This is a genomic window from Variovorax sp. 01T432, from assembly GCF_056398605.1.
In genome coordinates this window covers 1-111,748 of the sequence record NZ_JBFTPS010000014.1, presented here as the reverse complement: position 1 = coordinate 111,748, position 111,748 = coordinate 1, and the positions used below count along the sequence as shown (strand labels likewise).

Sequence of the window (111,748 nt, the reverse complement as noted above, 5' to 3'; positions counted from 1 at the left end):
AATGCCATGGGAATGCCGAAGCTGAATGCGATGCCGAGCACCGCCTGGGGAATCGAGACAAAGCGCTTGGCGAACGGATAGGCCAGCGTGATCGCAAGGGCCGCGAAAGACCACTGCACCGTGATGCGATTGGTCGTCAGCACCAGTCCGAAGGCAGCCAGCGCCAGGACGGCCCCCACCGAAAGCGCCTCCGGGACCGAAAGGGCGCCGCTGGTGACGGGCCGCTGGGCGGTCCGCTTGACGTGACGGTCGAACTCTCGATCGGCCACGTCGTTGACACAGCAGCCGGCGCTGCGCATGAGAAAGGTGCCGAGCACGAACACGACGAGCAGGCGCCACCCCGGCCACCCCCCGGCGGCGAACCACAAGGCGCCCAGCGTCGGCCAAAGCAGCAGCAGCCAACCCGCCGGCCGGTTCCAGCGAATCAGGTCGAGGTACAACGCCAGACGCCCGCGGCGCGGCGCGGGAGCGGGAGCGGGCGGAGCGGGCGCGCCGAGTGGCCCGGTGAGGGGATCAGTCTTCAAGGAGGGAACGCAGCATCCAGGCCGTCTGGTCATGCACCGCGCAGCGCGCGGTCAGCATGTCGGCGGTCGGGTCGTCGCCGGCCTCTTCTGCAACGGGAATGAATTCGCGCGCGATGCGCGAGACGGTCTCATGGCCCTTGACGAGGATGCGGACCATCTCCATCGCCTTGGGCGGGCTCTGAGGCACATCGGGCACGGTCGCGATCTTGCTGAACTCGGCATACGAGCCCGGCGCATAGTGGCCCAGGGCTCGAATGCGCTCGGCAAGGACATCCGTCGAACCCCACAGTTCGGTGTACTGGGTCATGAACATCGCATGCAGGGAATTGAAGTGCGGCCCCGTCACGTTCCAATGGAAATTGTGCGTGGTGAGGTAGAGCGTGTAGGTGTCGGCCAGCACGCGGCTCAGGCCTTCGGCGATCGCGGCGCGATCCTGGCGGTCGATGCCGATGTTGATGATCGGCGCGTTGCGGCTGCCGGACTCCTGCGCGACCAGGGCCGCGCCCTTCTTCGGCACCTTCCCAACGGGGCCGGACGGCGCGGGATTGAGAGACGATTTCGGCTTCTTCACTGCTTTGGCCATGGCGTGTGGATCTTTCTCGAGGTTGGTGGGCCTGCACTCTAGGAGTCAGCAGCAGGCGTCGCAACAGCCGGACTCTATCGCAGCCATTGCCCTTGACGCGCGATCGATTCACCGATCGATGTCGAAGATGGCTATGAAAGGCGCTTCACGCCCGGCAACTCGCAGGCATAGATGGCGTTGCGCAGCGCGGCGATCGCCTCGTAGCGGGTGAAGCTGCGGCGCCAGGCCAGCACGACCCGGCGCATGGGCGGCTCCCCGCCGTGCGGGTCGCGCACGGGCAGGTAGCGCACGATCTGCTCGGGCTCCTTGCGGCCCTTGCCGCGCGGCTTGAGCGCGTCGGCGGGCACCGAAAGGCGCGGCACCAGCGTCACCCCCATGCCCGACGCCACCATGTGCTTGATGGTCTCGAGCGAGGAGCCTTCGAAGGTCTTGCGGATGCCCTCGGCGTTGCTGGAAAAACGCGCGAACTCCGGACATACCTCGAGCACGTGGTCGCGAAAGCAGTGCCCGGTGCCGAGCAGCAGCATGGTTTCCTTCTTGAGTTCCTCGGAGGTCACGGATTCGCGCTCCGCCAGCGGATGGTGCACCGGCAGGGCCGCCATGAAGGGTTCGTCGTAGAGAGCGGCCACCGCCAGACCGGTGTCGGGGAAGGGCTCCGCCATGATTGCGCAGTCGATCTCGCCGGCACGCAGCATCTCGAGGAGCTTGACGGTGAAGTTCTCCTGCAGCATCAGCGGCATCTGCGGCGTGCGCGTGATGTTCTGGCGCACCAGATCAGGCAGCAGATAGGGGCCGATCGTGTAGATCACACCCAGGTTGAGTGGGCCCGAAAGCGGGTCCTTCCCGCGCTTGGCGATTTCCTTGATGCTGGCGGCCTGGTCGAGCACGCTTTGCGCCTGCTGCACGATCTGCTCGCCCAGCGGCGTGACCGTGACTTCGCCCGCGCTGCGCTCGAAGAGCTTGACCTCGAGTTCGTCCTCCAGCTTCTTGATCGCAACCGACAGCGTGGGCTGCGACACGTAGCAGGCCTCGGCGGCCTTGCCGAAATGCCGCTCACGCGCGACCGCGACGATGTACTTGAGTTCGGTGAGAGTCATAGCTTTCGTCAATTATGCGCAGGCCGCCATGACCCGTGCCCGGGCTCGGTTAGCTCGCCATCGCAAGCACCCGAACAACGCGACAGCGAAAGCAAACGCTCGACGGGCCGAACTCGCACCGCTTCGGCCTTGCGCAGACCTCATCCGCCGGGAGGCTTCCCCTCCTTGTCCGCTTACAGGTCGAGCACCAGAACCGGTGACCTGGCGCGCGACACGCAGACCATCATCGACTTGCCTGCAGCTCGCTGCTCCTGCGACAGCACATAGTCGCAGTGTTCGACCTCGCCCTCGCAAACAACCGTCTCGCAAGTGCCGCACAGACCTTCGCGACAGGAGAATGGCACTTTCACCCCGTTCGCTTCCAGCGCCTCCAGGACACTTCGATCCGGCGGCACCAACAACGAAAGACCGCGTCGCCGCAGTTCGACGCGGAATGCGGATCCCGCCGGAGCGGCCGCATCCGCCACGCCGGGAGCGGCGAAATACTCGAAGTGCACGTTCCGCGCTGGAATGTGCGCTGCATGAGACCGCACCGCCTGCATCAGAGCCTGGGGCCCACAGCAGTAGACGTGCTGCCCGCCGGACAGTCCCGCCAGCCACTCGCGCACGTCCAGGACGGCGCCGGCCTGATCGTCGAAGTGAAAGTGCACGCGCGAGCCATATTCGCGCAGGGCCTCGTAGAAGGCGGTGCGCTGGCAGTTGCGCGTCGCATAGACCAGGCGCCAGGGACGGGACCGCGCTTCGCACCAGCGGATCATCGACATGACGGGTGTGACGCCGATTCCGCCGGCAAGAAAAAGATAGCTTTCCGCCGTGGCGTCGAGCGCGAAGTTGTTGCGCGGCTGGCTTGTGGTGAGCCTCAGGCCGCACCGCACAGATTGATGGACGAATGCCGATCCGCCACGACCATTGGCTGCGCGCCCCACGCCGACCACGTAGCGATCTCGCTCGCGCGAATCGTTGGTCAGCGAATAGTGTCGAATCATTCCGTTCGGGAGCTCTACTTCGAGGTGCGCGCCCGGTTCGAACGATGGGAGCATCGCGCCGTCTGGGGCCCTGAGTTCGACCAGGACGACGTCACGCGCCTCGGCTTGAACGTCGGTGACCTGCAGGACCTGGCGGCCGTCTGGGAGGGAAGGCATCTGGTTGACTTGGTTTGGACAGGGGTTCGCACCGTCAGCGCGGCGGCACGGAAGGGATCAGGCCGCCACCGGCAGTCTGCGCTTGCGTTCCTCCAGCAATCTCTGGCTGAGCGCCCAGCGGAAGTGAGAGAGCGGCGCATCCGCTGCTATCGCCAGCAACTTGAACTCGGGATCCCTGTCGAACAACTTCTGCTGCGCCTCGATGATGGCCTTGTCTTCCATGAAGCCCTCTCGCAGGCTGTTGCACAGCGAGAGCGCGATGTTGGGATCCTCCAGCTCGAAGTTGTGAAGATAGTTCCAGAAGAAGTGCGTGGTGCGGCGCGTCTCGGGCGTCATGAATTGGCAGTTGCGGTACTGGCGCGCTCCTTCGATGTTGCCCTTCTCCGCGCCCGTACCTGCCGGCGCGAACATCGATTCCAGGAAAAAGATGCCCGGCACGTGCATGTGGCCGATGTTGCGGCGGTCGACCTTGGCCTTCTTGTCGGGGATCACTTTCTGATGGAATGGCGGTGAATCGCTGTTCATGTGCCAGCGCTCGACGCGAAAGCCATCAGGCAGGCGCTCGATGTTCAGAGGCTTGGTCTGGTAGGCGTACTCCTCGGAACCTCCCAGCGTCTTGGTGTGCACGAAGGCCAGGTGCGCGAAGTCACTCAGGTTGTCGACGATCAGCAACCAGTTGGCGTCGTAGTGCATGTATGCGGGCATGCCCCTCCAGCCCGGATCGTGCAGCGGCGGGTAGTCGATGATCAGTGCCGGGTCCGCCTCCGCCGGGTCGCCCATCCAGATCCACACGAGGTGGTCGCGCTCCACGACCGGGTAACTCTTCACGCCCAGCTTCGGCGGAATGATGTCCTGGCCCGGAATCTGGACGCACTTTCCCGAGGGTTCGAACTTCATGCCGTGGTACATGCAGCGGATGCAGTCGCCTTCGATGCGCCCCATCGACAGCGGCGCGCCGCGGTGGCAGCAGCGGTCGTCGAGCGCGACCACCTGGCCGCTCTCGCCCTTGTAAATCACCACGGGCTTCTCGAGCAGGGTCCGGGCGAGCTTGGCACCATCGATCAGTTCGTGGTCCCAGGCGGCCACATACCAGCAGTTCTTCAGGAAGATGTCATCGGCGTCTGTCGTCATGGAGTGTCCCCTCGTAATGAAAGCCAAGGCCCAGCTTAGCCATGGGCATGCTCGCGATAAATCACCCGGAGCCGAACAAACTGTTCGGTTGCCTGGACAATCGACGCGATGAATTGGGACGACTACGACGTGTTCTGCCACGTCATCGAGCACGGCGGCTTCTCGGCGGCGGCGCGCGCCATGGACCGGCCTAAATCCACGGTAAGCGCCTCCGTCGGCAGGCTGGAAACGGAGCTGGGCACGCGCCTGCTGGAGCGCACCACGCGCCAGGTGCGTCTCACCGAGCCCGGTGAGGCGCTCTACCAAAGCATCGGCGCGCTGTTCACCGGCCTGCGCGAGGCCCGCACCGACGCGCTCGCGCAAGGCGAGGTGGTGGCCGGCACGCTGCGCATCGCGGCGCCCTATGAATTCGGCGCGCATCACCTGGGGCCGGTTGCTTGCGGACTGATGGCGCGCTATCCGCAATTGAAGGTGCGCATCGATGTCGAGCACCAGGCGATCAATCCAATGGAGCATCGCTACGACATCGCCTTTGCGATGCTCGACAGCGGGCTGCCGGCATCGAGCGTGGTGCAGCGGCGCATGTTCACTCTCGAGCGCGGCGTGTTCGCATCGCCCGAATTCCTGCAGCGGCTCGGCGAGCCCGCGCTGCCGCAGGATCTCTCCGCGCTGCCGCTGCTGTGCGGCTCGGCCGACACCAAATGGACCTTCACCGCTGCCGACGGCACGGTGGAGGTCGTGCCCACGCCGACCTCGCGTCTCAACAGCGGCAATGCCGACGTCCGGCTGCAGGCGGCGGTGGCCGGCCTCGGCGTCGCGCGCATCACCGCCACCTTCTGCGAGCAGGCGGTGCGTACGGGTCGGCTGCGCCGCCTGCTGACTGACTACACCTGCGCGCCGTTGCGCGTGTATGCGCTGCTACCGGCCAACCGCCTCATGCCCGCCAAGGTCCGGATGTTCCTCGCCGCCCTCGGCCAGCAGGCCGGGATCAATATCTGAGGCGGCCGTCATTCGAGTTTCCAGGCGCCGTTGACGATTCGCACCAGCACCTGCGAACGCGGGTCGGAGCCGTTGTGGTTGGTGGGGCTCATGCTGAAGACCGCCTCGGGCGTGACGACGTCCTTCATCGATTCGAGCGCATCGCGCAGCGCCGCGCGGAACTCCGGCGTGCCGGGCTTGGCCTTCTTGAGCGCCTGCGGCACCGCGGCTTCGAGCCACACCACAGCGGTCCATGCGGAGGCCCCGAAGAGCGAACGCGAGCCGGCGCCATGGGCGGCCTCGTAGCGCTTGACGTAGTCCAGCGCCGGCTTCTTCAGCACCGATGAATCCGGCAGCTGCTCGGCGACCAGCACCGGCCCGACCGTCATGTAGCCGCCTTCCACACCCTTGCCGCCCACGCGCAGGAAGTCGGCGTTCGCCACGCCCTGCGTCTGGTAGACCGGACCCTTGAAGCCCCGCTTGGACAGCTCGATCGGCGGCAGCGCGCCAGGCGTACCCGAACTCATGACGTACACGGCATCGGGCTGCGCCGCCAGCAGGCGCAGCGTCTGCGAGGTGACAGAGGTGTCGGTCTGGTTGTAGCGCTCGACGGCCACCACCTGCACACCCTTGGCCGGCGCCAGTTTCTCCAGCGTCTTGGTGTAGCCCTCGCCGAAACTCGTGGCCAGGGCGACCACGCCGACCTTCTTCACCCCCTGCGTCACCATGTGATCGAGCGCGAGGTTGACGGCGATCGATTCCGGCGGCGCCATGCGGAAGGCCCAGCGGCGCGACCCGTCCTGCGGCTCGATGATGGCGCCACCGCCGGCCAGCGAGATCATGGGCGTCTTCGTCTGCCCGGCGATGTCCAGCGCCGAAAGCGAGGTGGGTGTCAGCGAGGGGCCGACGATCACGTCGACATTGTTCTCGGACACCAGCTTGGTGGCGTTCTTGGCCGCCGTCGTGGTGTCCGACTCGTCGTTGAGCACCGTGATGACCAGCTTCTGGCCCGCGATCTCCGTCGGCCAGAGCTTGACGGTATTGCTCTCCGGAATTCCCAGGGTCGCGCCAGGGCCGGTCGTCGAGACCATCACGCCGATGTTGACGTCGGCATGTGCGCTCAGGGCGAGGGCCATCGCGGCCGCGACGGCCGCCAGCTTGGGGATCGATTGCATGGTGATGTCTCCTTCTTGGAATAAACGCGGGGGAAAATCTCTGACTGCGCGGAACTGCTCAGCGCGCCTTCACGGCACCGAGGTAGGTCTCGATCACGCGCGGATCGCCGGCCAGCTCGGCGGCAGGCCCTTCGAGCACGATCTCGCCCATCTCGAGCACGTAGCCGTAGTCGGCCGCCGCCAGCGCGGCGCGCGCGTTCTGCTCGACCAGCAGCAGCGTCACGCCGGTGGCGCGCAGGGCGTCGATGGTCCGGAACATCTCCGCCACCGAGACCGAGACTCGGCTCGTCGAGCATCAGCAACTGCGGCCCGGACATCAGCGCGCGGCCGAGCGCGAGCATCTGCCGCTCGCCGCCGGAGAGCGTGCCGGCGAGCTGCGCACGGCGCTGCTTGAGGCGGGGAAAGAGCTCATACACATCGGCCAGCGCCTCATCCATGGAGGCGCGGCCGCGATGGCGATGTTGGTAGGCGCCCAGGCGGAGGTTGTCCTCCACCGGCATGGAGCCGAACAGCGCGCGCGTCTCGGGCACCAGCGCAATGCCGCGCACCACGCGCTCCTCCAGCGGCAATTCGCCGATGACAACGCCACGCTGGCGCAGCTCCCCCCGCATCGGCACCAGGCCCATCAAGGCCTTCAGCAGCGTCGACTTGCCCGCGCCGTTCGGTCCGATGACAGTGACGACCTGGCCGCTGTCGGCGCGCAGGCTCAGGCCATGCAGCACCTCCGCGCGGCCGTAGCCGGCGCGCAGGTCACTGACGCGGAGCATCTCGCGGTTCGTATCGGCGTTCATTCTCAAACCCCCAGATAGGCGACGCGGACCGCGGGGTCGGCCTGCACTTCGGCGGGCGTGCCCTCGGTCAGGCGCGTTCCGAATTCCATCACCACGATGCGGTCGCTCACCTCCATCACCAGGTCCATGTCGTGCTCGACCAGCAGGATGCTCAGGCCCTCGCCGCGCAGTTGCCGAAGCACATCCGCCAACGCCTGCTTCTCCTTGTGGCGCAGACCGGCGGCGGGCTCGTCGAGCAGCAGCAGGATCGGGTCGGCGCACAGGGCGCGAGCGATCTCCATCAGGCGCTGCGTGCCCATCGCGAGATTTCCGGCCTGCTCGTGCATGCAGTCGACGATGCCGATGCGGCGCAGCTGGGTCTCGGCTTCGCGGAACAGCCGGCGCTCCTCCGCGCGGTCCAGCCTCAGCATCGCGCCGAGCGCGCCGGCCTTGCCGCGCATGTGGGCACCGAGCGCCACGTTCTCGAGCACCGTCATCGCGGGCAGCATCTTCACGTGCTGGAAGGTGCGCGCCACGCCGCGGCGGGCGATCTCGCGCGAGGGCTTGCCGTGGATCGGTTCGCCGCACAGGCTGATCTCGCCGGCCGTGAGCCGCAGCACACCCGTCAGCAGGTTGAAGGTGGTCGACTTGCCCGCGCCATTGGGCCCGATCAGCCCGACGATCTCCCCGGCGCGCACCTGCAGGCTCACGCCGTTGACGGCCACCAGCCCCCCGAACTGCTTGCGCACCTCGCGCGCATCGAGTACCACCTCGCCGCGGCCCGGTCTGGCGCGCGCGGGCAGACGCGCCGCATCCGCCCAGTCGCGCCGACGCTGCAGGCGCGGCAGCCGCAGCGCGATCGCGGCCCACAGACCATCCCGCGCATAACGCAGTGCCACCACCAACAATGCGCCGAACAACACCAGCTCGTAATTGTTGGTCACCCCGAGCAGACGCGGCATCCACTGCTGCAGCTGGTCCTCGAGGATCTTCACCACGCCAGCGCCGAGCAGCGCGCCCCATACATGGCCCACGCCGCCGACCACGACCATGAAGAGGTACTCGATGCCCATGTTGAGTCCGAAGGGCGACGGATTCACGGTGTGCTGGAAATAGGCGAACAACCAGCCCGAGATGCTCGCCAGCAGCGCCGCCAGCACGAAGGCCATCACCTTCACGCGGAAGGTGTCGACGCCCATGGCCTCGGCCATGGTCGTCCCGTTGCGCACCGCGCGCAGCGCACGGCCCACGCGCGAGTCGAGCAGGTGTGTCGTCAGGAGCGCGGCGCCGACGACGAGGACCCAGATCAGATAGAAGAAGTGCCGCCGATTGTCCAGCGCAAAGCCAAGAAGGCTGATCGAGGGCACGCCGGTAATACCGTCGAACTTGCCCAGCGCGTCCAGGTTGCCGAGCAGGTAGTAGAGGCTCAGGCACCAGGCGATGGTGGCGAGCGGCAGATAGTGGCCCGACATGCGCAGCGTGACGCAGCCGAGAACCAGTGCGCCGACGGCAGTCACCGCCAGCCCCGCCGCGAGCGTGAGCCACGGCGACATCCCATAGTTCAGCGCCAGGTACGCGGCGGTGTAGGCCCCGAGTCCGACGAAGGCCGACTGCCCGAACGAGATCAGCCCGGCGACTCCGGTCAGCAACACGAGGCCGATGCACACCAGCGCGTAGAGGCCGATGTAGTTGGCCTGCGTGATCCAGAACTCGGGCACGGGCAACTGCGGCAGCAACACCAGCACGATCACCAGGGCGGCGAGGGAGATGCGGCGCAAGCTCATTCTTCGTCCTCGTCGGGGCCGTGCTTGAAGCTGCGCCACAGCAGCACCGGCAGGATCAGCGTGAAGACGATCACTTCCTTGAACGAACTGGCCCAGAACGAGCCGAACGACTCGAGCAGTCCGACGAAGATCGCACCGAGGGCGGCCGCCGGATAGCTCGCGAGGCCACCGAAGATGGCGGCCACGAAGCCCTTCAGGCCGATCAGAAAGCCCGTGTCATAGGCCATGGTGGTGGTCGGCGCGATCAGCAGGCCGGCCAATGCGCCGATGAAGGCGGCCAGCGCGAAGCCGAGCCGGCCCGCGGCGGCCGTCGAAATACCCATCAGGCGCGCGCCCAGGCGGTTGACGGCCGTCGCGCGCAGCGCCTTGCCGCGCAGCGAGTGATCGAAGAAGAGCCACAGCGAGAGCATGAGCGCGACCGAGACCAGGAAGATGACCACGGCTTGCCCCGACAGCAGCACCGCGCCGATAGCGAAATCTGTGTCCCAGAAGCTCGGGCTGCGGAAGCCCTCGGCGCCGAAGAAGGCCAGGCCGAGCCCTGTCATCGCGAAATGAATGCCGACCGACACGATCAGCAGCACAAGCACGCTGGCATCCGCCAGCTTCTCGTAGGCGACTCGATAGAGCAACGGGCCCAGAGGGGTGACGATGGCCAGCGTCAAAAGGCTCTGCAGCATCAGCGGCATCTGCCTGGACGCGCCCCACAGGGCAAGCAGCACCACCGGCAGCGACACCGCGAGCGGCTTGAGGAAGGCAGCGAGCACGCGGCCCGCGCCGCGCCGCTGGCGCAGCGCCTCGACGCCATCGAGCGCGGCCACCGCGAGCGACAAGACCAGCAGCAGGTAGACCGTGCCCGGTACCCGGCCGAGCTGGAGCATGGCGAGCGTCAAGGCGCCATAGGTGGCGAACTCGCCCTGCGGCACCAGGATCACGCGAGTGACCGAGAACACAAGCACGATGGCCAGCGCAAGGAGTGCGTAGATGGCCCCGTTGCTGGTGCCGTCCAGCAGCAGGATGCCGGCGATGGAGAGATCCATGGACTGCCGTCGTCAGACCAGCGACGCCGCTTCGACGCGGCCGCGGCGCAAGACACTGGCAAAGAGCATGCGCTCCAATGTCTCCCTGGGTTCGAATGCCTTTGCGTCACGGGCGCAGGCGAGCCGGACGTCGTCCGCAAGCGGCAGGTCGGGGCCGGGCAGGCCCCCCGCCGCGAGCTGCACCTCGCAGGCGCGCTGCAGCGTCCACATCCAGCGGAAGGCATTGAAGACGTTGCTTCCGGTGACGAGCATGCCGTGGTTACGCAGGATCATCACGCGCTTGTCGCCCAGGCTCGCGACCAGGCGCGGGCCCTCGTCGTCGTGCACGGTGATGCCTTCGAACGCGTGGTACGCGACGTCGCCGAACAGCTCGGCGCCGTAGAAGTCGTCGTGCCCCAGCCCGTCGCGCTTGCACGCGACCGCCATGCCGGCCGTGGTGTGGGTGTGCATCACGCAGTGCGCATCGGGCCGTGCCGCGTGCACGGCACTGTGGATCACGAAGCCCGCGCGATTCACATGATGCGGGGTGTCTTCGAGCGGCACGCCGTCATGGCCCACCTTGATCAGGTTGCTGGCCGTCACTTCCTCGTAGTTGAGGCCGAACGGGTTGATCAGGAAGGCGGGCCGCTCGCCCGGCACGCGCACCGTGATGTGATTGAACACAAGCTCGATCCAGCCCAACCGGTCGAACACGCGATAGCACGCGGCGAGTTCGACGCGCGCCTGCCATTCCTGCTGCGGCATGCCATGAGGGCACAGCGCCTGCGCCTGGGCAACGATATCTGTCTGCATGAAAGCGATGTCTCCTCTGCACGCCGCGGCTCTTTGGGCGAAAGGCTCCTGGCCGTCTGTGAAGTGCAAGAGTCAGCTTAGTCACGCGGGTGCTTTCGATAAATCACGTGTGGCCGAACATACTGTTCGGATCCCTGGACAATCGCTGCCGCCTTCACGGGCCGGGCGTGGCGAGATGTAGCGGCGCGACCAGGGCAAGGTGTCCGCCGGCCGGCCCGCCTTACGCCCCACGATCTGGTAGATCGCCACGTCGTCGTTTCGCGCTCTGCGCCTTGTAGTTGTCGCTCTACAGGCGCAGCGTGACGCGGGCACCCGCGCGCTCCGCCGGGCCGATGCGGACCTCCACCAGCCCGATGTTTGCTTCGTGCGATGCGAGCATGGCGACGAGCTGCGCGCAGATGCGTTCATCGCGGATGCGCGGCAGCAACGCGCGCAGCTTGCGGACAACCCAGGACTGGCCGCGGTTGAGAAAAAGCATCCGCTCGCGCAAGTCGTCGATGGCCATGGCCTTGTCATGGAAGGCGCCGGTGCGTGTCGTCGGCGTGGCGCGCAAGGACTGGATGGCTGCGATCAGCACGCCGCACCACCGCACTTCATCGCGATGGATGGCGCTCACCAGCCGCTTGAGCTCCGGGTCCTGTGTCTGCGCGGCACTGCGCAGCGTGACGCGGGCACCCGCGCGCTCCGCCTCCAGCAGTTCGTTCAGCGACGCCACGATCTCCTCGTCGCCGGCCAGACCCATGAAAGCCGCATCCATCTCGTCGGCGTAGCAGACGGGCGAGGACAGCTGCATGCGCTCGGGAGGCGTCGCGGTCTCGACGCGCAGGCTGGCGGCGGCGCGCGCGACGATCCGATGCAAGCGCTCCGCGGCACCCACCACCGCACCGATGCGCCCGGCACCCTCGCCCGCATACGCCGCCATCGCCTCGAAGTTCCCGGTCATCGATCGCAGCGGAGAGTCCGTGCTGAAGAGATAGATCGGCCGGCCCGCCTCTTCACCGATCACGGTCCTCCTCGTTGCGAAGGGATCGCCGTGCTCACCGCGCGTCACGCTGTTGCCCAGCACCCGGACACGCGCGCCCGGGGGCCAGTTGATGTGAAAAGCGTCCGTCAGCACGGTCTGGCCGCGGGCCGCGCCGACGATGCGCTGCTTGTGAAACTCATGCGCGAAGGATTCGTGGGTGGGAATGAAGGCGGTGCCGACAACAGCCCCCTGCGCGCCCAGCGACAGCAGTGTCGCAACGTCGGCACCGTCGGCAATCCCCCCCGCCGCCATGACAGGCAGGCTGGTCGCCGCCAGCACGTCCGGCAACAGCTGAGCCAGCGGCCGGTTGCCGCGCACGTGTCCGCCGGCTTCCTGCCCCTGCACGATCAGGATCTGAGCGCCCGCGTCCTGCGCCGCGCATGCCTCGGCGACCGTGCCCACCTGGCAGACCACCAGCACGCCCGCGTCGCGCAGCCGCTGCACGATGGCCGTGGAAAGATCCCAGAACAGACCGATCACCGGCACACCGAGTTCGATGCAGGCGTCGATCTGCGCATCCAGCAATGACGGCTCGGTCGCCGCGGGAATGACGTTGACGCCGAACTGCCGATCGGTCCGCTCGCGCACCCGCCGCACCTCCTCGCGAATCAATGCCACCGGCTCCCGCACCATGCCGAGGAAAGCGAAGCCTCCCGCCTGCGTGACGGCGACGGCCAGCTCGGACCGTGCCACGCCGCCCATCCCCGCCAGCACGATGGGGAAACGGCATCCGAGCAGATCGCAGACGGGCCGGTGCAAGACTTTGGCCATGCCCGCGAAGTCCGAAACCGCCGCCTCTGGAGAAATGGACATGAACGCTCCTTGCATCAGCGTTCGATTGTCGAATTGCAGCTTCTCAGCAGCAAATGACTTTTTATTGAAAATAGATCCAATAATATTGATGTCAAATCATGGACATCGGCCTTGCTCGCACCTTTCTCGAAGTCGCCGCGAGCGGCAGCTTCATCTCGGCCGCCGACCGGCTGCATCTGACACAGACCGCTGTCAGCGCGCGAATCCGCACGCTGGAGGAACAACTCGGGCGGCAGCTGTTCGTCCGCAACAAGGCCGGCGCCCGCCTCACCGCCTCCGGCCAGCGCTTCGTGCGCCACGCCACGACGCTGGTACAGGTGTGGGAGCGTGCGCGTCAAACCGTCGCCCTGCCTCCCGGCCTGGAGGACGGCGTGAGTGTGGGCGGCGAACTCAGCCTCTGGCATCCGCTGCTGGCCGACTGGCTCATCTGGATGCACCACGTCTGCCCGGAGATCGCGCTGCGCGCGGAGGTCGGCAACCCGGCACGCCTGCTGGACGGCGTGCAGGACGGCTCGCTGGACCTGGCGGTGCTCTACAACCCGCCGCAGCGGCCAGGCCTTGTGTCCGAACTCCTCGTCGAGGAAAAGCTGATCATGGTCACGAGCGCCGCGGACGGCGTGCTCGACCCGCGCCAGTACGTATACGTCGACTGGGGCCCCAGCTTCGCGGCCAACCACCAGGCGGCCTTCGCGGAACTGAGCAACCCGCCCGTGGCCATCTCGCTCGGCCCGCTCGCCTTGACCTATCTGTTGACCGTCGGGGGCTCGGGCTATTTCCGCACCGGTACGGCGCAACCCTTTCTGGCGGACGGCCGTCTCCATCGCGTGAAGAACGCGCCCGAGTTCTCGCATTCGGCCTTCGCCGTTTACGCCGCGCAAAGAGAGAACGAGACCCTCGGCCGGGCACGCAACGGATTGCGCATGATCGCCGCCGACAACGAAAAGCCGGGGCTTGACCAGTCGATCGAACCCAGACCGCTGCCGGCGGCTTGGCCGGCGACGGTCAGTCCGCCTTGATGATCACCGCGCAGCCCTCGCTGTCCTGAGGATCGCTGCGCGAGCAAGGGGCTTTGTCGATGCGTTCCCTTCAGGCCTTGAGGTATTCGGCCTTGCTTCCCAGCCATCTGTCGATGTGCTTCTGCGCGAGTTCCGGGTAGCGCTGCAGCATCCGCGGCGCGAGTTCGCGCGCCCAGTCGAGCAGCAGCACATCGATGCTCAGGTCGGCAAATCGCAGGAGCGGCGCGCCGGATTGCCGCGCGCCGAGGAACTCGCCAGGTCCGCGGATGTCGAGGTCGCGCCGCGCGATCTCGAAGCCGTCGCTGGTCTCCACCATGGCCTTGAGCCGCGCGCGCGCGGCCTCGCCGACCCGGCCGCCTTCGTTGGCCGCATACAGCAGCACACATGCCGAGGCTGCCGCCCCCCGCCCCACCCGGCCGCGCAACTGGTGCAACTGCGAAAGCCCGAAGCGCTCGGCGTGCTCGATCACCATCAGCGAGGCGTTGGGCACGTCGACGCCGACCTCGATCACCGTGGTGCTGACCAGCACCTGCAGCCCGTTGGCCGTGAAGCTTTCCATCACCGCCTGTTTCTCGGCCGTCGGCATGCGCGAATGCAGCAGGCCGACGCTCACATGCGCACCGAGCGCCGCGGCCAGTTCGTCGCGCGTCTCGGTCGCGTTGCGCAGGTCGACCGCTTCGCTCTCTTCGATCAGCGGGCAGACCCAGTAGACCTGCCGCCCCTGCGAGAGCTGGGCGCGGATGCGGTCGATGACCTCGTCGCGCCGATGCTCGGCCACCAGCTTGGTGACGATCGGCGTGCGCCCCGGCGGCAACTCGTCGAGCGTGGAAACGTCCAGGTCCGCGTAGTAGCTCATCGCCAACGTGCGCGGGATCGGCGTGGCACTCATCATCAGCAGGTGCGGTTCTAGATCCCCTCCGGCCTTGCCGCGCAGCGCGAGGCGTTGCGCGACGCCGAAGCGATGCTGCTCATCGATGATGGCCAGCGCGAGCTTCCTGAAGCGCACCTTTTCGGAGATGACCGCATGCGTGCCGATCACCAGCGCGGCCTCGCCGCTCTCGACCGCGGCGGCCATCGCATCGCGCTCCTTCTTCTTCTGGCTCCCGGTCAGCCAGGCCACGCGCAGGCCGCGTTCGGCCAGGAGCGGGTCGAGCCATCCAACCAGCTTGCCGAAATGCTGGGCGGCGAGGATCTCGGTCGGGGCCATCAGCGCGCATTGGTACCCGGCGTCGATGCAGCGCGCCGCCGCGAGCGCCGCCACCACGGTCTTGCCGGAGCCGACGTCGCCCTGGAGCAGGCGGTGCATCGGGACTTCGCGCGCCAGGTCGCGCGTGATCTCGTCGCCGACGCGTTGCTGCGCTCCCGTCAACGCGAAGGGAAGCACGGCCAGCAGTTCGTGGTGCAGGGCGGCGCCCGAGCCGGCCGCGTCAAGCAGGGGCGCGCGCTGCGCGGCACGCGCCAGGCGCGCCTGAAGTTGCGAGAGCTGCTGCGCGAGCAGCTCGTCGGCCTTGAGCCGCTGCCATGCCGGGTGGCTGTGGTCTTCCAGCGTGGCCATCGAAACGTCGGGCGCCGGATAGTGGAGAAAGGACAGCGCCCGGCGCAGATCCCACATGCCGGGGGGCGCCGCGCCGGGCGGAAGAATCTCGTCGAGCGTTGCCCGCGCCAGACCGGAACGCACCTCGCGCCTCAGCACCGGTTGCGCCAGACCCGCGATCGTCGAGTAGACCGGCGTCAGGGCTTCCGGCAAGGGCGTGCCTGCGGCCTTGACGGTCGGGTGCATCATCTGCCGGCCAAGGAACCCGCCCCGCACTTCGCCGCGCACGCGCACCCGCGCGCCGACTTCCAGCTGTTTCTGCTGCGACGGATAGAAATTGAAGAACCGAAGCTGGCAGGTTTCGCTGCCATCGTCCACCGTCACGATCAGTTGCCGGCGCGGGCGGAAGACGACCTCGCTGTCGGTCACGACCGCCTCGATCTGCGCCACCTCGCCGCCCCGCGAGTCGGCCAGCCGCACCACGCGCGTCTCGTCCTCGTAGCGCATGGGAAGGTAGAGCGCGAAGTCGATGTCGCGCAGAAGGCCGAGCTTGCGCAACGCCCGCTGCACCGCGCTCAGCCCCGTGCCCGGGGCGGGCGGCGGCGCGGGCTTTTCCGGCGGCAAGGACTTGGCGGTGGCGGGCATGGGACAATTCTGCCCGTCTCTTCGCCTATTCTTCCCCTGCTTCCTCGCCGAGTCCCGGCACCCTTGGAACGGGCCCGTCCGGCCCTCAAGCATCATGCGCGCCTTCACGCTTTCCGATTTCGATTTCGATCTGCCACCCGAACTGGTGGCCCAGCACCCCGCAGCCGAACGCAGCGCCTCGCGCCTGCTGGATGGCACCGCCGCCCCGCCCGTCGACCGCATCTTCAGGGAGCTGCCTTCGCTGCTCCGCGCCGGCGACTTGCTGGTCTTCAATGACACGAAGGTCGTCAAGGCGCGCCTCTTCGGCGAAAAGCCCACCGGCGGCAAGCTCGAACTGCTGGTCGAACGGGTGCTGCAGGACAACGAGGTCGTCGCCCACATGAAGGTCAGCAAGAAGCCGCAGCTCGGCACGATCCTGTCGATGGCCGGCGGCTTCAGCGCCACGCTGCTCGGCCGATGGCCGCAGGAGGACGGGGCCCTGTTTCGCTTTCGCTTCGACAGCGCGACGGGCGAGGATCCCTACGCGCTGATGACTCGCTGCGGTCACGTTCCCCTGCCGCCCTACATCACGCACACCGACTCGGCGGATGACGAGAGCCGCTACCAGACGGTGTTCGCCCGCGTGCCGGGCGCGGTGGCGGCACCGACGGCCGCCCTGCATTTCGACGCATCCTCGCTGGCGCAACTCGAAGCGCGCGGCGTGCGGCGCGCCAGCGTCACGCTCCACGTCGGCGCCGGGACCTTCCAACCCGTCAAGACGGAAAACATCGCCGAGCACACGATGCATGCCGAGCGCTACGAAGTTCCAGCCGCGACACAGGAGGCGATCGCCGAAACCAGGGAGCGCGGCGGACGCATCATCGCCGTCGGCACTACCACCGTGCGCACGCTTGAATCGTGGGCCAAGAGCGGTGAAGCCGCCGGCGACACCCGGATCTTCATCACGCCGGGTTTCGTCTTTGCGCACGTCGACCTGCTCCTCACCAACTTCCACCTTCCCAAGAGCACGCTCATGATGCTGGTGAGCGCCTTCGCGGGCTACGAACACGTGATGGCGCTCTATGCCCATGCGATCCGCGAACGCTACCGCTTCTTCAGCTACGGCGACGCCATGCTGCTCGCACGAAAGCCCTGAACCACCATGCTGAACTTCGAACTCATCGCCAACGACACCGCAAGCCACGCGCGGCGCGGCAAGCTCACGCTGAATCACGGCGTGGTGCAGACACCCATCTTCATGCCCGTGGGCACTTATGGCACCGTCAAGGGCGTGATGCCGCGCAGCCTCGATGAAATGGGCGCGCAGATCATCCTGGGCAACACCTTCCATCTGTGGATGCGTCCCGGCCTCGACGTGATGGCGAACTTCGGCGGTCTCCACCAGTTCGAGAAATGGGACAAGCCCATCCTCACGGATTCGGGCGGCTTCCAGGTCTGGTCGCTCGGCGCCATGCGCAAGATCAGCGAGGAAGGCGTGAAGTTCGCGTCGCCGGTGAACGGCGACAAGCTCTTCCTCACGCCCGAGGTCTCGATGCAGATCCAGACCCTGCTCAATAGCGACATCGTCATGCAGTTCGACGAATGCACGCCGTACGACACGCAGGGCCACGTGACGACCGAGGCCGAAGCCCGCATCTCGATGGAGCTCAGCCTGCGCTGGGCCGAGCGCTGCCGCAGCGAGTTCGCGCGCCTCGAGAACCCCAATGCGCTGTTCGGGATCGTGCAGGGCGGCATGTTCGAGAACCTGCGCGAGGAATCCCTGGCCCGGCTGGTGGAGATGGACTTTCCCGGCTACGCGGTCGGCGGCGTGAGCGTCGGCGAGCCCAAGGACGAGATGCTGCGCATCATGGCGCACACGCCGCACAGGCTGCCGGCGAACAAGCCCCGCTATCTCATGGGTGTCGGCACGCCGGAGGACCTGGTCGAAGGCGTGGCGCAAGGCGTCGACATGTTCGACTGCGTGATGCCCACGCGCAACGCGCGCAACGGCACGCTGTTCACTCGCTTCGGCGACCTCAAGATGCGCAATGCGCGCCACAAGAGCGATCCTCAGCCAATCGATCCGAGCTGCCGCTGCCATGCCTGCGCGGGCGCCTCGGGCATCGCCTGGAACGATGGCGGCCGCGACGGTTTCAGCCGGGCCTACCTGCACCACCTCGACCGCTGCGGCGAGATGCTCGGCCCCATGCTCACGACCATCCACAACCTGCACTACTACCTGAACCTGATGCGCGAGATGCGCGAGGCGCTGGAGGCAGGCCGTTTCAGCGAGTTCCGCGCGAAGTTCAAGACCGAGCGCGCACGCGGCGTGTGACAGGCAGGGCACGCGCCGAGCGCCTGCGGCGCCATCGGCTCACTGCTGCGATCGCAGTGTCCAGCACCCCGTGATCGACGCGCCGGGCGCGAGGGACGTTCCACCCACCTGATCGGGTCCGTGGCGCGCCCACAGGTTGATCGCATCGGTGCATTGGCTCACCGGCTCGGCGCAGAAGTGCTCGGCGCCACGCGGACAGTACAGGACGAAGAAGTCGAGCGGCGATTCGGCCGCCATCACCAGGACACGGGAGGCCATCGGCCATTCGATGCGGGTCTCGTGCTGCCAGCCCACGAAATTGTTGTCCAGGTCCAGATCGGCCAGCAGCACGCCTTCACGCAAGCGGGCCACCTCGGCAGTCCGCTCGAGAGCCACCGGCATCACCTCGGCGTCGCCGCGCCACATGGCGGCGGTATCCGATTGCAGGCGCGTGCCCGCGCGATGCGGGAAGTAAGGATGGTGGCCCATGCCCGCGGGCATGGGCGCCGTGTCCCGATTGGTCAGCGTGATCGTGCAGCGAAGTCCTGCCGGCTCGAGTTCGAAAAGCTGCGAAGCCTCGAAGCGCCAAGGCCACTGGGCGTCGGCTTCGACGCTCAGCGCGAGCCGGGCGCGCGTCGTCGAGGCCTCGGCCACCTGCCAGGGCCGCAGCCAACCGATGCCATGGAGCGGATGGCGGCCCGAGGGCTGGGCGGGATGCCCCGGCGCGATCGCGACCTCGCGGCCGGCGAAATGCGCACGCCCGTCGCGGATGCGGTTGCACCAGGGAAGGAGCGGGTAACTGGCCATCGCGGAAACATCGCGCCGGGCCAGGGCTTCGGTGGTGGCCGGGCGCAGCCAGTCAAAGCGCTCGCCCGCCTGCTCGTCATAGAAGGCCGCCACCGCGCCGCCGACATCCGGCGCCAGCAGAAGACACAGCGAACCCGCTGCAAGGCGTACCAAATCCCCGGGGGCCGAGGCAGCCGGCGCCTGCATCTTGTCGTCGTTCATTCGATGTGACCAAGGTCGTTGCGAACGCGGCATTCTCGTTCAAGCGCGGACATCACGCGCGCCCGACGACGCGAGGATGCGTGCCGCGCCGGACTACGCGCTCGGCGCTGGCTGGACCTGGGCCGGCAATGGTTGCGCGGCCGGCGCGCCGGCCACGGCCGCCGTCCCGCAGGCGTGGCAGAACTTGGAGAACGCGCTCTTGCGCGCCTCGCACACGCGGCAATGGTCGAACAGGCCGATGCCGCAATGCGGACAGAAGTCGATCTCGGTGTTCTTCAAGTCCACCGGCCGCTCGCAGCCCGGGCACACGCCCTTGGCGAGACGCCCGAGCGCCGTGTCGTAGCTCAGTTCATTGCGGCGCACCGTGTCGGGCTGTGCCTCGGCCAGCTTCTGCCGCGCAAGATAGCTGTTGAGCGCAACGATCGCATAGCGACCCACGAGCACCGTGACCACGATGCCGACCACGTAACGAACGTAGCCGCCGTAGCTCGGCAGATAGGGAACGAGTTCGACGAAGAACGCAAACAGCGCGAAGTAGATGAACCCCCAGACGAAGGGCCACCAAGTGCTCTTGCGCTTCTTCGCGAACAGCCAGCCGGCGATCACGAGCAGCGGCAGAGTGAGCGCGAGGCGATACCCGAAGACGCGCAGCTCGACGCGCCTATTGTCCGCATCGAGCTCGACGCGCGCACGTTCTTCCAGCACCGCGAGCTGCTGCACTGCATGCTGGCGGGCCTGACGCGCGTCGAGGGCAATCTGGCGCTGGGCAGCCACGGCTTGCTGGGCTTCGTCTTCCTTGAGCTTGAGCGCATCGAGCGCCTTCGTGCGCGCGATCAGCTCGATGTCCTGATCGGGTTGCGCGGTGGCCCTGCGGGTCGCGAGCCAGTTCGAGAAGGTCTCGCGCGCCGCCCGCGTGGCTTGCTGGGCCGCGGCGAGCTTGAGTTCGGCCTGTTCGCGCTCACCCGCGGATTGCCGTTCCGTGCGTTCGGATGCAGTGATCGTGGCGCGCAGCGGCTCGGCCGCCGCGCGGTCGATGAAGTCGTCCAGACCCAGCTTGCGCTCCACCTGTGGCAGATCGCCGACGACCGTGCTGCCCAGGCCGATCAGGAAACTCGCGAACACGAGCGCCACAAGCCAAAGGCCACGGCGAAACCACTTTTCCGACAGGCGTAGAGATTTGCTCATGTCACTCCTTCTCGACTTGCGCTGCAGGTTCAGAAAGACCGGGGGCGGCGGCGAGCCCCGCGGTCTGTGTGGCGTGCTCGCCAGAACGGCCCGAGTGCGCGTTCAGCGGAAACAGAAACAGGCCTGCCAGAATGACAGCCGCCAGCATCAGCAGTACCTGCAGGATGCCCTTGAGCAGGCGTCGTTCGCGGGGCACACGGGCCTGATACTCCCGGTCATACGGGCCAAAGTTGGTGGTCGCCTTGCTCATGACAGGCTCTCGCCGTGCAGCAACTCCGCCGCGCCGCGGGTGCCCCGTGCAGCGCACGCAGCGATCAGAACCGTGAGGGATGACTTCTTCATGATGTGCTATCGAGATGTGCTGAACAGCCGGGGTGCCTGTTGCCAGTTGCCGGCGGCGGAGAGAAGGTTTGCATGAGTGCTTCGGGACGTGATGAAGGTGCGCGGATGATGATTCGCACCTGCGCTCCCGCGGGCGGATGACTGCACCGGTGGCAGCTTCATGCGCCAGCGGTATCTCTATTCGATACCCGAATGCACCTTTCGCCGCGCGAGCAAGTCCTCGCGCGTGAAGGGCTGGTCGATGCCCGCCAGCCGGATCGCGATCACCTCCAGCGCGCTTTGCGTCGGCGCGGCATTGCCCGGCCGCAGGAAGAGCATGGACGAGCACAGGCTGAGGACGACCAGGGTCCAGTTCAAGCGCGGGTGCGGCCGGTCATGCTGTTGCCAGAGGAAGCAGCCGCTGATGGCGAGACCCAGCGCAAGACCCGCGGCCACCTCGGACTTGGAATGCGCATAGAGCGCGAGCCGCGAGGTGCCGATGCATACCGCCAGGACCACGCCGAACACCGCCGCCGATATCCGGACACGATGGTCCCAGCGCGAGGCCGTCAACCAGCAGGCGACCGGCCAGACACTTGCAGATAGCGCCGTGTGCCCGCTGAAGCCCGTGAAATTGAGGGTGGCGCTGCCGATGCCCCAGCCCAGGAAGGCAATCTTCGAGGCGGCGATCAGCGCACCTCCGGCGCCGAACAGCAGCATCCAAAGCCATGCGACAGGCCGCGTGGCGCTTCGCACGCCCAGCCAGACCGAGATCCACAGCGCGGCGGGCAGCAGAAAACCACTGTCTCCGAACCAGGTGAGCGAATGCCAGAACTCGGCGGGAAAAGGAAGGTCCATCAGACAGACATTGTCACGCGCCCAGCAATCCGCTCACGCGCCGTTGCAGCGCCTCGGGCTGAACGTCGGCGCGCGGCATCGCGCTGCCGACGTTGAGCCCCACGCGACTGAAGACCCCCCGGCGGAAAGGACGCACCATCGCGACGTTCTCGCCATCGCGCACCTCCACGCGGCTGAAGAACGAGCCCCAGAGATTGGTCAGCGCCATCGGAACCACCGGCGGATCGACACCCTCGGCCCGCGCCGCGTCGAGGATCTTCATCACGCCGCCCTTGAACGGCTGCAGGCTTCCGTCCCTCGTGATCGCGCCCTCGGGAAAGATGGCGAGCAGATCGCCTTCGCGCAGGACCTGGACCGCCTGCACGAAGGCCCGCTCGTAGGCGCGGGGGTCTTCCCTCTGCGACGCAACCGGAATGGCCCTGGCGAGCTTGAACAGCCATCCGAGCACGGGCACGCGGAAGATGCGGTGATCCATGATGAATCGGATCGGACGCGGGCTCGCGGCCATCAGGAGCACCGCGTCGATGAAGCTCACGTGGTTGCACACCAGCACCGCGGGACCCTGGGCCGGAATGTGCTCCTCGCCCTTCACGTCGAAGCGATAGACGAAGCGCGACAGCACCCAGGCCACGAAGCGCAGCAGGTACTCCGGCACCAGCATGAAGATGTAGAGCGCAACCACCGCGTTGGCGACTCCGGTGAAAAGGAAAATCTGCGGAATGGTGAAACCGCTCTTGAGCAGCGCGCCGGCAATCACCGAACTCGCGATCATGAACAGCGCATTGAGGATGTTGTTGGCCGCGATGATGCGCGCCCTGTGCGTCGGCAGGCTGCGCAACTGGATCAGCGCGTACATCGGCACACTGTAGAGCCCGGCGAACAGCGACAGCAGCCCCAGGTCGGCCATCAGCCGCCAGTGCGCCGCCTGGCCCAGGAAGCTGCCGATCCCCATCTCGGCCACCGCGGGCAGGGAACGCGATGCGAAGTACAGGTCGATCGCGAACACGCTCATGCCGATCGCCCCGAGCGGTACCAGGCCGATCTCCACCTGGCGGCGGCTCAGCGTCTCGCACAGCAGCGAGCCGGCACCGATGCCGATCGAGAACACCACGAGCAGCAGAGAGGCGACCTGCTCGTCGCCATGCAGCACCTCCTTGGCGAAACTCGGAAACTGGCTGAGGAAGACGGCACCGAAGAACCACATCCACGAGATGCCCAGCAGAGACCGGAAAACCACCGAGCTGCCGCGCGCCAGCTTGAGGTTGCGCCAGGTTTCGCTGACCGGATTCCAGTTGATCCTAAGGGCGGGATCGGTGGCCGGCACCGGAGGAACGAGCTGAGCCACGGATCGCCCGACAAGAGCCAGGAAGACACAGGCGACCGCCACCGTCGTGTGGCCGATCTGCGGGACGGCCACCAGCAGGCCGCCCGCCACCTGCCCGAGGAGGATGGCGACAAAAGTGCCCATCTCGACCATACCGTTGCCGCCGGTCAGTTCCCGCGCTTCCAGAACTTGCGGCAGGTAGGCGAACTTCACGGGGCCGAAAAGCGTGGAATGCAGCCCCATCAGGAACACGCATCCCAGCAGAACCGCCGCATCCGCACGCAGGAAGCCCCAGGCCGCGATGAGCATGATCGCGATCTCGAGGTTCTTGACGAAGCGGATCATCTTCGTCTTGTCGAACTTGTCGGTGAGTTGCCCCGCCGTCGCGGAGAACAGCAGGAAAGGCAGGATGAACAGCGCGCCGATCACCAGACCCGCCATCGTGGGCGGCATCCAGTCGAGCTGGAGCTGGTAGGTCACCATCACAGTGAAGGCGAACTTGAACAGGTTGTCGTTCGCCGCACCCGCGAACTGGGTCCAGAAGAAGGGCGCGAAGCGCCGTTGCCCCAGGAGGGCGAACTGATTGGCATGCGCCTGTGTGTCGGGCGCGATGACGGGCGAGGCGTCGACCGGTAATGTCATTCGATGACCCTTGCGGGCTCCTCAGGCCGTTACGGCGGCCGCGCCCGAATTGTGCCGCAGCGTCTGGCGCCCCACGGCTTGCAGCGCATGGAGCACGGGCACGCCAGCCAGCGCCGCCGTCAGGTGCTTGAGGCTATGGCCCGATACCAGGTGATGGGTCGCCTCGAAGATTGCCTGGTCCGAGAGTTCGAACAGCTTCGCCAACCCATAGAAGCAGATCACCCAGCCGAGCTTGAGGCCCACGGCGCCTTGCATCGGCTTGGCGAGCGCCAGCGTCAGCACCAGCGCCATCCCGCCGAACTGGACCAGCGCCCACGGCAGGACATTCCCGGTCTGTTGGTGGACGCCCACTGCCAGCACGCCCCCAGCCAGCGTGAACCAGGCAGCCGGCCAGCCTGCTCGCACGCTCACCCGCTCGCAGACCGCGAAGCCGACCAGCCCGGCAAACGCGACCGCCATGCCGGCGCGGTCGGCAGCCAGCCGCAGGTCGTCGGGTTGCAGGTGATAGAAGGCCGATCCGGCCGCCGTGAGGACCAGGCCCGCGAAGAACATCCAGGCGCAATCGAGTGCGTTGACCGGGGGTTGGGTCATGGACGCGGGCAGCGGTACGGCGTCCAGCGCATGCCCGTGCGCCCGGTCGATCCACTGCAGCCAGTGCAATCCCCAGAGACCGATCGCCGCGAACGGCAGGTTGCTCAGGACATCCATCGCGTTCGGAAGGCCGTGCCACGCATGGTTGTCGGCGAGCGTCGACGCCGGTAGTTCAGCCGTCGTCAAGGCGGGCCCCGCGAACGCGGCCAAGGTGAGCAACGCAAACAGCGACAGCAAGCCGCGCTCGCGGCGAGAGAGGGAAGGCAGCATCGTCATGGCAGGCTCCGGTTTGGCGGTGCGGCGGAATTTAGGTTGTCAACGCCTGCTCGGGCATCGAAAATCGATACGGAGCACTTTTTCACGACTCCCGGTATCAACCAGCAATACTCGCCATGAGCACCACCGTCGACCTCGTCCAGGCCCTGAAGAGCGAACTCAAGAATGCCCGGATGACCTACGCGGACCTCGCGAAATCGCTGGACATGGCCGAGTCGAGCGTCAAGCGGATGCTCGCCAAGGGCGACATGCCATTGACGCGGGTCGACGCCATCTGCCGCGCGCTCAAGATCGACTTCGCCGAGCTCGCCCGGCGCGTGGCGGACGACCAGCCGCTGCTGAAGGAGCTGACGCTCGAACAGGAGCAAGCGGTGGTCAAGGACAAGAAGCTGCTGCTGCTGGCCATCTGCGTGCTGAGCCAGTGGACGCTGGAGCAGGTCGTCGCCGCCTACCGGATCACCGAAGCCGAATGCATCGGCTACCTGGCGCAGCTGGACCGCATCGGCATCATCGAATTGCGGCCGCTGAACCGCTACCGCCTGAAGCTCGCCAAGACCTTCCGCTGGCGGCCGCACGGTCCGGTGATGGACTTCTTCCGCGAGAACGTGGTCCTCGACTACTACCGGGGCGGCTTCGACGGCCCGGCCGAGGGGCTGCTGCTGGTTCATGGCTCGATCAGCCGATCCCTGGCGCCCGCCTTCCTGGACCGGCTGCAACGCGTGGCGCAGGACTTTGCCCAACAGCACCAGACCGACCAGAAACTGTCACCCAAGGAGCGCGAGGGCTACACGCTGCTGCTGGGCATGCGCAACTGGGAGTTCGAGCTGTTCACCCGCCTGCGCCGGGCCTGAGCGTCAGGCCCCTACCTACCTGAAACCGGTTTCCCTAGTAAACTACCTGTTGCAGAAAAGCGGATGCACTCATGCATCCCACCGATGGCGCAAACTCCCATGAACGCTCAGGTGAATCGCTCGAGGCGATTCGGTCACTGCGTCCATTGATCAATCGCCGACTGGAGAGTCACCACAGCAGGTGGTGCACCGAAGGAGCAAACCCGTTGCAGGTCGCAGCGTGTGAATCTCTCAGGTACCGAGGACAGGGGGAGCGGCAGCCTGAACCCCGGGAAGGGTCGCTTCGCATCAGGAGCGCCAGCGCCCGCCGTTCATGTCTTCCCACAAGGATTCGGACATGCGCGTGGTTGTACTCGGCGCCGGCTTGCTCGGCGTCACATCCGCCTATTACCTTCAACAGCTGGGCCACGAGGTGACCGTGGTCGATCGGCACTCGACGCCCGCGGCCAAGGCGCGCGGGCGCGTGGCCGAGGACGCGGCCGCTCCACGGGACGCCGCCGCCGCCTCTCTCGCGGGCGCGGGAAATCGGGAAGGCTGGCGCAGGCTGCATGCACGCCTGCGGCGAAGCCTTGCCGGCCTGCTCGACCGAGCCATCGGCATGCGCCACAAGTCCGATCCCATGGAAAACCTCGTGCGCCTGGCTGCCTACAGCCGCAGGAGCGTCCGCGCGTTGAGCGACGAAGTCGGCATGCCGCAGAGCGCGCGCACCAGCGGCCTCCTGAACTTCTTCACGGACGCCGACACCTTCGGCCACCGGTCGGCACGTGCGCAGCACTGGCGCAAACTGGGCTGCGAGGAGCGCCTGCTGACCGCCGCCGAGGCAGTCGTCATGGAGCCCGCCCTTCGATCGATCCACGACCAACTCGCCGGCGCCACCTACTCCCTCGAAGATCCGGCGCGCGACCCCGGCCAGTTCGCGGCAAGCCTCGTCTTCCTGTGCCGGGCTGCCGGTGTGCGCTTCATGATGAAGCACACCGTCGTCTCGCTCCAGGAGCACGACGGCCGCATCGACCATGTGGAGTTGGCCGACGCCGAGGGTCGTCCGAGCACCCTGCGCGGCCAGGCCTATGTGCTGGCGCTCGGGAGTTCGAGCGTGCCTCACGCGGAGCGCCTGAAGATCGCGATGCCGCTGCGCTTCGCGCGCGAGTACATCGTCACCATCCCATTGAAGGACCCGGCCCGCGCCCCGCGCCTGACGCTGCGGGACCGCCAAGGCAAGCTCCGCATTGCTCGTGTCGAGACGCCCACCGGCGAGTGCCTGCGTGTTTCCGGCACCGTGCCCTCCAGCCCCGACGAACAGGGCGAACCCGACTCGGACCGCTTCCATGCCATCCTGCGCCGCATCGACATGCTGTCATGAGCGGACTGCGGCCGGAACTCGAGTTCGCGTTCACGGGGCTCTAGCACGGCCGGGCCCGCGCGGCCTACAATCGCCGCACTGCAGGAGAGCGGGCCGCGCCAGCGGCCCCACCGAAGGCGCAAACTCCCATAAACGCTCAGGTCGACTCACGAGATGAGCCTGTACTGCACCAACTGTCAGAGCCGTCTGGAGAGCCATCGCACCGCTTCAAGGTGGGCGCGATGCACCGAAGGAGCAAACCCGTTGCGGGCGCAGCGGGTGAATCTCTCAGGTACCGAGGACAGGGGGAGCGGCAACTTGGACCGAGCGTCCGGTTGCTCTTCGTTCGTCGAGGCTTCCGTTCCCGTTCGTCCAAGCGCTGCAACCTTCATTGGTGATTCACATGCGCGTGATCGTTCTTGGCGCCGGCCTGCTCGGCGTGACCTCGGCTTACTACCTCCAGCAACTCGGCCACGAGTGACCGTGATCGACCGACAGGCCACACCGGCGGCCGAAACCAGCTTCGCCAACGGCGGCCAGATCTCCGTCAGCCATGCGGAACCCTGGGCCAACCCGGGCGCGCCGCTGAAGGTGCTGCAATGGCTCGGCAAGGAAGATGCCCCGCTGCTGTTCCGAATTCGTGCGGACATGCGCCAGTGGCTGTGGGGCCTGCAGTTCCTGCGCGAATGCACACCGGCGCGCACCCGCCACAACATCGAGCAGATCGTTCGCCTGGGCACCTACAGCCGGGAGACCCTGCAGCAATTGCGCCGCGACACGGGCCTCAGCTACGACCAGCGCACGCAAGGCATCCTGCACTTCTACACGACGCGCAAGGAATTCGATGCCGCCCTGAAGCCCGCCGAACAGATGCGCGCACTCGGCTGTGACCGCCGGGTGATCTCCGCGGACGAGGCCGTGAAGATCGAACCCGCGCTGGCCCACATCCGTGCCCAGCTGGCAGGCGCCACCTATACGGCCGAAGACGAGTCGGGCGACGCCAACCGCTTTGCGCGCGAGCTGGTCGCGCTGGCCGCCGCCGCGGGCGTGCGCTTCCTGATGAGCCACACCGTGACAGCGCTGCGCGAAGCCGCCGGCCGCATCGATCATGTGGAGGCCACCGACAGCGAAGGCCGTTTCCAGCGCATCCGCGGCGATGCCTTCGTCGTGGCGATGGGCTCGCTGAGCCCGCTCTACGCGGCGCCGCTGGGCATCCGGCTGCCGATTTACCCGGCCAAGGGCTACTCGGTCACCATGCCGGTCAAGGATGCATCGAAGGCGCACCAGGTTTCGCTGACCGACGACGAGTTCAAGCTCGTGTTCTCGCGCTACACATCGGCCACTGGCGACCGCCTGCGCATCGCCGGCACGGCCGAACTCAACGGCTACGACCGCGACCTCAACCGCGTGCGCTGCGAGGCGATCGTTCGGCGCGTCGAGCAACTGTTCCCCGGCGCCGGCGATGCAACCGAGGCCCAGTTCTGGACCGGCCTGCGTCCGGCGACGCCGAGCAACGTCCCGTTGATCGGCGCCACGAAGCTTCCCAACCTGTTCCTGAACACCGGACACGGCACCCTGGGCTGGACCCACGCCTGCGGTTCCGGCAAGTCGATCGCCCGCATCGTGAGCGGCCTGGCGCCGGAGGTGGACTTCGCCTTCACCGGGATTGCAGGATCAGGAAAGGCCCCGGCTCAATCGTCGCTGGTAAAGACCGTCAAGACGCCGGTATAGCCGTACAGGTGATGCCGCGCGATTTCGCCCGCGGCAAAGAACCCGACCAGCGGCACGTCGCCGAGCGCGTGCCGCACGATCTGCAGCTCGGCGCCGGGCGCTCCGAAATGCGGCCCGCCCCTGCCCGCGCAGCTGACATAGACAGCACCGGCGATGCGCCGCGCCGGATGCGGCGCCGCCTCGGCTTCGCCGGCGGCGACCTCGCGCGCGGTCGCCAGCGTCTGCTCCTGGGGTTCGAGTTCCTCGCGGATTTCGGCGCACACCCGCATCAGGTCCGCACGTGCGGCCTGCGCGTTGCGGCGGCAGAAGCTCATGCGCATGCCGGCCTCGGCGACGTCCGCGATCGCCACGCCGCGGCGCGTCGGATCGAGCCCGATGATGTGACGAACGAGCACGTCCGCGCCCAGGTCGCGCGTGCGGCGGATGCCGTCGCTGCCGGGGTGGGCGAGCCCGACAAGCGTCGCGCGCACGGCTTCGATCGCCTGCTCGGGCTGATCGAGCGACACGTGAAGATCGGCCAGCAGCACGTCGAGCGCGGGCTGTCCGTCGAGCTTGAGCAGCAGATTACCATCGGCCTCGGTGATCTCGCGCTCGGGCGAGACGGGCTGGCAGCCCTGGGTGACACGCGAGACCAGCCGCACGCCTTCGCCGAACACGACGCCCGACATCCCGCCCGAGAACACGCCACCGACCGCGCCCTGCCCCCGGATGTTGCCGTTGCCGCCGATGGCGAACTGCAGGGAGCCGGCGCGGCCCGAAGACAGCCCGCCGAAGAGATAGCCGGTATCGGTGCGTTGCGCCATCTCGTCGATCAACTCGCTGAGTTCAGGCGTGCGCGGGTCGGCATGCACGAGCGCGGTGTGGGCCGAAAAGCCGCTCATCTCGGTGTTGGTCAGGGGGGCCACGCCGGAGAACACGCGGTACTGGTCGCTCGGCAGCTCGCACAGCATCACGCTGAGGGCAGGTTCGTCGAAGTATTCGGCGTTGTTGGCAGCGACGCCCACACCCACGGTGCCTGACCAGTCCGTGATCTCGGGCAGCTCGGCACCGAGGTGGTCGAGGATCTCCTGTGCATCGGCTGCGTAGTGGTCGGTGATGTAGAGCAGGCCCAGCGTGGGCGAGTGGGCGTAATCGGGCAGCGCCATCTGCGCCCGCAATTGGGCGAGCACGAGGCCGGCCGCCATGCGCCATTGCGGATGGGTGGCGTGACCGGAAGGAAACAGCTTCATGCGACCGATTCTCGCTCGGCTGGACTCGGAGAATTTCTCAGCGTGCGCGAGTCCGCTTGCGCGCTGGGGCCTTGGCCGCCGGGGCCTTCTTCTTCGCGGCGGCGCCCGGCTTGGGCGCCGGCTTGTCGGGGGTCGCCGCGACCATCGCCTTGCCGACGGCGTCCGCCAGCGGCTGAGCCATCGCCGGCATCTTCAAGTGCGCGGCATCCTGCAACGCCGAGGCAGCGATCTGCTGGAACTGCTGCGTCAGCGCACCCCACCATTGCAGCGGGTCGACGACGCCGCCGGCCGCTTCCGCCGGCGCGGCGGCGGCGGTTTCAGCGGACTCGGTTTCGTTCCGTGGCGCCGCCGGCTGGGGAGCCACCGCCGGGGGCTGCGCGCCGAACATGGACGAAGGTGCGGGTGCCGCCGCAGCGGGCTGCCGCGTGAACGCGTTGGCCAGGTCTTCCATGCGCACGTTCATGCCGCGCAGGGTCGAGAGCGTCATCTTCTGCACCTCGAGCGCCTGGATCGTGGCCTTGAGCGCATGGCCGTTCTGCTCGAGCCAATACTGAACGGTCTTGAGTTCCTGGATGCGCTTGTCCACCTCCTCGACACTGAGCGTGGGCGCGACCCAGCTCGACAGGCTCGGCATGCCGGGCACCGCGCTCGGGCCGGCCGTGGCGGCGGCGCCCGTCAGGTTCCTGAGAAAGTCGAAACCCGGGACGAACTGGCTGAAGGCGAAAGGCGTGCTCGAGTCGCTCATGGGAAGTCTCCAGGAGAGTGGTTTTTGTGCAGCCAGCTTACTCCATGAAAACGCCCCTATGGGCGCCTCGGCGCGTCTCAGTGCTTGTGCTCGCCGCCGGCGGGAGCGGCGGCGCCCGCCAGCACCGGCACCTTCAGTTCCAGCGTGCTCTTCTGCCCCTTCGCATCCTCGAAGCGCAACGTCAGCGGCACCGTGCTGCCGCTGGTCAAGGGCTGCTTCAGGTCCATCATCATGATGTGATAGCCCCCGGCCTTGAGTTCGACCGTCTGCCTTGCCGGCAGTTCGAGCCCCGGCACCTCGCGCATGCGCATGGTGTCGCCCTCCATCTTCATCTCGTGGACCGCCGCCACGCCGGCCACCGGGGTCGAGGCGCCGACCAGCCGCGCGCCCGAGGGGGCGCTGAGCTTCATGAACGCGCCCGTGCCACTCTGTCCCGGCACCGAGGCGCGAATCCATGCGTCGCGCACGTCGACCGCCGCCACGCCCGGTGCAAGCACATCGAGTCGGACCGCCGGGCTCGCCAGGCCTTCCGTCGAGGTGCCGCTGGCCGGCACCTGCGCCCAATCGGCGCTGCCGGCATCGCAAGTCTGCAGCACCTTGAACCACAGCACGCCCGGCGTCGCGGGCAGCCTGCCGCGCAGCAGAAACTCTGCCTGCGCCTTGCCCGACAGCGCCGCCTGCGGCGACTCCGCGGTCCAGCGCACTTCGCCGGCGTCGTCTCCGGCCGCCTTCTGCACCTCGAGCTTCCAGCCCTTGAGCGCCTGAGCCTCGGAGAAGGCAAAGCCCTTGGGCAAACGCACGGTGATGCCGGTCGTGCTGCCGGCATCCTTGCAGGGATGGCCGACGTGGAAGGCCGCCTCGTAGTCGCTGCCGGCGCTGCCGCCGCCCGGCGGCAGTGTCACGTGGGCGAAGCTGCCGCCCGCGCCAGTCAGCAGGAGACAGGCGGCCAGGTTCTTGAGGACGTAACGGGAGTTCATGGGAAGTTCCTTTGAAGACATTGGGAGTCAGAGGTCGAAGCGGAGTTCAGCGGTGTAGGTGCGCTGCGGATAGGGGTGAAAGTTCCAGTACTGGTAGTTGTTGGCGTTGTCGATGCCCAAGGCCGCCGACCAGTGCTTGTCGAACTGGTAGCGCACGCGGTAATCGACGGTGAAGTACTTGCTCGCGGCGGTATAGGCGAAGCCATTGATGTCGCTGTTGTCGAGCGTGGAGTACTGCTTGCCGCTGTAGCGCGCGGCCATGGTGAAAGCCCAGCGCGCATCGGGCTTCCAGGTGGCAACCGCCGTGGCGCGCCACGCCGGCACGCGCGGCTGCTGCTTGCCCACGCTGGCCGGAAAGGCTGCGTTGGCGGTGATGCGCGAGTCGGCATAGGTCAGGCTGCCGCCCAGGTCCAGGCCCTTGATGAAGACGTCGGCGCCCTGGTAGGCCATCTCCACTCCGGTCGTGCGCATCTGGTCGACGTTCTGCACGCGCGAGACGGTGGTCGAGCCCGGGATGAGCTGCGAGTAGAGCGCATCGCGCGTGGTCTCGTGAAACAGCGTCACGCGCGCGAGACCCTGACCCAGGTCCTTCTCGGCCGTGAGCTCGGAGGTCCACGACCGCTCGGGCTTCAGGTTCGGATCGTTGATGAAGGACAGCGCGCCGCCCGAGGTCGCGCCGTAGAGCTCGCCCACCGTCGGCATCCGGACGGCGCGCCCGGTCGACGCCTTGAGCACCGTGTCGGCGCTCCACTGATACGCGACGGCGGCCTTGGGCGAGACGTGCGACTCGTGCCGGTCGCCGTAGTCGAGCCGGCTGGCGCCGCTCGCGCTGAAGCCCTCCTGTGCGCGCCAATCCTCGAAGCGCAGGCCCAGCACCGTCTTCCACCGGGGAGCGAAAGCCCAGGTGTCCTGCGCCCAGAGGCTGCGCAATTCGGAGCGCCCGCCCACGTCGGTCACTGGCGTGCCGGCGGGGCCGTCCTGCCAATCGCCGATCACCCCGGACTTCAGGATGCGCAGTTTGTACGCATCGCGCTGCACCCCGAAGTCGACGATGTGCGCGCTGCCTTGCGGGCGCCATGTGCCACGTGCGCCAAGCGTGTTCCAGCCGGTGCCGTTCTGGTCCTGCAGCGTGCCGGCCCCGCCACCGGCCGCCGGCGGCAGCGCGACCGTCGGCACCCGGAGCTGGTCGCTCGCGTCGTCATAGAGACTGGCCGTGACTTCCCAGTCCCACTCGCCCCTGGTGTTGCTCTTGACCGAGAGCCCGTGCATCAGCTGCGTCTGCCTCTCGTTGCTGAGGTTGTAGTCGCCCGGCGAGAGATTGAAGCTGCGCCCGTCGATGTTGACCAGCCCGCTGTAGATGGGCTGCCCCGCCGGGTTGCGCAAGTAGGTGTCGGGCCGGCCTTCCGAGCCGTTCCGCCACCAGCCGAGCGTGTAGGCGGCGCGTACCGTCGACGAGAAGTCGTAGGCCAGCTTCAGTTTGGCATGGTCCTGCACCGTGTGATATGCGGTCGCGGTGCCGAGGATGTACCAGGGATTGTTGTTGCGATCCAGAGCCGCGACCGCGCCGGTCACCGGGGTCCCGGCGGCGCCGGGCGTTCCGGCACTCAGGGCCCGGGTCGGAAATGTCAGCGGTTGCCCGTGGCTGTCGATGCGGTTCACGTCGATCCACCAGGACCAGTCGCCGCTCTTGCTGCCGATCGATGCGCTGCTCTGCCAGCCGTTGAAGCTCGTGTGCGTGTTGTAGAGATCGAAGGGCTGCGAGAAGTAGCCCGACTTCACGTGCGCCTCGAGTTGTGTCGGCATGCGGGTGACGTAGTCGACGACGGCCCCGGCCGAGTTGCCCGGGTAGGCGGCGGAGAAGGGGCCGTACATCACGTCCACCCGCTCGATCTCCTCCGGCATCACCAGGCCCCAGCGCGGCGCATAGTTGCTCCCGTTGGCGATCCCGTTGCCCAGGTAGTTCGACAGCAGGATGCCGTCGGCATACACCGCGGAGCGCGCGCTGTTGCCGGTGCCCGAGGCCCGGCTCGAGAGAATGGCGTGGTTGTAGTCGCCGATATAGCGCTTGCGCACCAGCAGGCTGGGGAAGTACTTGAGCGCATCCTCGCTGTCGGTGGCGTTGATGGTGTTCTCGATCTGCTCGCCCGTGATGCCCTCGATGGTCGTGGGAATCTGAGTGGGCAGCGAGCTCGGGCGGCCGCCGCTGACGGTCACGATGCCGAGCGACTTGACGAGTTCGGGGGCCTCCTGCGCGAAGGCGGGCATCGCGCTCCATGGGCAAGCCGCGCCGCATGCGAGCGCGAGCCAGTGTCTGTTCATTGAAATCTCTCCTCGGCCCATCCGGGGCCATCACTGCGAGGCGCCGCCCCCCTTCAACGGGCGCGGCGCGGCGAAACCGACAGTTTTCAGAGGAGAGCGGGAGGCCCGCGCGCCGGCAAGGGCGCGGCGGTGGCCGCGGCGATGCGCGCGGCGGGAATCGGCTGCACCGCGTGGGCCAGCGGCAGGACGCGGGGGATCGAGATGACCGGCGTCGGCGGTGGTGCACCAGCGAGCATGCACAGCGGGCAATCCATGTGGCTCACGCCCATTTCCTGCGCGCCGTCATCGGTATGGACGATCACCTTGACCGCGCCGGCCGAGGAACAGACCAGTTCCATCGCCCGCGGATGCACGACCGGGGAAGCGATAGCCACGCCCAGCGACGCGACGAACCACAGCAGCACGAAGCAGCAGAGTCGGTGGACGTGGCGCGAGACGGACATGAGACGGCGATTATCGGCGCAGTCCGGTTCCCTGCGCGGGCACCACGGCGGTCACGCGAAACCCTCGCGCCGCCATCAGCGCCGGAAGACCCCGCGGCCCCACCATGTGCAGCGCGCCGACGGCGCCGAACACGCGATGGCCATGCGCGTGCAGGTGTGCGATGCCGTCGGCCAGGCCGGGGTTGCGGTCATCGAGCAGGCGCTGGACCATGCGGCGGTCGCCCGCCGTACGGACGCACTCGCACCATTCCAGATAGCGATCCAGCTTGTTCCAGTCGCTGCTGGCCCAGGCTTCGGCGAGCTCGTTGGCCTGCGCGCCGGCCCGGCCCGACTCGAGTTCGTCGAGCGCCGCATCGACCTGCTCGCCCTCCTCCGCATCGGAATTGCCGGCCAGCGCCTTCAATTGGTCCGCCACCGTTTCGAGGGCGACCACCGGCTTGCCCCGGCCGCGCGCGAAGCCCGAAAAAAATGCTTCGGTGCCGAAGTCGCCGTACAGCCCTTCGCTGCGCGCGGCGAGCATGGCCAGCGTGGTGACCTGCAGGATCGGCCGCATCTTCGCGAGCGCCGCTTCCGGGACGCAGGCGACGGCGGCCTGTCGGTCGAGCCGGCGTCGACGCTCGGGCGTGATCACCCGCGCCGTGACGGCCTCATCGGACGCCGCGGCGAAGGCGGCGAGTGTCGCCGGGTCGAGCGGATCCAGCTCGAGGGCCACGGTGTCGCTCTGCGCGAAGGCGCGAGATACGCGCGGTCCCGGAAAGACCCAGTCGGACTTGCCGAGGTGCATCGTTCCGTAGAGCCACGAGATGCGGCCGTCCTTCTCGATGCGCCACAGGACCCCGCGGTCGACGGCGTGCCGCATTGCGCTGGCGATGCCGCCTTGCGAGCCATCCGGCATGGGCGCTGGCGGCGGGCATTCGGCGCCTGCGGGCGCGCCGGGCAGCGGAGCCGGGGCCTCTGCCGCGCCGAAGGCCTGCGCACCGCCCCATAGCAGGACAAGCGCGCACAGGCTTGGGAGCAACGCGCGAGGAAGGGAAAGAAGGGTCACGGAGAGTCGGCCCTGGCGGGCCATGTCGAGAGGGGCAGACGCCATTCTGTCAGCGTTCGGCGGCGGACGATTCGCCGCCATGCCGCGCTCCCATGACCCGACCATGTGTGCGGGGACGGGCCGGCGCCGCCCGCGCTGCTCAGTCCAGCTTGATGCCGGCCGCCTTGATGATCGGCCCCCAACGCTGGGATTCGGCGCGCGAGAGCGCGGCAAACTGCGCGGGTGTGCCGGGCATGGCTTCCATGCCGAAATCGCTGAAACGCTTCTGCACGGCCGGATCGCCGAACGCGCGGTTCAGATCGCCGTTGAGCCGGGTCACGACCGCCGGCGACAAGCCGGCCGGGCCCAGCACGCCCTGGAAGGCGAACACCTCGGTGTTGGGCACGCCCGCCTCGGCCAGCGTCGGCACGTCGGGCAGCAGCCTGGAGCGCGTGGCCGATCCGATGGCGAGCACGCGCACCTTGTGGCTCTGCATGATCGACAGCCCCGATGCCAGATCGAGGAACATGCACGGCACCTGGCCGCCCATCACATCGGACATCGCCGGCGCCGCGCCGCGGTAGGGGATATGCGTGATGAAGGTGCCCGTGCGGTTCTTGAACATCTCCATCGCCAGGTGATGCGGCGAGCCATTGCCCGGCGAGGCGTAGTTGAGCTTGCCGGGATTGGCCCTCGCATAGGCGAGAAAGGCCTTGAGGTCCTTGGCCGGAAATTCAGGATGCACGACCAGCGCGAGCGGGAACCTGCCGATCGCGCCGATGTAGGTGAAGTCCTTTTCCGGATTGAAGGGCAGCTTGCTGAACAAATGCTCGTTGAAGGCCAGCAGGGCGTTGTCGGCCGACATCACGGTGTAGCCGTCGGGCTTGGCCTTGGCGACCAGGTCGGCGCCGATGTTGGTCGAAGCGCCGGGACGGTTGTCGACGACGATCTGCTGGCCCAGTGTCTGCCGCATGGCCTCCGCCAGCGTGCGCGCGATGACGTCGGTGCCGCCACCCGCCGGGTAGGGCACCACCCACCTGATGAGCTGTTCGGGATAGCCTTGCGCCCGCGCCCAAGGCGCGGCGCTGGCCGCCGCCGTGGCGGCAAGGGTGGTGAGCAGGGTTCTGCGGTCCATCTCCATCTGTATGTCTCCTGTTTGTTTTGCGGATCGGAATGAAAGGCTCAGGGCGCCGCGGACAGCGACGGCACGGGCAGATTGTCGAGCGCATGCGCCAGCGCGGCCCGGCAACGCGCCTCGTCGCCGACCTGCTCGAACAGCAGAAGCGCAAGCCGCGCGAGGAACAGCGATTCTCGCTGCGCGCCAGCCTCGCTGATGGCACGCGCACATTCCGCATAGAGGCGGTCGCGGGCGTCCGGCGTCAATGAATTCATGTCGTCTCCTTCGTCAGGGCAGATGCACGCACGAGCGCGCGACGCAGCGCACCCGGCGGCACGCGGCGCCAGCGGGCAGCCACATGGCCATCCGGGCGCATCAGATACACCGCGCCCCGCTGCGCGCCCAAAGCCTTGAAGACCGCGTCATGAGCGGGGGACGGCGGCAATGCGCGCACCGCCACTTGCAGCGGGCCGGCCTGCGCGGCTTCGAGTTCTGCGGCGAGCGCGGCATCCGTGCCCTCGATGTTCAGCACAAGCACGGTGAAGACCGGCCCCAGCCAGTCGGTGAGATGCAGATCCGCCGCCAGTTGCTGCTCCGGCATCGCCTCGCCCGGCCGAGGGCCCTGTGCGAGTTCATCGCTTTCGCTGGACAAGGCCGAGGCGTCGTAGCTCACCGCCTGCGTCTGCCGCGGATTGATCAGGTTCGCGATCTCGCGGTGCGCGCCCGAGAGCGACAAGGCGGCCTCGCGCAGCAGATCGAAGCCGCGCGAAGGCGGCGACATGAACTCGGTGCTGCGCATCGCGCTCTCGGCATTGATGTGGAAGGCGGCGATGCGCTCCTGCGAATAGCTGTCGAGCAGCGACGCGTCCGACATGCCCCGTGCCACCAGCGCGAGCTTCCACGCCAGGTTGTCGGCGTCGTCGAAGCCCGAATTGAGCCCGCGCACGCCGAAGATCGGCATCGCGTGCGCGGCGTTGCCGGCGAACAGCACGCGCCCGTGACGGTAGCTGTCGAGCGTCATCGCGCCCGCGCGATAGACCGAGGTCCACACCGTCTTCCACGGCAGGTGGCCTTCGCCGATGGCCTCGAGATGACGCTGCACGAAAGCCTTCACCGCATCGGGCTGCAGTGCCTCCTCGGTGCTCTGTCCCGCGCGCAACTGGTAGTCGATGCGCCAGATGTCGTCCGGCTGGCGATGCATAAGCACGGTGGAGCCGGGATTCCACGGCGGGTCGAACCATGCGCGCCGCTCGGTGGGATGCCCGCTGTGCAGTTCGATGTCGATGATCACGTAGCGGCCTTCGTAGGCCGTGCCTTCCAGGTTGAGGCCGAGCGTCTTGCGGACGAAGCTCTGGCCGCCGTCGCACGCGGCCAGCCATTGCGAACGCAGCACATACGCCCCGAGCGCATTGCGCGCCTGCAGGGCGAGGCCATCGCCGTCTTCCGCGACGCCCGCGAGCTCGGTGCCCCAGCGGATGTCGATCAATCCCGGCGCGGCTTCGTTGCGGCGGAGGATCTCGTCCAGCAGGTATTGCTCGATGTAGTACTGCTCGAGATTGATCATCGGCGGCAGCTTCTGGCGCTCGTCGTGCGGCATCTCGAAACGGAACACCTCCTCGGTCTTGTAGAAGCTGCGCCCGCCGGTCCATGGCAGCCCCTTGGCCAGGAATGCGGGCAGCGCGCCCAGGCGCTCGACGATCTCCAGGCTGCGGCGCGAGATGCAGGCGGCGCGGCTGCCCACGCACACCGTGTCGTCGGCCTCCAGGATCACGCTGCGCACGCCGTGGTTCGCCAATCCCAGCGCGAGCGCCATGCCGACCGGGCCGCCGCCCGCGATCACCACCGGGTGGCGGCCGGCCTCGACGCCCTCCCGCAGCGGCGGCAGCCGGGGTTCGAAGCGGGCGTAGTCGAAGGCGCCGACCGAGGGGGGCAGATCGCCGGACATCGGCGGCGGCAGCGGGCCGCTGGCGGCGTCGCCCGGACGCGCGGCAGGTGGGTTCATGACGGCAGTGTTCATCCGAAGGGATTGTCCCGATGCGCCTCCGCCGCAGATGTCATAACTTCTTAGGAAGTGTTAACCCTTGAACTCCCATGAAGCGCTGGCCCATCCGCGCCGCCGAGCACGCCCTCTCCGGGTCGGTCGTGAGCGGCGTGCTCGCCGGCATCGGCACGCCGCACCTCGCGGCCAGCTATCTGGCCGCAATGCACCGCGTGCTGCCCGTGACCTTCTGCACCGTGTTCGCGGTCGGCGCAACGGGCCGCATCGAAACCGTCTCCGCCGCCAGCACCTACGGCAACACGGCGGAGCGCACGGCCGAGCGCTACGTCGCCCAGCGCTTCGATCTGCTCGATGCCAACATGGTGTGGCTCGCCGCACGCAAGCTGCCGAAGCGGGCCCAGCTGTGGCTGGGGCACCAGCGCGCCGAGGAAGTGGCGGACCTCGCCTACCGCGCCGCCTGCTATGGCGACGTCGGCATCCGCGAGCGGGCCTCCGTGCTGCTGCTTCTGCCCACGGGTCAGCGCGCGGCGGTGAGCTTCTACCGCAGCCTGGCCCAGCCGGATTTCGGCCCGGCGGATTTCGCGCTGCTCGAAACACATGCCGGCCTGCTGGCAGAGGCCACGGCCGCGCATGGCCGCAGCGCCTTCGCGGCGCACGAGGCCGGGGAGCCGGCCCTGGCCTCCCGCCTGCTTGCGCTGAGCCTGCGCGAGCGCGAGGTGATCGGCCACCTGCTGGCGGGCAAGACCGCCAAGGAGGCCGCGCGCGAGATCGGCGTCGAGATCACGACCGTTCGCACCCACCAGTACCGGGCGTTCCGGCGGCTGGGGATTCGGAGCCAGAAGGAACTGCTGAGGGGGCTCGGGCCGTCCTGAGTCGGGCTACCTGGCCGTCGCGGGCGCCACCACTTCCTGATCGATCGCCCCGAAGATCGACAGCCCATCCTTCCCCTTCATCTCGATCCTGATGCTGTCGCCGTACTTCATGAATTCCGTGCTCGGCTGGCCGTCCTGGATCGTCTCGATGCAGCGCTTCTCGGCGATGCAGCTGTAGCCCTTGGGCCATTCGGTGCGGCCGTTCTTCTCCACGCCCTTGTTGCTCACGGTGCCGCTGCCGACGATGCTGCCGGCGCGCACGTTGCGCGTCCTGGCCATGTGGGCGATCAGCTGGCCGAAATGGAAGCTCATCTCATCGCCGGCGTCGCACATGCCGACCTTGCGGCCGTTCCAGGTGCTCTGCAGCGTCAGGTGCACCCGGCCGCCCTGCCAGGCCTCGCCAAGTTCGTCGAGGGTGACGGCCACCGGGCTGAAAGCGGTCGCGGGCTTGCTCTGGAAGAAACCGAAGCCCTTGGCAAGCTCGGCCGGAATCAGGTTGCGCAGGCTCACGTCGTTGGCAAGCATCACGAGGCGGATGCCGTCGAGCGCCTGCTCCGGCGTGGCGCCCATCTTCACATCGCCCGTCACGACGGCGATCTCCGCCTCGAAATCGATGCCGAAGGCCTCGCTGGCCACGACCACCGGGTCGCGCGGGCCGATGAAGTCGTCGCTGCCGCCCTGGTACATCAGCGGGTCCGTGTAGAAGGTCTGGGGCACCTCCGCGTTGCGCGCCTTGCGCACCAGCTCCACGTGGTTGAGGTAGGCCGAGCCGTCGGCCCACTGGTAGGCACGCGGCAGCGGCGCCATGCACTGGGCGGGGTCGAAGGGAAAGGCATGGCGCGCGCGGCCGCCGTTGAGCGCGTCCGACAGGTCCTGCAGCTGCGGGCTCATGAAACCCCAGTCGTCGAGCACCTGCTGCATGCGGCTGGCGATGCCGGTGGCGTAGTGGGCGCTGGCAAGGTCGCGCGAAACGACGACGAGCTGGCCGTCGCGCGAGCCGTCTTTGAGGGTGGCGAGTTTCATGGTGGCGGCGGATGCCGGCGGGGCATCGCAACTAAACTGATTGAACGGGCGGCAGTGTACCGAGCAGAACCTCGGGACCGGCGTCCGGTCCACTCCTGATGCCCACGCTCTCGGCCCCCGACCCCTCCCCCGCGCCTCGCCCGCCGTGGCGCACGCTCGCGCTGCTGACGGCGGCCGTCGTGATCGCGCACCTCGCCCTGATGGGCGTGACGCCAATGGCGGTCGGGCCCAAACCCTCGCCGCTGGCGACCCGGTTCATCACGCGAACCATCGTCATCGCTCCGCCGGCTGCCGCGCCGCCGCCCGCCGCATCACCGGCCGCGTCCGTAGCGCCGCCACCCAAGCCCGTCCGGCCGCGCGCCGTCGCCCCTCCCAGGCCACCAGCCCCGGTGCTGGAAGCGCAAAGCCCGGCGGCGCCCGTCGCACCCTCGCGCGATCCCATCGCCGAGGCTGACATCGACGCCGGCGCCGAAACACCCGCCGCGGGCCCGGCCGAAGCGCCCGGCGCCCCCGCGCCGGCGCCGGACGCCGATGCGCAGGCCGCGGACGCCGCCGCAGCCAACATGCCGGGCAGCGTGCCGATCCGGGTTCCCGGCTCGGTGCGGCTCAGCTTCGCCGTCACCGGCCAGCAGGGCACATCCCCCATGCAAGGCGTGTTCGGCGAGCTGGTGTGGCTGCAGGACGGCCAGAAGTACGACGCCCGCCTGGCCTTCACCTTCCTGTTCCGCACCATCCGGACCCAGCACAGCAACGGCGCGATCGGCGCCACCGGCATTGAGCCGGAGCGCTTTTCGGAGACACGCAAGACCGAGGTCGCCACGCACTTCGTGCGCGACAAGGGCACCGTGGTGTTCAGCAACAATTCGCCGAGCGTGCCGCTCCTGCCCGGGGCGCAGGACCGGCTGAGCGTCGTCATGCAGCTGGGCGCGCTGCTGGCGGGCGACCCGGCCCGTTATCCCCCGGGCGCCATCATTGCCGTCCAGACGGTCGGCCCGAGCGACGGCAATATCTGGACCTTCAATGTCGAAGGCGAGGAAAGACTGAACCTGCCGGCCGGGGAATTCGCCGCGCGCAGGCTCACGCGCAACCCGCGCCAGCCCTTCGACGACAAGATCGAACTCTGGGTCGCGCCCGAACTCGGCTACCTGCCGGTGCGCGTCAAGCAGACCCTGACCAACGGCGACTTCGTCGACCTCCAATTGCGCGGATCAAGCGCGCCGGGCTGAAAAATGCACAAAAGAGCCCGGCCTGCGCCTACAGAAGGACGGCCGTTCTTGAAACTGGCGCGTTGATTGCCATGTAGGCAGCATGAATGCAATCGACATCCTCACAGGGCCCGCCATGCACATGCTTTACGACTCCGATTCTTATGTCGTCGTCCACGTGCAGCCGACGGAGGGCGAAGAGCCCGCCGCGGCACACGTGCCGGTGCTGGCGCGCCACGGCTTTGAAATCGTGGACAAGCGCTCCGGCAAGGAGGTTTACCTCGACGGCTCCTGGGCCGAACTCTTCCAGCAGCAGATCACCGCCTGGCAGCTCAACACGCCGACCCAGGAAGAGGTCGAGGACACCCTCGAGGGCTACGCCGAGTTGGCGCACACCCCTGTCCTGGTCCACTGAGAGGCCCGCAACGGGCGCACGCGCGGGGGATCGCGGCGCGATGGCCGTCGCGTAGGATCGCCCGATGTGCCGCCGACCTTCCCCCGCTCCCCGCACGCTGCGCGGCCTGACCCTGTCGGCCGCGTTCGCGCTTGCCGCCTGCACCACCTTCCCATCGGGCGCCCCCGCCGCCGACGCGCCGGTGGCCCGCCGCGTCGCGCTGCTGCTGCCGGCCGATGCCCTCCTCATCGGCGAACAGCACGACGCTCCCGAACACCATGTGATGGAAAGGGAGATCGTGGAGGCGCTGGCTGAAAGCGGCCGCCTGGCGGCGCTGGCGATCGAAATGGCGGAGGAAGGCAATACCACCGCCTATCTGCCCCCCACCGCCACGGAATCGCAGGTCCGGACCGCGCTGAGCTGGGACGAGATCGCCTGGGCCTGGAGCGACTATGGCCCGGCGGTGATGGCGGCCGTGCGCGCCGGCGCGCCGGTGATCGGCGCCAACCTCCCGCGCGAGCACATGAAAGACGCGATGGCCGACGTGTCGCTCGACGCGCAGCTGGGCGATGACGCCCGCATGGCGCAGCGCGACGCGGTGCGCAGCGGCCACTGCAACCTCCTGCCCGAATCCCAGATCGCGCCCATGACCCGCATCCAGATCGCCCGCGACCGCGCGATGGCGCAGGCCATCGTCAAGGCGCGGGTGCCGGGCAAGACCGTGCTGCTGCTGAGCGGCGCCGGCCACACCACCAAGGCGCTCGGCGTGCCCCAGCACCTGCCGAGCGACGTGATGGTGAAGGCGGTGCAGCTGCGGGCCGGCCCGCCGCGCGACGACGCGGCCGCGTTCGACAGCGTCTGGCAGACCCCCGCCCTGCCGGAGAAGGACTACTGCGCGAGCCTCAGGCGTTCTTCCTGATCGCGTCGGCGAGCGTGTTGACCAGCGTGTCGATGTGCGACTTCTCGACGATGTAGGGCGGCGCGATCACGAGCACATCGCCCGCCGGCCGCACCAGCGCGCCCGCGTGATAGCAGTCGACAAAGATGTCGTAGGCACGCTTGCCCGGCAGGCCCGCGATGGGCGCGAGCTCCACCGCCGCGGCCAGCCCCAGGCTGCGGATGCCGATCACGTTGGGCAGGCCCTTGAAGGCGCTGTGGAAGGCATCGCCCAGCACCTTGCCCATCTCGCCGGCGCGCGCGAAGAGCTGTTCCTTCTCGAACAGATCGAGCGTCGCGATCGCGGCGGCGCATGCCACCGGATGACCCGAATAGGTGTAGCCGTGGAAGAACTCCACCACGTGCTCCGGCGCCGAGGTCTTCATCATCTCCTCGTACAGCTTGTCGCGGCAGATCACGCCGCCGAGCGGAATGACGCCGTTGGTCACGCACTTGGCGAAGTTCAGCATGTCGGGCACCACGCCGTAGTAGTCCGACGCGAAGTTGGTGCCCATGCGGCCGAAGCCGGTGATGACCTCGTCGAAGATCAGCAGGATGCCGTTCTTGTCGCAGATCTCGCGCAGCTTCTTCAGGTAGCCCTTGGGCGGCAGGTACCAGCCGGCCGAGCCCGCCACCGGCTCCACGATGATCGCCGCCACATTGCTCGGGTCGTGCAGCGGCAGGATGCGCTGCTCGAGCTCGGCCAGCGGATCTTCGGCCCACACCGGCTCTTCGTTGTGGATGTAGGCATGGTTCACCGGATCATGGATGAAGCGCATGTGGTCCACGCGCGGCAGGAAGGCCGAGCCGAAGACCTTGCGGTTGCCGGGGATGCCGCCCACCGACATGCCGCCGAAGCCGACGCCATGGTAGCCCTTCTCGCGGCCGATGAAGACGTTGCGGTGCCCCTCGCCGCGGGCGCGGTGGTAGGCCAGCGCTACCTTCAGGGAGGTGTCCGCGGCCTCGCTGCCCGAGTTGCAGAACAGCACCTTGTTGAGATCGCCCGGCGCCATGGCGGCGATCATCTCGGCGGCCTTGAAGGCCTTGTCGTTGCTGACCTGGAAGGCGGTGGCGTAGTCGAGCGTGTCGAGCTGCTTCTTGATCGCCTCGTTGATCGGCTTGCGGTTGTGGCCCGCGCCGACGCACCACAGCGACGAGATGCCATCGATGACCTTGCGGCCGTCGTGCGTGGTGAACTCCATGCCGTCCGCGGCCACGAAGACCCGAGGGTCCTTCCGGAAGGAGCGGTTGGGCGTGAAGGGCAACCAATGGTTGTCCATGTTGAAGTCGTTATGGGCCATGAATCACTCCTGCAAGGTGCGCGCTGACGTGGGAAGAAAGGGGCATTTTGGCACCGGCGGCACCGGCCGGCAGCCCTGCGACAATGACCGCCCTTATGACCCCCGCGTACATCCTCACCCTCTCCTGCCCCGATCGCACCGGCATTGTCCACGCCGTCTCCGGCTTCCTGCTCGAGCGCGGCGGCAACATCGAAGAAGCGGCGCAGTACAACGACCACGGCACCGGCCTGTTCTTCATGCGCGTGCGCTTCGCCTGCAGCGGCCACAGCGAAGTCGTCCTGCGAGACCAGATCGCGGACCTGGCCCGGGGCTTCGCCATGAAATGGAAGCTCCATCCAGCCGCAGAGCCGATGAAGACCGTCATTCTCGTGAGCAAGGAAGGCCACTGCCTCAACGACCTGCTGTTCCGCTGGAAGAGCGGCCTGCTCTCGATCGACGTGCGCGCGATCATCTCCAACCACCGCGAGTTCTACCAGCTGGCGGCAAGCTACAACGTGCCCTTCCACCACATCCCGGTGACGGCCGCGACCAAGGCGCAGGTCGAGGCGAAGCAGCTGGAGATCATCGAGGCCGAGGGCGCCGACCTCGTCGTGCTGGCGCGCTACATGCAGATCCTGAGCAATGACCTGTGCGGCAAGCTCGCGGGCCGCGCCATCAACATCCACCACTCCTTCCTGCCCAGCTTCAAGGGCGCCAAGCCCTACTACCAGGCGCACGACCGCGGCGTGAAGCTGATCGGCGCCACCGCCCACTACGTGACCGCCGACCTCGACGAGGGCCCGATCATCGAGCAGGACGTGGAGCGCGCCGACCACACCGACACCGTCGACGACCTGACCGCGCGCGGCCGCGACACCGAAAGCCAGGTGCTGGCCCGGGCCGTGAAATGGCACAGCGAGCACCGCGTGCTGCTCAACGGCCACCGCACCGTCGTCTTCAAGTAGGCGGCCCGGGGAGCGCCCCGGGCGAGGTCTGGCTCAGTCGGCCTTGATGTGGTTGGCCTGGATGACGTTGCGGTAGAGCGTGTACTGGGCGCGGGTCGCCTTGCCGAATTCCTCGGCGGAGGTGCCACGCACCGTGATGCCGAGCGCGACGAGCTTGTCGCGCGTCTCGGGGTCGTCGAGGGCCTTGCGCATGGCGGCATTCAGGCGCTCGACGATCTCCTTCGGCGTGCCCTTGGGCGCGACCATCGCGAACCATGAATTGAAGAAGAAATCAGGGAGCCCGGACTCCGCCACCGTCGGCACGTCAGGGTACTGCGGCAGCCGCTTCGAGGTCGACACCGCGAGCAGGCGCAGCTTGCCGCCCTGCACCAGCGAGGTGACGGTGCCCAGCCCCTGGAATTCGGCATCGACCTCGCCGCCGGCCAGCCCCACGGCGGCCGGCGTGGCGCCCTTGTAGGGGACGTGCGTCATCTCGATCCCGGCGCGCGAGGCGAACATCGCCATCGCGAGGTGCTGCGGGCTGCCGTTGCCGCCTGAGCCGTAGTTCAGCTTGCCGGGCGCGGCCTTGGCCGCCCTGATGAAGTCATCCACCGTCCGATAGGGCGAGTCGGGCTTGACCAGCAGGCCCCATTCGATCGTGCCGACCAGCGAGATCGGCACGAAATCGGTCAGCGCGTCCCAGCCCACCTTCGGGTAGATGTGCGGGATCATGGTGAGCACGCTGTCGTTGAAGCCGCCGATGGTGTAGCCGTCGGGCACGCCGTGCGCGACGCGGTCGGCGCCGATCAGGCCCGATGAGCCTGGAATGTTCTCCAGCACGAAAGGCTGGCCCAGTTCCACGCCCATCCTTTGCGTCAGCACCCGGGCGCCGTTGTCCACGGCGCTGCCCGCGGCCAGCGGGATGACCATGCGGATCGGCTTGTTCGGGTAGGGCGCCGGCTGCGCGAAAGCGCCGAGCGCCGCGCCGGCCAGGCAGGCGGCGCACAGGAATCGATGGAAGCGCTTCATGAGATGTCTCCTCTTTGTTCTTGGATTGCGGGCTCAGCCGGCCGAAGGTCGCAGGGTCGGCATGCCGAGCCGGATGGCGAGCTGGTCCAGCTCCTCCACCAGCGCCGCGGCCACCGGCGCGCCCGAGCGACTGTATTCGGCGCGCCGCCCGTGGCTCTGCTCGCCCGGCAGCCAGATGCGCTCCACGCCCGGCAGCCGTTCGCTGTCGCGAATGTCGCGCACGAGCGCGTCGACGGCGGCCTTGAAGGGCGCGGCGCCGCCGAACGCGGCGAGATCGATCACCAGGATCGCCTGGCCGGTATTGGTCGGCGTGACATGGTCGGCATTGAAGTCGACAACGTCGCGGCCCATGGCGGCGCCCTGCAAGGTGCCCGCCAGCAGGCCGACGATGAGCGCGAGGCCGTAGCCCTTGTGCCCGCCGATCGGCATCAGGAATCCTTCGTGCGCGCGCTTCGGATCGGTCAGCGGCCGCCCCTGGCGGTCGATCATCCAGCCTTCGGGCATGAGCTCGCCGCGCTTGGCCTTGGCCTTGACCTTCCCGTAGGCGGCCACGGTCGTCGCCATGTCCAGCACCACCGCCGGCTCGTCGCCGGCGGGAATGCCCGCGGCGATCGGATTGGTGGACAGCAGCATCTCCATGCCGCCCCAGGGCGGCAGGTGGTTGGCGTTGCCGACCGCGAAATAGAGGCCGATCATGTCGTGGGCCACGGGCATGCGCGCGTAGAGCGAGGCCGGCCCCGCATGGTTGCTGGCGCGGGTGCCGACCCAGGCCACGCCGGCCGCGCGCGCCTTCTCGATGGCCAGTTCGACCGCGCGCGACACGACCAGATGGCCCATGCCGTTGTCGCCGTCCACCACGGCCATGGCGGCGCGTTCCCGCACCACGCGAATATCGGGGCGGACATTGATGCCGCCGGCCTGGATGCGCTGCACGTACTGCGGCAGGCGAATGATGCCGTGGCCGTCCGAGCCCTGCAGGTCGGCATCGGCCATGAGGGCGGCGACCTTGTCGGCATCGGCGGGGGGCAGCCCGACGCGCGTCAGCGCCCCGGCAATGAACCAGCGCAGGCGCTCGCCCGCAATCCATACGTATTTGCTATCGGTTGCCATGCGGCACGGCCGGCGCGGGCGCTCTCGCGCCCGCCGCGGCCTCGTCTCCATTTCGTCGTGCTGAGGGGCCCGCCGCGGTCGGGTGCCCGGGCGGCCAGTCTAGGAACGCGCGGCAGGGCCGTCCAATACCGAAAATGTCGCCGGCCATATCATTGCGCTATGCCTCCGCACCGCCCCTCGCCATGAACCTGCGCACGCTGCGCTACTTCGTCGCCATCGCCGACGCCGGCAGCCTGAGCGCGGCGGCGGTGTCGCTGTCCATCGCCCAGCCCGCGCTCAGCCGCCAGCTTCGCGACCTGGAGGCGGACCTGGGCATGCAGCTGCTGCAGCGTTCGTCGCGCGGCGTGCGACTGACGCCGGGCGGCGTGACGCTGTACGAATCGGCGCGCCGCATGCTGGCCGAATCGACGCGGGTGCGCCAGTTGCTGGCCGGGCAGGACCACGGCCGCCCGGCATCGATCACCCTCGGCGCATCGCCCACGCTTGCACGCGTCCTGCTGCCGGGCGTGTTCGAGCGCTGCCACGACGGGCTTGCAGGCGTCAACCTGGTGGTGCGCGAAGCCTTCACGCCGGTCCTGCTCGACGGGCTGGAGCGCGGGCGCATCGACATCGCGGTCGTGACCAACCCGGAGCCCGGCCGTTCGCTGACGCTCAGCCCCCTGCTGGGCGAACCCTTCGCGCTGGTCACGCACCTGGACCAGGGGCTCGACCCGGTCGTGTCGCTGGCGCAGCTGGCGCGCATCCCGTTGCTGATGACCAACCTCCACCGCGGCCTCGTCGAGCGCCAGCTCGCGCCGCTGGGCGCGCGGCTGGACCTGCGGGCCGAGATCGACTCGGTGGACACGATCCGCGAGCTCGTGCTGCAGGGCCGCTGGGCGACGGTCATGCCGGTGTCGGTCTTCAAGGAGCCCCATGCGGCGCGGCAGGTGCGCCTGTCGGAGATCTCGGGCGTGCAGCTCAGCCGGCTGCTGGTGCTGGCCAGCCGCACCGAGCGGACGGACGCGCCGGGCCTGTCGGCGATGCACGACATGGTGCGGGCCGAGTGCGACCGGCTCGCAGCCGACGGCGTATTCAGCTTCGCCTCCGCGAAGCCCTTTTTGCATGCCGCGCCGACCCGCATCGAGCGACCGGCCCCGACTCGCCGTACAGTCTCGCCATGAGCACAGCCAACGCCATCGCCGAGCGCACCGTCCAACCCGCGAGCCCAAGCGCGGCCGCGCCCGGCTCGGCCCTCCAGTCCCGCGTCGTCGACGCCCTCCAGGCCCATCTGCCCGCGCATGCGCTGATCTGGCATGCCGAAGACACCACGCCTTACGAATGCGACGGCCTCACGGCCTATCGCCAGCGGCCGCTCGTCGTCGCCCTGCCGGAGACCGAGGCGCAGGTGCAAGCCGTGCTGCGGACCTGCCATGCCCTCGGTGTACCCGTCGTGGCGCGCGGCGCCGGCACCGGCTTGTCCGGCGGCGCGATGCCGAACGCGGCGGGCGTGACGCTCTCGCTCGCCAAGTTCAACCAGATCCTCAAGGTCGATCCGGTCAGCCGCACCGCCGTCGTCCAGTGCGGGGTGCGCAACCTCGCGATCAGCGAGGCGGCCGCCCCCTTCAACCTCTACTACGCGCCCGATCCGTCGAGCCAGATCGCCTGCACCATCGGCGGCAATGTGGCGGAGAACTCCGGCGGCGTGCACTGCCTCAAGTACGGCCTGACGCTCCACAACGTGATGCGCGTGCGCGGCTTCACCTGCGAGGGCGACCCCATCGAGTTCGGCGGCGAGGCGCTCGACAGCCCCGGCCTCGACCTGCTCGCGCTCGTGATCGGCAGCGAAGGCATGCTGGCCGTGACCACCGAGGTCACCGTCAAGCTGGTGCCCAAGCCGCAGATCGCGCGCTGCATCATGGCCAGCTTCGACGACGTGCGCAAAGCCGGCGATGCGGTCGCGGCCGTCATCGCGGCGGGCATCATCCCGGCGGGCCTGGAGATGATGGACAAGCCCATGACCGCCGCCGTCGAGGACTTCGTGCGCGCCGGCTACGATCTCACGGCCGAGGCCATCCTGCTGTGCGAATCCGACGGCACGGCCGAGGAAGTCGAGGAAGAGATCGGCCGCATGACGCAGGTGCTGCGCTCCCGCGGCGCCACCGCGATCGCGTGCAGCGAGAACGAAGAGGAACGCCTCAAGTTCTGGAGCGGCCGCAAGAACGCCTTCCCCGCTTCGGGCCGCATCAGCCCCGACTACATGTGCCTGGATTCGACCATCCCGCGCAAGCGCCTGGCCGACATCCTGCTCGCCATCCAGCAGATGGAGAAGAAGTACAGCCTGCGCTGCTGCAACGTCTTCCACGCGGGCGACGGCAACCTGCACCCGCTGATCCTCTTCGATGCCAACGATCCCGACGAGCTGCACCGCTGCGAACTCTTCGGCGCGGACATCCTGGAGACCAGTGTCGCGATGGGCGGCACGGTGTCGGGCGAGCACGGTGTGGGCGTGGAGAAGCTCAACAGCATGTGCGTGCAGTTCACGGCCGAGGAGAACGAGCAGATGTTCGGCGTCAAGCGCGCCTTCGATCCCGCAGGCCTGCTGAACCCCGGCAAGGCCATCCCGACGCTGCAGCGCTGCGCGGAATACGGCAAGCAGGTGGTGCGCGGCGGGCGCCTGCCGCACCCGGATCTCCCGCTTTTCTGATACACCGGAAAGAAGTCGCACGATGAACGGCTTGCGCGGCATGGCCTGGCTGCTGGTGTTTCAATCGATCGGTGAACTGCTCTCGCGCGGCTTGTCCCTGCCCCTGCCGGGACCGGTGGTCGGGCTGGTGCTGCTGCTCGTGGGCCTGCGCTTCGCCGTGGTGCGCGAGCCGGTGGGCGAGTGCGCCAGCTTCCTTCTCACCCACCTTTCGCTGCTGTTCGTTCCGGTGGGCGTGGGCGTCATGACGCATCTCGCGCTCCTGAGCACCTACGGCGGACGCATGCTCTTCGTCATCGCCGTGTCGACCTGGATCGGCCTTGCCGTCACGGTGCTGGTCCTGTACTGGCCCGACCGCAAGAAGAAGGCCTGAGGCCGTCCATCCATGCCACGCTTCGTCGAACTCTGGATCTATCTCTCCGCCACGCCGCTCTTCGGCCTCACGGCCACGCTGGTGGTGTACCTGCTGGCGCAGGCCGCCTACGCGAGGCTCGGCAGCGCGCCCTGGGCCAACCCGGTGCTGTGGTCGGTCATCGCCCTGGCGAGCGGCCTGCTGGCCACGGGCGTGGACTACCAGACCTACTTCGCCGGCGCGCAGTTCATCCACTTCCTGCTAGGGCCGGCGGTGGTGGCGCTGGCCTGGCCGCTCTGGTTGCGGCGCGCCGAACTGCGCGCGCGCTTCGGGCGCGTGCTGATGGCCGCGCTGCTGGGTGGCGCGGCAGCCGCGGGGACAGCCGTGGCGTTGGGCTGGGCCGTGGGCCTGCCGCACGACGTGGTGCTGTCGCTCGCGCCCAAATCGGTGACGGCGCCGGTGGCCATGGGGATCTCCGAGAAGATCGGCGGCATTCCCGCGCTGTCGGCCGTGTTCGCGGTGCTCACGGGAATGGTGGGGGCGCTCTCGGGCAAGTATCTCTTCGATGCGCTGGGCATCGCAACGGATGCCCCGGGCTTCGCTGCGCGCGGCTTCGCGCTCGGTACCGCCGCGCATGGCATCGGTGCGGCGCGCGCGCTGCACGTCGATGCCAACGCGGGCGCCTATGCGGGCCTCGCGCTGGGCATGCAGGTCGTGCTCGCGGCGCTGCTGATGCCGCTGGTATTCCGGCTCTTCTGAAGCTCGGGAACTTGCCTCAGCCGCGTTCACCTGCGGTTGGGATTGTCCGGCCTGCGGTCATAGCGATCCGGCACGCCATCGCCATCGCGGTCCCAACGGCCGCGGTTGTATTCCCAGCGGCCATCGTGTTCGCGCCACTCCGGCGGACGGTAGGCGTAGCCGGGGCGAGCGCGTACCCAGCCGCCCTCCACCCAGGCGTGCCGTCCGTGCCGCCACTCGTAGTGGCCGGGCGCCCACACGAAGCCGCGACGCGGTGGCGGCACGCGCTCCACACGCGGCGGCGGTGGCGGCGGCGTCCGGATGATGATCGCGGGCTGCGCCTGCGCGACGGTTGGCACGACCACGGCGCCCAGCGACAGCAAGGAAGCGGCGCCGACTGCAAGGCTGAGAACGAGTTTCTTCATGGGCTACTCCTCATGAGTGATTGGAAGACTCGATGCTGTCCTGCCTCTGTGAATTTCCTGTAAGCCTTGCGCGAAGTCTTGTGTAAAGCTGCATCCCCTCATGTTGGGTGCTTCCTGGCGCTTTCGACCTCACCAGGTGTCGACAAAGGTCGTCGCCGGGCGGGTGGCCGATGCGGAGGATGCAAGCCCGCGCACCAGCCAGGCACGCGTGTCGGCCGGGTCGATCACGGCGTCGATCTCCAGCGTCTGCGCCATGTGGATCGCCTCGCCGTTCGCGTACTGCTGCGCCACCAGTCGCCTGAAAAGCGCATCGCGCTCCGCCCCCTCGGCCACGGCCTCGAGCTCCTTGCGAAAGCCGAGCCGCACCGCGCCCTCGAGCCCCATCGCGCCGAACTCGCCCGTGGGCCAGGCGACCGTGAACACCGGCGCATCGAAGCCGCCGGCCGTCATGGCCTGCGCCCCCAGGCCGTAGCCCTTGCGCAGCACGACAGCGAAGTACGGCACGCGCAGATGCGATGCGACCATGAACATGCGGCACACGTGACGCACCTGCGCCTGCGCCTCGATGTCCGGGCCGACCATGAAGCCCGGGGTGTCGCACAGGGCGACCAGCGGCAGGCCGTGCGCATTGCACAGCTGCATGAAGCGCGCTGCCTTGTCGGCGGCGTCGACGTCGATCGCGCCGCCGAGGTGATGGGGGTTGTTCGCGAGCAGGCCGACGGGCTTGCCCTCGATGCGTGCCAGCGCGGTCACGATGCCCGCGCCGAAGCCCGAGCGCAGCTCCAGCAGCGAGCCGGTGTCGGCCACGCCGCGCATCGCGGCACGCATGTCGTAGGCGCGCAACCGGTTCTCCGGCACCGCATGGCGCAAGGCGCGCGGGTCCTCGCACTGCCAGTCGCTCGTCGCGCCCTGGAAGTACGAGAGGTACTGCTTCGCCGCCGCGACCGCATGGGCCTCGTCCTTCACCAGGATGTCGATCACGCCATTGCCCGCCTGCACGCCGCTCGGGCCGATCTGCTCGGGCGCGAAGCTGCCGAGGCCCCCGCCTTCGATCATCGCGGGACCGCTCATGCCGATATTGCTTGCCTCGGTGGCGATGATCACGTCGGCACAGCCGAGCAGCGCCGCATTGCCCGCGAAGCAGCGGCCGTGCGCGATGCCCACCACCGGCACCTTGCCGGACAACGCAGCAAACTGGCTGAAGGTGTGGTTGTTCAGGCCGGCGACGATGGGCATGTCGGTGTCCCCCGGGCGTCCGCCACCGCCTTCGGCGAACAGCACCACCGGCAGCTTCAGGCGGTGCGCGATGCCGAGCATGCGGTCGGTCTTCTGGTGGTTGCGCAGGCCTTGCGTGCCCGCGAGCACGGTGTAGTCGTAGGCCATGACCACGCAGCGGGACTTCTCGGGGCCGAAGCGCGCGGCGTTCACGCTGCCGATGCCCGTCACCATGCCGTCCGCCGGCGTGTTGGCGATCAGGTCGTCCAGTGCGCGACGCCGTGTCTGCGCCGCGATCGCGAGCGCGCCGTATTCGGTGAAGTTGCCGGGGTCGTCGGCCAGCGCGCACAGGTCCGCGATGTTGGCGCGCGCCGTGCGCCCGCCCTGCGCGTGACGCTTCGCGACCGCGGCGGCGCGGTGGGCATCGAGCGTCGGCGCGTGGCGATCGATCACCTTGCGCAGGTCCGGCCGGATCGCGTCGAGGTCCTGCGCGGCGCGCGCCTCGCCCGCCACAGCCCGTGCGTCGACCGCTTCGAGCCTGACGAGCGATTGACCCTCGACGAGATAGTCGCCGGGCGTCGCCAGCAGCGCGATCACACGACCGGCCGCCGGCGCGTGAAGAACATGCTCCATCTTCATCGCCTCCAGCACGCCGAGCTGCGCGCCGGCGGGCAGGATGTCGCCGGCTTCCACTTCGAACTGCACCAGCCTCGCGGCCATCGGGGCCTTGACGACGAGGCCGCCCGCCTCATCCCGCGCCGGCGCTGCGGCGTCGCTGGCGAGCGCGGCGGGCGTGGCCACCTCGGCGTCGCTCGCGCCGATGTGCACGGCCGCCGCGAGCAGGTCGGCCAGGTGCGTCTCGACAAAGCGCGTATGGATCGCCTGCGTGGCGAACTCGGGCCGCATCGCGATCGCGCGCAGCAGCGCCAGGTTGGTTGCGATGCCCTCGATGCGGCATTCCGCGAGCGCGCGCAGCGAACGTCGCAGCACATCGCCGAATCGCGGCGAGGACGAATGAACGACCAGCTTGGCGAGCAAGGTGTCGTAGTGCGGAGAAGGCGCAAGCCCCACGTACCCATGCGTGTCGACACGCACGCCGGGACCCGCCGGCAGTTCGAAGCGGGTCAGCAGTCCACTGGAGGGCCGGGCTGCGCCTTGCGCGTCGAACGTCTCGGCGTTGATGCGCCACTGCACGGCGAAGCCGCGCTGCGCGGCCGTGCGGCCGATCTCGACACCGAGATCCTCCAGACTGCGGCCAGCCGCGATGCCGATCTGGAGCTGCACGAGATCCAGCCCGGTCACGGCCTCGGTCACCGTGTGCTCGACCTGCAGGCGCGCATTCGCCTCGATGAAGACGAAGGGCAGCGCCGTCGCATGCGCATCGACCAGAAACTCGAAAGTGCCCAGGCCCCGGTAGCCCACAGCCTGCGCCATGCTCAGCGCCGCCTGCGTCAACGCGTCGCGCAGCGACGGCGAGAGTGTCGGGCTCGGCGCGACTTCGACCAGTTTCTGGAAGCGCCGCTGGAGGGTGCATTCGCGCTCGCCGAGGCTCGCCGCTGCCTGACCGTCGCCCAGCACCTGGATCTCGATGTGGCGCGCGTCGTGCATGAGGCGCTCGACGTAGACGCCCTCGACACCGAAGGCCGCCTTCGCTTCCGACACGCAGCGCGCATACGCCTCGGGCAGTTCGGCCGCATCGCGCACGGCCCGCATGCCGCGGCCGCCGCCGCCACCGATGGCCTTGACCATGACGCCGCTGGCACCGTCGGCCCGTTGCGCCGCGAAGAAGGCCTGCGCTTGCGCCAGGGTCACGGCGCCCGCGCTGCCGGGCATCACGGGCACCCCGCATTGCCGGGCGAGCGCACGCGAGCGCGCCTTGTCGCCGAACAGCGCGAGCTGTTCGGGCGTCGGGCCGATGAAGCGCAAGCCCGCATCGGCACAGGCCTGCGCGAAGTCCGCGCGTTCGCTCAGAAAGCCGTAGCCCGGATGCACCGCGTCGCAGCCTTGCCGCGTCGCGACCGCGATGAGCGCCGCGATGTCGAGATAGGCCGAGGGACCGGCCGCCGCGAGCGGCGCCGACGTGTCGGCCAGCCGGGCATGCAGGGGCGACGCGTCGTCCTTCGCATGGACGGCCACGCTCTCAATGCCGAGATCGCGCAGCGCGCGCACCAGCCGTACCGCGATTTCGCCGCGGTTGGCGACGAGGATCCTCTTGAACAACGAAAGCCTCCCAGCGCGTCATGCTCACAGGGTTATCGATAGGGGCCGGCGCTTGCCATCGCCCCATGACGCACGAACAATCCTACTCATGGGTAGAACTTCGGCGACACAGCACAAACCCTCTGCGCGCGACCATCTTCCGCAAGGCACGGGCCGCCAGCGTGCCGCCACGGCCGGCACCGACGTGCAGCGCGAGCGCATCCTGCAGGCCGCGGCGCAACTCTTCGCCGCGCAAGGCTATGCCAACACGACCATGGCGCAGATCGTGCGCGCGCTCGACGTGACCAAGCCCTTCGTCTACTACTACTTCCGCGACAAGCAGGAGATCTTCGAGACGCTCTCCTGGCGGCCCGCGGTCGACTGCTTCACGTCGCTGGACTTCGCCGAGGACGACGCGCGCCGCGCGGTCGACAAGGTCAAGGACGGCATCGAAAGGCTGATCCGCGCCACGATCGCGCATCACCCCTGCGCCTTCTTCGCCTACCGCGAGCCGCAGGTCTACCGGCCCGAATACATCGCCGCGCAGAAGAAGCTCGCCCATCATTTCTACGACCGGCTCTTCCCGTTGCTGGAAGAGGCGCGGCGAGACGGCGACCTCGACTTCGGCGAAACCCGGATCACCGCTCTCGCCGCCTGCAGCCTGCCCGGCTTCCTCTACAGCTGGTACCGGCCCGACGGCCGCCTCTCGCCCGATGCCGTGGCGGCGGAACTCACGAAGCTCGCCATGCGGGTGTTGGGGCTGCGCGAGCGGCCCGCTAAGGGATAGCCCTGCCCGACGCGCCCGGTCGCGTCGAGATACTCCGGTGTCGCGCGCGAGCGCTTTACCCGGAGGCACCAGACCACCATGGCAGGCAGGAACGCGCTCTACCCGATCCCGCATCCGGCGAAGAAGCCCTTCGTCGGCAACCTGCTGTCCATCGGCTCCGATTCGCCGGTGCTGGACATGTGGAAGATCGCGCAGGAGCTCGGCGCCATCTACTGGCTCGACATGCCGGGCATGCCGGTGATCGTCGTGTCGTCGGCCGCGCTGGTCGACGAGCTGTGCGACGAGAAGCGCTTCGACAAGAGCACCAAGGGCACGCTGCGCCGCCTGCGCGCCCTGTCGCACGGCCTCTTCACCTCCGACACGCACGAGACGACCTGGTCGAAGCCGCACAACATCCTTCTGGCCAACTTCAGCCAGCGGGCGATGCAGGCCTATCACCCGATGATGCTGGACATCGCCGGGCAGCTCGTCACCAAGTGGGAGCGCCTGAATTTCGACGATGAAGTGGACGTCGTGCGCGACATGACCGCGCTCACGCTCGACACCATCGGCCTGTGCGGCTTCGGCTACCGCTTCAACTCCTTCTACCGCGAGGGCTTCCACCCCTTCGTCGACGCGATGGTGCGCACGCTGGAGACGGTGCAGAACCGCCGCGGCATTCCGCTGGAAGAGCTCATGCTCAAGAAGGAGCTGGCGCAGCAGCGCAAGGACGTGCGCTACATGCACAAGATGGTGGAGGACATCGTGCGCGAGCGGCGCGAGAGCGGCGCCGACATCGCCACCAAGCCCGACCTGCTGAGCTACATGATCGCGGGGGTCGACAAGAAGACCGGCGAGCGGCTCGACGACCGGCAGATCCGCGACGAGTGCATCGAGTTCCTGATCGCGGGGCATGAGACGACCAGCGGCCTGCTCTCCTTCGCCATCTACTTCCTGCTGAACAACCCCGATGCGATGGCGAAGGCCCAGGCCGAAGTCGACCACGTGTTCGGCCCCGATCCGGCGGTGAAGCCGACCTACGCGCAGGTCAACCGCCTCACCTACGTACTGCAGGTGCTGAAGGAGTCGCTGCGCATGTTCCCGACCGCGCCGGCGATCGCGATGGCCGCGAAGGAAGACACGATCATCGGCGGGCAATACACCATCAGGAAGCGCAACATGATCATCATGCATGCGCTGGCGCTGCACCGCGACAAAACGGTGTGGGGCGAGGACGCGGATCAGTTCAATCCCGATCATTTCAGCCGCGAAGCCGAGCGCGAGCGGCCGCCCAATGCCTTCAAGCCGTTCGGCAACGGACAGCGCGCCTGCATCGGCCGCCAGTTCGCGCTGCAGGAGGCGGTGCTCACGCTGGGGATGATCCTCCAGCGCTTCACGCTGGTCGACCACGCGGGCTACAAGCTCAGGATCAAGGAAGCGCTGACGATCAAGCCCGAGGGCTTCCGGATCAAGGCGCTGCCGCGCGAGGCGGCCGCGCGCGGGCGCGGCGATGCCGGCGCGTCGCAAGCGGTGCCRGCGGCCGTGGAGCGGCCGGCCTCCTCCGGGCCGCGGGCCGCGCGCCACGGCACCTCGCTGCTGGTGCTGCAAGGCTCCAACCTCGGGACCGCCGAGGATCTCGCGCGCCAACTCGCCGAGGCCGGCGAGACGCGCGGCTTCTCGACCCGGCTCGCCTCGCTCGACGACTACGCGCAGCGCCTGCCCGCGAGCGGCGCCGTCGCCGTCGTCTGCGCTTCCTACAACGGCATGGCGCCCGACAACGCGGCCGAATTCCAACGCTGGCTCGACACGGCCGACGACTCGCTCAAGGGCGTTCGCTTCAGCGTGTTCGGCTGCGGCAACACCGACTGGGCCGCGACCTACCAGGCGGTACCGCGCCGCATCGACGAGCGCCTGGCCGCGCTGGGCGCGACCCGCGTCCATGCGCGCGGCGAGGGCGATGCCCGCGAGGACATGGATGGCGCCTTCCAGGACTGGAGCGATGCGCTGTGGCCGGCGCTGGTCGCGGCTTTCGACCTGAAGGCCGGCGCCGACACACCGGCCCTGGTCGAGCCGCTGTACGCGCTGGAGGAATTGCCGCCGCCCCAGAAGAACGCGCTGGTCGATTCGCTCGGCGCCGTGGCATTGCGGGTGCTGGCAAACCGCGAGCTCCAGAGTGCCGGCGAGGACGGCGCGGCGCCCGCGCGCTCGACGCGGCACGTCGAACTCCAGCTGCCCGAGGGCCTTCGCTACCGGGCCGGCGACCACCTGAGCGTGGTGCCGCGCAACGGCCCGGCGCAGGTGGAACGCGCGATGACCCGCTTCGGGCTCGAGCGCAACGCCCATGTCCGGCTGCACGCCGCCGCGGGCCGCAAGCCGGCGCTGCCGGTCGACGAAGTGATCGCGGTCGACCGCCTGCTCGGCGACTACGTGGAGCTGCAGGACGCCGCCACGCGCAAGCAGATCGCGCTGCTCGCGGCGCACACCGAGTGCCCGTTCACGAAGCCGAAGCTGGCCGCGCTCTCGGGCGCCGATGAAGCCTCCGCCGCGCTGTACAAGACCGAGGTGCTGCAGAAACGCAAGTCGGTGCTGGACCTGCTCGAGGAGTTCCCGGCGTGCCGGCTTCCCTTGGCCGTGTTCCTGGAGATGCTGTCGCCGCTCACGCCGCGCTACTACTCGATCTCGTCCTCGCCCGTGGTGGACGAAAGCCGCTGCAGCATCACGGTCGGCGTGGTCTCGGAGCCCGCGCGCTCCGGGCTCGGGCGCTTCGAGGGCGTGTGCTCCAGCTATCTCTCGCGAGCCCAGCCCGGCGACATGGTGCACGGCGTGATCCGGGAGACGACGGCCGAGGGCTTCCGCCTGCCCGAGGATGCGGCGCGTCCGATCATCATGGTCGGGCCGGGCACCGGGTTGGCGCCCTTTCGCGGCTTCCTGCAGGAGCGCGCGGCGCAGATCGCCGGGGGCGCCAGGCCGGGCGAGGCCATGCTGTTCTTCGGCTGCCGGCATCCCGGGCAGGACTTCATCTACGCGCCTGAGCTCGAAGGCTGGGCGGAGCGCGGCGTGATGCGGCTGCACACCGCGTTCTCGCGCGCCGGAGGGCGCAAGGTGTATGTGCAGGACCTGATCCGCGAGCAGGCCGGGCCCGTCTGGCGGCTGCTGGAACGGGGCGCGATCGTCTATGTGTGCGGCGACGGCTCGCGCATGGAGCCGGACGTGCGCCGCGCCCTGTCGGACATGGCGCGCGAGCACGGCCAGGGCGGCGACTGGATGGACCGGATGATCGCCGACAAACGCTACGTGCTGGACGTCTGGGCGGGAGCCTAGCCCTCGCGCGCGGGGTCGGGGTAGACCAGCGGGCCCAGTGCGCCGCGGTCGAAGGGCTTCCAGGCTCCCTCGGGCTGCGCCAGCCGGTCGGCCAGCGCATAGAGCACGGCCGGGTGCGCGCCCAGGCCCAGGTGGCTTGCCACCACCTCGATGTTCTCCGCCCTGGGGCCGGTTGCCTCGACGCTGCAGCGCCATGCGACCACGCCGTCGCTGCGGCTGAAGATCGACGTGGTCGGCACCGGCGGCGTCGGCCTCACGTGCTTCATGCGCCGCGGGTCTTCCGAACTCTGGCCGCTCAAGCCTTCATAGACGCGCCATGCGTTCGTTGCGCGCGCGCTGCCGGTGAAGGGGCTGCCCAGCGTGATCACGCTGCGCACCAGCTCCGGCTTGCTCGAAGCCAGCATGCGCGCATAGACGCCGCCCAGGCTCCATCCGATCAGGCTGACCTTGCGGCCGCTCTCGGCGTGCAGCGATTCGAGCTTGCGGACCATGCCCTGCTCGATGCCTTCGCGCGGCCCGAGGTTGCGGCCCAGGCCCCAGCCGTGCGCGTCGTAGCCACGGCCCCGCAGGTAGCGCCGCAGCAGCCTGGTGGACATGTCGCTGGCCACCAGGCCCGGCAGCACCAGCACCGGGTGGCCGTCACCGCGCGGTGCAAGCTGCAGCAGGGGCCACAAGGCCAAGGCCGCGCCGGCCTCCCAGATCGCACGGCCTTCGGCGAGGAGGAGCAGGCGCGAAGGCGGGGCGATGGGTTCGTGGGCGGCGGTCATCATGCGTTGCTCCTTGTCATTCGTCGTGGACCTCCGGCTAGCCGAGGTACTTGCCTCTGAGGTACTCAAGATAGGCCCTCGATTCGCGGGAAACATAAGGGGAAACCAGCGTGAGCGTATAGAAAGCCGCCAAGCCCGGGTCGGCCTGCCCCGAGGCCTCGCGCCCGGGCACCAGGCGCTCGAACGAGAGCCAGCAGGTGGTGGTGAACACCATCTGCAGGGCCAGCATCTGCGCCTCCTCGGCGGTGGCCTCGATGACGCCGGCCGCGACCAGCGTCTCGCACAGCGACTGGGCCGCCAGCAGATTCTGCGCGGTCAGTGCCTGCGCGCGCGCGCCCAGTGCGGGGTATTCGGCGCACAGGTAAGCCATGTCGCGGTAGACGAAGCGGTACGCATCGATGGCCTCGAAACGCAGGTGCAGCGCAAGCCAGAGATCGTCGATCGCGCGCACCGAGCCCGATGACGCATTGAGAAGCTCGAGGCTTTCCTCGAAGCGCCGGAACAGGCGCTCGACGATGAGCTGCTTGGCCTTGAAGTGGTAGTGCAGGTTGCCGGGGCTGATCTCGAGTTCGGCCGCGATCCGGTGCGTCGACACCGCCGCGAGGCCCTGCACGTTGAAGAGCGCGAGGCTGGCCTGCAGGATGCGTTCGCGCGTGTTGGAACTGGCCACGGGGTCTGGGCTCTGGGCTCGACCGTCGGGCCTCAGCGCTTGCGCCGGCCGGATTCGGCCCGCTCGAGATGTTCGAGCAGCAGCCGCATCTGTTCGCGCAACTCCCGGATCTCCTGCGCGCTCGGCATGCCCAGGCGTTGCAGGGCGCTTGCCACGCGCTGGTCGAACACGTCTTCGAACTTGCGGATGCCGAAGCTGTCGAGGCCCGGGAATCCGCGTGCCGGCGCGGCGCCCGCATCGGCCTTGCCCTGGCTCATGCCGAGCAGGCTCTCGATCACGTTGGTCTGGCGCTTGACGACGTCATCGCGAACATTGCCCAGGGCGGTCAGCCCGGCACGCAGCAAGGCCTTGGCGCCGGCGGGCCGGGTCGGCGCGGCCGTTCCGGCGCTCGCCGTTCCTTTGGCTCGCGCGGTCTTGCGCGGCGCCGCCTTGCGGGCGGGCGTCGCTTTCCGGGCTGCCTTGGCGGGCGGGGCCGCCTTCTTCACATCGACAGTGCCGTCGCGGCGACTCGCCATGCTCTGCTCCCGATCAGGCCTTGCGAGCCCCGCGGGTGGAGGGCGCGGCGCGGCGGGCCATCGGCTTGGCCTTGGCTCTCACGGTCTTGACCTTGCCGGCGACGGTCGTCGTGCCGGCCACGCGGGTTTCGATCTGCCTGGCACCGGCCGCCATCCGGTCGGCGATCTGCATCGAGACCTTGGCGATGGGCATGTGGAGGCTGCCCAGCGTGTTCAGCACCGAGGCGCCCAGTGGCGATTCGACACGCGCGGCCACGTTGGCGACCGAGGCGATGCCGCTCGTGGCGCCGGTGGCGACACGGTCCATTACCGAGACAACGCGACCGGTGTCGGCATCGAGGCGCCTGGCCAGGAAGCCACTGACCTTCTCTTGCGCACCGATCAGCCTGGTCTTGAGGTCCTCGCCCACGAGCGGGAGCCGGCGCTTGCCGAGCAGTTGGCCGTAGCGCGAGGCAGCGCCGTCCAGCAGGCGATGCGCGCCGCTGCGGTAGGCGCTGACCAGGGTCTTGCCCGCATCGTTGTACTGGCCGATGACGTGGATGGCGATGGCCGAGAGGCTGGCGTCGGCGCTGGATTGCGTGGTGGTCATGCTGGTTTCCTTGAGGAAGAAGTCGATGGGGTCATCTTCTTCGCAAAGCCCTAGGCCTGAAAAACTAGAACGGTTCGATAGTTAGTCCATCTGGCCCAATTTCCCGCCAGCGCGATGCTACGACGACGGGCGGGCACCGCGAGCACGCGGCGCCTCGGGCTTACCCGCGATCTGCGCGCGATCTCCGTACACTCGGCCCATGACCGCCACCCTTCAACTCATCGGCGCACCCACTGACGTGGGTGCCAGCGTGCGAGGCGCCGGCATGGGGCCCGATGCGCTGCGGGTCGCCGACATCGCCGCGACGCTGGCGAATCTCGGCTTCTCCATCATCGACCGCGGCAACCTGGCCGGGCCCGCGACGCCGTGGACCGCGCCGCAGGGCGGCCTGCGCCACCTCGATGAAGTGGTGGCCTGGAACCGCTCGGTCTATGACGCGGTCGACCAGGCGCTGGGCGCGGGCCACCTGCCGATCCTGCTGGGCGGCGACCATTGCCTGGCGATCGGCTCCATCAGCGCCATCGCATGGCACGTGCGCCAGCGCCATCAGAAGCTGCGCGTCCTGTGGCTGGACGCCCATTCCGACGTCAACACCGAGGCCACCAGCCCCAGCGGCAACATCCACGGCATGCCCGTCGCCTGCCTGCTCGGGCACGGCCCGGCCGCGCTCACCGGCTGGAGCGGCGAGCGCGCGGCCCTGGAGCACGACGCGATTCGCTTCCTCGGCATCCGCAGCGTCGACGCCGACGAGAAGGCCGCCATCCGCGCGCTCGGCCTCCATGTGTTCGACATGCGCCGCATCGACGAGAACGGCATGCGGGCGACGATGGCCGAGGCCTTGCAGGACGTGGACGACGACACCCACCTGCATGTGAGCTTCGACCTCGATTGCCTGGACCCCGACTACGCGCCCGGCGTCGGCACCGGCGTGCGAGGCGGTCCGACCTGGCGCGAGATGCAGCTGTGCATGGAGATGATCGCCGACACGGGCCGGCTCGGTTCGCTCGACGTGGTCGAGCTCAACCCCGCGCTGGACGTGCGCAACCGCACGGCCGAGGTGGCCGTGGAACTGATCGAGAGCCTGTTCGGCAAGTCGACGCTGGTGCGCCGCTGAAACCCGCGGCGGCGCCTGCGCGGGCAAGGCCGGTCTCCTACGAACAAAGGTGAATTTGTCGTATGCCGCCGCAGCCAGTTGTCCGTAAGCTGGATGCTTTAACCGACAAGAACACGAAACGATGCCAGGCAATCCGCAAGGGCACGGCGGCGAGCCGCTGAGACAGCTGCGCGTGCTGGTGGTGGAAGACGATCCAGACACGCTGGAGGCCACAGTGGAAATGCTCCGCCTGCTCGGTCACTGGGCCACCGGGGTTCGAAGCGCAGAAACCGCCAAGGACCGCTATCTGGAAGGCGCCTTCGACGTCCTGATGGCCGATGTCGGCCTCCCCGCGCTGTCGGGCCTGGACTTGGCCGAAGCGCTCCGTGCCCGCCATCGGCTGGCCGTCATCTTCGCGACGGGGCGGCCCCGCCCCGACAATCCGATTCCCGGGACCTTCTGGCTGCAGAAGCCCTACGACGTCGAACAGCTCGAAGCAGCCCTGCGGCAGGTCGGCGACAGCGCGGCCGCCGCCTGAGCGCGGAGACTCAGCCGCGCGAGGGCGTCAAGGGAACGGGCCGCAGCGCCGGTTCGGCAGGCGCGAAGGTGGGCGCGCCCGAGGGTGCGCTCGCGGGCGTGGCGGCAGGTGTGCCGACCGGCGTGCCGACGGCTGCAGGTGGGCTGGCCGGCACATGGGCCTGGGGGGACGCTGCTGGCTGGGGCGCCGGCACGCTTTCGGCGACCTCCGGCAGGAAGCGATCGATGAGGGCGAAGAAGCGGTCGTAGAAGCGATCGTCGGTGAGCGTCTCGCTCGCCACCTTGACCAGCGCATCGTCGCTCGACGAAAAGGGAAGCGACAGCGACCCCAGCATGCCCACGCCCACGCTGGCGGAGTTGTTGACCTTCTTGATGCCGTAGCGGTCCTGCAGCGCACTGGCAAAAGCGACGGTGCTCTGGGCGTTGCCCGCACCCCGGCTGCCGGCCTTGCTCTCGCGGGCGCACACGACGCGGAACTCGACTTCCACATGCACTTCGGCGTCCGGCTGGAAGCTCTTGCGCCCCGTCACCAGGTCCGAATTGCCCGTCGTGATCATGTAGCCCTGGCTCAGCAGCGCACGGCGCGCGGCCTCGCAGGTCTGGGCCTCGCTGGCGGCATAGCTGCGCGTATGGGTCGTGGTGGAATCGAATTCTTCCGGCTCGTAGGAGGTGCGCCTCGAAGATGTGCTCCCGCAGCCGGCGAGAACCAGCGGGACGAGCAAGGCAGCGGTGTACGAAAGCGGAAGACGCATGGCGGGCCTGGAAATGTCGAAGTGGGAATGCTAGCGTGCGCCGCCGGTTTGGGCCGGCGGCTTCGCTTGGACATTCCCGCGGGCCCGGCGTTCCCCGCCCTGACGCTTCAGGGCGTCATGGGATCACGGATAGAGGCCGCGTTCCTGGCGCGCCATGAGGATGCGCTCGCAGGCGACCGCGAATGTGGCCGTGCGCAGGCTGATCTTGTGCCTGTCGGCCGTGTCCCAGATGCCGTGGAGCGCGTTCATCATGATGCGGTCGAGCCGCTCGTTGATTTCGTCCTCGTCCCAGAAGAAGGACGAGAAATCCTGCACCCACTCGAAGTAGCTCACCGTCACGCCGCCCGCATTGCAGATGACGTCCGGGACCACCAGCACGCCGCGCTCGGCCAGGATGTCGTCGGCGCTCGGGACGGTGGGGCCGTTTGCGCCTTCGAGCACCAGCCGGGCCTTGGTTCGCTGCGCGCGCTCGGCCGTCACCTGGCCTTCCAGGGCCGCCGGAATCAGGATGTCGCAGGCCACGTCCCAGAAGTCCTCGTTGTCGACCACGTCGCCGCCCTTGAAGCCCACGACGCCGTCGGTCCGCGCGAAGGGCATGAGCTTGGACAGGTCCAGGCCCTTCTCGTTGACGATGGTGCCCGTGTGGTCCTGCACGGCGACGATCTTCGCGCCGGCCTCGGCGAAGAGTTCCGCCGCCACCGAACCCACGTTGCCGAAGCCCTGCACCGCCACGCGGGCGCCGCGCAGGTCGAGCCCCAGGCGTCGCGCCGCCTCGCGGCCGGTGACGAAGACGCCGCGGCCGGTGGCCTTGACACGGCCCAGTGATCCGCCCAGGTGCAGCGGCTTGCCCGTGACCACGCCGGTGGCCGTGCCGCCGACGTTCATCGAGTAGGTGTCCATCATCCACGCCATGATCTGGGCGTTGGTGTTGACGTCGGGCGCCGGAATGTCGCTGTGCGGGCCGATGATGATGCCGATCTCGCTGGTGTAGCGGCGGGTGACTCGCTCGAGTTCCTTCAGAGAGAGCTTCCTCGGGTCGACCCGGATGCCGCCCTTGGCACCGCCGTAGGGCAGGTTCACCGCCGCGGTCTTCACCGTCATCCAGGCCGACAGGGCCATCACTTCCTCGAGCGTGACATCGGGATGGAAGCGCACCCCGCCCTTGCCCGGCCCGCGCGAGAGGTTGTGCTGCACGCGATAGCCCTCGAAGTGGGCGATGGAGCCGTCGTCCATCTCGATCGGCACGTCGACGATCAGCGCGCGCTTGGGGCGCTTGAGTGTCTCGACCCAGCGGGCCAGCTCGCCCAGGTACGGCACCACCCGATCGATCTGCGACAGGTAAGTGCCCCAGGGGCTGTTGGCGCTCGGATGGACGTAAGACAGTTCAAAGCTCATGTGTTGATCCCTTGCTGTTGATAGGAGAGCGGACGATAGCCGCGTGGCGAGCGCCACGCCATGCCTCATGCGCGAAGTGTTGGGCGTTATGCGCTTGCGGCAAGCAGCGCCGCATTCCCGCCCGCCGCGGTGGTGTTGATGGTGAGCGTCTGCTCCGCGCAGAAACGCAGCAGGTAATGCGGACCGCCCGCCTTCGGGCCGGTGCCGCTCAGGCCCTCGCCGCCGAAAGGCTGCACGCCCACCACCGCGCCGATGATGTTGCGGTTCACATAGACATTGCCGACATGCGCCCGCGCGGCCATGGCCAGCGCCCGGCTGTCGATGCGCGTATGGATGCCCAGCGTGAGGCCGAAGCCGAGCTGGTTGATGCTCTCGATCACGGCCTGGGGATCGCCCGACCAGCGAACGATGTGCAGCACCGGGCCGAAGATCTCGGTCTTGACGCTCTCGATGGAGGGCAGCTCGAAGGCATGCGGCGGTATCAGGTTGGGGATGTCCTTCGCGCTCGACGCCCGCGCGACGACCACCTGGGCTTGCGCGCCCAGGCGCTGGAGGTGCTGCTGGATGCCTTCGAAGGCCTCGCTGTCGATCACCGGGCCCACATCGGTCGCCAGCGATGCCGGGTCGCCCGCGATCAGTTCGCTGGCGGCGCCGCGGATCATCTCGATGACAGGGTCGGCGATGCCCTCGTGGAGCAGCAGCAGGCGCAAGGCCGAGCATCGCTGGCCGGCCGAGCGGAAGGCGCTCTGCACGACCGCATCGACCACCTGCTCGGGCAGGGCGCTGGAATCCACCACCATGGCGTTGATGCCACCGGTCTCGGCGATCAGGGGGACGATCGGCCCCTCCTTGGCGGCCAGGGCGCGGTGGATGATCTTCGCAACCGGTGTCGAACCGGTGAACACGACGCCCGCCACACCCTGCGCCGCGACCAGCGCCGCACCGACGGTCTCGCCCGGGCCATGCAGCAACTGCACGGCGTCTGCGGGCACGCCGGCTGCGTGGAGCAGCTTGACGGCCTCCAAGGCGATGGCCGGGGTCTGCTCGGCCGGCTTGGCCAGGACCGTATTGCCGGTGGCCAGCGCCGCGGCCACCTGCCCCAGGAAGATGGCCAGCGGAAAGTTCCACGGGCTGATGCACACCCAGGGGCCCCGCCCGGTCAGCCGCAACTCGTTGCTCTCGCCCGTCGGGCCGGGCAACTCGACCGGCTGCATGATCCGCTCCGCCTCGTCGGCGTAATAGCGAAGGAAGTCGACCGCCTCGCGCACCTCGGCCACCGCATCGCCCCAGGTCTTGAAGGCCTCCTTGACCAGCAGGGCGCAGAAGCGCGGCAGGCCGGCTTCGAGCGCATCGGCGGCGCGATGAAGGGCGGCGGCGCGCTGCGCGACCGGTGTCCGCGTCCACCCGCGATAGCTCGCGGCGGCGAGCGCGACGGCATCGGCCGCCTGCCGCGCATCGAATTCGGGAACTCGGGGCACGCTCGTCTCGGCATGCGCGGCGAAGAGCGGTGCGCGCATCGACTCGACGGTGAGATCCACCCCGGCGCTGTTGCGACGCGCCGGCGGCGGGCCGTAGAGCGCGAGCGGCATCGGCAGCGAGGCCTTCGGGTCCACCCACAGGGGCGACACCAGGAGTTCATCCACGCCGACCGACGCGTCGCCCAGCTGATTGACGAAGGAGGAATTCGCGCCGTTCTCCAGCAGCCGGCGCACCAGGTAGGCGAGCAGATCCCTGTGCTGGCCGACCGGCGCGTACACGCGCACGGGCGCCGACGTGCTCTTCATCACTTCGCGATAGACGCCCTCGCCCATGCCGTGGAGTCGCTGGAGTTCGAACGGGGCCTCCCCCGCCATCTGCAGGATCGCGGCGATGGTGCCCGCGTTGTGCGTCGCGAACTGCGGATAGATCGCGTCGGGCGCGGCCAGCAGGGCACGCGCGCAAGCCAGGTAGCTCACGTCGCTGTGGTGCTTGTGCGTGAAGACCGGGTAATGCGGCAGGCCGAGTTCCTGGGCGCGCTTGATCTCGGCGTCCCAGTAGGCGCCCTTCACGAGACGGCACATCAGGCGCAGCTTGTACTTGCGCGCGATGGCGGTCACGTGCTCGACCAGTTCCAGCGCGCGTGTCTGGTACGCCTGCATCGCGAGGCCGAAGCCGCGCCAGTCCGGCCGCTCGGCGGCGACCCGCGCGGCCAGCGCCTCGAACACGTCGAGCGAGAGTTCCAGCCGGTCGACTTCCTCGGCGTCGATGGTGAGATTGAGGCGGGCGTCGGCCGCGAGCGCGCACAGTTGCCAGACGCGCGGCACCAGTTCGCGCATCACGCGTTCGCGCTGGGCATCCTCGTAGCGCGGATGCAGCGCGCTGAGCTTGATGGAGATGCCGTCGTTGTGCTCGGGCGCGGCCGCGCGGTCGGCGCCGGCCGCGATCGAATGAATCGCGTTGACGTAGCTGTCGAGGTAGCGCAGCGCATCGGCATCGGTGCGCGCGCCTTCGCCCAGCATGTCGTAGCTGAAGCGCAGCGCGGCCTGCTTCCGGTGCGCCGAGCGCGCCTGCGCCATGGCCTCGTCGATGGTCTGGCCGAGGACGAACTGCCGCCCCAGCAGCTGCACGGCGCGCAGGGTGGCGGCCACCACGGTGCGGGCGCCCAGCCTGGCCATCACGCCGGGCTGCGATGCCGCCTGGCCTGGATCGTCCGACGCATGGGGGAGGAATTTCTTCGACAGCGCGATCGCCGATGACGACAGTCGCGACAGGGTCGAGTCGGCACTGCCGTCGAAGTCCGCGCGGTCCAGCTGGTCGGCCGTGAGCGCGATCGCGGTTTCGGCATCCGGCACGCGCAGCAGCGCTTCGGCCAGGCGCATGAGCGCCAAGCCTTCCGCGGTGGAGATCGGATATTCGCGCAGCAGGCTTTCCATGGCCCAGAAAGGCGGCGGCCGGTCCCGCACGGCCCGCACCCAGGGCGTGGCGACCGCCTCGGCGGCAACCCAGTCCAGCGCGTGATTCAGCGAAGCAAGTCGATGCGCGACGATGTCGGCTTCAGGTCGGTAAGGGGTGGGCAGGCGCATGGCAGTGGCTCGGTAGTCAATGCGGCAATGCTCCTCGTTCTTCTGCCGAGTTATTCACCAAAATTTGCCTTCAAACTGGATAATTCACCATTCATGAGCCATGCCGCCCCCGATCTGGACCGCATCGACCTGAAACTCCTGAAGATTCTTCAGGAAGACGGGCGGATATCGAATCTCAAGCTGGCGGAGACCGTCTCGCTCTCGCCGACGGCCGTGCTGGCGCGCGTGCAGCGTCTCACGCGCGAGGGTTTCATCCAGGGCTACGAGGCGCGGCTCGATCCGCACAAGCTGGGCCGGGGCTTCACTGTCTTCGTGGAGGTGTTGCTCGACCGGACCACGCCCAATGTGTTCGATGAATTCAAGGCCGCGGTGCAGGTGCGCGACGAGATCATGGAGTGCCACATGGTGGCTGGCGGCTTCGACTACCTGCTCAAGACGCGCATGGCCGACATGGCGGCCTACCGCGAATTCGCCGGCACGGTGTTGTGGCAGCTGCCAGGCGTGCGGGAGACGCGCACCTACGCGGTGATGGAAGAGGTCAAGAGCAGCGCCCGCATCCCCCTGGCCGTATAGACATGAAGTGCGCGCAGCCTGGGGGCGTGCTCACCTGCCCCCGAAGATGGCCGTTCCCACCCGCACCATGGTGCTGCCGGCGGCGATGGCGGCTTCGAGGTCCGCCGACATGCCCAGCGAGAGCGTGTCCAGCGCGATCCCCGCCTGCCGGATTTCATCGAAAACAGCCGCCGCGCGCAGGAACAACGCGCGTTGCGCCTCGAAATCCGCCGCCGGCTCGGGGATCGCCATCAAGCCGCGCAAGCGCAAACGTGGCAACGACGCCACGGCCTGCGCCAAGGGCAGCGCCTCTTCGGCCGACACGCCCGACTTGTTGGCGCCCCCGTCGACATTGACCTGAAGACACACCTGCAGCGGCGCCAGGTGCGCCGGCCGCTGCTCGCTCAGCCGCTCGGCGATCTTGAGCCGGTCGACGCTGTGAACCCAGTCGAAATGCTCCGCCACGGTCCGCGTCTTATTGCTCTGCAGGGGGCCGATGCAATGCCATTCGAGCTTGTCGCGCAGGTCGTCCAGTGCCACGATCTTGGCGACGCCCTCCTGCACGTAGTTCTCGCCGAAGGCGCTCTGGCCGGCCGCATGGGCCTCGCGCACCGCCTCGGCGGCAAAGGTCTTGGACACCGCAAGCAAGCGCACGCTCGCGGGATCGCGGCCGGCGGCCGTGCACGCGCTCACGATCCGCGCGCGAACTTGCTGGAGGTTGTCACCAATCATCGTCATAATCGTCAAAAGCGTATCAAAACGTCACCGAGGAACTTCGTGGACATTACCCAACTGCTGGCCTTCAGCGTCAAGAACAAGGCCTCCGACCTGCATCTCTCGGCCGGCCTGCCGCCCATGATCCGGGTGCACGGCGACGTGCGGCGCATCAACGTCGACGCGCTCGACCACAAGGCGGTGCATGCCATGGTGTACGACATCATGAGCGACACGCACCGCAAGCACTACGAAGAATTCCTCGAGGTCGATTTCTCCTTCGAGATCGACGGCCTGGCGCGCTTCCGCGTGAACGCCTTCAATCAATCGCGCGGCGCGGCGGCCGTGTTCCGCACGATTCCGTCGAAGATCCTCACGCTGGAGCAGCTCAACGCGCCCAAGATCTTCGGCGACCTCGCGCTCAAGCCGCGCGGCCTCGTGCTGGTGACCGGCCCGACCGGTTCGGGCAAGTCGACGACGCTGGCTGCGATGGTCAACTACCTGAACGAAACCGAGTACGGCCACATTCTCACCGTGGAAGACCCGATCGAGTTCGTGCACGAATCCAAGAAGTGCCTGATCAACCAGCGCGAGGTCGGGCCGATGACGCTCTCCTTCGCCAATGCGCTGCGCTCCGCCCTGCGCGAGGACCCGGACGCGATCCTGGTGGGCGAAATGCGCGACCTGGAGACCATCCGCCTGGCCATGACCGCGGCCGAGACCGGCCACCTGGTGTTCGGCACCCTGCACACCTCGTCGGCCGCCAAGACCATCGACCGGATCATCGACGTGTTTCCGGGCGAGGAAAAAGAAATGATCCGCGCGATGCTCTCGGAGTCGCTTCAGGCCGTGATTTCGCAGACACTGTGCAAAACCAAGGACGGCCAGGGCCGGGTGGCGGCACACGAGATCATGCTGGGCACGCCGGCGATCCGGAACCTGATCCGCGAAGGCAAGGTGGCGCAGATGTATTCGTCCATCCAGACCGGCAGCGGCCAGGGCATGCAGACGCTGGACCAGAACCTGACCGACCTGGTGCGCAGAAACCTCATTTCCTCTGCGGAAGCGCGCAGCCGGGCGAAGATCCCCGAGAATTTCCCAGGCTGAGCCTAAGGAGTCCGACACATGGAACGCGATCAAGCCAGCCAGTTCATCAACGAACTGCTCAAGCTCATGGTGAGCCGCAATGGCAGCGACCTGTTCATCACGGCCGAGTTCCCGCCGGCGATCAAGGTCGACGGCAAGGTCACCAAGGTGTCGGCCCAGGCGCTCGGCCCGCAGCACACGCTGGCGCTCACGCGCTCGATCATGAACGACCGCCAGACGGCCGAGTTCGAGCGCACCAAGGAGTGCAACTTCGCGATCTCGCCGACGGGCATCGGCCGCTTCCGCGTTAACGCCTTCATGCAGCAGGGCAAGGTCGGCATGGTGCTGCGGACCATCCCCGCCAAGCTGCCGACCATCGACGGACTGGGCATGCCGCAGGTGCTGAAGGACGTGGCCATGACCAAGCGCGGCCTCACCATCCTGGTGGGCGCCACCGGCTCGGGCAAGTCGACCACGCTGGCCGCGATGATCGACTGGCGCAACGAGAACTCCTACGGCCACATCGTGACGGTCGAGGACCCGGTGGAGTTCGTGCACCCGCACAAGAACTGCGTGGTGACCCAGCGCGAGGTCGGCATCGACACCGACAGCTGGGAAGCGGCGCTCAAGAACACGCTGCGCCAGGCGCCGGACGTGATCCTGATGGGCGAGATCCGCGACCGCGAGACCATGGAGCATGCCGTGGCCTTCGCCGAGACCGGGCACCTGTGCATGGCCACGCTGCATGCCAACAGCGCCAACCAGGCGCTGGACCGGATCATCAACTTCTTCCCCGAGGAACGCCGGGCCCAGTTGCTGATGGACCTGTCGCTGAACCTCCGCGCGCTGGTGTCGCAGCGCCTGATCCCGACCGAGGATGGGCACGGCCGCATCGCGGCGGTGGAGATCATGCTGAACACGCCGCTGATCTCCGACATGATCTTCAAGGGCGAGGTCGGCGAGATCAAGGAGATCATGAAGAAGAGCCGCAACCTCGGCATGCAGACCTTCGACCAGGCGCTGTTCGACCTGTTCGAAGGCAATGCGATCTCCTTCGAGGATGCGATCCGCAATGCCGACTCGGCGAACGACCTGCGGCTGCAGATCAAGCTGAACAGCCAGCGCGCCCGCACGACGGACCTCTCGGCCGGCACCGAGCATTTCGCAATCATCTGATGTTGGCCCCCCGGCTTTTCACTTCGCTTCGCTGCGTGTAATTCGCCACCCCCCGGGGGGGCGGCGCGGCCGCCTTGGGGCGGCCCGGCGGCGGCCGCATGGTTGGCCCCCCGGCAGCACCGGACGCGGCCGTCACGCCACGGCGCTAAGCTATGGGCCATGAGCAGCCTCAACCCCAAAACCTACGACTCCATCCCCTCGCAGAAGGTCGCCTTCCTCGGCCTCGGCGTGATGGGCTATCCCATGGCCGGCCACCTCGCGTTGGCGGGCCACAGCGTGACGGTCTTCAACCGCAGCGCGGAGAAGGCCACCGCCTGGCAGAAGGAACTCGGACCGCAGGCCAAGGGCACTCTGGCCCATGCCGCCACGCCGCACGGCGCGGCCTCGAACGCCGATATCGTCTTCTGCTGCGTGGGCAACGACGATGACCTGCGTTCGGTCGTGCTCGGGGAGAACGGCGCCCTGGCCGGCATGGCGCCCGGATCGGTCTTCGTCGACCACACGACGGCTTCGGCCGACGTGGCGCGCGAACTGTCGAAGGCGGCACTCGAACTCGGCCTCCAGTTCATCGATGCGCCCGTCTCCGGCGGCCAGGCCGGCGCCCAGAATGGCGCGCTGACCGTGATGTGCGGCGGCGACAAGGCGGCCTTCGAGCGCGTCAAGCCGGTGATCGGCGCCTTCGCGCGCGCGGTCACCCTGCTGGGCGAGAGCGGCGCGGGTCAGCTCGCGAAGATGGTCAACCAGATCGCCATCGCCGGCCTGGTGCAGGGCCTGTCGGAGGCCATCGCCTTCGGCCAGCGCGCCGGCCTGGACATGAACGAGGTGCTGGCCGTCATCGGCAAGGGCGCCGCGCAAAGCTGGCAGATGGACAACCGCGGCAAGACCATGATCGAAGGCAAGTTCGACTACGGCTTCGCGGTCGACTGGATGCGCAAGGACCTGGGCCTGGTGCTCGACGAAGCCAAGCGCAACGGCGCCCGGCTGCCGGTGACGGCGCTGGTCGACCAGTTCTACGCCGACGTGCAGCAAGCCGGCGGCGGGCGCTGGGACACCTCGAGCCTGATCACCCGGATCAAGTAGGCGCCGGGGCCGCGGGCCCTCAGCGGATCGGCGTGGCGGTCGCGCCGCCGGCCGGTGCCGGCAGCGGCTCCATCGGAGGCAGCGGCACGTTCGAGCGCGACGACGATACCGGCACAGTGCTCGAGCCGCCCGAGGCGCTCGAACTGCCCTGGGGCACCTGGTTCGCGAGTTCCGCTTCGCTGACGACCTCGACCATGCGCACCACCTTCTGCACACCCGACACCCCGCGCGCGATATCGGTCGCGCGATCGGTCTCACGCCGGGTGGCGATGCCCATCAGGTAGACCACGCCCCGCTCGGTCACGACCTTGAAGGAATTGGCGAAGACATCCTTCGCGTCCAGCAGCGATGCCTTGACCTTGCCGCTGATGAAGAGATCGCTGGAGCGCTCCTGGAAGGTGCTCGATGGACCGACCGTCAGCTCGTTGACGACCGAGCGCACGGTGTCGACCCGCTGGATCAGCTCCTCGACACGCCGGCGATCGGCCTCGCTGCCCACGGAGCCCGTCAGCAGCACCTGGTGGTTGAAGCTCGTGATGCTGACGTACATCTGGTCGTTGGCGATCTCGCGCACGCGTGCGCTGCCGCGCAGCTCGATGGTCTGGTCGTCGAGTTGCGCGCCCGAGCTTCGGCGGTCGGTCGCGACCATGCCGGCGCCCACCGCCCCGCCCACCACCAGCGGCACGCAGGCTGAAAGGCCGGCGACCAACGCGGCGCCCGCGGTCAATGCAATGGCGATGCGTTGGATGGATGTCGTCATATGGAACCTTCCTGTTCTCCGAGTAGCTGGGCATCCACACCGTCGCACAGGCAATGCAGCGCGAGCAGGTGGACTTCGTGGATTCGTGCCGCACGCTCGTGCGGCACGCAGATCTGGACATCGGTTTCGCGCAGCGCCCGCCCCACGGCACCGCCCGGGCTGCTGCTGGCGCCGCCGCCGGGCGCATTGCCGAGCAGCGCGACCACCGTCATGTCGCGGGCATGGGCCGCCGCGACCGCGGCCAGCACGGCCGCCGACTGGCCGCTGGCGCTCAAGGTGAGCAACACGTCCCCGGCCTGGCCCAGTGCGCGAACCTGGCGCGCGAAGCGGTCGACGTCGATGGCGTTGGCGGTGTCCGCCGCGGGGTCGGTGGTGTCGCCGGGAAGGGCGATCGCGCCCAGTTCAGGGCGGTCGCGTTCGAATCGGCCGACGAACTGCGCGGCGAACTGCGCGGCGAGCAGGCCCGAGACGCCGGCCCCGCACGCGAGGATCTTGCCACCGCTTGTCACGCACGCAAGCAACGCCTGCATGGCCTGGCCAATCGGTTTGCTGAGAAGCGGGCCTGCCTGGTACTTGAGGTCGGCGCTGTCGATGAAGTGCTGCTGAATCCGTTGCTCGAGCATGGGGCGCGATGATAACTGTGCGTGATGAAACAAGATGTGCATGGTTGAGCATCCGGCGGGCCGCGAGGTTCCGCTGGACGCTCAACCCGCGTCGAAGGCGCCCTGGATCCACTCGATGCGCTCCTCGAGCAGGACCACGTCGAAGCGGCATGGCGGCAGCACGCGCAGGCGGCTGATGTAGTGCCGCGCGGCGAAGACGATGCGGCGCTGCTTCACCCCTGTGATGCTGCCTCCGGCGCCGCCATGCAGGGCATTCGCGCGCTGTCGCACCTCCACGAACACCAGCGTGCCGTCGCGCGGATCGCGCATGATGAGGTCGATCTCGCCGCCGCCGCGCCCCGGGGTTCGATAATTGCGCGCGACCAGGCCGAGCCCCGCCGCCTGCAGATGGTCGAGCGCGGCGTCTTCCGCCGCGTCGCCGCGCTGCTTTGTCGTCATCCCTGATGAGCCCCCTGCTGTCTTGTTCTGGAGAATCCATTGAATTCACTCGCTCCCGCCTCGTTCGGCGCCGCCCTGAAGGCCGCAAGCGATGCCGCGGGTGCGCAGCATTATCCGCAGGCGACGCTCTACGTGGTCGCCACGCCGATCGGCAACCTCGCGGACATCACGCTGCGCGCGCTGCATGTACTGCAGATCGTCGATGCCGTCGCCTGCGAGGACACGCGCCACACCCACAGCCTGCTGCGGGCCTACGGGCTCGACCGCCCCTCCAGCCAGCTGCTCGCCCTGCACCAGCACAACGAGGCTGAGGCCGCGCAGGCGGTGGTCGCGCGGCTGGCGGGCGGCGAACGCATCGCCTACGTGAGCGACGCCGGCACGCCCGGCGTGAGCGACCCCGGCGCGCGCCTGGTCGCCGCCGTGCGACAGGCCGGCCATCGCGTGCTGCCGCTGCCAGGTGCCAGCAGCGTGACCACGCTGATCGGTGCGGCCGGGCTGGTCGCGGCGAGCGACGCGAGCAGCGGCTTCGTCTTCGCCGGCTTCCTGCCCACTAAGGCGGGCGAGCGCGATGCCGCCGTGCTCGCGCTGGCGGGCGAGGCGCGCAGCGTGGTGCTGCTGGAGGCGCCCCATCGCATCGAAGCCCTGGCGCGCGCGCTGGCCACGCTGGGCGAGCGGCCCGTCACCGTCGGCCGGGAGCTCACCAAGCAGTTCGAGGAGATCGCCACCGTCGCGGCGAGCGCCCTGCCCGGCTGGTTCGCCGCCAGCCGCGACCGCACGCGTGGCGAGTTCGCCCTGGTGCTGCATCCCAGGACCATGGTGCAGGACGACGGCGTCGAGGGCGAACGCGTGCTGCGCCTGCTGCTGGAGGAGCTGCCGCTCAAGAGCGCGGTGCGCCTTGCGGCCGAGATCAGCGGCGCGCCGCGCAACGCACTCTACGACGCGGCCCTGCGCATGCGCGAGGAACCCGCCGACTGAGAGCGCTCAGGCATCGAGTTCCGGGTAGCAGCGGAAGATGCCTTCCTCATTGAAGGGAATGCGGCGCGGGCTCTGCAGGTAGTCGTGCACCCGTTGCCGGTGGCCGATGTTGAGGTGCAGCTTGGCCACCGCCGGCGTCTGCGCCATCGCGCGCGCCGTGGCCTTGGGGAAGGCGTAGCGCAAGCCCGCCACCAGCTGGAACAGGGAGAGATCGGCGTAGGTCAGGGCATCGCCGACCAGGTGCAGGTCGCCCGCGGGGTTGCGCCGCAGCACCTGCTCGAACCAACCGAGGAACTTCGGGATGCGCTCCTCCCTGAAGGCCTTGGCACGCGCCAGCGCGGCTTCGCGCTGGTCCTCGTAATAAAGGCTGCTCGAAATCGGATGGTGCGTGTCGTGCGCCTCGACCACCGCGTCGGCGATGGTGAGCTGCAACTGATGCGTCCACAGCACGTCGGCCTCGCCGACGCCCCCGAGGCCCAGGCGCGGGCCGAGGTACAGCAGGATCGCGGCGGTCTGGCCCACGACGATGTCGCCGTCGACCAGGAAGGGTGGCGCGAATGCGGCGCGCGGGTTTTGCGGGTCGCCGAGGCGCTCGCACAGCGCGGCTTCGCCGCCGCCCCTGGAAGGCGGCTCGCGGGCGACGTCGACATAGGGGGCACCCGCCGCTTCGAGCGCGAGGCGAACGAATTCGCCGCGCCCCTGGATGGTGGGCCAGTAGTGAAGCTGGTAGGTCAAGGAAGGCCTCGCCTGGTAGTACGGAGACCCCGAGGATAAGGAGTAAGGAGGCCGGGTCCAAGGCCTCGACCGGGGCCGCGTCGACCGCGACGCCAGCACGCGTCCCTAGGGACGACGTGTATCTGACGACGGAATTAAAGAGCTAAAGTGACCCGTGCATCCCCCAGACGATCGCCAGGTCAAGCATGACGACCCTCCACCGCCACCTGTTCGCGCATGAGGCGTCGCGCCGCGTGCGCGATGTCGTCCTCTCGGCCACCGACGACCCGCAGACGCTCAGGGAGAAGTTCGCGCGCATCGTGCTGGACGAGATGTACCAGTTCGTCGGGCTGCTCGACGTCGACGGGATGACCCTGGAGATCAACCGGGCGGCGCTGGAGGGCGCGGGCATCCGACTCGACGACATCCAGGGCAGGCCCTTCTGGGACGCGCGCTGGTGGGCGGTGTCGAAGGAGACGGTGGCCGCGACACGCGAGTTCGTGCGACGCGCGAGCCGGGGCGAGTTCGTGCGCTGCGACACCGAGGTGTATGGCAGGGCCAGCGGCGAGGAGACCATCGTCATCGACTTCTCGCTGCTGCCCGTCAGGGACCAGGACGGCCGCATCGTGTTCCTGCTGGCCGAGGGCCGCAACATCACCGAGAAGAAGCGTGCCGAGGCCGAGATCGCTCGCAAGACGGAGGAATTGCAGCGCCTGCTCGACAAGGTGCGCCAGCTCGATCAGCTCAAGAGCGACTTCTTCGCCAACATCAGCCACGAGCTGCGGACGCCGCTGGCGCTGATCCTGGGGCCGGCCGAGACCATTCTTTCCAGCGGCAACAACCTCACCGATCTGCAGCGTCGCGACCTGAGCGTCATTCATCGGAACGCCGCGACGCTGCTCAACCACGTCAACGATCTGCTCGATCTCGCCAAGCTCGATGCGGGCAAGATGAGGCTGAACTACGCACGCATCGACCTCGCGCGCGCGGTGCGCCGGGTCGCGGAGCAGTTCCATGCGCTCGCGCCGCAGCGCCCGGTGGCCTACGTGATCGCGACGCCCGATGCGCTGCAAGCGGAAGTCGATCCCGAGAAGTTCGAGCGGGTGCTGCTGAATCTTCTGTCAAATGCCTTCAAGTTCACGCCGGCCGGCGGCCGCATCCGCTGCGCGCTGGAGCCCGGCACGAGCGATTCATTCGTGCTCAGCGTCCAGGACAGCGGTCCGGGCGTGCCACCCGCCATGCGGGCCGCGATCTTCGAGCGCTTCCGCCAGGCGCAGGAAGGCACCACGCGCGATGTCGGCGGCACCGGCCTCGGCCTGGCGATCGCCAAGGAGTTCGTCGACCTGCACCGGGGGACGATCGCGGTGTCGCAGGCGCCGGGCGGCGGTGCGATGTTCCAGGTGGAGATCCCCTCGCACGCCCCGGCCGGGTCCTATGTGCGCGAGCTGGAGGCGGCGGCCGGTCTTGAGCGGGAGCACCGCGCCATCGGGGACGCGATCGCGGGCCTGCAGCCGATCGACATCGAGGCCGAGACCCCCGAAGCGGCGGCACCGGACGACGACCGGCCCACGGTGCTGGTGGTCGAGGACAACGCCGACATGCGGCGCTTCATCACGGACGTGCTCGCGAGCGACTACCGCGTGGCCGCGGCCGCGGACGGCATGCAGGCGCTGGCGCGCGCCGAGGCCGATCCGCCCGATCTCGTCCTGACCGACCTGATGCTGCCCAAGCTCGGCGGCGATCGACTCGTCGCCGAGATGCGCAAGCAGCCACGCCTGATGCAGGTGCCGGTGCTGGTGCTGTCCGCCAAGGGCGACGAGGCGCTGAGATCGCGGCTGCTGGCTGAGTCGGTGCAGGACTACGTCACCAAGCCGTTCTCCGCCCACGAGTTGCGTGCCCGGGTGCGCAACCTCGTCTCGATGAAACGGGCGCGCGACGCGCTGCAGCGCGAACTGGCGACCCAGAACGAAGACCTGTCCCAGATGACGCGCCAGCTCATTGCCAACCGCCAGGCCCTGCAGCGCAACATGGAGGCGCTGCTGGAGTCCGAACAGCGGTGGCGGGCGCTGTACGAACACTCGCCGGTGGGCATCGCGCTGATGGACTCGAGCGGCCAGATCCGCACGACCAATCCCGCATTCCAGCGCATGCTTGGCTATTCGCGCGAGGAGATCCGCACATGCTCCCTGCTGAAGATCACGCCCGAGGAAGATCATGCCGTCATGCAATCGCGGGTCGCCGGGCTCTTCGCGGGCGAGGTCCGGGAGTACCACCTCCAGAGGCGCTATCAACACAAGGAAGGGCACGTCGTGTGGGCGAACACCAGCGTATCCATCATCCCTGCCTCGGGCCGCACACCCCGGATGCTCGTGGTCGTCGCCGAGGACATCACCGAGGGCAAGCGGGCGGCCGAAGCGCTGGCGAACGCGCAGAACGAGATCGCGCGCGTCTCGCGCGTCTCGACATTGGGCGAACTCGCCGCGTCGATCGCCCATGAGGTGAACCAGCCGCTGGCGGCCATCGTCGCCAACGGCCACGCCAGCCTGCGATGGCTGGATGCGCAACCGCCCAACGAAGGCGAGGCCGAGGCGGCGGTGTCGCGCATCATCAGGGACGCCAACCGGGCGAGCGAGGTGATCGCGAGAATCCGCGGCTTTCTCAAGCGGGGGGAGGTCCAGCACGCCCGGGTCGACGTCGAGGCCGTCATCGGCGAGGTGATCGACCTGGTGCGGGGCGAAGCTCGCGCGCAGGGCGTATCGCTGCGGCACACGCCGGCGCGCGACCTCCCCGCGGTGATGGCCGATCGCGTGCAGGTACAGCAGGTCATCCTCAATCTCGTGATGAATGCGCTGGAGGCAATGAGTTCGACCGAAGGGCCCCGGGTGCTCGCGGTGAGCGCGCACCGGCACGGCTCGGACACCCTGCTCGTCGAGGTCCGCGATACGGGCGCGGGCATCGGCACGGCGGATCGGGACCGCATCTTCGACGCGTTTCACACGACCAAGCCCGAGGGCATGGGCATGGGCCTGGCCATCAGCCGCTCGATCGTCGAGATGCACGGCGGGCGCTTGTGGGCGACGCCCAACGAGGACCGGGGGGAGATCTTCCGATTCACTCTGCCGATCGATCACGCATGAACCCCATCGTCCTGGTCGTGGATGACGACCTGTCCGTGCGCGAGGCGCTCAGCAGCCTGATCCGATCGGTCGGGCTGCGGGTCGAGACCTTCGCGTCCGCGCAGGAGTTCCTGGCCTTTCAGCGCCCCGATGCGCCCGCCTGCCTCGTGCTCGACGTGCGCATGCCCGGGCAGAGCGGCCTGGAGCTGCAGCGCGAACTCTCTCGGGTGAATAGCGAGATTCCCATCATCTTCATCACCGGCCACGGCGACATCCCGATGACCGTGCGCGCCATGAAGGCCGGCGCGGTGGACTTCCTGCCCAAGCCCTTTCGCGACCAGGACCTGCTCGACGCCATCGCGCACTCGCTGGAGCGGGACGAGGCGACACGGCGGCAGCGGGCCGAGCTGGGCGAGATCCAGGCCCGGTACGACACGCTGACCCCGCGCGAGCGGGAGGTGATCGACCTCATCATGCGCGGCATGCGCAACAAGCAGTCGGCCGCCGAGCTCGGCATCACCGAGATCACGGTCAAGGTCCATCGCCACAACGCGATGCAGAAGATGGCCGCGCGCTCGGTGCCGGCGCTGGTCGGCATGGTCGAGCGGCTGCGCCAGTCCAGGGGCGCCGCCCACCGCGCCTGAGCCGCCGCGCCCTGTCGGAAAGACCCACCGGTCTAAACCTAGGTGCGATGGCGCGCCGGTCGACCGCTCCTTACTCTTCACTTCACGCAACCCGGCGCGAGGTTGCGCAGCGAATCGACACAAGGAGACATCGATATGGCGGTTCTTGAGAGACTGGACTGGTACGACCTGGCCCGAAGCACCAACTGGACGCCGACCTACGTCGCGGAGTCCGAGTTGTTCCCCACCGAACTCTCCGGCGACATGGGCATACCCATGGCCGACTGGGAAAGCTACGACGAGCCGTACAAGCAGACCTACCCCGAATACGTGAAGGTGCAGCGGGAGAAGGACTCGGGCGTCTATTCGGTCAAGGGCGCACTCGAGCGCAGCAAGATGTTCGAGAACGCCGACCCCGGCTGGCTCAGCGTGATCAAGGCCCACTACGGCGCCATCGCGCGCGCCGAGTACGCCGCCGCGTCGGCCGAGGCACGCATGGCGCGCTTCGCGAAGGCGCCCGGCCAGCGCAACATGGCGACGATGGGCATGCTCGACGAGATCCGCCACGGGCAGATCCAGCTGTTCTTCCCGCACGAGTACGTCTCGAAGGATCGCCAGTTCGACTGGGCCTTCAAGGCCTACGACACGAACGAGTGGGCCATCATCGCCGCGCGCCACCTGTTCGACGACATGATGAACACGCGCAGCGCCGTGGGCGTCGGCCTGATGCTGACCTTCGCCTTCGAGACCGGATTCACCAACATGCAGTTCCTGGGCCTGGCCGCCGACGCCGCCGAGGCCGGCGACTGGACTTTCGCCAGCATGATCTCCAGCGTGCAGACTGACGAGTCGCGCCATGCGCAGATCGGCGGCGCGCTGCTTCCCATCCTGATGGCCAATGGCAAGAAGGCCGAAGCCCAGCGCATGATCGACATCGCCTTCTGGCGCTCGTGGAAGCTGTTCTCGGTGCTGACCGGCCCGATGATGGACTACTACACGCCGCTGGCCCATCGCAAGCAGTCGTTCAAGGAGTTCATGCTCGAGTGGATCGTCACGCAGTTCGAGCGTTCGATCCTCGACCTCGGCCTCGACAAGCCCTGGTACTGGGACCAGTTCCTCAAGGAGTTGGACGACCAGCACCACGGCATGCACATGGGCGTGTGGTTCTGGCGGCCGACCGTGTGGTGGAACCCCGCCGCGGGCATGACCCCCGAGGACCGCGCGTGGCTGGAGGAGAAGTACCCCGGCTGGAACGAGCGCTGGGGCCGGCAATGGGACGTGATCATCGACAACCTGCTCGCGGGCAAGCGTGAACTGACCTACCCCGAGACGCTGCCCGTCGTGTGCAACATGTGCCAGCTGCCGATCAACAACGCGCCGGAGAAGGTGGCCGACCATCCGCTGCAGCACAAGGGCCGCTGGTATCACTTCTGCTCCGACGGCTGCAAGTGGTGCTTCGAACAGGAACCCGAGCGCTACGAAGGCCACCTCTCGCTGATCGACCGCTTCCTCGCCGGGATGATCCAGCCGATGGATCTTGGCGGAGGCCTCAAGTACATGAGCCTGGCGCCGGGCGAGATCGGCGACGACGCCCACGGCTACGCCTGGGTCGAAGGCTACCGGAACCGCATCAAGGCCGCGGCCTGAGCGCGCAATTCTTCGTTCAACAGACATGCGGGTCGCGCATCGGGTGCGCGCCCGCGAGGAGACAACTGAATGGCACTTTTTCCATTGACCGCGAAGTTCCAGGGGGACTTCGTCCTGCAACTGCTTCCGGTGGACACCGAGAACAGCATGGACCAGGTGGCCGCCGCCGCGGCCCACCACAGCGTGGGTCGCCGCGTGGCGGCCCGGCCGGGCCACGTCATGCGCGTGCGACGGCAAGGCGCGAGCGAGCTCCTGGCGCGAAGCACCAAGGTGGCCGACGCCGGCCTGCTGCCCATGGAGTGCATCGAAGTGATCTGGGAGTCGGCCGCGGCCGGCCATTGAGAACCGCGGAGCATTTCKACATGGCATTCACCAAGATCTGCAGCCTGGACGACGTCTGGGAAGGCGAAATGGAATCCTTCGAGGTGGGCGGCATCGACGTGATCGTCGCCTGCATCGAGGGCGGCGACCTCAAGGCCTACCAGGCCGTGTGTCCGCACCAGGACATCCCGCTGATCGAAGGCAAGTTCGACGGCAAGACGCTGATCTGCCGAGCCCATCAGTGGGTGTTCGACGCCTGCACCGGCAAGGGCATCAACCCCGGCGACTGCCAGCTGGCGAGCTACCCCATCAAGATCGAAGGCAAGGACGTGTACATCGACACCGCGGACGTCGCGCCCTTGTTCGCCCACAGCTGATGCGGTACGCATCACACCACCCCCAGGAGACAGCATGAGCAACGCAATCACCGTCGAGCAGAACAACATGGTGGGCCCCGTTCTCCGCCAGGGCGAGGTGGCCAACGCCGTCGCCGAGGCGGCCGCCCTGGACAACCCCGGCAAGAAGGTCGCGGTGGACGACAAGGTCGCCTACATCCGCGTGCAGACCGACAGCGAAATGATCATCCGCCGCGCGACGATCGAGGAGATGCTGGGTCGATCCTTCGCCATGCGCGATCTCGAAGTCAACCTGTCGTCATTCGCCGGGCGCATCGAGACCGGGCCGGAACATATCCGGTTCTATTTCCAGAAGCACATCTGAGTCGGCCACGGCCCATTCATCAAGGAGACATTCATGAGCGAAGTCGAAGTCCTCAAGCCACTCAGGACCTGGAGCCACCTGGCGGGCCGCCGGCGCAAGCCGAGCGAATACGAGATCGTATCCGTCGGGCTGCACTACAGCGACCGTGACGAGAACGCACCCTTCGAGCTCGACCCCGACCTGTTCATGGCGCGCTGGTACAAGAAGTACCGCAACGCCAGTCCGCTCAGGCATGACGACTGGAATGCCTTTCGCGATCCCGACGAACTGGTCTATCGCACCTACAACATGCTCCAGGACGGGCAGGAAACCTACGTCTTCAGCCTGTTCGACCAGTTCAACGAACGCGAGCACGACAAGGCGCTGGAGTCCACCTGGGCAGGAACGCTGGCGCGCATCTACACGCCCGGGCGCTACCTGTTCCACACATTGCAGATGGCCTCGGCGTATGTGATGCAGATGGCGCCGGCCAGCACCATCACCAACTGCAACGCCTTCCAGGCCGCCGATTCGCTGCGCTGGCTCAGTCACACGGCCTATCGGACGAAGGAACTGTCGCTGACCCATGTCGGCAAGGGCCTGGGCACCGACGAGCGCCGTTACTGGGAGACCGACCCCGCCTGGCAGGGCATGCGCGAACTGATGGAGAAGGTCCTGGCCACCTGGGACTGGGGCGAGGCCTTCGTCGCCTTGAACCTGGTGGCCAAGCCGGCCATCGAGGAAGCCGTGCTGCGCAAGCTGGGCGAAGCCGGCCGCCACAATGGCGACACGCTGCTGGGCATGCTGACCGATGCGCAACTGCTCGACGGCGCGCGCCACCGGCGGTGGGCGGGCGCCCTGGCGAAGATGGCGAGCGCCGTGCCGGGCAATGCCGAGGTCATCAAGGGCTGGATCGCCAAGTGGGAACCGATGGCCGACCGCGCCATCGACCTGTTCGCCGCGGCCATTCCCGACGTGCCGAATGCCGCAGCCGACGCCAAGGCTGCCACGCGCGAGTTCCGCCGTTCGATCGGGCTCTGACATCCACCGATCGCGGGAGGCGACGGGCGTCGCCTCCGCGCGTCATCTGCAAGGTTCAACATGGTCGATCGAATCCGTATCGACGGGGGCGCTGTTTCCGTCGACCAGGCCCCTGGAGACACCGTGCTGCGCGCGGCGCTGCGCGCCGGGCTGGGCTTTCCCTATGAATGCAACTCCGGCGGTTGCGGCACCTGCAGGTTCGACTTGGTCGAGGGCCAGATCGATGACCTGTGGCCCGCCGCGCCGGGCCTGAGCGAGCGCGATCGCCAACGCCACCGCCATCTGGCCTGCCAGTGCCGCGCGGTTGGTGAAGTGGCCATCAAGGTGCGGCTGGGCGACGAATACGTGCCGCGCAAGAAGCCACGGCGCCGCGCAGCGCGCCTGGCCGGTGTGGCTGACATCACGCACGATCTGCGCGAGTTCCGCTTTGCGAGCGACATGCCCGCGGACTTCCTGCCCGGGCAGTTCGCGAGCCTGAAGCTGCCCGGCGTGCCCTCGGCGCGCGCGTACTCGATGTCCAACCTGCCCAACGCCGAGGGCGATTGGCACTTCCAGGCCAGGCGCGTGCCCGGCGGCCTGGGCACGACCTGCTTGTTCGACCAGCTTCGAACGGGGGATACGGTGGAGATCGATGGGCCCTATGGCCTGGCGTGGCTGCGTGAGGACAGCCCGCGCGACATCGTCTGCGTGGCGGGCGGATCGGGGCTGGCGCCGATGGTGTCCATCGCGCGCGGGGCGGCGGCGGCCGGTCTGCTGGCAACGCGCCAATTGCACTTCTTCTACGGCGCGCGCACCACGCGCGATGTGTGCGGCGAGTCGTTCCTGCGCGAGTTGCCGCAGGGCGCGTCGGCGATCCACTTCCACCCCGTCGTGTCGAGCCCGGAATCGGGCGAGACGCCGTGGCGCGGGGAGACCGGCTTCGTGCATCAGGCGGTCGTGCGGCAACTGGGTGGCGATCTTCCGAAGTACGAGTTCTATTTCGCCGGGCCGCCACCGATGACCCAGGCATTGCAGGAGCAATTGATGGTCAAGTCCCTGGTGCCGTTCCAGCAGATCCACTTCGATCGCTTCTTCTGAGCGGCAACGCAAGGTTTCACGCAGCCCCTCGCGGCCCAGGCCACGAGGGGCTTTTTGACGGCTTGCGATTGCTGCTTTCGTGAGATAGCATTCGCGTCGTGAGATTTTTGTCTCATAAAAATCACCTTAATGGACACGACCGCAAGGCACGCATTCTTGAAAGGACCCATTGCCATGCCACTCAACCCTGCAGAAATGGACCGCCGGCTCGACGAGCATTTCGGCTTCGAGGCCCGGGACGACGTCGCGGGCGTCCTGCACACCCTGGCCCCCGAGGTCGAGCACGACGTGGTCGGTTGGCCCACCGGGCCGAGCCGGGGCCGCGAGGCCGCCCGGCCGTTCTACGGAGCGCTGTTCGCCGACTTGTCGCACGGGCAGGTGAAGTCGTTGCGGCGCCTCTACGGCAATGGCTTCATGGTCGACGACTCCCTGTGGAGCGGCCGGGCGCCCGGGCGGCCGTTCGGGCTCGAGGGGCGGGGCCGGCCGTTGAGCTTCCGGCTGCTGCACATCATCGAGTTCTCGGACGACGCCCAGATCAGGCGCGAGAACGTGTGGGTCGACATGACGGCCATTGTTCGTCAGTTGCCGCAGGCCGTGCCCGAACCATGAGCGACATGGACCTGCGCCACCAGCAGAAGCAGCGCACCCGTCAGGCCCTCTTGCAGGCGGCGGCCGAGTTGATGTCGCGCGGCGGCCGGCCGACGCTGGAGGAAGTTGCCGCGCAGGCCCGGGTGTCCCGCGCCACGGCCTACCGTTATTTCCCGAGAGTCGAGGCGCTCTACCTGGAGGCCTCGATCGACGTCGACACGCCGGATGCCCAGCAGGTGCTGGCCGGCGCACCGGCGGCGAACCCGGTCGCGCGGCTGGAGCGCGTGGATGACGCGCTGCATGCGATGACAGTGGCCAACGAGGTGTCGCTGCGGCTGATGCTGGCGCAATCGCTGGAGCTCAGTGCCCGGGGCGAGACCGACGCGCAGTTGCCGGCGCGGCAGAACCGGCGCATGCCGCTGATCGAGGCCGCGCTCGCCCCGGCGAGCGACCGCTTCCTGCCCGCGGCGCTGAAGCATCTCAAGCATGCCCTGGCCCTGGTGATGGGCCCGGAGTCCGCCATCGTGTTCAAGGACGTGCTGCGGCTCGACGACGCCGAGGCACGCAAGGTCAGGCGCTGGGCCATTCGGGCCCTGGTCGCCGCAGCAGAAAGGAGCCAGTCATGAACCTTCTTCGCTCTCTCCATCTCGCGCCTCTTCGGAAGGGAGGCGCCGTCCTGGCCCTCGCCGGCGCAGCGGCCGCCGCCACCGCGGCACAGCCCGCCGCGGCGCCCGCCCGTGCCCTGCAACGGGGCCGCTACCTGGTCCAGGTGGCCGGCTGCAACGATTGCCACACGCCGAACTACGGCGCGAAGAATGGGCGAGTCGACGACCGCCTCTGGCTCACGGGTGACAGCGTCGGCTGGCAAGGCCCCTGGGGCACGACCTATGCCACCAACCTGCGGCTGCTTTTCGCCCGCATGAGCGAGCAGCAGTGGCTGCACCACGCGCGCACCATGGAGCCGAGGCCGCCAATGCCCTGGTTCAATGTCCGCGCGATGACGGACGCCGACCTGAAGGCCATCTATGCCTATGCCCGTTCGCTGGGTGCGGCGGGTACGCCGGCGCCTGCGTATGTGCCACCAGGCGGGAAGGCGGAAGGGCCGGTGGTGCGCTTTCCCTGAGTCGCAAGGAAAAGCTCGTGGTCAGGCTGGTCCGCTCACACCACGATGGCTCTCAAGCGGTGGGGCGACTTGAATTGCCAGACTGGGCAAACAAAAAGGCCGGAAGCTTCAAGAAGCTTCCGGCCTTGTGTGTGGTCCCGCCGCCAGGAATCGAACCTGGATCTCAGCCTTCGGAGGGCCGAATTCTATCCGTTGAAATACAGCGAGATGGGTGCTCCCAACGTGTCGGGTGCCTCGCATTATCGCTGATCACGCGCCGCTCGCCAGCGGCCGCGAAAAGCCCAGGCCGGCGAGGTAGACACGGAAGGTGCGGCGCCCCGTCGACACCAGGTCGAAGGCCTCCGGGTCGAGCAGCCAGTTCTGGATCAACCCCCCGATCAGCGCATGCAGGCCTTGCGCCGCGGTCGCCGCCGGAATCGGCAGCCCGATGCCCGCCCGGTGCGCCGCATGGAGCATGGCCTTCTCGAAGTCGATCACGCAGGCGTTGCGCGCCGCCAGGTGGCGCTGCTGCACCGATTCCATGTCGGGCGTGTATTCGACCTTGTGTGTCGCCACCTCGAACACGCGGCGGACCTGCGGGTCGGTCGTCATGAGCTTCAACGCCTCCACCATCACCCGTTCGACCTCGTCCATCGGATCGGCGTCGGCGCCGGCGTCCTGAACGCTCGCGGCCTGCAAGGCGGCTTCCAGCGGCAGCACCACGCGCTCCATCATGGCGTTGAACAGGGCCGCCTTGTCCTTGAAGTGCCAGTAGATGGCGCCCCGCGTCGCACCCGCCTTGTGCGCAATCTGCTGCAGCGAGGTCTGCGAGACGCCTTGCGCCTGGAACAGCACCTCGGCGGCATCGAGCAGGCGATGCCGAGTCTCCAGCGCTTCCTCCTTGGTACGACGAACCACCCTTGTCTCCTGTTTTGAATCAGACTGTCGCGGAATCTCGTCACTATACATGCATGAATGTATGTAAACTACCGGACTTCCCGATGGCCCGGTCCGCCGTGCTGCTTCTGGCACCGGTCGCGACCCAGCGCCGTCCCCCGTCCTCGCTTCAAAGGAATCGCATGCCCTTCCTGCATGTCTCGCGCCATTCGTTTCTTTCGCCGCGCCTGGCGGCCATTGCCGCCTCCTCGATCGTGGTGCTGGCCCTCGCGGCATGCGGCAAGAGCGATGCCCCCGCCGCACAGGGCGGGGGAGCAGGCGCCGCGCCGCCGCCGCCCGAAGTCGGCGTGGTGATCGCGACGCCGGGCGACGTCGGCCTGGTGACCGAGCTGCCCGGCCGGCTCGAAGCGACCCGCGTCGCCCAGGTGCGCGCCCGCGCGGCGGGAATCCTGCAGGAACGGCTGTTCCGTGAAGGCAGCGATGTGAAGGCCGGCCAGCCGCTGTTCCGCATCGATCCCGCACCTTACAACGCCGCCCTGCAAAGCGCCCAGGCCAGCCTGCAGCGCGCCGAGGCCAATGCGGCCCAGGCCAAGGCGCTGGCCGAGCGCTACAAGCCGCTGGTCGAGGCCAACGCCGTCAGCAAGCAGGAATACGCGAACGCGGTCGCGGCGCAGAAGGCGGCCGAGGCGGACATCGCCGTGGGCCGCGCCGCGGTCGCGACCGCGAAGATCAACCTGGGCTACGCAAGCGTGACGGCGCCGATCTCCGGTCGCATCGGCCGCGCGCTGGTGACGGAGGGCGCCCTCGTCGGCCAGGGCGATGCCACCGAGCTGGCCGTGATCCAGCAGATCAACCCGATGTACGTGAACTTCACCCAGTCGGCCACCGACGTGCTCAAGCTGCGGCGGGCCATGGAGGCCGGGCAGTTCAAGCGCGCCAGCGGAACCAACGCGGCCAGCGTGCGCGTGATCCTCGAGGACGGCACCGAATATGCGCTGCCCGGCAAGCTGCTGTTCTCCGACCTGACGGTCGATTCGACCACCGGCCAGGTCACGCTGCGCGCCGAAGTCCCGAACCCGAACGGCGAGCTGCTGCCCGGCCTCTATGTGCGCGTGAAGGTGGAGCAGGCGCAGGCCACCAATGCCATCACCGTCCCGCAGCAGGCGGTCACCCGCACCCAGCAGGGCGACACGCTCACCGTGGTCGGCCCCGACGGCAAGCTCGCCAAGCGCACGGTGAAGATCAGCGCGGCGCAGAACAACCAATGGGTGGTGCTCGACGGCCTGAAGGCCGGCGAACAGGTCATGGTGGACGGCTTCCAGAAGCTGCAGATGATGCCGCCCGGCACCGCCGTGAAGGCCGTGCCGTGGAAGGCGCCCACGCCGGCCGCCACGGCCGCCGCGCCCGCTGCCTCGGCCGCCGCCACGGCTCCGGCCGCGAAGCAGTAAGGAGCGCGCCCGCATGGCCAAGTTCTTTATCGACCGTCCGATCTTCGCGTGGGTGATTGCGCTGTTCATCATCGTGATGGGCGGCGTCGCGATCACGCAATTGCCGATTTCGCAGTACCCGCCGGTGGCACCGCCCGCGATCGTCATCAACGCGTCCTACCCCGGCGCCTCCGCCCAGACGCTGGAGGACAGCGTGCTGTCGGTGATCGAGCGCGAAATGAACGGCTCGCCCGGCCTGATCTACATGGAATCGGTGGCGCAGGCGGACGGCACCGGCACCATCACGATCAGCTTCCAGACCGGCACCAACCCCGACCTGGCCCAGGTCGACGTGCAGAACCGACTGTCGCGCGCAACGCCGCGCCTGCCGGCGGCGGTGACGCAACAGGGCGTGCGCGTGGACAAGTCGCGCACCAACTTCCTGCTGTTCACCATCCTGTCTTCGGACAATCCCGCGATCGACCCGATCGCGCTGGGCGACTACGCCTCGCGCAACGTGGTGCCCGAACTCCAGCGCGTGCCGGGCATCGGCCAGGCGCAGCTGTTCGGCACGGAGCGCGCCATGCGCATCTGGATCGACCCGGCGAAGCTGCAGGGCTACAGCCTGTCGGCGGGCGACGTGAACGCGGCCATCCGCGCGCAGAACGCGCAGGTGTCCTCCGGCACCATCGGCGATCTGCCGAACGTGCCGGGCCAGGCCATCGCCGCGACGGTGGTGGTGACGGGCCAGCTCTCGAGCGTCGAGCAGTTCGGCAACATCATCCTGCGCGCCAACACCGACGGCTCGGCCGTGCGGCTGAAGGACGTGGCGCGCATCGAGCTCGGCGGCCAGACCTATTCGACCTCGGCGCGGCTGAACGGCCAGCCGGCCGTGGGCATCGGCGTGCAGCTGGCGCCGAGCGGCAACGCGCTGCAATCGGCCAAGGCGATCCGCGACAAGATGACCGAGCTCGCGCGCTACTTCCCGCAGGGCGTGAAGTGGACAATTCCCTACGACAGCTCGCGCTTCGTCAGCATTTCCATCACGGAGGTGGTCAAGACGCTGCTGGAAGCCGTGGCGCTGGTGTTCCTCGTGATGTTCCTGTTCCTGCAGAACTGGCGCTACACGATCATCCCGACCATCGTCGTGCCGATCGCCCTCCTGGGCACCTTCGCGGTCCTGCTCGCGCTGGGCTTCTCGATCAACGTGCTCACGATGTTCGGCATGGTGCTGGTGATCGGCATCGTGGTGGACGACGCGATCGTGGTGGTCGAGAACGTCGAGCGCATCATGAGCGAGGAAGGCCTCTCGCCGCTGGAAGCCACGCGCAAGGCGATGCGCCAGATCTCCGGCGCCATCGTCGGCGTGACGGTGGTGCTGGTCTCGGTGTTCGTGCCGCTCGCCTTCTTCGCCGGCTCCACGGGCAACATCTATCGCCAGTTCTCGGCGGTGATGGTGGCCTCGATCAGCTTCTCGGCCTTCATGGCGCTGTCGCTCACGCCCGCGCTGTGCGCGACGCTGCTCAAGCCGGTGGAGGCCGGACACCACCACGAGAAGACCGGCTTCTTCGGCTGGTTCAACCGCGGCTTCACGCGCACGGCCAAGGGCTATGAAAGCGTCGTGGCGCGGCTGCTCAGGCGTGCCGCGCGCTACCTGGTGATCTACGTGGCGATCGTCGGCGCCGTGGTGCTGGTCTACCGCCAGCTGCCCTCCTCCTTCCTGCCGCAGGAAGACCAGGGCAACATCATCGTCAACGTGCAGCTGCCGCCGGGCGCGACCCAGGAACGCATGCTGTCCGTCATCCAGCAGGTCGAGGGCTACATCCTCAAGCAGCCCGAGGTGCAGAGCATGGTGGGCGTGCTGGGCTTCAGCTTCTCCGGCCAGGGGCAGAACGCGGGCCTGGCCTTCGTGACGCTCAAGGACTGGAAGGAGCGCAAGGATGCCGCCCATTCGGCCGACGCGCTGGCGGGCCGTGCCTTCGGCGCGCTCTCGGGCATTCGCGATGCGTTCATCTACCCGCTGAGCCCGCCGCCGATCCCGGAACTGGGCAACGCGAGCGGCATCACCTTCCGCCTGCAGGACCGCTCCGGCGCCGGGCACGAAGCGCTGATCAACGCGCGCAACCAGCTGCTGGGCATGGCGTCGAAGAGCAAGATCCTGACGCAGACGCGCCCGGACGGCCTGGAGGATGCGCCGCAGCTGCAGATCGACATCGACCGCGACAAGGCCAACGCGCTGGGCGTGACTTTCGACGCCGTCAACACGACGCTGTCCACCGCGCTCGGTTCGAGCTACATCAACGACTTCCCGAACCAGGGCCGCCTGCAGCGCGTGGTGGTGCAGGCCGATGCGCCCGCGCGCATGCAGCCGGAAGACCTGCTCAAGCTCAACGCGAGCAACACGCAGGGCAAGCCGGTGCCCTTGTCGACCTTCGCGACCACGAAGTGGGTCACGGGCGCGACGCAGACGGTGCGCTACAACGGCTATCCGGCGATCCGCATCAGCGCCAGCGCGGCGCCCGGCTACAGCACCGGCGCCGCCATGGCGGAGATGGAGTCGCTCGCGGCCAAGCTGCCGCCGGGCTTCGGCTACGAGTGGACCGGCCAGTCGCGCGAGGAAAAGCTCGCGGGCTCGCAGGCGATCATCCTCTATGGCTTCGCGATCCTGGCGGTGTTCCTGTGCCTGGCCGCGCTGTACGAAAGCTGGTCGATTCCGCTGTCGGTGATCCTGGTGGTGCCGCTGGGCGTGCTGGGCGTGCTGCTCGCGACCCTGCTGCGCTCGTATTCGAACGACGTGTACTTCCAGGTCGGCCTGATCACGATCATCGGCCTGTCGGCGAAGAACGCGATCCTGATCATCGAGTTCGCGAAGGACCTGCAGGCCCAGGGCAAGGGCGTGATCGAGTCGGCGCTGGCCGCGGCGCACCTGCGGTTCCGGCCCATCGTGATGACCTCGCTGGCCTTCGGCCTGGGCGTGCTGCCGCTGGTGCTGGCCTCGGGCGCCGGCTCCGCGAGCCAGCGCGCCATCGGTACCGGCGTGCTCGGCGGCATGGTGACCGGCACCGGGCTGGCCGTGTTTTTCGTGCCGATATTTTTCGTGGTCGTGCGCAGCTTCTTCAAGGGCAGCGAGCGGCAGCACGAGGCCGACAAGCGCCATGCGCAGGCCGCGGGCATCGAGGAAAGCCATGACTAATAAGAATTTGACCTCCGCCGCGCTGGCGGCAGCAACCGCGATGCTGATGGCCGGGTGCTCCTTCATCCCGACCTATGAGCGCCCCGCCGCACCCGTGCCGGCCAGCTACCCCGGCGCGCAAGCCCCGAACGCCGGGCAGCCGATGGCGTCGACCATCGCCTGGCAGTCGTACTTCACCGATCCACGGCTGGCGAAGCTGATCGAGACCGCGCTCGCCAACAACCGCGACCTGCGCGTGGCGGTGCTCAACATCGAGCAGGCCCGCGCGCAATTCCAGATCCAGCGCGCGGGCCAGTTCCCGACGCTCAATGCGAGCGTGTCGGGCACGCGCCAGCGGCCCTCGCTGCTGGGCACGGGCGTGAGCGAGAGCTACAGCGCCGGCGTCGGCGTCACGTCGTGGGAGATCGACTTCTTCGGCCGCATCGCGAGCCTGAAGGAAGCGGCGCTGGCGCAATACCTCGCCACGGAAGAAGCGCGCAAGGCCACCCAGATCAGCCTGGTCGCGGCCGTTGCCAACGGCTGGCTCACGCTGCTGGCGGACGACGAACTGCTCGATCTCACGCGCCAGACGCTGGCCACGCGCGAGGAGTCGTACAAGCTCACGCGCATGCGCTTCGACAACGGCGTGTCCTCGGAGATCGATTTCCGCCTGGCCGAGTCGCTGACCGAGACCGCCCGCGCCTCCTACGCCCAGCAGCAGCGCCTGCGCATGCAGGACGAGAACGCGCTGGCGCTGCTGCTGGGCGCGCCTGTGCCCGCGGATGCCACCGAAGGCGGCGCGCGCGGGCTCGACACCGCCAAGCCCATGCCGGAGTTGCCCGCCGGCCTGCCCTCGGACTTGCTGGGCGAGCGGCCCGACATTCGCGCCGCGGAGCAGCAACTGATCGCGGCCAACGCCAACATCGGGGCGGCGCGGGCGGCCTTCTTCCCGCGCGTCGCGCTGACTTCGTCGGTGGGCAGCGCCAGCAACGAGTTCTCCAACCTGTTCGCCAGCGGCACGAAGGCCTGGTCCTTCGCGCCGTCGATCACGCTGCCGATCTTCGATGCCGGGCGCAATCAGGCGGGGCTGGATTCGGCCCGCGCGGGCCGGGACATCGCGGTGGCGCAGTACGAGAAGTCAATCCAGGTGGCGTTCCGCGAGGTCGCCGACGCGCTGGCGGGCCGCGCGACGCTCGGCGAGGAGGTGCGCGCCCTGCGGGCGCAGTCCGATGCCGAAGCGGCGCGCTTCAAGCTGTCCGACCTGCGATATCGCAACGGCATCGCCAGCGGGCTGGACCTGCTCGATTCGCAGCGCTCGCTCTTCGCGGCGCAGCAGGCGACGGTGCAGACGCGCCTGCTGCAGCTGCAGAACCAGGTCACGCTCTACAAGACATTGGGTGGCGGCTGGGCCACGCGTTGAAGGCCACGCGGCGCCAAGAAAAGGGGCGCCCCCGGGCGTCTCTCTATAATCCCCGGTTGATTTCGAAAAGCCCCCCGAAGAGCCCCCGATACTGAGGACGCAATGAGCGACGACCCGCACTACCAGGCCACAGAAGATGCCCACACTGGCCCGATCAAGAACCCGAAGCAATTGCTCCTCGCGGTCTTCTTCTCGTTCATCGCCCCCATCCTGATCATTGTCGGCCTCGTCTCGTACGTGGTTTCGGGAACGCATCCCTCGGGTTCGGCTGAAGGCGACAGCATGGCGCTCTACGGCGTCTCGAAGGACACGCGTGACCGCGAGCTCGCCGAGCGCCTGCAGAAGGTCGGCTCCATCGAGATCCGCGACGCCAACCGCGCCCTCGCCACCGGCGAGACCGTGTTCAAGACGCAATGCATCACCTGCCACGGCACCCCGGGCATTCCGGTCGCGCCGCACTTTGGCGACGCCGCGGCCTGGGGCCCTCGCATCGGCCAGGGCTATGCAACGCTGCTGGAGCATGCGCTCAAGGGCAAGGGCGCGATGCCGCCTCAGGGCGGCGGCGACTTCGAAGACACCGAGGTCGGCCGTGCGGTGGTCTACATGGCCAATGCCGGCGGCGCCAAGTTCCCTGTGCCGGACCGCCCTGCCGCGGCAGGTGCGGCGCCAGAGGGCGCAGCCTCCGACGCCGCGGCACCGGCGAACGCAGCTGCCCCGGCCGCCGAAGCAGCCAAGTAAGCCCCCTCCGGGGCCGTCAGTCAAAGAGCCCGCACGCGGGCTCTTTTCATTTGGGGGCTCGGACTCAGCCGGCGTGCTTGTGGGCTTCGACCTGCGCCGCGGGGCTCGCGACGTAGCCGAAGCGCGCGGGCAGGTCTTGGGCGCGGACCTCGACAGGCGTCCAGCGTCCTTGCTCCACAGCCTCGGCCGCCGTGCCGACGTCCTGCGTATGGACCAGGCCGAGGCCGATGGGCGCGACCAGATAGAGCTTGCCCTCCTCGTCGAGCAGGCACTCCGAAACTTCCACGGCAAGGCCCGTGTGCGAGCTCACCGAGAAGTCCTCGCCCAGGCGCCAGATCCACGGAGCAGCCTCGAGTTCGACGTAGACGCGCTGCGGGCCGTTCTGGAAGAACCACTGGCCGCGCTCGTCATGCTCATAGTTGCGCTGGATGAAATCGATCAGCTTGTCGTGCCGCAGCATCGAACCCTTGGCGGTCGAGAACGGCCCGGCCGCCTGCGTGCGGTCGTCGCGCATGTACCAGTTGCCGCGCGCGTCCAGCCCGAGCCAGCCGTAGCAATGCGGAACGTTGGGCCACTTGACCAGAGCCTGCCTGACGATGTCATCCATGGGGGGCATTTTGCTCCCCCCCAGGCTTCGCGCACTTCGTGTCGCTTCGCCTACCCCCTGCCGGGGGCGGGCCGGCCGCTTCGGGCGGCCGGGCGCGGCGGCCCCTTGGCAAAGCGCTGCTGGCGGTGCTAGAGGTGCTGGTCGAGCCAGGCGCCTACGCGCTCAGGCATGCCGCGCACGTGGCCGGGTGGCGCGCCCAGCGGGAAGCCCACGTGGCCGCCGTGCGCGGGCTGCCACAGGGTGACATGCGCGCCGACCTCGTGCGGGCCCGGCAGGCTGGCTGCTGGAACGAAAGGGTCGTTGGTCGCGTTCACCACCAGCGCGGGAATGCGGATCGCATGCAGGTGCGGCTTGGCCGAACCGCGCGCCCAGTAGTCGTCGGTATCGCGAAAGCCGTGCAGCGGCGCCGTGAACACATTGTCGAACGCATGGAGGTCATGCGCCGCGATGAGCCTGGCGCGGTCGAACAATCCCGGGAACTGCGCCAGCTTGGCCAGGGCCTTGGGCTTCATGGTCGACAGGAACATGCGCGTGTAGACCAGCCGGTTGAAACCGCGTCCGATCGCCGCGCCGCCGGCCGCCAGGTCGAGCGGCGCGGAGACCGAGGCGACGGCGCTCACCAGCTTCGAGGCTTCTTCTCCGGCCTCTTCGGCCCAGCGCAACAAGGCATTGCCGCCCAGCGAGACGCCCGCGGCCAGCAGGCGCCCGCCGCCCGCCGCGTCCCGCCGCGCACGCAGCCTGCCGAGGACCCAGGCGATTTCCTCGAAGTCGCCCGAATGGTAGGCACGCGGCGCCAGGTTGATCTCGCCGCTGCAGCCGCGGAAATGCGGCACGGCGTAGTCCCAGCCCTTGGCCAGCGCGAACGCGGCGAAAGCCTCGGCATAGTGGCTGCGCGACGAACCCTCGAGCCCGTGAAAGAGCACCAGCAGCGGCTTCGGCCCCGCCCCCGGGGCATCGACGAAATCGACATCGATGAAGTCGCCATCCGGCGTGTCCCAGCGCTCGCGCCGGTAGGCCGGCGGCGCGCCCTCCGCGCGCTTCGCGTAGAGCGCCGGCCAGATGGTCTGGAGATTGCCGCCCGGCAACCAGAGAGGCGCGACGTATTGCATCAGTGAAGCGTCTGAGGCCCCTCGCTGGCGTCGCCGGCTTCATGCACCGTGCCCGGACTCGCATGGTGCGCAACCATGCGCCAGCCCTGCGCTGTCTTGTGATAGACGTTGGTCGCCAGCACGAAGGCATGGCGCGGTCCTTCGGAGGTCAGCACCTCGACGCGCTCGAGCACGTTGTGCACCGCGCTCGCGATCGATTCGACCTTGCGCACGCGCGCGGGCGTGGCGCGGATGGCGCCATTGGAGAACATGTGCTCGAAGGCGGCGCGGATGGCTTCCTGGCCCACCAGCCGTGGGCCGCCGGGGTGGACACAGAACACTTCTTCCTCGTCGGCCCAGCAGCCCATCAGCGCGTCGATGTCGCCACGTTGCAAGGCTTCGTAGAAAGTCGTTTCGACTTCGTCGGCGGTGCCGCCGAGAGTGGCGGCGCGGAGTTTGGTCTTGGTGGACATGGGAAATGCTGCCGGGAGAGTGCCGATTTTGCATCCAGCTCGGGTTTGCGTACGACCTATCGGGGAGACACGGCCAGCCAGCGCTCCACCACCGTGCGCAGTTCGCCCTGCGCCGCCCGCCACACCAGCTCCGGCGCGGCCACGTGGACGCCGGGCGGGGCGACGCGCAGCGCGACATCGACCATCTCGGCCACCCTGGAGGCGCGCACCGGCTGCTCGCTCGTGGGCACCATGAAGCGCGTGATGGACAGCATCCACGCCGCCAGCCGCTCGGCCGGGTTGGCAAAGCGGGCCTCGGCCGGCTTCTGCGCCGACCGCACGAACAGCACCCGTTCGAAGCCCAGCGCGACCACGGCCTGCTCGTCGAGGTTGGCCAGCCCGCGCTTCAAGGCCTCGGGCAGGCTTCCTTGCGCGTGGGGCTGCACGACGGCCAGCGTGCGCACGCAGCAAGCGCGCAGCCAGCCCGCGAGGGCCGGCAGTTGCGCCGGCTGCGGCGTCCACAGGGCGCGCTCGCGGTCGTAGTAGAGGCGGGGGGGCTCGAACAGGACCAGCGCGGTATCGGCCTCGACCCGCGGCCACTGCGCAATGGCGGCGGCCGGCACCTGCACGGTCTCGACCCCGGGCAGGCCATCGCGAATGGGCTCGCGCGCGAGCACGCGCGTATGGGCGAAGCGGTGCCTGCCCGCGAGGCGCCGCACCACTTCCTGGCCGAGCGCGCCGGTCGCGCCTGCGATCAGCAGCGTCCCCGCCTCGGCCGCGCCCGCCGGGAGCGGCGCCGCGGGATGGATCGCGCCCTGCAGCGCATGGAAGGGATCGACGGCCATGCAACTATGCTACCTTTGCCGACTACGCAACGAGGATCTTCGATATGGTGAAACGCTGGCTCTTGATCATCCTGGCCGCGCTGTCGCTCTCGGGCTGCGGCTACAACGACTTCCAGCGCCTCGACGAGGCCAGCAAGTCGGCCTGGAGCGAAGTGCTCAACCAGTACCAGCGACGCGCCGACCTGGTGCCGAACATCGTCGCCACGGTCAAGGGCGAAGCCAATTTCGAGCAGGAGACGCTGACCCGCGTGATCGAGGCGCGCGCCAAGGCGACCTCGATCCAGGTCACGCCCGAGACGCTCAACAACCCCGAGGCCTTCAACAAGTTCCAGCAGGCCCAGGGCGAGCTCTCCAGTGCGCTGTCGCGCCTGCTGGTGGTCTCCGAGCAGTACCCCAACCTCAAGGCCAACCAGGCCTTCCGCGACCTGCGCGTGACGCTCGAGGGCACCGAGAACCGCATCACGGTGGCGCGCAACCGCTACATCCAGACGGTTCAGGAATACAACGTGCTGGCGCGCAGCTTCCCGACCAACATCACGGCCAAGGTCTTCAGCTACGCGCCCAAGCCCAATTTCAGCGTGCAGAACGAAGCGCAGATTTCCACGCCGCCGACGGTCGACTTCAGCGCGCCGAAGAAGTAGCGCCCCTTGGCCCCGATGATGGCCGCCTGCCTCCGCCGCGCCCTGACAGCCGTCTTCCTGATGGCGGTCGCGCTCCTGGGCGCGCAGGCCCAGGCGCTGCTGCCGGTGCCCGCTCTCGATGCGCGGGTCATCGACCAGACCGGCACGCTCGATGCGGCACAGCGCCAGGCGCTCGACGCCAAGCTCCAGGCCTTCGAGCAGAAGAAGGGCTCGCAGATCGTGATGCTGATGGTCGCGACCACGCAGCCCGAAGACATCGCGAGCTACGCCAACCGCGTGGGCAATGCCTGGAAGATCGGACGCAAGGAGGTCGGTGACGGCATCCTCGTGGTGGTCGCCAAGAACGATCGCAAGATGCGCATCGAGGTCGCCAAGGCGCTCGAGGGCGCGGTGCCCGATCTCGCGGCGGCGCACATCATCGACGAGGCCATGAAGCCGCGCTTCCAGCAGAACGACTTCGCCGGCGGGCTGGACGCGGCGGCCGACCAGCTCATCGCACGCGTCAACGGCGAAGCGCTGCCGGAGGTCGATGCCCACGGCGGGAGCTTCGATCAAGGCACTTCCCGCGGCGGATTCAACTGGCAGGACCTCGCCATCTTCCTGTTCATCGCCGTGATGGTCGGCGGCCCGATCGCGCGCGCCATCCTGGGCAAGATCGCCGGGTCGCTGGCGCTGGGCACTGTCATCGGCGTGCTGGCGATGCTGCTGACTTCCAGCATCGTCGTCGCCGTGCTCGCGGGGATGGCCGCCTTGCTGTTCACGCTGCTGTCCACGGCCTTCGGCAGCGGCGTGGGCCATCGCGGCGGTGGAGGGCTCGGCGGATTCGGCGGCGGCGGGTGGGGCGGCGGCGGATCGTCGTCGGGCGGCGGGGGCTTCAGTTCCGGCGGCGGCGGCAATTTCGGCGGCGGCGGCGCCTCGGGGAACTGGTAGACATGGCAAGCCTGCTCTCCCGTTTCGCGCGCCTGTGGCGCCATCGCTGGCTCGACGAGGCCGATGTCCGCCGCGCGCTGCCGCCGGCGGCCCTCGAGCGGCTCGCGCGCCGCGTCGGCGCGAGCGAGCGGCGACACAGCGGGGAGTTGCGCATCTGCATCGAAGCCGGCCTGCCGCTGTCCTACCTGTGGCGCGGCGCGACCGCGCGCGAGCGCGCAATCACGCTGTTCGGCAAGTTGCGTGTGTGGGATACCGAGCACAACAACGGCGTGCTCATTTACCTGCTGCTGGCCGAACGCGCGATCGAGATCGTGGCGGATCGCGGCATCGACGCGCGCGTCGACGCCGAGCAATGGAGCGCGATGGCGCGGCGCATGGGCGCGGCCTTTCGCGAAGGCCGCTTCGAGGACGGGCTCACGCTGGCGCTGGAGGAAATGTCGGCGCTGCTGGTCGCACACTTTCCACTGGCCGACGGCGAGCCCAACCGCAACGAACTGCCGGACGCGCCGGTCGTCTTCTGAAGGGACGGGCGACGCGGGCGCTTGTCAGAGATCCTGCGCGTCGAGCAGGCGCCGGTTCACGGCATGGGCCGCGTCCAGTTCGGACTGCAGGGCGCGCGTGACCTGCGACAGCGTGCGCAGCCGCCGGTTGCCTTCGCGCAGCCGCTCGGCAAGGCCCTTGGAAAGACCCAGCATCAGGCGGGCGGCCGCGCCCGGGTGCGCATCGACCAGCTCGATCAGGGCGGCTCGCGACAGCACGCCGAGCTTGACATCTGTCAGCGCCGTGCAACTTGCGGAACGAGGTCCACCATCGATCACGCCCATTTCGCCCAGCAGGCTTCCGGGGCCGATGACCGAGATCACCGACTCCTCGCCCGGCATGCCGGTGCTGTGGACGGCGCGCAGCTGGCCTTCGAGCACCAGGACCATGTAGTCGTTGTCGATCGCGTCGCCCTCCTCGAACAGGAGCGTGCCGGCCACCAGGCGCACCGGCCGCATGGCGTCGACCACGGTGCGCGCCTCGTCCCGCGCCATGGCGGCCAGCGGCGCGGCCTGGGCCAGCAGCGCCATGGCATGCGCGCGCAAGTCGATGCCGGAATGGACTTCACCAGAATATTGCATGCGGCATTTTCATCGCGAGAATGCTTCAGGAACGAGGAATTGAGGCTTCTTCCAGTTCATATACTCCCCCGCGCATCGAAGGCCGCCAGCCGCGCGACATCCAGCGCGCGTTGTGCCGGCGACCACGCCCATCGATGGGTTTCCATGGGCTTGTTGCGCTTTGGTTCTGGTCAGGGAGTTTGGAAAATTGAAGTTCTTTCACGGAGTTCGCGCAGCGCTGTTCGCAGCCGCTGCAGCAAGTATTGGCATGGGCGCGCGCGCGGAGGTCACCAACGTGCCTCATGGCGGCATCATCGCGTCGCACAGCGGCAAGTGCCTTGCCATCGAAAACGCTTCGCGCGCCCCTGGCGCGCGAGTTGTTCAAGCCAGTTGCGATGGCAGCGATGCCAGGCGGATGCAACTGCGGCCCACGGGTGACGGCTACCACGCACTCCAGGCGCGCCATTCGAGCTCGTGCCTGAGCGTCTGGCGGGCCTCGACGGACCCGGCCGCGCAAGTCGTGCAGGGCGCCTGCGACGCGCCCGATGCCACGCAGTGGATGCTGACGGCGCAGAACGGGGGCTACACACTCAAGGCAAGGCACAGCGGAATGTGCCTCGATGTGTATGGAGCCGCGCGCACGGACAGCACGGGCCTGATCCAGTACCCTTGCGCGGGCAGCCCCAATCAGGTCTTCCACTTCGAGCACAAGGTGTTCGGCGAGACGACGCCCTTCGCGATCATGTCGCGGGAAACCGGCCAGTGTGTCGATGTCGCGAGTGGCAGGCCGGCGGTCGCGGCGGCGGCCATCCAGTCCGGCTGCAACGGCGGCGGAAGCCAGCAATGGCTGGCACAGAACGCCGGCGGCGGCAAGCTGCGCCTGGTCTCTCTGGGCAGCGGCATGTGCCTCGACGTCGAGGCTGCGTCGAGGGTGCAGGGCGCCGCGGTGATCCAGTACCCATGCCACGCCGGCGGCAATCAACAGTGGCGACTGCGCGAGATCGGCGATGCATGGCGCCTGGTGTCCGAGCACAGCGGCATGTGCCTGGCCCTGGACGAGCTCACGCGACCGAAGCAGTTCCGCGATGCCGGCACGAGGCTGGTTCAGGCCCACTGCACCGACAGGGACAAGCACGACAGGTGGACGCTGCACGTGCCGACACTGCCCGGGCAGTGGTCGAGCCCGGTCAAGACGGACGTCAACGCCGCCGCGGCGGCACACCTGCCCGACGGAAAGATCCTCACCTGGTCGGCGGCAGGCAAGTTCTATTTCAACGGGGGTGGCGGCAAGACCTACACCGAAGTGCTCGATCCCGTCTCCAGGTCCGGATCGACCTATCTGATCGCCGACACGGGGCACGACATGTTCTGCCCCGGCACGGTGATGCTGCCGGACGGCCGCATCCTGGTGAACGGCGGCAGCGACAGCAACAAGACGAGCATCTACGACCCGGTGACCGGCCGTTGGTCCACCGCGGCGCCGATGAACATCGGCCGCGGCTACCAGGGCAGCGTGATGATTCCCGACGGCACCGCCTTCACCCTGGGCGGATCCTGGAGCGGGGGTTGGGACAACAAGATCGGCGAAGTGTGGTCGGAGAGAAGCGGCTGGACATTGCGCCGCGGCATTCCCGCCGGCAACGTGGCCACGGCCGATGGGCGCGGCGTCTACCGTGCCGACAACCAGCTGTGGCTGCAGGTGCTCAGCGGCGGCCGGCTCCTGCACGCGGGGCCCAGCAGGCAGATGAACTGGATCGACGTGACGGCCAACGGCGGCAATGGCAGCATCGTGTCGGCCGGCTTGCGCGGCGACGATGCCGACAGCATGAACGGCAGCCTGGCGTACTTCGGCACCGACCGCATGCTCAAGACGGGCGGCGCGCTGAACTACGACAACGCCCATGCGACACGATCGGCACAGCTCATCGATGCCGGCAATGGCCTGAAGGTGGAGCGCGTCGCGCCCATGGCCTATGCGCGCGCCTTTCACAGCAGCGTGGTGCTGCCCACGGGCCATGTGATGGTGCTCGGAGGCCAGACGTTCGCCGTTCCCTTCAGCGACGACAACTCGATCCTCGTTCCCGAGATGTGGGATCCCGTGACGCGGGTCTTCGAGCGCATGCCCGCCATGGAGACGCCTCGCAACTACCACAGCGTGGCGCTGCTGCTGGCCGACGGGCGCGTCTGGACCGGCGGGGGCGGCCTTTGCGGCGCCTGCAACACCAACCATGCGGACTACCAGGTGCTCACGCCGCCCTACCTGCTCAACGCCGACGGCACGCCCGCGGCCCGGCCCGGCATCCGGACCGCCGGCCTGCCGGCAAAGGTCGGCGGAACCCTCGGCGTGACGGCCAGCGAGCCCATTCGCGAATTCGCGTTGATCCGGCTGTCCTCCGCGACGCACACGGTCAACAACGACCAGCGCCGCATCGCACTGGCGGCCACCAGCCAGGACGGCACGAACTACACGCTCCAGTTGCCGGGCGACCCCGGCGTCCTGCTGCCCGGCAACTACATGCTGTTCGCGATGAATGCCAAGGGCGTGCCGAGCGTCGCCCAGACCGTCAACATCGCCGCACTGTGAGAGGCGCGACTTGCCGGCCGCGGATGCTGCGCCTGACGGTGCTGCTGTTCTCGGCGTCCTGCTCGCTCGCGGGCCTCGCACAGGACCGCGCGCACGGCGCGGCGCTCTACAACGGCGCCGCGACGCTCAAGGGACGGCTCGCCGGGCATTCGACCGACATGCCGCCCCATGTGCTGGCCTGCGCCAAGTGCCACGGCGACGACGCGCGGGGGCCGGAGCGCATCGCGTCGTCCTCCTCCGGCCTTGCGCCTCGCCTGGAGGGAGGCTGGCTCGGCGAACTCCAGTCGCGGCGCAACGGCCCCCCGACCTCCTACGACCTGCCTGCGTTCTGCCGCACCCTGCGCACCGGCATCGACCCGGCACAGATTCAACTGCCATCGCGCATGCCGCGATTCGACCTGACGGACAAGGAATGCGAGCACCTGTGGAGCTACCTGAACACCCCACCCGCCCCGGCGCACTGAAGGCCAGCGGCGCCGGGCTGCGCCGACGCACCTTGCTGGGGGCGGGCATGACGCTGGCGGCGAGCGCGGGCCTCCAGCCTCCCGCGTCGGCGCGCGGCCTCGGCCCCGTGCAGCCGCCGCTGCCCGTGCCTTCGCTGCCGGCGACGCTGGCGGACGGCCGCCGCGTCGACCTTCGGCGCTGGCTGCCCGGCAAGGTCACGGCGCTTCAATTCATGTTCACCACCTGCAGCAGCACATGCCCGCTGCTCGGCGCCGTGTTCGCGTCGACCCAGCAGCAACTGCGCGACCTGGGCCGGCAGGACATGCGGCTGCTGTCCGTGAGCGTCGACGCGCTGGGAGATTCGCCGCAGCGGCTGCTCGAATGGCTGCGCAAGTTCGGCGCCGGCGCGTCCTGGCATGCCGCGTTGCCGGAGGCGAACAGCAGCGCCGCGCTCGATGCCCTGCGCACGCTGGGTTCCGGGGCTGCCGAGCGGGACCGGCATGAGGCGGGCATCCTCTTGTTCGACGAGAAGGGCCGCCTGGCTTATCGGCTCGATGAACTGCCGGATTCGCGCGTGCTGACGCAGGCGATGGTGCAGATCGCGACTTCCTGAGCCGCTCGCGGCATCGTGAACTTCGCATCGGTGTTCGAGTGTTCGCCGACGCGAATGGCGCCATGGGGGACAAGCCCCAAAGTCCCCGCTGGACGTCCGCCATTCACTGTTATCCACGAATTCACGATGGAGTCATTCACATGAGAGCAATCGGTCCCCACAGCCCCTTTCAGGACATTCGCAGCGCGTCGCAGACCGCGTCCTCGCCGGGAGGCCCCGACGTGAGCGGCAGCCGATCGGCGCGGGACGGCGAGTCCGACGCCTCCACGCCGGCCGGGTCGCCGTCCAACGAACTGGCGGGGCTGCTGCCTCGCAACAGGGGCGCCGTGCGCGCGTCGGCAAACGATCGCGCGCAGTCGCTCCCCACATCCTCGCTCGGCCTGTCCCCGGCTGAGCTTCACCGCGCCCAGACCAACCTGGCGGCGCAGTTCGAAGCCTCCGTGCAGTCGATTCCGCAATCGCTGGAGATCGATCTCAGCGGGCATGGCGAGCCGTTCAGCAACATCAACAACGTCACGCAGATCAGGAACAATCCGGCGCTGCGAACGACCAGGGATTGCCTCGAATTCGTCTTCAGCTGCATTCGAAACGAAAGCAACGCGGACGAGATCGACAAGCTGATCCATCAGCAGAACCAGACGCTGCTCGACAAGGGCATCGACACCAAGGACAAGCTGTGCGACATCTTCAACGCCGCCCGGCGCCGAGACCTGGCCACCGGCGCGGCCAATGGCATGGTGTCCGGATTCGCGTTCAACCTTTCCAGCCTCGCCATCAACGAGCAGGGCGCGGGGATGCTCGTTTCATCCGTGGGCGGCACGACGCCCGCCCACATGGCGGCCGTGGGCGCGGGCGCGGGCTTCGGGCTCTCGGTGGCCGATGTCGCGAGCGGACCGGCGGCCAAGAAGACTTTTCTGCGCGCCTACTTCACGAGGCCCGAGGACGATCTCCTGCCCCCGAGCCTTCTGGAGGCCCGGGAGAAGTCACAGCACACCATGAACAGCCTGGGACGCGACCTGGCGCTCGGCTTCATGGGCACCTATGGGGGCCGGAACGTGGGCCGGTACCTCATCGAGGCCGGTATCGTCGCGGGCAAGGGCGACAGGGCCCTGGCGGCGACGGTCGACAATGCCCTCGATGTGGGGGGCGGCATGGTCGCCTCCATGGCATTCAAGGTGTACATGCAGGCCCGCGACCAGACGGCAGGACGGGCCGGACTCCATCACTTCTGCGGACGCAAGGACCTCGCGGAGTGCATCGATGCCCTGCAGGCGCCCCTGGCGACGCAGGCCCTCAACGTGGGCAAGCGCTGTGTTTCGCACCTGGTGAATGCGGTGACGCAACTCCCCGGAGGAATTCGCGACGCCTTGACCACGGCTGACGGATGGACGTCTCATCTCGTGTTGACGGCGGGCTTCAGCGCGGTGCTCGCGGCGCAGGCGGCCATCAAGAGCGCCATTTCCCCGGCGAAGGAAGCCGCGGCGGCGCTGACGACGCCCTCGGGACTCGAGTTGACGAGTGCGGCGCTGCAGGAGGTCCGGTCCGGATTGACGACCGACCAGATGGCCATGCTCGCGGCCGACGGCGTGACCAAGCTTGCGACGCTGCCGGCGCTCTATGCGGCCTACGGGCAGGCGATGGCGTTCGTGGCTTTCGATGGACCGAACACCACCAACTGGCCCTACCCGTACACCCCGAAGCAGCTCGCGGACGCCGCTGGCGTGGAAATCGAGCGCCGGCGGGGAACGCCCGTGGTCATCGAGATGCCGCCGGACATTCTCGATGAAGTCGGTATCGAGATGTCCGACCTGGCGCCGGCATTCGATGCGAGCCCGCGGATGCGGTCGACCACGATGTGAGCGTTGCTCGCCCCCAGGCCGCGCGCATCACCATGACGTCCATTTGGACTTGCTCTTCGCGGATGCCACCGTGCGCTCGATGAAGCGCACGCCGCGCGCGCCGTCTTCCACGCGCGGGTAGTCGGCGGCGAGCGGGTCGGCCTTCCTGCCCTCGACGCGTGCGCGTATATCTGCCGCGACGCCGCCATACACATTCGCGAAGGCCTCGATGAAGCCTTCCGGATGTCCGCTCGGCAACCGACTCGCGCGACGCGCCGAGTCGCACAGCCACGGCGCGCCGCGCGTGAGGATGCGCCGGGGGCCGTCGTGCGGAAGGTGCGTCAATTCGCTGGGCTGCTCCTGGCGCCACACCAGTGTGCCCAGCGTGCCTGACACGCGCAGGCGCAGGTCGTTTTCCAGGCCGGTGTTGACCTGCGATGCGATGAGCACGCCGCGCGCGCCACCGCGAAAGCGCAGCAGCAGGCTGCCGTCGTCGTCCAGCGGCCGTCCGGGCACGAGGGAGCTCAGGTCGGCGCAGAGGCTCTCGATCTCCAGGCCGGTGACGGTGGCGACCAGGTTCTCCGCGTGCGAGCCGATGTCTCCGATGGCACCGGCCGCGCCGCTGCGTGCCGGGTCGCTTCGCCATTCGGCCTGCTTGTTGCCCTCGCCTTCGAGCCGCGTCGCGAGCCAGCCCTGGTTGTATTCGACGACCACCTTGCGCACCTCGCCGATGTCGCCCGAGCGCACCATCTCGCGCGCCTGGCGGACCATCGGGTAGCCGGTGTAGTTGTAGGTCACGCCGAAGACGGTGCCCCGGGCGGCCACGGCGGCGACGAGCGCGTCGGCCTGCTCGCGGGTGTGCACGAGCGGCTTGTCGCACACCACGTGGAAGCCCGCGTCGACGAAGGCCTGCGCCACCGGGTAGTGCACATGGTTCGGGGTGACGATCGACACGAAGTCGATGCGCTCGCGCGGCGGGCGCTTGAGTTCGTCGTCCAGCAGGTGCCGCCAGTCGGCGTGGTTGCGATCCTCGGCGAGGAACAGGTCGCGGCCCGAGGCCAGGGCCTTCTCGGCGCTCGACGACAGCGCGCCGGCGACGAGTTCGATCTGGCCGTCGAGCGCGATCGCACTGCGATGCACCGCGCCGATGAAGGCATCGCGCCCGCCGCCCACCATGGCGTAGCGCAGTTTTCGAAGTGGGGTATCGGTCATCTCGGTGCGACGAACAGGCATCGCCATCTCCTCGGCAAGGAAGTAAGAACGGCCACCTCACCAGCGTGTTCGCGCAAGACACCGCGGATCCGGCTGCGCCGGTCCGCCGGTGTTGCCCCCTGCAAGGGGGAAGGCGAAGCGACACGAAGTGCGCGAAGCCTGGGGGTGTGCTTAGAACGGCGAATCGGGGTGGTAGAAGTCCTTGGCGTTGTCCTTGGTGATCAGAACCGAAGGGATGATCGTCGTCGCCGGCAGCTTCTCGCCCTTCAGACGGGCTTCCGCCGTGAGCTTGATCGCGTCGTAGATGAACTTGGGCGAGTAGCTCACGTCGGCATCGATGCGCTTGTCCTTGCCGTCGATGATGGTCTTGACCATGCCCTTGGCGCCCGCGCCGCCGAACACGATCTTGATGTCGTCGCGCTTGGCCTGCTCGATGGCCTTGAGCACGCCCACCGCCATGTCGTCGTCGGCCGCCCAGATGGCGTCGATGTTCTTGAAGCGCGTCAGGTAGTCCTGCGTCACCTTGAAGGCATCGTCGCGGTTCCAGTTCGCGTACTTGGCATCGAGGAGCTTGATGTCCGGGTAGTTCTTGAGGACGGCGTTGAAGGCATCCATGCGCTCGTTGTCCAGCGTGGTCGCGATGCCGCGCAGCGCCACCACGTTGCCCTTGCCGTTGAGCTTCTTCGCGATGTACTCGGCCGGAATCCTGCCGAAGGCCGTGTTGTCGCCGGCGACATAGGCGTCCTGCGCGCTGGTGTCGGTGAGGCCGCGGTCGACCACCGTGACGTAGGTGCCCTTGGCCTTGACCTGGGCGACCGGCTTGGTGAGCGCGGCGGATTCGAAGGGGAAGACCACGAGCGCGTTGATCTTGGTCACGGTCGAGAGGTCCTGCAGCTGGTTCGCCTGCTCGGGCGCGTTGGCCGCCGTCTTGATGGTGATCTTCAGGTCCTTGTGCGCCTTCTCGAGGTCCTTCTTGGCCTGGTTGGCCCAGTAGTTGATGCCGCCCATGAAGCTGTGCGTCGCCGCGGGAATCGATACGCCGAGGTTGACCGGCTCGTCCGCCAGGGCCTGGGAGGCCGGGAGCGCCGCGAAGGCGGCGGCGATGGCGGTCAATGCAAGGCGTCGGTTGATGGAAGTCATGCGGTTTGTCTCCTGTTGTGAAAGCGATGGAACGGGAATGAAAGCGGAACGGGCGGCGGGCGCCGGGAGGTCGGTATTTCAGCGCCGCCCACGTTGAAGGAATGCCACGACGATGATCACGATGCCCTGCACCGCGGCATTCAGGTACACGCTGATGATGCTGGTGAGGTTCAGGATGTTGCTGATGACCGAGAGCAGGATGGCGCCGATCACCGTGCCGGTGACACTGCCCGCCCCACCCTTGAGCGCGGTGCCGCCGACGATGACGGCGGCGATGGCTTCGAGCTCCCACAGCAGGCCGGTGGTCGGCGAGGCCGAGCCGAGCCGCGGCACGTAGAGCAGGGTCGCGATGCCGACGCAGACACCGAGCAGCACGTAGGTCATGATCTTCACGCCGTCCACGCCCACCGCGGCATAGCGCGCGACCTGCTCGTTGGAGCCGATGGCCTGCACATAGCGCCCATAGGCCGTGCGGTTGAGGATCACGCCGCCGATCACCGCGACAACCAGGAACACCCACACCGGAATGGGAATGCCCAGCAGGCTCGCGTAGTAGACCGGCGCGTAGAGATCCGACAGTTCGTTGTCGAGGGTAAGCGCCCCGCCGTTGGCGAAGTAGGTGAGGTAGGCGCGAAAGATCCCGAGCGTGCCCAGGGTCACGATGAAGGGCTCGATGCGGCCCTTGGTGATGAGCAGGCCGTGCGCCAGTCCGAAGACGGCGCCGAGAACCACGGCGAGCAGCGCGCCGAGGACGACCGCCAGCAGCGGCGAGCCGGACGCGGGCCCCGCCCAGTTGATGAACATGATCACGCTGCCCGCGATGAGCGCGGCCATCGAGCCGACGGACAGGTCGATGCCCCCCGAGATGATGACGAAGCACATGCCCACCGCGATGATGCCGATGAAGGCCGTGCGCGTGAGCACGTTCATCGCGTTGTCGACGGTGGCGAAATCGCCGTTGAGCAGGGTGCCGGCGATGCACAGCAGCACCAGGCCGATCACGGGACCGAAGCCGTGCAGGCGCTCGGTCCAGCGATGGCCGGCTTCGCCGCGATGCGCCACCTTGGCGGGGGTTTCAGTCTTGGCTTCAGGCATGGAGGGGGGCTGTTCCTGTGGCATGGGCGATGAGCTCCTCTTCCGTCAGGTGCTCGGCGTCGAGCGTGGTGACCAGCCGGCCGGCACGCATCACGGCGACGCGATGGCACAGGCCGATGAGCTCCATCAGCTCCGAGGAGACGACGATCACGGCCAGCCCCTCGCGAGCGAGGCGCTGGATCAGGAAATAGATGTCGCGCTTGGCGCCGACATCGACGCCGCGCGTAGGCTCGTCGAGCACCACGACCTTGGGTTGCGGCTGCAGCACCTTGGCGAGCGCGAGCTTCTGCTGGTTGCCGCCCGAGAGCGAGGATGCGCGGGCTTCGAGGTCGCCGGTGCGGATGCCGTAGTCCTTCACCGCTTCGGCCAGCGCGGCGCGCTCGGCTTCGGGGTGCAGCCATGGCGTCGCGTAACGCTCCAGCGCCATCAGCGTGAGGTTCTGCCGCAGGCCGAGGTGCACGTGCAGGCCCTTGCCCTTGCGGTCTTCGCTGAGGTAGGTCAGGCCGTGCCTGGCGGCATCGCGCGGATTGCGAAGCTGCACGGGGCGCCCGAGGATCTCGACGCTGCCGCTCGCCGGACGCAGCCCCAGCAGGCCTTCGAACAGCTCCGTGCGGCCGGCCCCGACCAGGCCCGCGAAACCGAGGATTTCGCCGGGCCGCACATCGAAGCTCGCGTTCTGCGCCCAGCCGGGCACGCTGAAGTCGCGCACCCGCAACGCCGGCGCCGTGGCGGCGACCACCACGTCGCGCGGGGGGTAGAGATCGGCGAGTTCGCGGCCGACCATCAGATTGGCCATCTGGTGGCGCGTGAGTTCGGCGGTGGGCGAGCGCGTCACGAAACGGCCGTCGCGCATCACGATCACTTCGTCCGTGATGCGCTCGACCTCGTCGAGCTTGTGGGAGATGTAGACGATGGTCACGCCCTCGGCGCGCAGCTGCGCGATGAGCCTGAAGAGGCGTTCGGTCTCGCCGGGCGTCAGCGTCGCGGTGGGCTCGTCCATGATCAGCAGGCGCGCATGACGCGAGATCGCCTTGGCGATCTCGACCAACTGCTTCTCGGCAACGATGAGCCGCCGGACCTTGGTGTCCGGGTCGATGTCCAGACCGACCTGGGCGAGCGCGGCGGCGGCGTCCCGCGCCATCGCGGCGTCGTCGAGCAGCCAGCCTTTCTTCTTCTCGTGGCCGAGGAAGATGTTCTGCGCGATGCTCAGATCCTCGGCGAGGTTGAACTCCTGGTGGATCAGCACGATGCCGAGGGCCTCCGCCTCGCGCGAACCGCCGAAATGCTGCGCCTCGCCGTTGACCCGGAGGCTGCCGCCGGTGAGCGGCTCGTAGCCCGCGAGGATCTTCATCAGCGTGGACTTGCCCGCGCCGTTCTCGCCCAGCAGGCCATAGACGCGACCCGGCTGCAGCGAAAAGCTCAGGCCGTGGAGTACCTGCACAGGGCCGAAGGCCTTGACGACGTTGTCGAACTCGACGGCGACGCTGCCGCGCGGATTCATGGCGCGACTCCGCGGACCCTGAGCGTCTCCTGCATCGCCAGCACACCGGCGCCGGTCAGCCCGGCCTGCGTGCCGAGCGGCGTGTACTGGATTTCCAGGTGCCGCGTCGAGAGCGCCAGCGATCGCTGGTACACGCTCTGCCGCACGGCGGCGAGGAACAGCGGCCCGATGCGCGTGATGCCGCCGCCGATGAAGATGTGCGACGGATTGAAGAAGTTCACGATCGAGGCGAGCATCTGGCCGATCAGGCTGCCTGCCCGCTGGACGATGGCGTTGGCCGCCGCGTCGCCGGCCCGGCTGGCCTGCCCGACGTCGACGGCGTCGAGGCGGCCGTGGGTGCGCAGGCATTCGGCCAGCGCGGCGCTCTCGCCCGCTTCCGCCGCCTGCATGGCCATGCGCGTGATCGCCGGCCCGGCCGCCATGGCTTCGACGCAGCCCAGGTTGCCGCAGTGGCAACGCGGACCCTCCTGATCGACGCAGATGTGGCCCACGTCGCCGGCGGAGCCGGCCGCACCGCGGTACACCTCGCCGTGGCACACGATGCCGCAGCCGATGCCGGTGCCGACCTTGATGACGAGGAAGTTCGGCAGCGAGCGCTGGAGCCGCCAGAGTTCGCCGAGCGCCATCAGGTTGACGTCGTTGTCGACGAACACCGGCGCGGCATAGTCTTCGCGCAGGTAGTCCCGGATGGAGAAACTGTCCCAGGCCGGCATGAGCGGTGGGTTCACCAGCTGGCCGATCTCGAAGTTCACCGGCCCGGGCACGCCGATGCCGATGCCGATCACCTGCCGGGCATCCAGACCGCAGCGGTCGAGGAGATCGCGCAGCAGCATGCGCACGCGCGCGAGCACGACGCCGGGCCCTTCGCGCACGTCCGCGGGCTCGGCATGCTGGGCCAGCACGCTAAGGTCCGGCCGGAGCACGGCCACGTCCAGACTGGTGGCGCCGATGTCGACGCCGAGCAGCACGCCGAGACCGGCATGGAAGCGAAGGTTTTCGGCACGGCGACCGCCGGAGGAGCGCTGCAGGCCGGCTTCTTCGAGCAGGCCCTGGTCGACCAGGCCGGCGATGAGCGCGTTGGCCTTGCTCTTGGAGAAGCCCAGCCGCTCGGCCATGCCATGACGTGAACCGCCCGCGGACCAGAAAGTGGTCTCGAGCAGCTGCATCTCATCGGATGTGAGGCGGCTCCAAGGTGCCAAGCGTCTTGTCTCCATCGTTCTTCGTTGTCGCCGGCCTCTGGGTGCCGGGCGAACGCGAATACTAGGGGGATGGCTTCAGCCGAACAAGACTCAACTTCGGACAAATTCAGGCCGAAGCGGTCGCCTGAATGCCCCAGGGATCGGGATAGGGGGCAGTCTTCCTAGACTGCGCCCCTCCCACACCACCCGGCATGCGGGTCCGCACCGGGCGGTTCGAGAGTTTTAGGTCATGAGAGTCTGGGTAGTCCCATACGGTCAAACCAGGCGATGTTCAGCACGCTGTTGAG

At 68.3% G+C, this 111,748-nt stretch carries 102 protein-coding genes, 1 tRNA gene, 2 pseudogenes and 3 riboswitches (1 of these 108 cut by a window edge); of the genes and pseudogenes, 47 read left to right on the top strand and 58 right to left on the bottom strand.

Annotated elements, in window-relative coordinates; all coding sequences use genetic code 11:
* From ubiA to AC1DNF_RS13505, 5 genes are all read right to left on the bottom strand, one after another.
* On the bottom strand, positions 1-440 hold the 5' portion of the coding sequence (gene ubiA, locus AC1DNF_RS13525; protein ID WP_478149140.1) for a 4-hydroxybenzoate octaprenyltransferase. 400 nt of this gene lie to the left of the window's left edge; only the first 440 of its 840 coding nucleotides appear in the window; it begins with the start codon at positions 438-440; the stop codon falls past the left edge of the window.
* A 73-nt stretch (positions 441-513) separates the two neighbouring features.
* On the bottom strand, positions 514-1,107 hold the full coding sequence (locus AC1DNF_RS13520; protein WP_478149114.1) for a Dps family protein: 594 nt from the start codon (positions 1,105-1,107) through the stop codon (positions 514-516).
* A 131-nt stretch (positions 1,108-1,238) separates the two neighbouring features.
* Positions 1,239-2,204, bottom strand: coding sequence for a LysR substrate-binding domain-containing protein (locus AC1DNF_RS13515; RefSeq protein ID WP_478149113.1), 966 nt, complete (start codon positions 2,202-2,204; stop codon positions 1,239-1,241).
* 173 nt (positions 2,205-2,377) lie between these two features.
* Positions 2,378-3,244 (bottom strand): PDR/VanB family oxidoreductase, encoded by an 867-nt coding sequence (locus AC1DNF_RS13510; RefSeq protein ID WP_478149112.1) that lies wholly within the window; start codon positions 3,242-3,244, stop codon positions 2,378-2,380.
* A gap of 159 nt (positions 3,245-3,403) precedes the next feature.
* Complete coding sequence (locus AC1DNF_RS13505) at positions 3,404-4,477, bottom strand: aromatic ring-hydroxylating dioxygenase subunit alpha (RefSeq protein WP_478149111.1); 1,074 nt, start codon at positions 4,475-4,477, stop codon at positions 3,404-3,406.
* A 108-nt stretch (positions 4,478-4,585) separates the two neighbouring features.
* On the opposite strand from AC1DNF_RS13505, the gene AC1DNF_RS13500 reads away from it, so the two are divergent.
* Complete coding sequence (locus AC1DNF_RS13500) at positions 4,586-5,476, top strand: LysR family transcriptional regulator (protein WP_478149110.1); 891 nt, start codon at positions 4,586-4,588, stop codon at positions 5,474-5,476.
* A gap of 8 nt (positions 5,477-5,484) precedes the next feature.
* Here the strand turns inward: AC1DNF_RS13500 and AC1DNF_RS13495 are convergent, their stop codons facing one another.
* From AC1DNF_RS13495 to AC1DNF_RS13465, 7 genes and pseudogenes are all read right to left on the bottom strand, one after another.
* Complete coding sequence (locus AC1DNF_RS13495) at positions 5,485-6,630, bottom strand: ABC transporter substrate-binding protein (protein WP_478149109.1); 1,146 nt, start codon at positions 6,628-6,630, stop codon at positions 5,485-5,487.
* A gap of 58 nt (positions 6,631-6,688) precedes the next feature.
* On the bottom strand, positions 6,689-6,889 hold the full coding sequence (locus AC1DNF_RS13490) for a hypothetical protein (protein WP_478149143.1): 201 nt from the start codon (positions 6,887-6,889) through the stop codon (positions 6,689-6,691).
* A gap of 19 nt (positions 6,890-6,908) precedes the next feature.
* Positions 6,909-7,397 (bottom strand): annotated as a pseudogene (locus AC1DNF_RS13485) (ABC transporter ATP-binding protein); the annotation flags it as partial.
* Between the two features lie 26 nt (positions 7,398-7,423).
* On the bottom strand, positions 7,424-9,184 hold the full coding sequence (locus AC1DNF_RS13480) for a branched-chain amino acid ABC transporter ATP-binding protein/permease (RefSeq protein WP_478149108.1): 1,761 nt from the start codon (positions 9,182-9,184) through the stop codon (positions 7,424-7,426).
* On the bottom strand, positions 9,181-10,221 hold the full coding sequence (locus AC1DNF_RS13475) for a branched-chain amino acid ABC transporter permease (RefSeq protein ID WP_478149107.1): 1,041 nt from the start codon (positions 10,219-10,221) through the stop codon (positions 9,181-9,183). Before AC1DNF_RS13475 ends, AC1DNF_RS13480 begins: the two co-directional genes overlap by 4 nt.
* A gap of 12 nt (positions 10,222-10,233) precedes the next feature.
* Positions 10,234-11,013, bottom strand: a complete 780-nt coding sequence (locus AC1DNF_RS13470; protein WP_478149106.1) for a class II aldolase/adducin family protein — start codon at positions 11,011-11,013, stop codon at positions 10,234-10,236.
* Between the two features lie 286 nt (positions 11,014-11,299).
* Positions 11,300-12,850 (bottom strand): nitronate monooxygenase, encoded by a 1,551-nt coding sequence (locus AC1DNF_RS13465; RefSeq protein ID WP_478149105.1) that lies wholly within the window; start codon positions 12,848-12,850, stop codon positions 11,300-11,302.
* A 98-nt stretch (positions 12,851-12,948) separates the two neighbouring features.
* On the opposite strand from AC1DNF_RS13465, the gene AC1DNF_RS13460 reads away from it, so the two are divergent.
* Complete coding sequence (locus AC1DNF_RS13460) at positions 12,949-13,866, top strand: LysR family transcriptional regulator (RefSeq protein WP_478149104.1); 918 nt, start codon at positions 12,949-12,951, stop codon at positions 13,864-13,866.
* Between the two features lie 70 nt (positions 13,867-13,936).
* On the opposite strand, the gene recG is transcribed toward AC1DNF_RS13460, so the two are convergent.
* Positions 13,937-16,045 carry an ATP-dependent DNA helicase RecG gene (gene recG, locus AC1DNF_RS13455; protein ID WP_478149103.1) on the bottom strand — a complete coding sequence of 703 codons (2,109 nt, stop codon included), beginning with the start codon at positions 16,043-16,045 and terminating at the stop codon, positions 13,937-13,939.
* Between the two features lie 94 nt (positions 16,046-16,139).
* Between recG and queA the strand changes: the two genes are divergently transcribed.
* Both queA and tgt read left to right on the top strand, forming a co-directional pair.
* The gene (queA, locus tag AC1DNF_RS13450; RefSeq protein ID WP_478149102.1) at positions 16,140-17,180 is read left to right on the top strand and encodes a tRNA preQ1(34) S-adenosylmethionine ribosyltransferase-isomerase QueA; all 1,041 of its coding nucleotides are present in this window, start codon (positions 16,140-16,142) and stop codon (positions 17,178-17,180) included.
* A 6-nt stretch (positions 17,181-17,186) separates the two neighbouring features.
* Positions 17,187-18,359 carry a tRNA guanosine(34) transglycosylase Tgt gene (gene tgt, locus AC1DNF_RS13445; RefSeq protein WP_478149101.1) on the top strand — a complete coding sequence of 391 codons (1,173 nt, stop codon included), beginning with the start codon at positions 17,187-17,189 and terminating at the stop codon, positions 18,357-18,359.
* A gap of 39 nt (positions 18,360-18,398) precedes the next feature.
* On the opposite strand, the gene AC1DNF_RS13440 is transcribed toward tgt, so the two are convergent.
* From AC1DNF_RS13440 to AC1DNF_RS13415, 6 genes are all read right to left on the bottom strand, one after another.
* Positions 18,399-19,346 carry an aldose 1-epimerase gene (locus AC1DNF_RS13440; protein WP_478149100.1) on the bottom strand — a complete coding sequence of 316 codons (948 nt, stop codon included), beginning with the start codon at positions 19,344-19,346 and terminating at the stop codon, positions 18,399-18,401.
* 93 nt (positions 19,347-19,439) lie between these two features.
* Positions 19,440-20,531 carry a serine endopeptidase gene (locus AC1DNF_RS13435; RefSeq protein WP_478149099.1) on the bottom strand — a complete coding sequence of 364 codons (1,092 nt, stop codon included), beginning with the start codon at positions 20,529-20,531 and terminating at the stop codon, positions 19,440-19,442.
* A 1-nt stretch (position 20,532) separates the two neighbouring features.
* A complete protein-coding gene (locus AC1DNF_RS13430) occupies positions 20,533-20,781 on the bottom strand; it encodes a hypothetical protein (protein WP_478149098.1) in 249 nt (82 codons plus the stop codon).
* A 269-nt stretch (positions 20,782-21,050) separates the two neighbouring features.
* Positions 21,051-21,710 carry a phosphatase PAP2 family protein gene (locus tag AC1DNF_RS13425; RefSeq protein ID WP_478149097.1) on the bottom strand — a complete coding sequence of 220 codons (660 nt, stop codon included), beginning with the start codon at positions 21,708-21,710 and terminating at the stop codon, positions 21,051-21,053.
* A 13-nt stretch (positions 21,711-21,723) separates the two neighbouring features.
* Positions 21,724-23,676: an MFS transporter gene (locus AC1DNF_RS13420; protein WP_478149096.1), complete on the bottom strand. Its 1,953-nt coding sequence runs from the start codon at positions 23,674-23,676 to the stop codon at positions 21,724-21,726.
* Positions 23,677-23,697: 21 nt separating this feature from the next.
* Entirely contained in the window at positions 23,698-24,543 is an 846-nt protein-coding gene (locus AC1DNF_RS13415; protein WP_478149095.1) for a hypothetical protein, read from the bottom strand.
* 116 nt (positions 24,544-24,659) lie between these two features.
* Between AC1DNF_RS13415 and AC1DNF_RS13410 the strand changes: the two genes are divergently transcribed.
* From AC1DNF_RS13410 to AC1DNF_RS13400, 3 genes and pseudogenes are all read left to right on the top strand, one after another.
* Positions 24,660-25,394 carry a helix-turn-helix domain-containing protein gene (locus AC1DNF_RS13410; protein WP_478149094.1) on the top strand — a complete coding sequence of 245 codons (735 nt, stop codon included), beginning with the start codon at positions 24,660-24,662 and terminating at the stop codon, positions 25,392-25,394.
* A gap of 151 nt (positions 25,395-25,545) precedes the next feature.
* Positions 25,546-25,652: riboswitch (glycine riboswitch) on the top strand.
* Between the two features lie 79 nt (positions 25,653-25,731).
* Positions 25,732-26,754, top strand: coding sequence for an FAD-dependent oxidoreductase (locus tag AC1DNF_RS13405; protein ID WP_478149093.1), 1,023 nt, complete (start codon positions 25,732-25,734; stop codon positions 26,752-26,754).
* A gap of 71 nt (positions 26,755-26,825) precedes the next feature.
* A riboswitch (glycine riboswitch) is annotated at positions 26,826-26,915 on the top strand.
* A 15-nt stretch (positions 26,916-26,930) separates the two neighbouring features.
* Positions 26,931-27,048: riboswitch (glycine riboswitch) on the top strand.
* Positions 27,049-27,136: 88 nt separating this feature from the next.
* A pseudogene (locus AC1DNF_RS13400) lies at positions 27,137-28,464 on the top strand (D-amino acid dehydrogenase).
* Here the strand turns inward: AC1DNF_RS13400 and AC1DNF_RS13395 are convergent.
* From AC1DNF_RS13395 to AC1DNF_RS13355, 9 genes are all read right to left on the bottom strand, one after another.
* A complete protein-coding gene (locus AC1DNF_RS13395) occupies positions 28,425-29,693 on the bottom strand; it encodes an FIST signal transduction protein (protein ID WP_478149092.1) in 1,269 nt (422 codons plus the stop codon). The pseudogene AC1DNF_RS13400 and the gene AC1DNF_RS13395 sit on opposite strands and share 40 nt — an antisense overlap.
* A gap of 37 nt (positions 29,694-29,730) precedes the next feature.
* Positions 29,731-30,438 (bottom strand): PhaM family polyhydroxyalkanoate granule multifunctional regulatory protein, encoded by a 708-nt coding sequence (locus AC1DNF_RS13390; RefSeq protein WP_478149091.1) that lies wholly within the window; start codon positions 30,436-30,438, stop codon positions 29,731-29,733.
* Positions 30,439-30,515: 77 nt separating this feature from the next.
* Positions 30,516-31,415: a copper chaperone PCu(A)C domain-containing protein gene (locus AC1DNF_RS13385; RefSeq protein ID WP_478149090.1), complete on the bottom strand. Its 900-nt coding sequence runs from the start codon at positions 31,413-31,415 to the stop codon at positions 30,516-30,518.
* Positions 31,416-31,442: 27 nt separating this feature from the next.
* Positions 31,443-33,734, bottom strand: coding sequence for a TonB-dependent receptor (locus AC1DNF_RS13380; protein ID WP_478149089.1), 2,292 nt, complete (start codon positions 33,732-33,734; stop codon positions 31,443-31,445).
* 86 nt (positions 33,735-33,820) lie between these two features.
* On the bottom strand, positions 33,821-34,177 hold the full coding sequence (locus AC1DNF_RS13375; protein ID WP_478149088.1) for a DUF2946 family protein: 357 nt from the start codon (positions 34,175-34,177) through the stop codon (positions 33,821-33,823).
* Positions 34,178-34,187: 10 nt separating this feature from the next.
* Positions 34,188-35,267 (bottom strand): TraB/GumN family protein, encoded by a 1,080-nt coding sequence (locus AC1DNF_RS13370; RefSeq protein ID WP_478149087.1) that lies wholly within the window; start codon positions 35,265-35,267, stop codon positions 34,188-34,190.
* Between the two features lie 94 nt (positions 35,268-35,361).
* Positions 35,362-36,336 (bottom strand): Bug family tripartite tricarboxylate transporter substrate binding protein, encoded by a 975-nt coding sequence (locus AC1DNF_RS13365; protein ID WP_478149086.1) that lies wholly within the window; start codon positions 36,334-36,336, stop codon positions 35,362-35,364.
* Between the two features lie 47 nt (positions 36,337-36,383).
* Positions 36,384-36,593, bottom strand: a complete 210-nt coding sequence (locus AC1DNF_RS13360; RefSeq protein ID WP_478149085.1) for a hypothetical protein — start codon at positions 36,591-36,593, stop codon at positions 36,384-36,386.
* Positions 36,590-38,320 (bottom strand): FAD-dependent monooxygenase, encoded by a 1,731-nt coding sequence (locus AC1DNF_RS13355; protein WP_478149084.1) that lies wholly within the window; start codon positions 38,318-38,320, stop codon positions 36,590-36,592. Before AC1DNF_RS13355 ends, AC1DNF_RS13360 begins: the two co-directional genes overlap by 4 nt.
* 89 nt (positions 38,321-38,409) lie before the next feature.
* On the opposite strand from AC1DNF_RS13355, the gene AC1DNF_RS13350 reads away from it, so the two are divergent.
* A complete protein-coding gene (locus AC1DNF_RS13350) occupies positions 38,410-39,189 on the top strand; it encodes a helix-turn-helix transcriptional regulator (protein WP_478149083.1) in 780 nt (259 codons plus the stop codon).
* Between the two features lie 6 nt (positions 39,190-39,195).
* Here the strand turns inward: AC1DNF_RS13350 and AC1DNF_RS13345 are convergent, their stop codons facing one another.
* Positions 39,196-40,212 (bottom strand): fumarylacetoacetate hydrolase family protein, encoded by a 1,017-nt coding sequence (locus AC1DNF_RS13345; RefSeq protein WP_478149082.1) that lies wholly within the window; start codon positions 40,210-40,212, stop codon positions 39,196-39,198.
* 98 nt (positions 40,213-40,310) lie between these two features.
* Between AC1DNF_RS13345 and AC1DNF_RS13340 the strand changes: the two genes are divergently transcribed.
* The 3 genes from AC1DNF_RS13340 (at position 40,311) to AC1DNF_RS13330 (ending at position 42,730) form a co-directional block, all read left to right on the top strand.
* Complete coding sequence (locus tag AC1DNF_RS13340) at positions 40,311-41,438, top strand: DUF3108 domain-containing protein (protein ID WP_478149081.1); 1,128 nt, start codon at positions 40,311-40,313, stop codon at positions 41,436-41,438.
* Positions 41,439-41,553: 115 nt separating this feature from the next.
* A complete protein-coding gene (locus tag AC1DNF_RS13335) occupies positions 41,554-41,832 on the top strand; it encodes a BTH_I0359 family protein (protein ID WP_478149139.1) in 279 nt (92 codons plus the stop codon).
* 64 nt (positions 41,833-41,896) lie between these two features.
* The gene (locus AC1DNF_RS13330; protein ID WP_478149080.1) at positions 41,897-42,730 is read left to right on the top strand and encodes a ChaN family lipoprotein; all 834 of its coding nucleotides are present in this window, start codon (positions 41,897-41,899) and stop codon (positions 42,728-42,730) included.
* Here the strand turns inward: AC1DNF_RS13330 and aptA are convergent.
* Positions 42,714-44,048: an omega-aminotransferase AptA gene (gene aptA / locus AC1DNF_RS13325; protein ID WP_478149079.1), complete on the bottom strand. Its 1,335-nt coding sequence runs from the start codon at positions 44,046-44,048 to the stop codon at positions 42,714-42,716. The two genes, AC1DNF_RS13330 and aptA, sit on opposite strands and share 17 nt — an antisense overlap.
* Positions 44,049-44,143: 95 nt before the next feature.
* Here aptA and purU point away from each other — a divergent pair, with 95 nt between their 5' ends.
* Positions 44,144-44,992: a formyltetrahydrofolate deformylase gene (purU, locus tag AC1DNF_RS13320; RefSeq protein ID WP_478149078.1), complete on the top strand. Its 849-nt coding sequence runs from the start codon at positions 44,144-44,146 to the stop codon at positions 44,990-44,992.
* A 33-nt stretch (positions 44,993-45,025) separates the two neighbouring features.
* Here the strand turns inward: purU and AC1DNF_RS13315 are convergent, their stop codons facing one another.
* Positions 45,026-46,000 carry a Bug family tripartite tricarboxylate transporter substrate binding protein gene (locus tag AC1DNF_RS13315; protein WP_478149077.1) on the bottom strand — a complete coding sequence of 325 codons (975 nt, stop codon included), beginning with the start codon at positions 45,998-46,000 and terminating at the stop codon, positions 45,026-45,028.
* A 33-nt stretch (positions 46,001-46,033) separates the two neighbouring features.
* Positions 46,034-47,110 (bottom strand): Ldh family oxidoreductase, encoded by a 1,077-nt coding sequence (locus AC1DNF_RS13310; RefSeq protein ID WP_478149076.1) that lies wholly within the window; start codon positions 47,108-47,110, stop codon positions 46,034-46,036.
* A 182-nt stretch (positions 47,111-47,292) separates the two neighbouring features.
* Between AC1DNF_RS13310 and AC1DNF_RS13305 the strand changes: the two genes are divergently transcribed.
* From AC1DNF_RS13305 to AC1DNF_RS13290, 4 genes are read left to right on the top strand one after another with little or no spacing between them, the layout of a single operon-like run.
* Entirely contained in the window at positions 47,293-48,270 is a 978-nt protein-coding gene (locus AC1DNF_RS13305; RefSeq protein ID WP_478149075.1) for a LysR family transcriptional regulator, read from the top strand.
* Positions 48,267-49,793, top strand: a complete 1,527-nt coding sequence (locus AC1DNF_RS13300) for an FAD-linked oxidase C-terminal domain-containing protein (protein WP_478149074.1) — start codon at positions 48,267-48,269, stop codon at positions 49,791-49,793. Before AC1DNF_RS13305 ends, AC1DNF_RS13300 begins: the two co-directional genes overlap by 4 nt.
* A 22-nt stretch (positions 49,794-49,815) precedes the next feature.
* Positions 49,816-50,163, top strand: a complete 348-nt coding sequence (locus AC1DNF_RS13295; RefSeq protein ID WP_478149073.1) for a CidA/LrgA family protein — start codon at positions 49,816-49,818, stop codon at positions 50,161-50,163.
* Positions 50,164-50,175: 12 nt separating this feature from the next.
* Entirely contained in the window at positions 50,176-50,901 is a 726-nt protein-coding gene (locus AC1DNF_RS13290; protein WP_478149072.1) for an LrgB family protein, read from the top strand.
* A gap of 26 nt (positions 50,902-50,927) precedes the next feature.
* Here the strand turns inward: AC1DNF_RS13290 and AC1DNF_RS13285 are convergent, their stop codons facing one another.
* Positions 50,928-51,305 (bottom strand): YXWGXW repeat-containing protein, encoded by a 378-nt coding sequence (locus AC1DNF_RS13285; protein ID WP_478149071.1) that lies wholly within the window; start codon positions 51,303-51,305, stop codon positions 50,928-50,930.
* Positions 51,306-51,434: 129 nt separating this feature from the next.
* Positions 51,435-54,740, bottom strand: coding sequence for a carboxyl transferase domain-containing protein (locus AC1DNF_RS13280; RefSeq protein ID WP_478149070.1), 3,306 nt, complete (start codon positions 54,738-54,740; stop codon positions 51,435-51,437).
* An 88-nt stretch (positions 54,741-54,828) separates the two neighbouring features.
* Between AC1DNF_RS13280 and AC1DNF_RS13275 the strand changes: the two genes are divergently transcribed.
* Both AC1DNF_RS13275 and AC1DNF_RS13270 read left to right on the top strand, forming a co-directional pair.
* A complete protein-coding gene (locus AC1DNF_RS13275; protein ID WP_478149069.1) occupies positions 54,829-55,506 on the top strand; it encodes a TetR/AcrR family transcriptional regulator in 678 nt (225 codons plus the stop codon).
* Positions 55,507-55,584: 78 nt separating this feature from the next.
* Positions 55,585-58,806 carry a bifunctional cytochrome P450/NADPH--P450 reductase gene (locus AC1DNF_RS13270; RefSeq protein ID WP_478149068.1) on the top strand — a complete coding sequence of 1,074 codons (3,222 nt, stop codon included), beginning with the start codon at positions 55,585-55,587 and terminating at the stop codon, positions 58,804-58,806.
* Here the strand turns inward: AC1DNF_RS13270 and AC1DNF_RS13265 are convergent.
* Genes AC1DNF_RS13265 through AC1DNF_RS13250 form a run of 4 tightly spaced genes read right to left on the bottom strand, consistent with a single transcriptional unit; the run spans position 58,803 to position 61,347 of the window.
* The gene (locus tag AC1DNF_RS13265; protein WP_478149067.1) at positions 58,803-59,576 is read right to left on the bottom strand and encodes an alpha/beta fold hydrolase; all 774 of its coding nucleotides are present in this window, start codon (positions 59,574-59,576) and stop codon (positions 58,803-58,805) included. The two genes, AC1DNF_RS13270 and AC1DNF_RS13265, sit on opposite strands and share 4 nt — an antisense overlap.
* A gap of 34 nt (positions 59,577-59,610) precedes the next feature.
* Complete coding sequence (locus tag AC1DNF_RS13260; RefSeq protein WP_478149066.1) at positions 59,611-60,243, bottom strand: TetR/AcrR family transcriptional regulator; 633 nt, start codon at positions 60,241-60,243, stop codon at positions 59,611-59,613.
* Positions 60,244-60,275: 32 nt separating this feature from the next.
* Positions 60,276-60,758 (bottom strand): phasin family protein, encoded by a 483-nt coding sequence (locus tag AC1DNF_RS13255; protein WP_478149065.1) that lies wholly within the window; start codon positions 60,756-60,758, stop codon positions 60,276-60,278.
* Positions 60,759-60,771: 13 nt separating this feature from the next.
* Positions 60,772-61,347, bottom strand: coding sequence for a hypothetical protein (locus AC1DNF_RS13250; protein ID WP_478149064.1), 576 nt, complete (start codon positions 61,345-61,347; stop codon positions 60,772-60,774).
* Positions 61,348-61,546: 199 nt separating this feature from the next.
* Between AC1DNF_RS13250 and rocF the strand changes: the two genes are divergently transcribed.
* A complete protein-coding gene (rocF, locus tag AC1DNF_RS13245) occupies positions 61,547-62,461 on the top strand; it encodes an arginase (RefSeq protein WP_478149063.1) in 915 nt (304 codons plus the stop codon).
* 121 nt (positions 62,462-62,582) lie between these two features.
* Positions 62,583-62,978: a response regulator gene (locus AC1DNF_RS13240; protein ID WP_478149062.1), complete on the top strand. Its 396-nt coding sequence runs from the start codon at positions 62,583-62,585 to the stop codon at positions 62,976-62,978.
* Between the two features lie 10 nt (positions 62,979-62,988).
* On the opposite strand, the gene AC1DNF_RS13235 is transcribed toward AC1DNF_RS13240, so the two are convergent.
* From AC1DNF_RS13235 to AC1DNF_RS13225, 3 genes are all read right to left on the bottom strand, one after another.
* Positions 62,989-63,729 carry a DUF2242 domain-containing protein gene (locus AC1DNF_RS13235; RefSeq protein WP_478149061.1) on the bottom strand — a complete coding sequence of 247 codons (741 nt, stop codon included), beginning with the start codon at positions 63,727-63,729 and terminating at the stop codon, positions 62,989-62,991.
* A 123-nt stretch (positions 63,730-63,852) separates the two neighbouring features.
* Positions 63,853-65,124, bottom strand: a complete 1,272-nt coding sequence (locus tag AC1DNF_RS13230; protein ID WP_478149060.1) for a Glu/Leu/Phe/Val family dehydrogenase — start codon at positions 65,122-65,124, stop codon at positions 63,853-63,855.
* A gap of 86 nt (positions 65,125-65,210) precedes the next feature.
* Positions 65,211-68,186, bottom strand: a complete 2,976-nt coding sequence (locus AC1DNF_RS13225; protein WP_478149059.1) for an L-glutamate gamma-semialdehyde dehydrogenase — start codon at positions 68,184-68,186, stop codon at positions 65,211-65,213.
* A gap of 93 nt (positions 68,187-68,279) precedes the next feature.
* On the opposite strand from AC1DNF_RS13225, the gene AC1DNF_RS13220 reads away from it, so the two are divergent.
* Positions 68,280-68,759: an Lrp/AsnC ligand binding domain-containing protein gene (locus AC1DNF_RS13220; protein WP_478149058.1), complete on the top strand. Its 480-nt coding sequence runs from the start codon at positions 68,280-68,282 to the stop codon at positions 68,757-68,759.
* A 30-nt stretch (positions 68,760-68,789) separates the two neighbouring features.
* On the opposite strand, the gene AC1DNF_RS13215 is transcribed toward AC1DNF_RS13220, so the two are convergent.
* On the bottom strand, positions 68,790-69,476 hold the full coding sequence (locus AC1DNF_RS13215) for a YggS family pyridoxal phosphate-dependent enzyme (protein ID WP_478149057.1): 687 nt from the start codon (positions 69,474-69,476) through the stop codon (positions 68,790-68,792).
* A gap of 39 nt (positions 69,477-69,515) precedes the next feature.
* Here AC1DNF_RS13215 and AC1DNF_RS13210 point away from each other — a divergent pair, with 39 nt between their 5' ends.
* From AC1DNF_RS13210 to AC1DNF_RS13200, 3 genes are all read left to right on the top strand, one after another.
* The gene (locus AC1DNF_RS13210) at positions 69,516-70,559 is read left to right on the top strand and encodes a type IV pilus twitching motility protein PilT (RefSeq protein ID WP_478149056.1); all 1,044 of its coding nucleotides are present in this window, start codon (positions 69,516-69,518) and stop codon (positions 70,557-70,559) included.
* An 18-nt stretch (positions 70,560-70,577) separates the two neighbouring features.
* On the top strand, positions 70,578-71,714 hold the full coding sequence (locus AC1DNF_RS13205; RefSeq protein WP_478149055.1) for a PilT/PilU family type 4a pilus ATPase: 1,137 nt from the start codon (positions 70,578-70,580) through the stop codon (positions 71,712-71,714).
* Between the two features lie 159 nt (positions 71,715-71,873).
* A complete protein-coding gene (locus AC1DNF_RS13200) occupies positions 71,874-72,794 on the top strand; it encodes an NAD(P)-dependent oxidoreductase (RefSeq protein WP_478149054.1) in 921 nt (306 codons plus the stop codon).
* Between the two features lie 19 nt (positions 72,795-72,813).
* On the opposite strand, the gene AC1DNF_RS13195 is transcribed toward AC1DNF_RS13200, so the two are convergent.
* From AC1DNF_RS13195 to AC1DNF_RS13185, 3 genes are all read right to left on the bottom strand, one after another.
* Positions 72,814-73,554: a BON domain-containing protein gene (locus tag AC1DNF_RS13195; protein ID WP_478149053.1), complete on the bottom strand. Its 741-nt coding sequence runs from the start codon at positions 73,552-73,554 to the stop codon at positions 72,814-72,816.
* A complete protein-coding gene (locus tag AC1DNF_RS13190; RefSeq protein ID WP_478149052.1) occupies positions 73,551-74,177 on the bottom strand; it encodes an SIS domain-containing protein in 627 nt (208 codons plus the stop codon). The genes AC1DNF_RS13195 and AC1DNF_RS13190 overlap by 4 nt, the downstream gene beginning before the upstream one ends.
* An 81-nt stretch (positions 74,178-74,258) precedes the next feature.
* Positions 74,259-74,615, bottom strand: a complete 357-nt coding sequence (locus AC1DNF_RS13185; RefSeq protein ID WP_478149051.1) for a YraN family protein — start codon at positions 74,613-74,615, stop codon at positions 74,259-74,261.
* 39 nt (positions 74,616-74,654) lie between these two features.
* Between AC1DNF_RS13185 and rsmI the strand changes: the two genes are divergently transcribed.
* Positions 74,655-75,590 carry a 16S rRNA (cytidine(1402)-2'-O)-methyltransferase gene (gene rsmI, locus AC1DNF_RS13180; RefSeq protein ID WP_478149050.1) on the top strand — a complete coding sequence of 312 codons (936 nt, stop codon included), beginning with the start codon at positions 74,655-74,657 and terminating at the stop codon, positions 75,588-75,590.
* Between the two features lie 6 nt (positions 75,591-75,596).
* Here rsmI and AC1DNF_RS13175 read toward each other — a convergent pair whose 3' ends face one another.
* Positions 75,597-76,325 carry a glutathione S-transferase gene (locus AC1DNF_RS13175; protein ID WP_478149049.1) on the bottom strand — a complete coding sequence of 243 codons (729 nt, stop codon included), beginning with the start codon at positions 76,323-76,325 and terminating at the stop codon, positions 75,597-75,599.
* A gap of 185 nt (positions 76,326-76,510) precedes the next feature.
* Between AC1DNF_RS13175 and AC1DNF_RS13170 the strand changes: the two genes are divergently transcribed.
* The 11 genes from AC1DNF_RS13170 to AC1DNF_RS13120 all read left to right on the top strand — a co-directional run bounded on the left by AC1DNF_RS13170 (position 76,511) and on the right by AC1DNF_RS13120 (position 86,539).
* Positions 76,511-79,441, top strand: coding sequence for an ATP-binding protein (locus tag AC1DNF_RS13170; RefSeq protein WP_478149048.1), 2,931 nt, complete (start codon positions 76,511-76,513; stop codon positions 79,439-79,441).
* Positions 79,438-80,064 carry a response regulator transcription factor gene (locus AC1DNF_RS13165; RefSeq protein ID WP_478149047.1) on the top strand — a complete coding sequence of 209 codons (627 nt, stop codon included), beginning with the start codon at positions 79,438-79,440 and terminating at the stop codon, positions 80,062-80,064. Before AC1DNF_RS13170 ends, AC1DNF_RS13165 begins: the two co-directional genes overlap by 4 nt.
* Before the next feature lie 135 nt (positions 80,065-80,199).
* Positions 80,200-81,690 (top strand): aromatic/alkene/methane monooxygenase hydroxylase/oxygenase subunit alpha, encoded by a 1,491-nt coding sequence (locus AC1DNF_RS13160; RefSeq protein ID WP_478149046.1) that lies wholly within the window; start codon positions 80,200-80,202, stop codon positions 81,688-81,690.
* 69 nt (positions 81,691-81,759) lie between these two features.
* Positions 81,760-82,032 carry a toluene-4-monooxygenase system B family protein gene (locus AC1DNF_RS13155; RefSeq protein ID WP_478149045.1) on the top strand — a complete coding sequence of 91 codons (273 nt, stop codon included), beginning with the start codon at positions 81,760-81,762 and terminating at the stop codon, positions 82,030-82,032.
* Between the two features lie 20 nt (positions 82,033-82,052).
* Entirely contained in the window at positions 82,053-82,388 is a 336-nt protein-coding gene (locus AC1DNF_RS13150) for a monooxygenase system ferredoxin subunit (protein WP_478149044.1), read from the top strand.
* 34 nt (positions 82,389-82,422) lie between these two features.
* The gene (locus tag AC1DNF_RS13145) at positions 82,423-82,731 is read left to right on the top strand and encodes an MmoB/DmpM family protein (protein WP_478149043.1); all 309 of its coding nucleotides are present in this window, start codon (positions 82,423-82,425) and stop codon (positions 82,729-82,731) included.
* A 33-nt stretch (positions 82,732-82,764) separates the two neighbouring features.
* On the top strand, positions 82,765-83,751 hold the full coding sequence (locus AC1DNF_RS13140) for an aromatic/alkene monooxygenase hydroxylase subunit beta (protein WP_478149042.1): 987 nt from the start codon (positions 82,765-82,767) through the stop codon (positions 83,749-83,751).
* 60 nt (positions 83,752-83,811) lie between these two features.
* On the top strand, positions 83,812-84,828 hold the full coding sequence (locus tag AC1DNF_RS13135; protein ID WP_478149041.1) for a 2Fe-2S iron-sulfur cluster-binding protein: 1,017 nt from the start codon (positions 83,812-83,814) through the stop codon (positions 84,826-84,828).
* Positions 84,829-85,002: 174 nt separating this feature from the next.
* Positions 85,003-85,437, top strand: coding sequence for an ester cyclase (locus tag AC1DNF_RS13130; protein ID WP_478149040.1), 435 nt, complete (start codon positions 85,003-85,005; stop codon positions 85,435-85,437).
* Positions 85,434-86,042: a TetR/AcrR family transcriptional regulator gene (locus tag AC1DNF_RS13125; protein WP_478149039.1), complete on the top strand. Its 609-nt coding sequence runs from the start codon at positions 85,434-85,436 to the stop codon at positions 86,040-86,042. The genes AC1DNF_RS13130 and AC1DNF_RS13125 overlap by 4 nt, the downstream gene beginning before the upstream one ends.
* Entirely contained in the window at positions 86,039-86,539 is a 501-nt protein-coding gene (locus tag AC1DNF_RS13120) for a c-type cytochrome (protein WP_478149038.1), read from the top strand. Before AC1DNF_RS13125 ends, AC1DNF_RS13120 begins: the two co-directional genes overlap by 4 nt.
* A gap of 132 nt (positions 86,540-86,671) precedes the next feature.
* On the opposite strand, the gene AC1DNF_RS13115 is transcribed toward AC1DNF_RS13120, so the two are convergent.
* Both AC1DNF_RS13115 and AC1DNF_RS13110 read right to left on the bottom strand, forming a co-directional pair.
* A tRNA-Arg gene (locus tag AC1DNF_RS13115) sits at positions 86,672-86,746 on the bottom strand.
* A gap of 42 nt (positions 86,747-86,788) precedes the next feature.
* Positions 86,789-87,436 (bottom strand): TetR family transcriptional regulator, encoded by a 648-nt coding sequence (locus AC1DNF_RS13110; protein ID WP_478149037.1) that lies wholly within the window; start codon positions 87,434-87,436, stop codon positions 86,789-86,791.
* Between the two features lie 161 nt (positions 87,437-87,597).
* Between AC1DNF_RS13110 and AC1DNF_RS13105 the strand changes: the two genes are divergently transcribed.
* The 4 genes from AC1DNF_RS13105 (at position 87,598) to AC1DNF_RS13090 (ending at position 94,172) form a co-directional block, all read left to right on the top strand.
* Entirely contained in the window at positions 87,598-88,863 is a 1,266-nt protein-coding gene (locus tag AC1DNF_RS13105; protein WP_478149036.1) for an efflux RND transporter periplasmic adaptor subunit, read from the top strand.
* A gap of 13 nt (positions 88,864-88,876) precedes the next feature.
* Positions 88,877-92,035 carry an efflux RND transporter permease subunit gene (locus tag AC1DNF_RS13100; protein WP_478149035.1) on the top strand — a complete coding sequence of 1,053 codons (3,159 nt, stop codon included), beginning with the start codon at positions 88,877-88,879 and terminating at the stop codon, positions 92,033-92,035.
* Complete coding sequence (locus tag AC1DNF_RS13095; protein WP_478149034.1) at positions 92,028-93,434, top strand: efflux transporter outer membrane subunit; 1,407 nt, start codon at positions 92,028-92,030, stop codon at positions 93,432-93,434. The genes AC1DNF_RS13100 and AC1DNF_RS13095 overlap by 8 nt, the downstream gene beginning before the upstream one ends.
* 102 nt (positions 93,435-93,536) lie before the next feature.
* Entirely contained in the window at positions 93,537-94,172 is a 636-nt protein-coding gene (locus tag AC1DNF_RS13090; RefSeq protein WP_478149033.1) for a c-type cytochrome, read from the top strand.
* A 64-nt stretch (positions 94,173-94,236) separates the two neighbouring features.
* Here the strand turns inward: AC1DNF_RS13090 and AC1DNF_RS13085 are convergent, their stop codons facing one another.
* The 4 genes from AC1DNF_RS13085 to AC1DNF_RS13070 all read right to left on the bottom strand — a co-directional run bounded on the left by AC1DNF_RS13085 (position 94,237) and on the right by AC1DNF_RS13070 (position 97,164).
* Positions 94,237-94,779 (bottom strand): DUF2946 family protein, encoded by a 543-nt coding sequence (locus AC1DNF_RS13085; protein WP_478149032.1) that lies wholly within the window; start codon positions 94,777-94,779, stop codon positions 94,237-94,239.
* 128 nt (positions 94,780-94,907) lie between these two features.
* Positions 94,908-95,888: a YheT family hydrolase gene (locus tag AC1DNF_RS13080; RefSeq protein WP_478149031.1), complete on the bottom strand. Its 981-nt coding sequence runs from the start codon at positions 95,886-95,888 to the stop codon at positions 94,908-94,910.
* The gene (locus AC1DNF_RS13075; RefSeq protein WP_478149030.1) at positions 95,888-96,340 is read right to left on the bottom strand and encodes a YybH family protein; all 453 of its coding nucleotides are present in this window, start codon (positions 96,338-96,340) and stop codon (positions 95,888-95,890) included. The genes AC1DNF_RS13080 and AC1DNF_RS13075 overlap by 1 nt, the downstream gene beginning before the upstream one ends.
* 56 nt (positions 96,341-96,396) lie before the next feature.
* On the bottom strand, positions 96,397-97,164 hold the full coding sequence (locus AC1DNF_RS13070; RefSeq protein WP_478149029.1) for a hypothetical protein: 768 nt from the start codon (positions 97,162-97,164) through the stop codon (positions 96,397-96,399).
* A gap of 44 nt (positions 97,165-97,208) precedes the next feature.
* Between AC1DNF_RS13070 and AC1DNF_RS13065 the strand changes: the two genes are divergently transcribed.
* Genes AC1DNF_RS13065 through AC1DNF_RS13055 form a run of 3 tightly spaced genes read left to right on the top strand, consistent with a single transcriptional unit; the run spans position 97,209 to position 99,256 of the window.
* Positions 97,209-97,805 (top strand): LemA family protein, encoded by a 597-nt coding sequence (locus AC1DNF_RS13065; RefSeq protein WP_478149028.1) that lies wholly within the window; start codon positions 97,209-97,211, stop codon positions 97,803-97,805.
* A 15-nt stretch (positions 97,806-97,820) separates the two neighbouring features.
* Positions 97,821-98,735 carry a TPM domain-containing protein gene (locus AC1DNF_RS13060; protein WP_478149138.1) on the top strand — a complete coding sequence of 305 codons (915 nt, stop codon included), beginning with the start codon at positions 97,821-97,823 and terminating at the stop codon, positions 98,733-98,735.
* Between the two features lie 2 nt (positions 98,736-98,737).
* Entirely contained in the window at positions 98,738-99,256 is a 519-nt protein-coding gene (locus AC1DNF_RS13055; protein WP_478149027.1) for a TPM domain-containing protein, read from the top strand.
* Positions 99,257-99,280: 24 nt separating this feature from the next.
* Here AC1DNF_RS13055 and AC1DNF_RS13050 read toward each other — a convergent pair whose 3' ends face one another.
* Positions 99,281-99,856, bottom strand: a complete 576-nt coding sequence (locus tag AC1DNF_RS13050; protein ID WP_478149026.1) for a cyclic nucleotide-binding domain-containing protein — start codon at positions 99,854-99,856, stop codon at positions 99,281-99,283.
* A 247-nt stretch (positions 99,857-100,103) separates the two neighbouring features.
* On the opposite strand from AC1DNF_RS13050, the gene AC1DNF_RS13045 reads away from it, so the two are divergent.
* The 4 genes from AC1DNF_RS13045 (at position 100,104) to AC1DNF_RS13030 (ending at position 105,335) form a co-directional block, all read left to right on the top strand.
* Positions 100,104-102,419 (top strand): RICIN domain-containing protein, encoded by a 2,316-nt coding sequence (locus tag AC1DNF_RS13045; RefSeq protein WP_478149025.1) that lies wholly within the window; start codon positions 100,104-100,106, stop codon positions 102,417-102,419.
* Positions 102,420-102,442: 23 nt separating this feature from the next.
* Complete coding sequence (locus tag AC1DNF_RS13040) at positions 102,443-102,883, top strand: hypothetical protein (RefSeq protein ID WP_478149024.1); 441 nt, start codon at positions 102,443-102,445, stop codon at positions 102,881-102,883.
* Positions 102,832-103,476, top strand: coding sequence for an SCO family protein (locus tag AC1DNF_RS13035; RefSeq protein WP_478149023.1), 645 nt, complete (start codon positions 102,832-102,834; stop codon positions 103,474-103,476). The genes AC1DNF_RS13040 and AC1DNF_RS13035 overlap by 52 nt, the downstream gene beginning before the upstream one ends.
* Before the next feature lie 140 nt (positions 103,477-103,616).
* Positions 103,617-105,335, top strand: a complete 1,719-nt coding sequence (locus AC1DNF_RS13030) for a hypothetical protein (protein ID WP_478149022.1) — start codon at positions 103,617-103,619, stop codon at positions 105,333-105,335.
* Positions 105,336-105,362: 27 nt separating this feature from the next.
* Here AC1DNF_RS13030 and AC1DNF_RS13025 read toward each other — a convergent pair whose 3' ends face one another.
* From AC1DNF_RS13025 to AC1DNF_RS13005, 5 genes are all read right to left on the bottom strand, one after another.
* A complete protein-coding gene (locus AC1DNF_RS13025; protein WP_478149137.1) occupies positions 105,363-106,526 on the bottom strand; it encodes a Gfo/Idh/MocA family protein in 1,164 nt (387 codons plus the stop codon).
* Positions 106,527-106,697: 171 nt separating this feature from the next.
* The gene (locus AC1DNF_RS13020) at positions 106,698-107,666 is read right to left on the bottom strand and encodes a substrate-binding domain-containing protein (protein ID WP_478149021.1); all 969 of its coding nucleotides are present in this window, start codon (positions 107,664-107,666) and stop codon (positions 106,698-106,700) included.
* A 78-nt stretch (positions 107,667-107,744) separates the two neighbouring features.
* Positions 107,745-108,761, bottom strand: a complete 1,017-nt coding sequence (locus tag AC1DNF_RS13015) for an ABC transporter permease (protein ID WP_478149020.1) — start codon at positions 108,759-108,761, stop codon at positions 107,745-107,747.
* On the bottom strand, positions 108,754-110,262 hold the full coding sequence (locus AC1DNF_RS13010; protein WP_478149019.1) for a sugar ABC transporter ATP-binding protein: 1,509 nt from the start codon (positions 110,260-110,262) through the stop codon (positions 108,754-108,756). The genes AC1DNF_RS13015 and AC1DNF_RS13010 overlap by 8 nt, the downstream gene beginning before the upstream one ends.
* Positions 110,259-111,428 (bottom strand): ROK family protein, encoded by a 1,170-nt coding sequence (locus AC1DNF_RS13005; protein ID WP_478149018.1) that lies wholly within the window; start codon positions 111,426-111,428, stop codon positions 110,259-110,261. Before AC1DNF_RS13005 ends, AC1DNF_RS13010 begins: the two co-directional genes overlap by 4 nt.
* Positions 111,429-111,748 lie beyond the last annotated feature (320 nt).

Coding starts and splice junctions, on each gene's coding strand:
- AC1DNF_RS13160 (WP_478149046.1), top strand. CDS start 80,200: ATGGCGGTTCTTGAGAGACTGGACTGGTACGACCTGGCCCGAAGCACC.
- recG (WP_478149103.1), bottom strand. CDS start 16,045: ATGCCCGCCACCGCCAAGTCCTTGCCGCCGGAAAAGCCCGCGCCGCCG.
- AC1DNF_RS13405 (WP_478149093.1), top strand. CDS start 25,732: ATGCGCGTGGTTGTACTCGGCGCCGGCTTGCTCGGCGTCACATCCGCC.
- AC1DNF_RS13035 (WP_478149023.1), top strand. CDS start 102,832: ATGCGAGCACCTGTGGAGCTACCTGAACACCCCACCCGCCCCGGCGCA.
- AC1DNF_RS13345 (WP_478149082.1), bottom strand. CDS start 40,212: ATGAAACTCGCCACCCTCAAAGACGGCTCGCGCGACGGCCAGCTCGTC.
- AC1DNF_RS13185 (WP_478149051.1), bottom strand. CDS start 74,615: ATGACGACAAAGCAGCGCGGCGACGCGGCGGAAGACGCCGCGCTCGAC.
- AC1DNF_RS13365 (WP_478149086.1), bottom strand. CDS start 36,336: ATGGACCGCAGAACCCTGCTCACCACCCTTGCCGCCACGGCGGCGGCC.
- AC1DNF_RS13350 (WP_478149083.1), top strand. CDS start 38,410: ATGAAGCGCTGGCCCATCCGCGCCGCCGAGCACGCCCTCTCCGGGTCG.
- AC1DNF_RS13030 (WP_478149022.1), top strand. CDS start 103,617: ATGAGAGCAATCGGTCCCCACAGCCCCTTTCAGGACATTCGCAGCGCG.
- AC1DNF_RS13495 (WP_478149109.1), bottom strand. CDS start 6,630: ATGCAATCGATCCCCAAGCTGGCGGCCGTCGCGGCCGCGATGGCCCTC.
- AC1DNF_RS13165 (WP_478149047.1), top strand. CDS start 79,438: ATGAACCCCATCGTCCTGGTCGTGGATGACGACCTGTCCGTGCGCGAG.
- AC1DNF_RS13065 (WP_478149028.1), top strand. CDS start 97,209: ATGGTGAAACGCTGGCTCTTGATCATCCTGGCCGCGCTGTCGCTCTCG.
- AC1DNF_RS13090 (WP_478149033.1), top strand. CDS start 93,537: ATGAGCGACGACCCGCACTACCAGGCCACAGAAGATGCCCACACTGGC.
- AC1DNF_RS13220 (WP_478149058.1), top strand. CDS start 68,280: ATGAGCCATGCCGCCCCCGATCTGGACCGCATCGACCTGAAACTCCTG.
- AC1DNF_RS13355 (WP_478149084.1), bottom strand. CDS start 38,320: ATGAACCCACCTGCCGCGCGTCCGGGCGACGCCGCCAGCGGCCCGCTG.
- AC1DNF_RS13510 (WP_478149112.1), bottom strand. CDS start 3,244: ATGCTCCCATCGTTCGAACCGGGCGCGCACCTCGAAGTAGAGCTCCCG.
- AC1DNF_RS13195 (WP_478149053.1), bottom strand. CDS start 73,554: ATGACGACATCCATCCAACGCATCGCCATTGCATTGACCGCGGGCGCC.
- AC1DNF_RS13200 (WP_478149054.1), top strand. CDS start 71,874: ATGAGCAGCCTCAACCCCAAAACCTACGACTCCATCCCCTCGCAGAAG.
- AC1DNF_RS13055 (WP_478149027.1), top strand. CDS start 98,738: ATGGCAAGCCTGCTCTCCCGTTTCGCGCGCCTGTGGCGCCATCGCTGG.
- AC1DNF_RS13095 (WP_478149034.1), top strand. CDS start 92,028: ATGACTAATAAGAATTTGACCTCCGCCGCGCTGGCGGCAGCAACCGCG.
- AC1DNF_RS13010 (WP_478149019.1), bottom strand. CDS start 110,262: ATGAATCCGCGCGGCAGCGTCGCCGTCGAGTTCGACAACGTCGTCAAG.
- AC1DNF_RS13395 (WP_478149092.1), bottom strand. CDS start 29,693: ATGAAGCTGTTTCCTTCCGGTCACGCCACCCATCCGCAATGGCGCATG.
- AC1DNF_RS13085 (WP_478149032.1), bottom strand. CDS start 94,779: ATGGATGACATCGTCAGGCAGGCTCTGGTCAAGTGGCCCAACGTTCCG.
- AC1DNF_RS13290 (WP_478149072.1), top strand. CDS start 50,176: ATGCCACGCTTCGTCGAACTCTGGATCTATCTCTCCGCCACGCCGCTC.
- AC1DNF_RS13425 (WP_478149097.1), bottom strand. CDS start 21,710: ATGGACCTTCCTTTTCCCGCCGAGTTCTGGCATTCGCTCACCTGGTTC.
- AC1DNF_RS13415 (WP_478149095.1), bottom strand. CDS start 24,543: ATGACGATGCTGCCTTCCCTCTCTCGCCGCGAGCGCGGCTTGCTGTCG.
- AC1DNF_RS13380 (WP_478149089.1), bottom strand. CDS start 33,734: ATGAACAGACACTGGCTCGCGCTCGCATGCGGCGCGGCTTGCCCATGG.
- AC1DNF_RS13490 (WP_478149143.1), bottom strand. CDS start 6,889: ATGTTCCGGACCATCGACGCCCTGCGCGCCACCGGCGTGACGCTGCTG.
- AC1DNF_RS13205 (WP_478149055.1), top strand. CDS start 70,578: ATGGAACGCGATCAAGCCAGCCAGTTCATCAACGAACTGCTCAAGCTC.
- AC1DNF_RS13075 (WP_478149030.1), bottom strand. CDS start 96,340: ATGTCCACCAAGACCAAACTCCGCGCCGCCACTCTCGGCGGCACCGCC.
- AC1DNF_RS13335 (WP_478149139.1), top strand. CDS start 41,554: ATGCACATGCTTTACGACTCCGATTCTTATGTCGTCGTCCACGTGCAG.
- AC1DNF_RS13070 (WP_478149029.1), bottom strand. CDS start 97,164: ATGGCCGTCGATCCCTTCCATGCGCTGCAGGGCGCGATCCATCCCGCG.
- AC1DNF_RS13435 (WP_478149099.1), bottom strand. CDS start 20,531: ATGAGCAAATCTCTACGCCTGTCGGAAAAGTGGTTTCGCCGTGGCCTT.
- rocF (WP_478149063.1), top strand. CDS start 61,547: ATGACCGCCACCCTTCAACTCATCGGCGCACCCACTGACGTGGGTGCC.
- AC1DNF_RS13315 (WP_478149077.1), bottom strand. CDS start 46,000: ATGAAGCGCTTCCATCGATTCCTGTGCGCCGCCTGCCTGGCCGGCGCG.
- AC1DNF_RS13465 (WP_478149105.1), bottom strand. CDS start 12,850: ATGTCCATTTCTCCAGAGGCGGCGGTTTCGGACTTCGCGGGCATGGCC.
- purU (WP_478149078.1), top strand. CDS start 44,144: ATGACCCCCGCGTACATCCTCACCCTCTCCTGCCCCGATCGCACCGGC.
- AC1DNF_RS13300 (WP_478149074.1), top strand. CDS start 48,267: ATGAGCACAGCCAACGCCATCGCCGAGCGCACCGTCCAACCCGCGAGC.
- AC1DNF_RS13460 (WP_478149104.1), top strand. CDS start 12,949: ATGGACATCGGCCTTGCTCGCACCTTTCTCGAAGTCGCCGCGAGCGGC.
- AC1DNF_RS13505 (WP_478149111.1), bottom strand. CDS start 4,477: ATGACGACAGACGCCGATGACATCTTCCTGAAGAACTGCTGGTATGTG.
- AC1DNF_RS13100 (WP_478149035.1), top strand. CDS start 88,877: ATGGCCAAGTTCTTTATCGACCGTCCGATCTTCGCGTGGGTGATTGCG.
- AC1DNF_RS13060 (WP_478149138.1), top strand. CDS start 97,821: ATGATGGCCGCCTGCCTCCGCCGCGCCCTGACAGCCGTCTTCCTGATG.
- AC1DNF_RS13500 (WP_478149110.1), top strand. CDS start 4,586: ATGAATTGGGACGACTACGACGTGTTCTGCCACGTCATCGAGCACGGC.
- AC1DNF_RS13240 (WP_478149062.1), top strand. CDS start 62,583: ATGCCAGGCAATCCGCAAGGGCACGGCGGCGAGCCGCTGAGACAGCTG.
- AC1DNF_RS13515 (WP_478149113.1), bottom strand. CDS start 2,204: ATGACTCTCACCGAACTCAAGTACATCGTCGCGGTCGCGCGTGAGCGG.
- AC1DNF_RS13285 (WP_478149071.1), bottom strand. CDS start 51,305: ATGAAGAAACTCGTTCTCAGCCTTGCAGTCGGCGCCGCTTCCTTGCTG.
- AC1DNF_RS13330 (WP_478149080.1), top strand. CDS start 41,897: ATGTGCCGCCGACCTTCCCCCGCTCCCCGCACGCTGCGCGGCCTGACC.
- AC1DNF_RS13520 (WP_478149114.1), bottom strand. CDS start 1,107: ATGGCCAAAGCAGTGAAGAAGCCGAAATCGTCTCTCAATCCCGCGCCG.
- AC1DNF_RS13225 (WP_478149059.1), bottom strand. CDS start 68,186: ATGCGCCTGCCCACCCCTTACCGACCTGAAGCCGACATCGTCGCGCAT.
- AC1DNF_RS13005 (WP_478149018.1), bottom strand. CDS start 111,428: ATGCAGCTGCTCGAGACCACTTTCTGGTCCGCGGGCGGTTCACGTCAT.
- AC1DNF_RS13150 (WP_478149044.1), top strand. CDS start 82,053: ATGGCATTCACCAAGATCTGCAGCCTGGACGACGTCTGGGAAGGCGAA.
- AC1DNF_RS13235 (WP_478149061.1), bottom strand. CDS start 63,729: ATGCGTCTTCCGCTTTCGTACACCGCTGCCTTGCTCGTCCCGCTGGTT.
- AC1DNF_RS13480 (WP_478149108.1), bottom strand. CDS start 9,184: ATGAGCTTGCGCCGCATCTCCCTCGCCGCCCTGGTGATCGTGCTGGTG.
- AC1DNF_RS13155 (WP_478149045.1), top strand. CDS start 81,760: ATGGCACTTTTTCCATTGACCGCGAAGTTCCAGGGGGACTTCGTCCTG.
- AC1DNF_RS13440 (WP_478149100.1), bottom strand. CDS start 19,346: ATGAACGACGACAAGATGCAGGCGCCGGCTGCCTCGGCCCCCGGGGAT.
- AC1DNF_RS13265 (WP_478149067.1), bottom strand. CDS start 59,576: ATGATGACCGCCGCCCACGAACCCATCGCCCCGCCTTCGCGCCTGCTC.
- AC1DNF_RS13080 (WP_478149031.1), bottom strand. CDS start 95,888: ATGCAATACGTCGCGCCTCTCTGGTTGCCGGGCGGCAATCTCCAGACC.
- AC1DNF_RS13105 (WP_478149036.1), top strand. CDS start 87,598: ATGCCCTTCCTGCATGTCTCGCGCCATTCGTTTCTTTCGCCGCGCCTG.
- AC1DNF_RS13120 (WP_478149038.1), top strand. CDS start 86,039: ATGAACCTTCTTCGCTCTCTCCATCTCGCGCCTCTTCGGAAGGGAGGC.
- AC1DNF_RS13420 (WP_478149096.1), bottom strand. CDS start 23,676: ATGACATTACCGGTCGACGCCTCGCCCGTCATCGCGCCCGACACACAG.
- AC1DNF_RS13340 (WP_478149081.1), top strand. CDS start 40,311: ATGCCCACGCTCTCGGCCCCCGACCCCTCCCCCGCGCCTCGCCCGCCG.
- AC1DNF_RS13250 (WP_478149064.1), bottom strand. CDS start 61,347: ATGACCACCACGCAATCCAGCGCCGACGCCAGCCTCTCGGCCATCGCC.
- AC1DNF_RS13135 (WP_478149041.1), top strand. CDS start 83,812: ATGGTCGATCGAATCCGTATCGACGGGGGCGCTGTTTCCGTCGACCAG.
- aptA (WP_478149079.1), bottom strand. CDS start 44,048: ATGGCCCATAACGACTTCAACATGGACAACCATTGGTTGCCCTTCACG.
- AC1DNF_RS13430 (WP_478149098.1), bottom strand. CDS start 20,781: ATGAGCAAGGCGACCACCAACTTTGGCCCGTATGACCGGGAGTATCAG.
- AC1DNF_RS13020 (WP_478149021.1), bottom strand. CDS start 107,666: ATGACTTCCATCAACCGACGCCTTGCATTGACCGCCATCGCCGCCGCC.
- AC1DNF_RS13190 (WP_478149052.1), bottom strand. CDS start 74,177: ATGCTCGAGCAACGGATTCAGCAGCACTTCATCGACAGCGCCGACCTC.
- AC1DNF_RS13130 (WP_478149040.1), top strand. CDS start 85,003: ATGCCACTCAACCCTGCAGAAATGGACCGCCGGCTCGACGAGCATTTC.
- AC1DNF_RS13170 (WP_478149048.1), top strand. CDS start 76,511: ATGACGACCCTCCACCGCCACCTGTTCGCGCATGAGGCGTCGCGCCGC.
- queA (WP_478149102.1), top strand. CDS start 16,140: ATGCGCGCCTTCACGCTTTCCGATTTCGATTTCGATCTGCCACCCGAA.
- AC1DNF_RS13145 (WP_478149043.1), top strand. CDS start 82,423: ATGAGCAACGCAATCACCGTCGAGCAGAACAACATGGTGGGCCCCGTT.
- AC1DNF_RS13045 (WP_478149025.1), top strand. CDS start 100,104: ATGGGCGCGCGCGCGGAGGTCACCAACGTGCCTCATGGCGGCATCATC.
- AC1DNF_RS13310 (WP_478149076.1), bottom strand. CDS start 47,110: ATGGCAACCGATAGCAAATACGTATGGATTGCGGGCGAGCGCCTGCGC.
- AC1DNF_RS13125 (WP_478149039.1), top strand. CDS start 85,434: ATGAGCGACATGGACCTGCGCCACCAGCAGAAGCAGCGCACCCGTCAG.
- AC1DNF_RS13230 (WP_478149060.1), bottom strand. CDS start 65,124: ATGAGCTTTGAACTGTCTTACGTCCATCCGAGCGCCAACAGCCCCTGG.
- AC1DNF_RS13025 (WP_478149137.1), bottom strand. CDS start 106,526: ATGACCGATACCCCACTTCGAAAACTGCGCTACGCCATGGTGGGCGGC.
- AC1DNF_RS13305 (WP_478149075.1), top strand. CDS start 47,293: ATGAACCTGCGCACGCTGCGCTACTTCGTCGCCATCGCCGACGCCGGC.
- AC1DNF_RS13410 (WP_478149094.1), top strand. CDS start 24,660: ATGAGCACCACCGTCGACCTCGTCCAGGCCCTGAAGAGCGAACTCAAG.
- AC1DNF_RS13475 (WP_478149107.1), bottom strand. CDS start 10,221: ATGGATCTCTCCATCGCCGGCATCCTGCTGCTGGACGGCACCAGCAAC.
- AC1DNF_RS13215 (WP_478149057.1), bottom strand. CDS start 69,476: ATGACGATGATTGGTGACAACCTCCAGCAAGTTCGCGCGCGGATCGTG.
- AC1DNF_RS13370 (WP_478149087.1), bottom strand. CDS start 35,267: ATGGCGTCTGCCCCTCTCGACATGGCCCGCCAGGGCCGACTCTCCGTG.
- AC1DNF_RS13140 (WP_478149042.1), top strand. CDS start 82,765: ATGAGCGAAGTCGAAGTCCTCAAGCCACTCAGGACCTGGAGCCACCTG.
- AC1DNF_RS13390 (WP_478149091.1), bottom strand. CDS start 30,438: ATGAGCGACTCGAGCACGCCTTTCGCCTTCAGCCAGTTCGTCCCGGGT.
- tgt (WP_478149101.1), top strand. CDS start 17,187: ATGCTGAACTTCGAACTCATCGCCAACGACACCGCAAGCCACGCGCGG.
- AC1DNF_RS13470 (WP_478149106.1), bottom strand. CDS start 11,013: ATGCAGACAGATATCGTTGCCCAGGCGCAGGCGCTGTGCCCTCATGGC.
- AC1DNF_RS13050 (WP_478149026.1), bottom strand. CDS start 99,856: ATGCAATATTCTGGTGAAGTCCATTCCGGCATCGACTTGCGCGCGCAT.
- AC1DNF_RS13255 (WP_478149065.1), bottom strand. CDS start 60,758: ATGGCGAGTCGCCGCGACGGCACTGTCGATGTGAAGAAGGCGGCCCCG.
- AC1DNF_RS13275 (WP_478149069.1), top strand. CDS start 54,829: ATGGGTAGAACTTCGGCGACACAGCACAAACCCTCTGCGCGCGACCAT.
- AC1DNF_RS13360 (WP_478149085.1), bottom strand. CDS start 36,593: ATGAATTCATTGACGCCGGACGCCCGCGACCGCCTCTATGCGGAATGT.
- AC1DNF_RS13385 (WP_478149090.1), bottom strand. CDS start 31,415: ATGAACTCCCGTTACGTCCTCAAGAACCTGGCCGCCTGTCTCCTGCTG.
- AC1DNF_RS13015 (WP_478149020.1), bottom strand. CDS start 108,761: ATGCCTGAAGCCAAGACTGAAACCCCCGCCAAGGTGGCGCATCGCGGC.
- AC1DNF_RS13295 (WP_478149073.1), top strand. CDS start 49,816: ATGAACGGCTTGCGCGGCATGGCCTGGCTGCTGGTGTTTCAATCGATC.
- AC1DNF_RS13040 (WP_478149024.1), top strand. CDS start 102,443: ATGCTGCGCCTGACGGTGCTGCTGTTCTCGGCGTCCTGCTCGCTCGCG.
- AC1DNF_RS13375 (WP_478149088.1), bottom strand. CDS start 34,177: ATGTCCGTCTCGCGCCACGTCCACCGACTCTGCTGCTTCGTGCTGCTG.